Origin of the sequence: Nitratidesulfovibrio sp. HK-II, assembly GCF_003402415.2 — a bacterium.
Lineage (GTDB): Bacteria > Desulfobacterota > Desulfovibrionia > Desulfovibrionales > Desulfovibrionaceae > Cupidesulfovibrio.
Window position 1 is genome coordinate 1 of sequence record NZ_AP036014.1, and the last position, 115,343, is coordinate 115,343.

Here is a 115,343-nt window from a genome sequence, read left to right on the forward strand (position 1 = left end):
GTGCTGAAAAAAGCCCTGCGCCAACACCTTCAGCAGACCTGCCAGGAGCAGGATCTGCGCCAGTGGTACGACCCGCTGGCCATCACCCTGAGCAAGGACGACAAGCGGCTGGACGTCCAGTTTCCGCACCCGTTCTTTGCCCAGTGGTTTTCGGCCACGGCGCAGGTGACCTTTGAATCGCGGCTGCGCGAGTTCCTGGGCGACGGCTACGCGCTGCGCTACACCTCGGGCAACGGCGGCTCTCCCCAGGCAGCCCCGGCGCGGGCGGCCGCCGCGCGCCAGCTGGACTACCCCTTCGGCCCCCGGTTCACCTTCGACACCTTCCTGCACAACCGCAAGAACCAGTTTCCGGTGGCCTCGGCCAAGGAAGTGGCCCGCGACGGCCGCGACCCCCACGACAGGGTCTACAACCCCTTCGTGGTCTGCGGCGGCAGCGGCAACGGCAAGACACACCTTCTTCGCGCCATCGCCAACGAACTGAGCCGCTCGCGCGACGACAACGCCATATTCTGCGGCGCGGTGGACGAACTGGGCACCCGCTTTTCCGGGCTTTCCGCATCCGGCCCCGGCGCGGCGCAGGAACGCCAGCAGGCCCGCAGCCGCCTGTGCGCGCAAGAGGTGCTGGTGGTCGACGACCTGCAGCGCCTGCGCGACCTGCCCTTTCTGCAGGACGAGCTGACCTTCGCCTTCGACCACTTTCACGACAACGGCAAACAGATGGTCTTCGCCTGCTCCGGCAAGCTGGCCGACCTGGACTTTCTGTCGCCCAAGCTGCGCTCGCGCCTGGAATGGGGACTCATCGTCGAACTGCGCGAACCGGACCTGGACGTGCGGGTGAAATTCATCCAGCAGCAGAGCCGTTCGCGCAACATCCAGCTTTCCAAGGAACACGTCCTCACCCTGGCCCAGCGCTTTCGCGAATTCCGCCATCTCCAGGGCATCCTGGTCAAGGTCGGCGCCTACCGCCAACTGGTCAACCGCGACATCCAGGACCGCGAACTGGAGCAGATCCTGCGGCACACAGACAGCGGCAAGACCACCAGCCTGACGCCGGAGACGGTCATCGCCGCCACGGCGGAGCAATTCGGCATCCCGGCCCGCGACATCGTGGGCGACAAGCGCCAGCAAAGCATCGTGCAGGCCCGTCAGGTGGCCATGTTCCTGTGCCGCGAACTGCTGGGCAGTTCCTTTCCGGCCCTGGGCCGGGTGTTCGGGGGCAAGGACCACTCCACGGCCATGTATGCCGTGCGAAAAATCAAGCAATTACAGCAAAGTGACAAAGATATGCAACTTCTGGTGACCGACCTCAAACGAAAGTGCCTAACTCGGGCCGAATGAGCACGCACCCCCTTTCGGCTGTTCCTTCGGTTCCCACGCGGTGCATTGTGATGTTACCGGGAATTCCAATTCATTTTCGCATGTTATGCCAGTTCCGCACCTGGAAACAGGCCCTGCTACTACAACAGGAGATCCAGATATGTTTCTGAGAATCCAGAAGGAAGATGTCATCGAAGGCTTGCAGAAGGCCGCCAGCATCATTCCCGCCAAGACGGGGGCGGCCTACCTGCGCTCCATCTGGCTGAAGGCCGAGAACGGTTCGCTCAGCGTGCTGGCCACCGACTCGAACATCGAGTTCCGGGGCTCGTACGCGGCCGACATCGAACAGCCCGGCCTGGCGGGCGTGCAGGGCCGCGCCTTCGTGGATCTGCTCCGCAAGCTGCCCGGCGGCCAGATTACCCTCAAGCTGGACGGCGAGAGCGGCAACCTGCTCATCGAGCAGGGCCGCCGCAAGTACAAGCTGCCCGTCAACGACCCGGTGTGGTTCCAGAACTTCTCCGAGTTCCCCGCCGACGGCTCGGTGATGTGGTCCGGCGACTACCTGCAGGAGCTCATCGACCGCATCGCCTTCTGCATCAGCGACGAAGACGCGGTGGAGGCCATCGCCTGCCTGTCGCTGAAGCCCGGCGCGCAGAATTCCATCGAGGCCTGCGGGCTGAACGGCCACCAGTTCGCCATGCTGCGCTTCGCTCATGACGAGCTGATGTCCATGCTGCCGCCCGAAGGCATCCTGATCCAGAAGAAGTACCTGGGCGAGCTGAAGAAGTGGCTGGGCACCGACGAGGTGGAACTGAACATCTCCGAAAAGCGCCTGCACTTCCGCACCGGCGATGGCAAGGAAACCTTCAGCCTGCCGCTGTCGTACTACCAGTACCCCGACTACATGAACTTTCTGGCCAAGCTGTCGGCCGATTCCGTGTCCCGGCTGGAACTGCCCCGCAAGGACGCCATGGACGCCCTGGACCGCCTGCTGATCTTCAATACCGACTCCAACCGCTGCACGTACTTCGACCTGGACGGCAACGGGGGCGGCGGAGACGTGGTGCTCTCGGCCCAGGGCCAGGACGTGGGCTCGGCCACAGAAACCCTGGAAGCCACCTACAGCGGCGACATCAAGAAGATCGCCTTCCCCACCCGCAACCTTATCGAAATCATGGGCCACTACCGCTCCGAACGGTTGGGCCTGACCCTGACCGGCAGCGAAGGTCCCTGCGGCATCACAGGCGGCGACGACAGCGAGTACACCGTGATCATCATGCCCATGAAGATCGTGGAAGAGACCTATTACAGCGAAGAAGAGGTATAGCCTTCTTCTTGTATGGGGCGCGTCCTGTCGGACGGTACGGTTTCTTGTGTGCCTCCGGCGGGCAGGGGCTACCGCCCCTGCACCCCAAAGTTTGGTCGATCTGTGAGTACAGCAGGCGTGCGCGGAATGCCCGCCGCGTTGGGTAACGATAGTTGCAATTCATGAAAGCCCCTTAAAGGGGGTGCAGGGGGCGAAGCCCCTTGCCCGCCGGAGGCGCATACAATTACTGAACGCGCCAACGTCCAGAACAACGTAAGTTGGAGACGATCCCAAAGATGACCACTCCCACGGGACAGACCTATACCGCAGACAGCATCACGATCCTCGAGGGTCTGGCTGCCGTCCGCAAGCGCCCTGCCATGTACATCGGGTCCACCGATGCGCGGGGCCTGCACCACCTTGTGTACGAGGTGGTGGACAACTCCATCGACGAGGCCATGGCGGGCTACTGCTCGCGCATCGTGGTCAAGCTGCACCTCGACAACAGCGTCACGGTCAGCGACAACGGCCGCGGCATCCCGGTCGACCTGCACCCCAAGGAGGGCAAGCCCGCGGTCGAGGTCGTCATGACCAAGCTGCACGCGGGCGGCAAGTTCGACAACGACGCCTACAAGGTGTCGGGCGGCCTGCACGGCGTGGGCGTGAGCTGCGTGAACGCCCTGTCCGAGTGGCTGGAAGTGACCGTGCGCCGCGACGGCAAGCGCCACCGCATGCGTTTCGCGCGAGGCGCGGTGCAGGGGCCGCTGGAGTTTCTGGGCGAATCGGCCAACCACGGCACCACGGTGCACTTCAAGCCCGACGAGGAGATCTTCGAGACGGTGCAGTACTCGTACGAGACGCTGCGCAAGCGTTTCGAGGAACTGGCCTACCTGAACAAGGGCCTGGAGATCGAATTCACCGACGAGCGCAGCGCCGAAACGCACGTGTTCCGCGCCGACGGCGGCATCCGCCAGTTCGTGAAGGACCTGAATTCCGGCGAGAGCGGCATCCATCCCATCATCGACGGTGAAGGGGTGACCGACGGGGTGACCGTGGACTTCGCGTTGCAGTACAACGCGGGCTACAAGGAAAACGTGCTCACCTTCGCCAACAACATCCGCACCAAGGAAGGCGGCACCCACCTGGCCGGGTTCAAGACGGCGCTCACCCGCGCCATCAACGGCTACATCAAGGGCCAGCCCGACCTGGTCAAGAAGATGAAGGGCACCGTGCTGTCCGGCGACGACGTGCGCGAGGGCCTGACCTCGGTGGTCTCCGTCAAGCTGCCGCAGCCCCAGTTCGAGGGCCAGACCAAGACCAAGCTGGGCAACAGCGAGATCGCGGGGCTGGTGGCCGGCATCGTGTACGACAAGCTCAACGTGCACTTTGGCGAAAACCCCAAGGACGCCCGGCTGATCATCGACAAGGCCGTGGACGCAGCCCGCGCCCGCGACGCCGCCCGCCGCGCCAAGGAACTGGTGCGCCGCAAGGGCGCCCTGTCCGACAACTCGCTGCCCGGCAAGCTGGCCGACTGCCAGTCCAAGGACCCGGCGGAATCGGAACTGTTCATCGTGGAAGGTGACTCCGCAGGCGGTTCGGCCAAGCAGGGCCGCGACCCCTCCACCCAGGCCATCCTGCCGCTGCGCGGCAAGATCCTGAACACCGAGCGCACCCGCTTCGACAAGATGCTGGCCAACAAGGAAGTGAAGGCCCTCATCACCGCCATGGGCGCTGGCATCGGCGAGGACGACACCGACTACGACAAGCTGCGCTACCACAAGGTCGTCATCATGACCGACGCCGACGTGGACGGCGCGCACATCCGCACCCTGCTGCTGACCTTCTTCTTCCGGCAGTACCAGGAACTCATCGACCGGGGCCACCTGTACATCGCCCAGCCGCCCCTGTACCGGGTGCACAGCAGCCGCTTCGAAAAGTTCATCAAGGACGATCCGGAGCTGAACGCCTTCCTGCTGGAACGCATCAGCAACGACATCACCATCCGCACCGAATCGGGCTGCGCCTTCACCGGGCCGGACATCGTCTCGCTGATGAAGGCCATCGAACTGGTGTCCGCCAAGGTGCGCGACGTGGAGAACATCGGCATCGCCCGCGAACTGTTCCTGGCCTTCATCGAATACCAGACCCGCATCGAACCCCAGTGGTTCACCGGCGACGACCCCAACGGCTTGCGCCAGTGGCTGGCCGATCGGGGTTATTCCGTGTCCGCCGAGCATGAGGACACCGACGAGGACAGCCGTACCTTCGTGGTCTTCGAGGACGCCAACGGCCACCGCACCCGCGTGGGGGCCGAGTTCTTCCACTCCAAGATGTACCGCCAGGCCTGGGACGCCCTGGCCGACATCCGCACCCGCTGCGGCAGCCTGCGCTGCACCGTGGACCGCAAGGGCGAAACCAGCGAGGCCGAAGACATCTTCGACCTGTTCCGCCTGGTGCTGGACGAGGCCCGCAAGGGCATCAACATCCAGCGCTACAAGGGCCTGGGCGAAATGAACCCGGAACAGCTGTGGGTGACCACCATGAACCCGGAAAACCGCACCCTGCTCCGCGTGACCGTGGACGACGCCGAAGAAGCCAGCGAAGCCTTTGAGCAACTCATGGGCGATCGGGTGGAACCCCGCCGCGAGTTCATTGAACGCAACGCCCTGTCCGTGCAGGATTTGGATATCTAAAAGAGTTTGGCGAGTGCCGGGGAGGGGACCCTTTGGAAAGGGTCTCCCTCCCCGGACCCCTCCCCCCAAACTTTTTATAGGGGCGGTTATTCTCCCTATTCAGGGGGTGCAGGGGGCGCAGCCCCTTGCCCGCCGGAGGCGTAAAAAAGATCTCCCCTCCATGGTCGTCGTCAGACCGCCGGAGGCGTATAAAAAATCTGTTCTCTCCGGGCGTAGTCGTAACAGCGACAGCCCATCGAGAAGCGAGGCAAACCAGTGTCGCAACAGGTCAGCATAGAAAAGGAGCTCAGGAAGTCGTACCTCGAGTACTCCCTGAGCGTGATCATCGGCCGCGCCATCCCGGATGCGCGCGACGGCCTGAAGCCGGTGCACCGGCGCATCATGTTCGCCCAGCACGAGTTGGGCAACGGCTACACCCGCCCGCCCAAGAAGTCGGCGCGCGTGGTCGGTGACGTCATCGGTAAGTACCACCCGCACGGCGATTCCGCCGTGTACGACGCCCTGGTCCGCATGGCGCAGGATTTCTCCATGCGCGATCCCTTGGTGGACGGGCAGGGCAACTTCGGCTCCATCGACGGCGACGCGGCAGCGGCCATGCGATACACCGAAGTGCGCATGTCCCGCCTGGCGGGCGAATTCCTTGCCGACATCGACAAGGAGACGGTGGACTTCCGGCCCAACTACGACAACACCCTGCTCGAACCTTCGGTGCTGCCCACCAAGGTGCCGAACCTCTTGCTGAACGGTTCGTCGGGCATCGCGGTGGGCATGGCCACCAACATTCCGCCCCACAACCTGGGCGAGCTGTGCGGCGCGCTGCTGCACATCGTGGACGAGCCGGGCTGCACCGTGGAAGACCTGATGGACCATGTGAAGGGTCCGGACTTCCCCACGGCGGGCTTCGTCTACGCCGGGCAGGGCCTGTACGACGCCTACACCACCGGGCGCGGCACCGTGAAGGTGCGCGGCAAGGTGGAGATAGAAGAGCGCAAGAAGGGCCTGCAGGCCATCGTCATCCGCGAGATTCCCTTCGCGCTCAACAAGTCGAGCCTGGTGGAGAAGATCGCGGCGCTGGTGAACGAGCGCAAGATCGACGGCGTGGCCGACCTGCGCGACGAGTCGGACCGCAAGGGCATCCGCGTGGTCATCGACCTCAAGCGCGGCACCATCCCCGACATAGTGGTCAACGCCCTGTACAAGTACACGCCGCTGGAAAGCTCGTTCGGCATCAACATGCTGGCCGTGGTGGGCAACCGCCCGCAGCTGCTGAACCTGAAGCAGGCGCTGGAAATCTTCCTCGAGCACCGGCGCGAGGTGATCATCCGCCGCACCCGGTACGACCTGCGCAAGGCCGAGGCGCGCGCCCACATCCTGGAAGGGCTGCGCATCGCCCTCGACAACATCGACGAGGTCGTCGCCCTGATCCGCGCGTCCAAGACGCCGCAGGACGCCAAGGACGCGTTGATGGGCCGCTTCGACCTGTCCGAGGCGCAGGCCCAGGCCATCCTGGACATGCGCCTGCAGCGCCTGACCAACCTCGAACACGAAAAATTGATCGAGGAATACAACGAACTGCTCAAGAAGATTGAATTCTTCCGCTCGGTGCTGGAAAACCCGGAAGTGCTGCGCTCGGTCATCCGCGAGGAAATAGGCGAACTGCGCGACACCTTCGCCACCAAGCGCCGCACCGAGGTGCTGGAAGAAGAGCTGGACGGCATCGACATCGAAGACCTGATCCCCGACGAGGACGTGGTCATCACCCTGTCGCGCCGCGGCTACATCAAGCGCACCACGCTGGACAACTACCAGCAGCAGCGTCGTGGCGGGAAGGGTATTGCCGGGGTGCACACGTCCGAAGACGACTTCGTGCAGGACTTTTTGACCACCACCAACCACCAGTTCCTGCTGCTGTTCACCAACCATGGCCGCATGCACCAGATCAAGGTGCACCGCGTGCCCGAGGGCAGCCGCACGGCCAAGGGCGTGCACATCGCCAACCTGGTGCAGCTGGACAAGGACGAACTGGTCACCAACGTGCTCACCGTGCGCGAGTTCGCCGAAGACCGGTACTTCCTGTTCGTGACCCGGCGCGGCATGGTCAAGCGCTCCAGCGCCTCGCTGTACGCCAAGTGCCGCAAGACCGGCCTCATCGCCGTGGGCCTGCGCCCCGAGGATGAGCTGATCATGGTGCGCGAGGTGGATGAAAACTGCCACATCGTGCTCACCACGGGCGACGGCATGGCCATCCGCTTCCAGTGCGAGGACGTCCGGCCCATGGGCCGCAGCGCCACCGGGGTCAAGGGCATTGCCCTGCGCGGCAAGGACCGCGTTGTGGCCTGCGTCATCCTGGCCGAGGAAGACACCACCTCCATGATCATGTCCGTGTCCGCCAACGGCTTCGGCAAGCGCACCAACGCCGATCTGTACCGCGTGCAGTCGCGCGGCGGCGTGGGGGTGAAGAACTTCAAGGTTACCCCCAAGACCGGCGACGTCATTGGCGCCATGCCCGTGCGCGACGACGACGCCCTGGTCCTGCTTACCTCCACCAACAAGATCCTGCGCATGGGCCTCGACGACGTGCGCAGCGTGGGCCGCGCCACCCAGGGCGTGCGCCTGGTGCGCCTGGATGAAGGCGCCCTCGTGGTCGGCTTTGACCGCATCGACGAACGCGAAGTTGTGGACGGGGAAGAGTAGATAGAAGAAGGGAAAGAGGAATGAATCGGGGGAGAGGAAGGAAACTTTTGGAAAAGTTTCCTTCCTCTCCCCGCACCCCCTCACCATCCTTCAAAACTTTTCGATAACTATATCATTATATTTGACTGTTATCCTGTAGGGTGTCGGAATGCGTATGTTCATCGGCGGTACCGAATCATCCATGTTCCGCGCATCCACCCAATTGAAAAGTTTGGGAGAGGGAGAGGTACGGAGAGGGAGAACCTTTTTCAAAAGGTTCTCCCTCTCCGTGGTTCTGCCTTTGCTCATGCTTCCTGTTCTTCTCCTCACGGGCTGCGAGAAGGCGGCACCGCCGGATGACATGGCGGATGCGCGCAAGGCGGCGGGGGAGCGGCGGTACGGCGAGGCGGAAAAGCTGCTGGAGCGGTATTTGCGCCTGAACCCGGAAGGTGAGGAGCGGTGGGAGGCTTGGCAGCGCCTGCTGCAGATCACCCTGGACGTGCGGGGCGACGACAAGGCGGGCATGGAGCTCTTGGAGGCCATGTACCTTGAGTTCGGCATGGACGGGGACAAGGCGCGCGAGGTGCTGGTGCGGCTGGGCGGGCTGCTGGAGACGGCACGGCGCTGGGACCGGGCGGCGGATGCCTGGCGCAAGCTGATCGAGGTGCCGGACCTGTCGGGCGACGAGAACGCCCGGGCGCATCGGCGGCTGGCGCGCATCCATGCCTCGCGGCGTGAGTTCGGCATTGCGGAGGACGTGTTGCACCAGTGCCTGCAACTGAAGGCCACGGACGCGCGACGGGCGGAATGCCTGTACGACCTGGCCGACGTGCAGATGTCCATGGAGCATTTTGCGCGCGGGGCGGACCTTGCGCGACAGATACTGGCCATGCCGGGCGCGGAGAGGGACCTGAAGGCGCTGGCCGGGTTCATGCTGGGCGACGCGCTGGAGCAGCAGGGCAAGACGGCCGAGGCGCTGGCCGCGTTCGAAGCGGTGCGCGAGACATATCCCAACGAACTGGTGGTGGAGACGCGCATCCGCCAGTTGCGCAAGGGGCGCTGAACCGGAGGGACGTGAAGGCGCGGCCCGGCGCGCTTATTCGCAGACGCAAGGGGTGCCGTAATGGCGGATTGATGGAACGGATGCGGGGTGGCCGCACACGGCGCGACCGCCGCTCCCCCAAGGGAGCGGCGGTCGCGCTGTTTTCGTGGCTATTCGGAAAGAAGGGGCGGTGCGGATCAGGCCGCCACCATCACGGTGCAGGGTGCTGCCCGCACCACGTGCTCGGCGGTCCTGCCCACGGGCAGTTCCTCGGTGTCGCCGGTGCCGTGGCGGCCCATGACGATGAGGTCGCACCGTTCGCGCAGGGCCATGCCCAGGATGGTTTCCGCCGCCGGTCCTTCCACGGTGTGCTCCATGTACCGAACGTGACTGTCTTGCAGAATGTCGCGCGCAGGTCCCAGCCGTTCGCTGGTGGAGGGCGGCGCGGGGGAACGTGCGAACCCCGGCGGCAGCCCGGCCCCGCCCGCCGGAAAGGGCAGGGACAGCGAGGGATGTGGATCGGCGCAATGCAGAAGAATGACCTCCGCTCCGGTGAGGTTGGCGATGAGGGCGGCGTGGTGCGCCGCGCGGTAGGAACCCTGTGTTCCGTCGATGGCCAGCAGAATGCGTGAAGGCTTGGTCATGTACTCCCCCAGTCCGGAGCACGGCGGCGTGCCGCGCGGCAACGCGGCGGCACGCCGCCCGGTCAGACGGACATGGCTTCACCATACCCCGGCGGCGCGGGCACGGCAATGGGGCAATGGAAAAAATGGTGCTATTGCTTGTTTTCCGGGTATTCGGCGTGGCGGGAAAACGAAAAGGCGGCGCGGGGTTGCCCCCGCGCCGCACCTGCGTGAGATTTTTTGGAAGAAGTTTAGAATTCGAGATTGCCGGGCGTGCGCGGAAAGGGCACCACGTCGCGGATGTTGGCGATGCCGGTCAGCAGCATCAGCAACCGCTCGAACCCCAGGCCGAAACCCGCGTGCGGCACGGAGCCGAAGCGGCGCAGATCCAGGTACCACCAGTAGTCATCCGGGTTCTGGCCCATTTCGCGGATGCGCGCTTCCAGCACGTCCAGGCGTTCCTCGCGCTGGCTGCCGCCGATCAGCTCACCAATGCGCGGCACCAGCACGTCCATGGCTGCCACGGTCTCGTTGTCTTCGTTCAGGCGCATGTAGAACGCCTTGATGGATTTCGGGTAGTTGTAGACGATGACGGGCTTGCCGAAGTGTTCCTCGGCCAGGAAGCGCTCGTGCTCGGTCTGCAGGTCCAGCCCGAAGGAAACGGGGTAGTCGAACTTCTTGCCCGAGGCTTTCAGCAGTTCGATGGCCTCGCGGTAGGACACCCGGGCAAAGGGCTGGTCGGCGATGGTGCGCAGCCGCTCCACAAGGCCGTTGTCCACGAAGCGGTCGAACAGATCGATGTCGGCGGCGCAGCGCTCCAGCACGCGGGCGACCACGGTGCGGGTCATGGCCTCGGCCAGTTCCATGTCGTCGGTCAGGTCCGCGAAGGCGAATTCCGGCTCGATCATCCAGAATTCGGCGGCGTGCCGGGCGGTGTTGGAGTTCTCGGCCCGGAAGGTGGGGCCGAAGGTGTACACCTTGCCCAGGCCCATGGCCAGCGCCTCTGCCTCCAACTGGCCGGACACGGTGAGGTTGCATTCCTTGCCGAAGAAATCCGCCTCGAAGCGGTTGCCGGAAGGCGGAACCGCCGCGCCCGATGCGGGCAGGGTAGTGACGCGGAACATCTCGCCCGCGCCCTCGCAGTCCGATCCGGTGAGAATGGGCGTGTGCACGTGGAAAAAGCCGCGCTCGCGGAAGAATTCGTGGATGGCGTAGGCGGCTTCCGAGCGGATGCGGAAGGCCGCGCCGAACTTGTTGGTGCGGGCGCGCAGGTGGGCGATGGTGCGCAGGAATTCGTCGGAATGGCGCTTCTTCTGCAGCGGGTAGGTTTCCGCGTCGGCCCCGCCCAGCAGGGTCAGGGTGGCGGCGCGCAGTTCCCATTTCTGGCCCTTGCCGGGCGATTCCACCAGTTCGCCGCGCACGTCCACTGCCGCGCCGGTGTTCACGTCCTTGATCACGGCGTAGGCGGGCAGGGTTTCGTCCACGATGCACTGGATGTTGGCGAGGCACGAGCCGTCGTTGATTTCCAGAAACGAGAAGCCCTTGGCGTCGCGCCGGGTGCGCACCCAGCCGCAGATGCGGATGTTGGCCGCGGGGGCCTCTGCGGTAAGGGCATCGGCCACGGAGGTACGGGCCAGGGCGGCGGCGGAAGCGGTCATGCAGCGTCTCCTTGGTGATCGGTGTGCGGCCCGCGTGTGGTGTGGCGGGCGGTGAACGCGCAGCGCTCGGGGGGCGCGGGGTAACGCGCAGTGGGCGCGGCGCATGTGGAAAGGGTGTACGGTGCAAGGGGGAGGGTGGTCAACGGGGTGAAGGAGGGGAAGGGGGGTGTGCGTTGATGGGCAGGGTTTCTACGAAGTCCGTCCCGTCTGTTTTGGATGCGCTCGATTTCGTTATGCCTCCGGCGGGCAAGGGGTGTTGTAACGAACACCCCCTGCACCCCCGCGTTCCAGGGGCTCCGCCCCTTGGAACCCCGTGTCGTCATGCGCGGCGTCCCTTCGGCGGCAGCTTCCCTACGGCGCAAGGCGCCTTCGGGCGATCTGCCACCAGTGACGCCAATGCGCGTGGTGCTCCCGGTGGCATGGCGGAGCGAGGGTGCCTTTATCCTGTCGCCCGTTGCGACGCGTGTGCCGCCGCCAAGGCCCGGCGGCACACGCTTCTACGCACGAAGCGTTGTGTCGGGCAGAGCTTCAAGGCCCCAACGTCTCATGGTCTTGGGGGAAAGGGCCGTGGAACGGGCACCGGGGCGAGCATGCGTGGCAAAGCCGTGGAACGCGATCCTGGGCGTGGTAGGGTAGCGGCAAGGTTTGCGGTTGGTGGAAAAGTGGAGAGGTACGGCGTGAAAGGGTTGACGAGCGGCGGCCATTTCGTTATCAGTAATTATTACTGATTAAATCACAAAGGAGCACACCCATGGAAGATCAGGTTTTGAAAGCCATGAAGGAAGCGGGCAAGCCCGTGCGGCCCGGCGACATCGCCAAGGCCCTCGCCGTGGATTCCAAGGACGTTTCCAAGGCCATCGACGCCCTGAAGAAGGCTGGCAAGATTCACTCGCCCAAGCGCTGCTTTTACGAGCCGGTGGCGTAGCGCTCTGGGGAGGGCACCATGAACGGATGGTAATCGCGCCAAGGTTGTAGGCTGCCCGGCAATCGCCGGGCCAGCACTCCTGTCCGTTTCAAAACCCCCGCCGCGCCCGCAAGGGCAGGGTGGGGGTTTTTCCTGTGGGCGGCCAAAGGGCCGGGGGGATGCGCACTGCCCACGACCGTGCCCGCTACCGTGCCTTGACGGGAGGTACGAGACGGAAGCGGGGGCACCGCCGTTGGTCGTGTCACCGGGCCGATGCGCGTCCGGTGCGGGCGTGGCAGCCCGGATGGGCCCCATCACGCGATTTTCCACCCTGATTGTTGACAAACACGGTGCGCTGGGGCAATGTCTGCTCCGCGCCCGGCCAAGCCGGTGCGTCCCAACACGCCTGGGGCTGTAGCTCAGTTGGGAGAGCGCTTGAATGGCATTCAAGAGGTCAGGAGTTCAATTCTCCTCAGCTCCACCAGAAAGGATAAGGGTTCCACATCACTGTGGAACCCTTTTTCTATTGTGGACGTTGCGTCCTGACTTTGGCGCGGCTGCCGTCAGCGGGTTCGCGCGCGGGAAATGCGCGGCCCGCATGCGCAGCGAACCATCGCGGCAATCCGCTCAATACGCCGTAAAGGTGTCCTTGGGCCGGAAGCAGATCGGACACTTCTCGAAGTCCTCGCCCTTGTGGATGTACCCGCAGATGGGGCACAGGTGGAACTTGTCGTCGTCCGGCGCGTCCAGGTCGTTGTAGGCCGCCAGGTAGCGTTCGGCGTGGACGGATTCGGCCAGCTTCGCCCGCGTGAACACGTGGACGGCCTTGGCGTTGCCTTCTTCCTGGGCCTTCTTGATGAAGGCCGGGTACATGTCGCACGTCTCGTAAATTTCGCCGTTGGCCCCGGAAATGAGGTTGAGATCGCACGCCTTGGCGGCGGGGGCGGCCACCGTGGGCTTCACGTAGCCGGGGTCCATTTCGGCCACCAGGGCGTACTCTAGGCCGATGTGGATCAGCTCCGCAGCCGCCGTGGCCTCGAACAGGCGGGCGATCTGCGTGTAGCCCTGCTCCCTCGCGGCCTTGGCAAAGGCCGTGTACTTGGCGTGCGCGCCGGTTTCACCGGCAATGGCGGCCTTGAGGTTGTCGAGGGTGCTCCCCACGGCGGTCTTGCTGTCCGCCACCAGGTTGAAGTTGGTTGCATTCTTGACGGTGGGTATCTGCGCGCGGACTTTCATGGATGCATGCTCCTTCCTGTTTGGATGGCGGGTGGCGGCGGCGTTCGGGAAGATGCGGAAAACCGGCGTCCCCTGGGGCTTGATGCAATGCCAGTTATCGCATTGTCTGCCCCCGATTGCCGCACGCGTCAAGGTCAGCGCCACGGCCAAAGGCGCATGGGCGGGCGTCGCCCGGTCATGTTGCGCGACGGGTCGCCCCTTGCGGCATGCGGGCCTATGCCAGGGTCTTTTTCAGCGCGCGCACGGCCATTTTGGCGAAGGAATAGTCGTAATATTCCAGGGCAAGCGATGCGGAAAGGGCGATTTGCGCATCCGAAGCCGTGCCCGCAAGCGTGGCCTGCCGGATGAACGGCAGCGCTTCCGGGCCGATTCCGGCCTTTGCGGTGCACCGGATGATGGCGTCCAGCGCTTCACCGGTCGGTTGCGCGGCAAAGGCGAGCAGGGCGTAGTCCAGCGCGTAGTCCGGAAAGCGCTCGGGCTCCTGCCGGAAGAAGCCCAGGTGGTAGTTCCTGCCCGTGTCGCGCAGGATTTCGCAGGCCAGCATGCAGCAGTTGTAGAGGGGTTCCCTGCCGTCCTTGAGGCCGTTCAGGTACGGCAGGTACCGCTTCCTGATGCGCCCGGCGCGCAGCAGGGTGGTTGTCAGCCGCCCCAGGCAGGCCAGCCGTCTTTCGTCTTCGGCAAAGAGCAGCAGCAGCTTCAGCAGGGCCGTCAGGCCCAGCGCTACCTCGTGCTCTACCCCTGCTGTGGCAACCCGCTCCAGCAGGGCCACGCCCGCCTCGATCCTGCCCTGGCGCAGGCGGATGCTGCCAAGCAGGTCCGCCGCGCGCACAGTGTCCCCGTCGGCCCCGATGGAACTGCCTGACCTGCTTCCGTTGCCCCTGTCCGCCCTGTCTGGCCTGTCCGGCCTGTCCGGCCTGTCCGCATCGCCCGCGACCTGCTCCAGAAAGGCCACGGATTCGTCGAAATGCCCGCCAAAGCGCAGGGCGTGGTGATACTTGGCTTCCGCCTCGTCCAGCCGTCTCGCGCGCAGCATGCCGCCTGCCCGTGCTGCTGCGGCCCTTTTCGCGCCCGATTCGGCCATGTCCCGCAGCACGTCGCGCGCCCTGTGCGCGCTGGTGTGGCTGCGCGCGCATTCCTCCTGCCCGCGCGCCGCGATGCGCGCCGCGTCCTTGCGCCCCTCTTGCACGGAACGGATCACCGACACCACGTCGCCGGGCGAGTAGCCCAGGTAGTGCCGCCCCTCGCGAAAGTGTCGCGCCACGCCGTATCCGCGCCTCTCGGTGAGCAGCAGCGCGCCGGAGGCCAGCGCGTGGAAGAAGCGCAGGTTCAGGCCCGAAAAGAAGTTCTCGTTCAGCACCATGTGCGAGGCGGCGAACACGTCGAGCATCGCGGCCGTGGAAACGTCCTGCACCACGTTGACGGGAAAATGCTCGCGCAGGTGGCGCAGCAGGTTGCTGCGCTTGGTGCGGTGCGGCGTCACCCGGCCCACGAAGGAAATCAGGTGCCGTTTTTCGGCCGGGGCGCGGAAGTCGCCCGCACTGGCGCACAGGGGCAGCCACCGGGCGTCCACCCCGCCCGCGCGGAACCTGGGCACCGAGGACAGCTGGTCCACGTAGACGTGGTCGAACAGCCGCGCCAGGGGGATGAGCCAGAATTCGTTGATCGGGGCGTCGATGCAGTAGGCGGCCAGCCGGTGGCGGCTTGCGGAAATGTCGCGGGGCAGGGCGGTTTCTCCGAAGAGCTCGATGAACACCAGGTCCGGGGCGACGCCCTGTTCCTCGATCTGTTCGTCCAGCGTCCGTGCCGGGTCTGGGCGGAAGGGCACCACGTCGCAGCCGATGCTGGCGAAGCCTTCACGCAGGAATGAGCCGGAATGGAGTATGCGCATGGCGGTCCGTGTTCGTGAAGGGCTGCGGGGAAGGGGGCGGAGCTTGCGGGCCGCGCCTGATCGCAGCCCACGACCGCAGGTCTATCCAAGCCTTGCCGGGCGCGCAACACCGGGTGGTTCTGCACATCGCCCTGGCGTTTCGTCTCCCCATCGTGCCATTTCCGCAAGGCGTGGTGCCTTTCCGAGTTGGCGGTTTTGCAGGCAGGGTAATTGGCCGCATCCTGTGAATTCAGCGTGTTGTCAATCAAAACCGCATGGTCTCGATCTTGCGCATGTGGCGGGCACTCATGCCGCGCGCCGCGCACGGTCCGCTGCGGGGTGTGCGCCGCGTTTTTCGGTTGTCCACTCCGCTCGTCTCGCTCGCTTCATTCTTCGGGCAGCCGTTTGTCCGCCAGCCATTCCTTCGGCATGGTTCCCAAGGGGGTACTATCTACCCTCGTGGACAGTTCTTGCCTTTTCCCCACCAGCGGGCATCATGGCCCCTTCCGCAACCCGCAACCGCCCGCCGGGCAGGAGCGCCATGAACATCATCGCCATCAACGGCAGCCCGCGCAAGAAATGGAACACCGCCACCCTGCTGCAAAACGCCCTGGAGGGCGCGGCGGAACGCGCCGCACAGGCGGGCCGCACCCCCAGCACCGAACTGGTGCACCTGTACGAGCACGACTACAAGGGCTGCATCAGCTGCTTCGCCTGCAAGAAGATCGGCGGCAAGAGCTACGGCCATTGCGCGGTGAAGGACGGGCTGACGCCCATCCTGGAGCGGGTGGCGGCCGCCGACGTGCTGCTGCTGGGCTCGCCCATCTACTTTTACACCGAAACCGGTGAGATGCGCTCGTTCCTCGAACGGCTGCTGTTCCCGTACCTGTCCTACACGCCGGGCTATCAGCCGCTGTTTCCGCGTCCGTTGCCCACGGGGCTGGTGTACACCATGAACATCCCCGAGGATAAGATGGCCGACTACCAGCAGGACCGCGCGGTGAAGGCCACCTGGGCCGTCACCCGCAAGATCTTCGGCAGTTGCGAACTGTTCCTGTGCACGGACACCTTCCAGTTCGACGACTATTCCAAGTACGTCTCCACCAGTTGGGACCCGGTGGCCAAGGCCAGACGGCGCGAAGAGGTCTTTCCGCAGGACTGTGCCCGCGCGCGCGAACTGGGCGCGCGGCTTGTCGAGCAGGCCGAACAAGCCCTGGCCGCGCCTGAAAGCGTCGCTGCCGCCGGGATGGACACGGCCGGCGGGCGGTCGTAGGTAGTAGCCTCCATCCCGCTTCGTTCCGTCCCGCCGCGCCCCGCCTTGCGGGTGCGCCACGTGACGCCGCCCGTTTCCGCATCGCGCGGGGCGGGCGGCGCGGGCCACGTTCTTTCCGCGAGGTAGCGCAATGCAGTTCACGCCGGTACGGCTGGGAGCCGCCGGTTCGCCGGTCATGGTGCTGGCCACCGTGTGCATCGCCCAGTTCATGGTGCCGTTCATGCTCACCGCCGTGGGCGTGGCCCTGCCCTCGCTGGGGCGCGACCTGGGCGCGTCCGCCGTGCAGTTGGGCCTGGTGGAGCAGCTCTACGCCCTGGCCCTGGCCATGAGCATGCTGGCCTGCGGCCGCCTTGGCGACATCGTGGGGCAGCGCAGGGTGCTGCTGCCCGGCCTTGCCGTGTTCACCGGCCTTACCCTGCTGGTGGGGCTTGCCCCTTCCGTGGAACTGGTCATGGCCCTGCGCTTCGGCCAGGGCATCGGGGCGGCCATGATGCTGTCCGGCAGCCTGGCGCTGGTGGCGGTGGCCTACCCGCCGGAGCTGCGGGGCCGGGTCATCGGCATCGTTTCCGCGTTCACCTATGCCGGGCTGTCCATCGGCCCGGTGCTGGGCGGCTACACCACGGACCACTTTGGCTGGCGCAGCGTGTTCCTGATGGTGGTGCCCCCCGGCCTTGCGGCCACGGCCATGTGCCTGTGGCGCATGCGCCCGCAGCCCGGCGCGGACAGGGGCGCGCACATGGACTGGCCGGGCAGCCTCGTCTACGCGGTGTCGGTGTGCATGGTCATGACCGGGGCCGCCCGCGCCATGAGCCTGCCGCTGGGGCCCGCGCTGGTGCTGGGCGGCCTGGCGGGCCTTGCGCTGTTCCTGCGGGTGGAGGCGCGCAGCAAAAGCCCCTTGCTGGACGTGAACCTGCTGCTGCGCAACCGGTTCTTCTCGCTGAGCTGCCTCGCCGCCTTCGGCAACTATGCCGCCGTGTTCGGGGTCACCTTTCTGTTCAGCCTGTTCTTGCAGTACGCCAAGGGCCTGCCCCCGCGCGAGGCCGGGCTGATCCTGCTCATCCAGCCGGTGATGCAGGTGCTTACCGCGCCGCTGTCGGGCCGTCTGTCCGACCGGGCCGACCCCGGCCGCGTGGCCACGGCGGGCATGCTGTGCAGCGCCGCAGGGCTGCTGCTGGCCGTGGTCACCATCGCGCCGGGCATGCCCGTGTGGCTGCTGGCGGCGGAACTGGTGTGCATCGGCATCGGATTCGGCATCTTCGTCACCGCCAACTCCGTGGCCATCATGAGCAGCGTGGACAAGGCCCACTTCGGCGTGGCCTCTGGCATGGTGGGGGCCATGCGCACCTTGGGCATGGCGTGCAGCATGACCGCCGTCTCGCTCATCTTCGCCCTGCACTTGGGCGAAGCCGCCATCACCCCCGCCGTGCTGCCCGAATTCCTGTCCGCCACCCGCACCGGCCTTGCCGTGGCCGCCGTGTTCTCGTGCCTGGGCGTGCTGGTTTCCGTGGGGCGCGGGCGCAAGCGGGATTGAGAACAGACAAGACGAACCGGGGAGGGGACCCTTTGCGGCAGCCGTAAGGTTCGCAAGCTCACCCAACGGCTGGGGCAATGCTCGAAGACTCGCATAACGGCTAAAGCTCCCCCCAAAACGTTTATTTGTGTTTTCTGCGCATTACAAAAACACAAAATACGGGGTTCCAAGGAGCGGCAGCCGCTCTGCGATCGCCATCCGTAAGGTTCGCAAGCTCGCCCAACGGCTGCCGTGCTTGGCCGCCGGAGGCGTATAAAAACAGGCTTTGTCAACAACATGAAGGCGTCGCGGCCAACTGGTCGCGACGCCTTGCGTTTTCGGGGCGTATCCGGTGCCTGCGCCTACAGCACGGGCAGGTAGCGCTGCAGTTCGAACTCCGAGATGTGGGTGCGGTAGTCGTCCCACTCAATGAGCTTGTTGCCCACCAGGTTGGCATGGGTGTGTTCGCCCAGCACGTCCTGCATCAGGGCGCTGCCCTTCAGCTCCATGGCCGCCTCGTACAGCGAGCCGGGCAGGGATCCGATGCCGTGCTTGGTCAGGTCTTCCTCGCCCATGTGGAAGATGTTGGCTTCCACGGCCTTGGGCAGCTCGTAGCCCTTTTCGATGCCTTCAAGCCCGGCGGCCAGCATCACCGAGAAGGCCAGATACGGGTTGCAGGCCGGGTCGGGGCTGCGCAGTTCGATGCGGGTGGCCGCTTCCTTGCCGGGCTTGTACATGGGCACGCGGATGAGGGCCGAGCGGTTGCGTTGCGCCCAGGCCAGGTACACCGGGGCTTCGTAGCCGGGCACCAGGCGCTTGTACGAGTTGATCCACTGGTTGGTGACGCAGCAGAACTCGCGCGCGTGCTTCAGCAGACCCGCGATGTAGGCGCGGCATTCGGCCGAAAGGTGGTGCGGGTCGTTGGCGTCGAAGAAGGCGTTGCGGCCGTTGCGGAACAGCGACTGGTGCACGTGCATGCCGCTGCCGTTCTGGCCGAAGATGGGCTTGGGCATGAAGGTGGCGTACACCCCGTGCTTGCGGGCCATCTCCTTGACCACGACCTTGTAGGTCATGACCACGTCGGCCATCTTCATGGCCTCGTTGTAGCGCAGGTCGATCTCGTGCTGCGAGGGGGCCACCTCGTGGTGCGAGTATTCCACGGGAATGCCCATGCGCTGCAAGGCGAAGATGATGTCGCGGCGCACGTCGTTGCCAAGGTCCAGCGGCGGCGCGTCGAAGTAGCCGCCCGCGTCGATGGGCTGCGGGCACTGCGAGCTGGCGAACAGGAAGAACTCCAGTTCCGGCCCCACGTAGTAGGTGTAGCCCTTTTGCGCGGCCTTTTCGGTCAGCTTGCGCAGGATGTAGCGGGGGTCGCCCTCGTAGGGGGTGCCGTCGGGGTTGCGCACGTCGCAGAACATGCGCGCCACCGGGCGCTCCATGGGCCGCCAGGCGCAGATCTGGAAAGTGGTGGCGTCGGGAAAGGCCACCATGTCGCTTTCCTCGATGCGGGTGAACCCGAGGATGGACGAGCCGTCGAAGCCCATGCCTTCCTCGAAGGCGGCTTCCAGCTCGCTGGGGGTCACCTGAAAGCTCTTCAGGTTGCCCAGGATGTCCACGAACCAGAACTGGATGAAGCTGACGTTGTATTCCTTGACCGCCCTGATGACATCATCGCCGTTCTTGCAATTGAAAACGGGAAAATCCATGTGCACCTCCTGCAATTGGTGCTTCGCGCCCGGGTCGCGGCCCGGCCGGCCCCGCAAGGCCGTGGTGTGTCTGTAAGTGCCGCGTCGGGTGGCGCGTGTGAAGCCGGACGAAGGTCCGGCGGGGGAAACAGGTCGGGGCAATGCTAGGCATAGCAGATACGCAAGGGGGGTCAATGAAAAGCCCGTCGCTTGACATCATTGTAAAATGGCAGGGGATGCAGGCAGGACGCGGTGTTGCGGGTGGCTTGCCGGAGGCGGAGGCATCTGCGGCAGACGGTGCAGGGGGGTGCGGACCCGCACGGACAGCGGGGGACATGGCGGGCGGGTGCATGCGCTTTCGGGGGACGCATGGCGAAAGGGAGAGGTATCGCTAGGCGTATCACGGCAAAAAGATATGTATCGCTATCCAGGGTCGCCCGCCGGGAATCTTTACGTGTACCCCTAATACCCTGCCCGGTGCGGCCGAAAAGACGAACAGCGGGGTGTGCCACGCCCCCGGGAGCACCGCATGAGTCTGAACCTGACCCTTGGCGCGCTGCGCGCGCAGAACGGCCTTTCCCCGTATGGGGAAGGGCTGGGCGCGCTGCTGGGCACGGGGGCGGGGGCGAACGCGCGGACTTCGGGTCTGTCGCCGGACAAGACCGCCGACGTATTCGGCGCGGACATCGTGCGCCGGACATCGGTGGCGTCTGCCGCAACCGATACGACAGGCGCGACGGGCGCGGCGGGCACGACCACGAATGCCGCGGCGGACGCGGCTTCCACCACCCCCACCGACGCCGAGCGCGAGGCCCTTTCCGGCGCGCTGTCCGGCAGCGTGCAGTGGGTGGCCGACAAGTTCGGCGATGCCGCAGCCACTGCCGTCATGGGCATCGTGTACAAGAGCATCGGCGATGGCCCTGTCACCGAGGATGCGCTGGGCGAAGGGCTGCTGAACGCGCTGCGCTTCGTGGACCGGCAGTTCGGCACGGCCTCTGGCGATGCGTTCATGGCCCAGCTCAATGGCGGCGGCCTCAACGACGCGCTCAACGACTACTTCGACAACGGACTTTCCGAGCGGTTCCTGGTGGCGGGCGCGGGCAACCTTGCCGACGACGCGGTGCAGGGGGCCGAGGCGGCCAAGGCCACGCTGGTGCAGCAGGCGGCGGAGGGCGATGGCGGCGGCGGGACCGATGCCATGCAGTCGCTGCTGGACATGCTGCGCGAGATGGGCGTGGAGGACAGCGCGCAAACCGGTGCCGCCCCCAATGCCGCCGCCAGTGGGGCTTCAGGCAGCCAGACCGCAGGGGCTAACGCTGCCGACTCCATGTCGGGGCTGCTGTCCGGTGCGCTGTCTTCACTCACCGGATTGTACGATCAGGCCGCAAGCCGCGCGGGCGGCCTTGCCGCCGGGTACGGCCCCACCGGCGCGGCGGCTCGGGGCCAGGACGCCCTCGCCCCTGGCCTGCTGCTGCAAGCCAGCGTCTAGCCGTTTCCCGCGCCTGCGGGCGACTGCATATGTCAGTCGATCGCACATCCCCACCGGGCATTGCCCGGTGTTTCCGTTTCAGAAGCCTTGCCGTGCTAGCCGCCCCACGCCCGCTTGCCTTGGCCCGGTAGAGGCGTATACCGAACTCCTCGCCCGCTCAATGACGCGGCGCCGGCCGGCACCCCACCCGCTCGCGACCCCCTCGCCCGGCCCTTTCCCACGGCATGACCCTCCATGCCCGGCTTCGACATACTCCGCCACCTCCGGGTCATCGCATGTCCACACCCGCACCCGTATCACCGCCCCAGGATTCCCCCGCGTCTTCACTGACCGGACCGCCCGGCCCGACAGGCCCGCAGGGCGGCGGCTCGTTGCGCGAAATAACGCACATCCCTTCGTTGCGCTGCTTCTGGATCAGCCAGTGCGGCTCGTACCTGGCCTACAACATGCTGGCCGTGGTCATTGGCTGGCAGATCTACGCCATGACCGGCAGCGCCCTGCATCTCGGCCTGGTGGGGCTGGCCCAGTTCACTCCGCAACTGCTGCTTACCCTGGTGGTGGGCGGCGTGGCCGACCGCTTCGACCGGCGGCGCATCGCCTTTTTCTGCCAGTTGGCCGAAGGACTGATGGCGGTGGCCCTGGCCGTGGGCAGCGCCACCGGCACGTTGACCCCCGCCGGGGTGTTCGCCGGGGCCTTTCTGACCGGGGCGGCCCGCGCCTTCGAGCAGCCCGCCATGAACGCCCTGCTGCCCGGCCTGGTGCCGGTGGTGGCGTTGCCGCGCGTGCTGGCCTTTGGCGCGGGGCTGCGCCAGGCGTCCATCATCGCCGGGCCCGCGCTGGGCGGCTTTCTGTGCGCCGCCGGGGCGCAGGTGGGCTACGGGGTGTGCGGCGCGGCGTTTCTGACCGCGTGCGCGGCCATCCTGCTGGTGCGCCGTCCGGATACGGCGGCCAGCCGCGAACCCATGACCCTGCGCTCGCTGTTCGGCGGCATCGACTACGTGCGGCGCAACCCGGTCATCCTGGGGGCCATCTCGCTGGACCTCTTTTCCGTGCTGCTGGGCGGGGCCACGGCCCTGCTGCCCATCTACGCCAGCGACATCCTGCACACCGGGCCGTGGGGCCTCGGCCTGCTGCGCGCAGCACCGGCGGTGGGCGCGCTGTGCATGTCGGTGTACCTGGCCCGCGTGCCCATGCGGCGGCGGGTGGGGCGGCGGCTGTTCGCCGGGGTGGTGGGTTTTGGCGTGGCCACCATCACCTTCGGGCTGTCGCGCAGCTTTCCCCTGTCCATGGCCGCGCTGGCCGCACTGGGGGCCTGCGACATGATCAGCGTGGTGGTGCGCCAGACCCTGGTGCAGCTGGAAACGCCGGACGCCATGCGCGGCCGGGTGGGCGCGGTGAATTCCGTGTTCATCGGCACCTCCAACCAGCTGGGCGAATTCGAGTCGGGCGTCACCGCCGCATGGTTCGGGGCCACGGCCTCGGTGGCGCTGGGCGGGGTGGGCACCATTGTGGTGGCCCTGTTGTGGATGCGCCTGTTCCCGGCCCTGCTGCGCCGCGATGAGTTGGTGAGCACATCCGCCGAAAGCCCGTACCAGGCATCCTCCGAGGTGACGGCTGCGCCGAGTGCGCCAGATGCGCCAGATGCGCCGGATGTGGATGACACGCCGGATGCGGAAACCCGGCCGGAAACGGCGCGGGCATCCGGCTAGCCGCACCTTCTCCTTCCCTCTGCTCTTCCTTTCCGCACGCGTAAGGGCCGCGTAGGGGCGTGCCATGCCCACCACGCGGCCCTTTTTGCCCTGCCTTTTACAGTTGGCAGGGCATGGCCTGATCAAAATCCGAAGAATGTCGCACCACAGCCCATGGATATGGGTGGGTTCCGGTCGTGCCTGAAAGGTGGTCGCCGCTGCGCCTATCGCCGCAGCCTGTCCCGCACGGCCACGTAAACGGGGATGTGCGCGCTGGCCACCACCTCTTCGGCCACGCTGCCCAGCAGCAGCCGGGCCAGCCCGCCCTTGCCGTGCGAGGCGATGAACAGGCACTCCGCGCCCAGCCGTTTGGCCGTGGCAAGGATGCGTTCCGCCGCTTCGCCCTGGGCCACGTGGCCGCGCGCCCGCACCCCTTCCTGCGCGGCCCGCGCCGCGATGGCCTCCACCACGGCCCGGCCATGCTCCACTTCCATGTCCGCCGCCAGCAGCCCTTCGGCGGAATCGGGAAAGGCCAGATCGGCCACGTACAGCACGTGCAGGTCGGCGTCGTGCTCCCGCGCCAGTTGCAGCGCGGTGACGGCGGCATACGTGCAGTAGCGCGAGCCGTCCGTGGCCAGCAAAATGGACCGAAAGCCCAGCACCGCGCCCTGCGGCACCAGCAGCACGTCGCGCTCGCTGTGGCCGATGGTGCGCAGCGGCACGTTGCCGCGCACCAGCCGACCCAGGGCGGAACGGTCGGCCACGCCCATGGCGATGAGGTCGGCCTTCAGCCTGCGGGCCGTGTCCACGATGACCTCGAAGGGCTCGCCCTCTTCGCACAGGCAGTCGATGTCCATGCCGCGCGCGTTGGCCATTTCCAACGCGCGGGCCAGGGCCAGTTCGCTGGGCTGGCGCAGCAGGCGCTTCAGGTCCGCCAGGGCGCTGGAGCCAAGGTCGCCCGTGTAGGGCGGCACCACGGAGAGTACCGCCACCCGGCACTTGCGGGTGGCGGCGAACTCCAGAATCTGATCCAGCGCGTACAGGGAATGGTCATCGCCGGTGACGGGCACCAGCAGACGCTCAAGCCTGCCCATGCGCCTCCTCCCGCGCGGCCGCGCGGCCCTTCCACATGCTGCCGAGAATGATCACCGCGCCGGTCAGCAGGGCCAGGCACATGGAGGCGAAGCTGATCTTGCCCAGCACGCCGAGCAGTTCGGGCGACATGTCCATCAGGCCCAGTTGCACCAGGTAGCGCGGCAGGGCGATGCCCCGGCTCACGGCCACGATGAGCATGATCACGGCCATGACCATCTTGATCATGTGCTCGCGCACGTAGGTGGTGCCGATGGCCCCCAACTGCACGCCCAGCAGCGACCCGCCGAGGATGATCAGCACCAGGCGGATGTCCACCATGCCGTGCATGGCCCAGTTGATGGACCCGCCAAGGCCCATGACGAAGGCGATGACCAGTTCGGTGGCCGACGCCATCAGCCCCGGCACGCCCATGACGTAGATCATGCCGGGCACGCCGATGAACCCGCCCACGGCGATGGTGGCGGCCAGCATGCCGGTGGCGAAGCCCACGGGCAGGGTGAACCACAGTGAAATGCGGATGCCGGAGCGGCGGAAGGTGAGCATGGGCGGCAGTTCGATGGCCTGCAGGCGCAGGGCCAGGGGCGCGGTGGTTTCCACGCCGCCGCAGCGGGCGCAGCGCAGGGCGTCGCGCATGACGTAGCCCCCCACCAGCACCAGCACGGCCACAAAGGACAGGCTGACGTAAAGGTCCGACCCGGCCTGGCCCCACTTTTCCAGAATGACCTGCTGGATGCGGATGCCGATCTGCACGCCCACGGCGGCGGACGCGGCCATGACCAGGCCCAGCTTCACGTCCACCTGGCCATAGCGGAAGCGCTTGATGGCCCCCACCAGCGCCTTGGGAAACTTGTGGCACATGTTGCTGGCCACGGCCACGGTGCCGGGCACGCCCAGGCTCATCATGCCGGGGGTGAGCACGAAGGCCCCGCCCGAGCCGATGAATCCGCTGACCAGCCCGCCGATGAAGCCGACGATGAACAGGAAACAGACGCCCGACGCGGTCAGGTCGATGAACTTGGTGGGGTCAAGGGTAAGAAAGTCCATGGTTCTCTCCTTCGGCGTGGGCTAGGCGTTCAGCGTGGCGCGGCGCGCGGCCGGGCGGACGGCGGCGGGCTTGGTGGCGGATTCCGTCGGGCGGGCGGCCTTGCGGGTGGCCTCTATGCCCAGCACGCTCCACAGGTTGCCGGTGAATTCACCGTGCACGTATGAGAACAGGAACACCGTGGCGATGGGCCCGGCGGCCCAGTACGAGCCCTGGGCGAAGTGGGCGGCGATGGTGTCCGCGAAGGCGAACACCCCTGCGTACAGGGCGGCGGACAAGATACCGAAGACGATGGTCTTGCCCCAGGGCTTGCGTGCGGTTTGCATTGCCATTGCTGACTCCCGTGGTGGCGCCGCCTGCGTGACGGCCCGTTGTCCCCGTTGACGGGGGTTGTCGAGGGCGGTCGCCCTCATTCCACCGTGAACAGCGCAAGGCCGGTACGGCCCCGCATCAGTTCGCTCTCTTCCGGTTCGCTCAGGATCAACTCGACGCGGCCATGGGCTCGCGCCGCTTCTTCCACTGCATGGTCCGGCCGTCCGGACGGGGCAAAGCGCACCTCGTGCAGGGCCGCGATGCCCCTGGCGCGTGCCGCTTCCACCCATTCAAGGGCCCCCGCCCGCGCCTGCCGTTCAAAGGCGGAGCGTCGGCAGGCGTCGTGGGCCGCATCGCCCACGTTCAGGAACAGCAGGCTGCTGCCCATGCGCCCGGCCAGGCTCAGGGCGTAGCCCGCCACGCGGGCCGACAGGCCGCAGCCGTGGCCCAGCACCAGGATGCGGCGGGATTGGGTTTCGCCCCGGCGGATCACCGCCCCGGCCAGCAACTGCTCGCCCGCCTCGGCCAGGGCCAGGGCTTCGGCGTAGTCGGCCAGGCGTTCTTCCACGCGCAGGGCGGCGGCGGTGCGCATGCGGATGTCGCCCTGCCCGGCGTCACCGCCGGGGGCGGTGCGGCGAAACCATCTACCGGGCATGGGCGGACTCCGTGAAAAAGGCGCGGGCGGTTGAAGGGTCGGCTGCGCGAAGGGAGCGGGCCGCCCGCGAACACTGGAACAAAGGCATGGCTACTCGGCTCTCAGCACCGGGCGCTGGCGTTGCCCGGCGGTTGCGGTGCGGGTCTGCGTCGCGGACGTGGCTGCTGCGGAGGCTTCGGCGCGGCCGGTCAGTGACGGGGCGGCCTTTTCGCCCCGCAGCTGCCACACGGCCTCGTCCGGCCGGTTCCGTTCCGCAAAGGCCACTGCGACAAATGCCGACTCGATCGATTCGCGGATGGTTCCCATTTTGCTTCCTCACGGTTTGTGTGTGCCGGCGTATAAACAAGCGCCGTGCCAGAACCTGCATTTTCTGGTAACTGCTTGAATTTGTATCGATGTCGTGTTGATGCAACGGGCGGGTGGAGCGCGGCCTGCGTTGCATTTTGCAACGCCAACTGCTACCAATCCGCGTAACAGGCCGGTTTCGCGCGGGTTCGTGAAAAAAAGCACAGTGTTGCGGAATGCAACGGTGCTTCACTCCGCAACGGCAATGCCCGGCCATGTGAGGTGCGCATGATCTTTTTTCGTTGGCAGGGAGGAGGCGACCAGCCGGAAGCGCCCGGCGCGGCCGGGCAGGACGGCGACCAGGCGGGCGTGGCGGACCCCACGGGCCTGCGCGCCAGATGCGCGTCGGCGGACCTGCCCGGCGCGGTGCGCGAGGTGCTGGAGGCCGAGATAGGCCGCATGGAGAAGACCGACGCGGCCGCGCCGGAAAACGCCATCGCCCTCAATTACGTGGAATGCCTGCTGGCCCTGCCGTGGAACGCGCTGACCCGCGACAGTCTGGACCTTTCCCGCGCGGCTGCGGTGTTCGACGCCAGCCACGCCGGGCTTGGCCAGGTGCGCGAGCGGGTGCTGGAGCACCTGGCCGCGCGCGTGCTGTGCGCCACCCAGCCCGCCGCCGTGCTGGTGGTGGACGACGAACCCATCGCCCGCGACAACGTGGCCCACGTGCTGGCGCGCGAGGGGTATGCGGTGGACACGGCCGCCAATGGCGAAGAGGCCTTGGCCCGCTTGGCGCACCGCCAGTTCGACTGCATCGTCACCGACCTGAAGATGGACCGCATGGACGGCATGCAACTCATTGAGGCGGCGCGGCGCGTGGCCCCGGACGCGCGCATCGTGGTGGTGACCGGCTACGCCACGGTGGACACCGCCGTGCAGGCCCTGAAAACCGGCGCGGTGCAGTACCTGTCGAAACCCATCGACATCGCCGAACTGCGCGCCACCGTGCGCGCGACCCTGGCCGACCGCGCACAGGGGCTTTCGTCGCGCGCGCCGGTATTGTGCTTCACCGGGCCGCCCGGCGTGGGCAAGACCTCGGTGGGCAGGGCGCTGGCCGAGGCGCTGGGACGGCGCTTCTACCGCATGTCGCTGGCCGACCTGCGCGACGAGGCGGAACTGCGCGGCCACAGGCGCACCTACGTGGGGGCCATGCCGGGGCGGATCATCCAGGCCCTGCGCGCCACGGGGGTGCGCAACCCGGTGTTCATGCTGGACGAGATCGACAAGGTGGGACAGGACGCCAAGGGCGACCCGGCCATGGCCCTGCTGGAAGTGCTGGACCCGGAGCAGAACGCGCGCTTCGTGGACCGCTACCTGGAAATGCCCTTCGACCTTTCGCAGGTGCTGTTCATCGCCACGGCCAACGGGGTGGAGCGGTTGCGCGGCCCCCTGCTGGACCGCATGGAGGTGGTGGAATTTCACGGGTACGCCGAGGCGGACAAGCTGGACATCGCCACCCGTTTCCTGCTGCCGCGCCAGCTGCGCGAGCACGGCCTGACCGCACCCTACCCGCAGGTGACGCGGGCGGCCCTTTCACGGATCATCAACGACTACACCAGCGAGGCAGGGGTGCGGGGCCTGGAACGTGAACTGGCCCGGCTGTGCCGCAAGCTGGCCCGGCTGCGCCTCGACGCGGGCGGGCACGACACGGGCGGCGCGGGAACGGCGCCCCTGGCCGATGGTGCGGCCACGGATACGGCGGTGGTGGACGAAACCGTGGCGGCCGCCCTGCTGGGGCCGCCGCGCTACCGGCACGACGCCGCCCACGGCGCGCCCCGCGTGGGCACGGCCACCGGGCTGGTGTGGTCCGAGGCGGGCGGCGAGATCGTGTTCGTGGAGGCGGCCCGCATGGCCGGTTCCGGCCAGCTCATCCTTACCGGCTCGCTGGGCGAGGTGCTGAAGGAATCGGCGCGCATCGCGCTCAGCCACATCCGGGCCGAGGCGGAGCACCTTGGCGTGTCCGGGCTGTCCGCTCCGGATGGCGCGGCGGCTGAAGGCCAGGCGGCCCATCCCGCGCAGGACATCCACATCCACATCCCCGCCGGGGGCATCGCCAAGGACGGCCCTTCGGCCGGGCTGACCATCTGCGTGGCCCTGGTCTCGCTGCTGTCGGGCCGTCCGGCGCGGGCCGACGTGGCCCTTTCGGGCGAACTTTCGCTGTCCGGCCGGGTGCTGCCGGTGAGCGGCGTGCGCGAAAAGCTGCTGGCCGCCGCGCGGGCCGGGGCGCGCATCGTGGTGCTGCCGGCCGCCAACGAGCCGGAGGCACGCGGCCTGCTGGCGGAACTTGCCGCGCGCGGCTCCGGGGGCCTGCCCGAGGTGGCGTTTGCCGCGCGGGTGCAGGACGCCCTGGCCGTGGCCCTGCTGCCCGCCCCCGGCGGAACCACGCGGGAGGGCGCGCCATGCAGTTCCTGATCCGCCGCCTGGCCGAGGGCAATATCCGCCAACTGGTGCTGTTCGGCATCTCGGTGTCGATTCTGGGCTTCTCGCTGCTGGGCGGGCTGTCGTACAACTACCTGCTGCAGATCGAGGACGCCCTGGCCCTGGCCGAGGTGGTGGACGACTTGAGCAACGACATCCTGGAAATCCGCCGCTACGAGAAGAACTACCTGCTCTACGCCATGGAGGAGGACCACGCCGAGAACCTGGAGTTCATCGGCCGGGCGCTGGATGTCATCGCCCGCATCGAGCCCGGCGGGGGCGGCATACAGGGCGCGGACCTGCGCGGCAGCGACGGGCTGCGCGCGCTGCGCCGCGACCTGCACGGCTACCGCGACACGTTCACCCGCCTGGGCGAGGTGCAGCTTGCCGGGCAGCAGCGCGAGCGCGACGCCCTGCGCGAGGACCTGCGCGAACAGGGCAAGGCGCTGGTGGCGCAGGCGCACCAGATCGTCACCTACCAGCGCGAGCGCATCCTGGGCATCGTGGGGTCGCTGAAGCGCCAGCTGCTGTTGTCCATCGGGGCCATGGTGGGGCTGGCGGCGTTCTTCTCGTGGCTCATCGGGCGGCGCATTTTGGGCGCGCTGTCGGTCATCGAGCGCTCTGCCCGCCAGATCGTGCAGGGCAGCCTGGAGCAGCTGCCCCTGCCCGCCACCAGCGACGAGACGCGCGGCGTGGTGGAGGCGTTCAACCACATGCTGGTGGAACTGGAGCACCGCCAGAACCAGCTGGTGCAGGAAAAGAAGCTGGCCTCGCTGGGGGTGCTGACATCGGGCATCGCGCATCAGCTGAACAACCCGCTGAACAACATTTCCACCTCGTGCCAGATCCTGCGCGAGGAGTTGCGGCCCCCCGGTGACGGCGGCGTGTCCGGAACGGGCGGTGCCGCCGCCGCGCCGCCCGCCCTCGACCCGGCCCTGGCCGGGCGCATGCTGGAGAACATCCACCAGGAAGTGCGCCGCTCGCGCGACATCGTGAAGGGGCTGCTGGAATTCTCGCGCGAGACGGAATTCTCGCTGAAACCCGTGGCACTGCGCGACGTGGTGGCCCGCAGCGTGGCGCTGGTGGCCAGCGAGGTGCCCGCTGGCATCGGCATCGACGCCGACGTGCCCGGCGACATCGTGCTGCCGCTGGACGTGCAGCGGTTTCAGGAAGTGCTGCTGAACCTGCTCATCAACGCCATCCAGGCGGTGCAGGCCATCCAGGCGGTGCAGGCGGCCCAGGCCGCGGAGCGGGACGGCGACGCGCCGGAAGGGGGCAAGCCGGACGGGGCCAGCCCGCGCGCCGGGGCCATCACCGTCACGGCCGAGCGCGACATGGCGGCGCGCCAGGTGGTGCTGCGCGTGGCCGACACGGGCATCGGCATCGGGCCGGAGCATCTGGGCCGCATCTTCGACCCCTTCTTCACCCTGAAGGAGGTGGGCAAGGGCACCGGCCTCGGGTTGTCCGTGGCCTTCGGCATCATCCGCAAGCACGGCGGCACCATCGGGGTGGAAAGCACCCCCGGCGCGGGCGCGTGCTTCACCATCCGGCTGCCGCTGGGCACGCCGGAACCCACGGGAGACGCGGCATGAACGACGCACCCGGATGGACAACGGACGCTCCCGCCGCCACGGCCACTCCAAAGGTCCCTTCGCCCGCCATCCCCGGCACGCCCAGCCCTGCCCGCATCCTGGTGGTGGACGACGAGGCCATTGCCCGCGACAACCTGGCGCTGGCGCTGGGGCGGCAGGGGCACGAGACGCTTACCGCCGCCAGCGGAACAGAGGCGCTGGAACTGCTGGCCGGGGCGGACTTCGACCTGGTGCTCACCGACCTGATGATGCAGGGCATGGACGGGCTGGACCTGCTGCGCGCCGTGCGCCTGCGCCACCCGGACACCGAGGTGGTGGTGGTCACCGGCTACCCCACGGTGAAGACGGCGGTGGAGGCCATGCACGCCGGGGCCTACCACTATCTGGCCAAGCCCTACGACCTGGACGAGGCGCGGGCGCTGGTGCAGAAGGCGCTGGAAAAGCGCCGCCTGAAGCAGGAGGTGGCCCGCCTGCGCGAACAGTTGCGCGAACGCTCGCTGCCCGTGCCCCTGCTGGGGGCCGCGCCGTGCATGCAGGCGCTCAAGCGCACCATCGCCCAGGTGGCCCCGTCGGACGTCACCGTGCTGATCCTGGGCGAAACGGGCACCGGCAAGGAACTGGCCGCGCGCATGGTGCACCTGTTCAGCCGCCGGTCCGAGGCGCGCTTTCTGGCCATCAACTGCGGGGCGTTCAACGAGGAACTGCTGGAAAGCGAGCTGTTCGGCCACGAGCAGGGGGCCTTTTCCGGCGCGGTGCGCCAGCGCAAGGGGCTGTTCGAGGCGGCGGAAGGCGGCACGCTGTTCCTCGACGAGGTGGGCGAAATGTCGCTGCCCATGCAGGTCAAGCTGCTGCGCGCGGTGCAGGAACGCACCATCCGCCGTGTGGGCGGCACGGCCGACATCCCCGTGGACGTGCGGCTGGTGGCCGCCACCAACAAGGACCTGGCGGCGGAGGCGGCGGCCGGGCGCTTCCGGCAAGATTTGTACTACCGCCTGAACGTGGTGGTGCTGCGCATGCCGCCGCTGGCCGAACGCATGGAGGATCTTCCCCTGCTGGCCCAGTACTTCGCGGAAAAGGCCGCGCGCGACACGGGCAGGCCCGCCCCGCACATCGCCCCGGAAACGCTGGACGTGCTGGCGCGCTACCCTTTTCCGGGCAACGTGCGCGAATTGCAGAACATCGTCGAGCGCGCCGCCGTGCTCCGCGCGGGCGATGTCATCACCCCGGCGGACCTGCCGCCTGACCTGCGGGCGCTGGCGGGGATCGCGGGAGCAGCCGGAGCCAACGGTGACAGCGGTGACAGCGGTGACAGGGGGGGCACGGCAGGCCCCGCGCTGGTGCTGCGCGCCGACGAGTCCGCCCGCCTGCCGGGCGGGGCGGGGGAAGGCATGACGTCCGATGGCCGCCCCATGACCCTGGACGAGAACGAGCGGGCGCACATCGAATGGGTGCTGGAACTGTCGGGCGGCAACCGTACCCAGGCGGCCAGGGCGCTGGACATCGACCGCGCCTCGCTGTGGCGCAAGCTGAAACGGTACGGGCTGTAGCGCGGCGCGCGGAAAAACTGGCGGGATGGATGGTGGGGGGCGCATCCCTCCCAGGCGGTCTGGACGCACCACCGCCCGCCGTGCCATTCTGCCTGCGGCGTTCCGGTTTTTCCGGGGCCCGGGTCGGCCCGCATCAAAAGGCAGCGGGCGGACGGTTGGAGTGCGCCCGCCGCGCATTGGCGGCCAGACGTTTTTCATGAGCACAGGAGATTCGCCATAGCACCGCTTCTGGAACTGCGCGGCCTTGGCCGCCACTTTGCCGTGCGCCGGGGCATGTTCGACCCCACGCCCGCCGTGCTGCGCGCCGTGGACGGCGTGTCGCTGACCCTGGACCGGGGCCGCACCCTGGGGCTGGTGGGCGAAAGCGGCTGCGGCAAGTCCACCCTGGCCCGCATGGTGGTGGGCCTGTTGCCCCCCAGCGCGGGGCAGGTGCTGCTGGACGGCCGGGTTTTTGCCGGGGTCGGGGCGGACGGGGGCGCGAGCGGCGGCGCGACCGCACCCGCCATTTCACGCGCGGAGGCCGCGCAACTGGTGCAGATGGTCTTTCAGGATCCCTTCTCGTCGCTGAACCCGCGCCGCACCGTGGGGGCCTCCATCGGCGAGGCGCTGGCCGTGGCCGGGATGCCTGGCGCGGAGCGCCGCGCCAAGGTGGCGGACATGCTGCAACTAGTGGGCCTGCGGCCGGAACACGCCGACCGCTACCCGCACGAATTCTCCGGCGGCCAGCGCCAGCGCGTGGCCGTGGCCCGCGCCCTGATCACCCACCCCGCGCTGGTGGTATGCGACGAGCCGGTTTCGTCGCTGGACGCGTCCGTGCAGGCGCAGGTGCTGAACCTGCTGCGCGACCTGCAGGAAAGCATGGGTCTGGCCTATCTGTTCATCTCGCACGACCTCGGCGTGGTGGGCCATATGAGCGACCACGTGGCCGTGATGTACCTTGGCCGGGTGGTGGAAGAAGCCCCGCGCGACGCGCTGTTCGCCGCGCCCGCCCACCCCTACACCCGCGCCCTGCTGGCCTCCGTGCCCGTGCGCGACCCGGCCCGGCGCGCCGAACACCCGGCCCTGACCGGCGACCTGCCCAGCCCCATCGTCCCGCCGTCGGGCTGTCCCTTTCATCCGCGCTGCCCGCAGGTCATGGACGTGTGCCGCAGCGTGCCCCCCGGCTGGCATCCCGTGGCGGAGGGACAGCATGCGCGCTGTCACCTGCATGCCTAGGGACTGCTGCTAACTTGTCCTTTCGCCCGTTGGTATCCGACCCGAAGGGCGCAAAGCGTGCCCGTTAGGTGAGTTTGCGAACCTTGCCCCAGCCGTAGGCGAGTCCGCGAGTCGTACGGATGGGGACAGCAGCGATACGGGCATCGTGCGCAACGACCGACCCGAAGGGCGCAACGCGGTCAAACGTCGCCTGCCAATGCTTTGCTGTCCTTATCCGCGCGCTGCGGTCGCCATCCGTAATGCTCGAAGACTCGCATAACGGCTGCCGCGCGCTGCGGTCCCTAGCCGTAAGGTTCGCTTCGCTCGCCTAACGGCTAGGGCACCCCCTCATGACAGGCTCGTTTTCCTTGCCAACGAACATCCTACGTTAGAAGCAGTCCCTGAAGAGCTGACCCGCCGCCGGCTGCTTTTATGCCGCTTGTGAAAAAACGTACTTGACGGACGGCCCTGCCGTAACCATAGTGCGGAAGCCCCGCGCGCGCCGCGCCACGCCGCGACCCCGCGCCATTCGGGGCCATCGAAGACCCAGAATCCCGGCCCCGGCAGTCCCGGCGGCGGGGGCGAATACGCCAAGGAGTATCCATGTCCGCCGAATTCGTCAGCGCCATCAATACCGTCAGCGAAGTGCTGATGTTCGAGAACTGGCTGCGCTTCTACTTCATCGCCGAAGAAGGCGACAAGCTGTTCATCCGCGTGCCGGAAACGGCGGAAAAGCGCATCCGCGAGGAATATCCCCACCTGTTCGGCCTGCTGGAACTGATGAACAACAAGGAGATAACCCACGATACCTCGCGCGACGCGGTGTGCAGTTTCGTGGCCTCTGACGTGGACGGTTCGCGCGTGAAGGCGGGGACTTCGGAAAAGGTCTTCGACAGCAGCCTGTTCCAGTTCGAGATGCAGCTGTTCAACATCTGGGTGCAGTCGCACGAGGAGCAGCTGGACAAGAGCTTCATGGACCTGCGCAAGTGGCAGGAACTGTTCGCGGAATGGAAGCGTTCGGACAAGGTCAAGGAATACGTGGCCGAACTGAAGGACGCCTCCACCCGCACCGCGCCCGACTGCGATTCCGTGCAGTAGGCGTCGGCCTTTCCCCCCAGCAGGGGGAACAGGCATCGCGCAGCGCAATGAAAATGGGGAGAACGCCATGGCGTTCTCCCCATTGCTTTGGTGTGGCCGTGCGCCGCGCGGCTACGCCTCCAGCGTGTCCAGGGCGGCTTCGATTTCGGCGCGGGCCGACAGGGGGGCAAGCCAGCGCTCGGGCATCCAGCCCAGGCCGTGCCGCGCGCCAAAGAGCATGCCCACGGCCAGGCCGCGCGCGCACGAATCGCCACCGGCCATGACGTTGTCCACAAGGCCGGTGGCCGGGTCGGCCTCGTGCTTCAGGGCAATGTGCACCACCCCCAGGAAGGCCCCCTGCATGCCGCACGACTGCCCGAAACGGGCGATGGCGGCGGGGGTTTCCTCGCCCAGGGACATGTCGGCGAAGGCCAGCCAATCCTCGGCGGGCAGGGCGGCGTAGCGGGTGCGCGCCGCGTGGTCGAAGGACGCGCGCATGTCGTCCCCGCGCAACAGCGCGGCGGTGGACCGGGCCATGAACTCCGCCCCGTCGGCGATGACCGGGCTGCCGTGGGTCATCAGGGTCTGGGCGCGCGCGGCGTTGACCAGCCCTTCCTCGTCGTTTCCAAGGACGGCCAGCAGCGGGGCCATGCGGGCCGCCCCGGCGAAGTCGTTGGTGGCGGCCCCGGTCTGCTCCGGCGGCCTGCCCGAGCGGAAGTTGGCCAGTGCCTCGCGGCTGGCCTTGTCCATGTACCCGGTGTAGCCGCCTTCCATCAGGCCGTGCCAGCGCGCGGCGAAATCGGCCAGGTCGAACGAGCCCCTGGCCGCCACCGAGCGGAGCAGCAACAAGGCCTGGTCGCCGTAATGCGACTGCGCGCCCGCGCCCTTGCCGGTGTGGTAGTCGTTCAGGGTGGGGGGCAGAAGATCCGCCACCCGGCCCAACTGACGCGCGATGCGCGTCTGGTCGTATTCCCAGTGCGCCCCCAGCGACAGCGAATCGGCCGCCAGCGACGCCAGAATGGCGCTGCGTATCCTGCTCATGCTGTACCTCGTGCGGGTTGCGGCCCGCGTGCGCGGGCCGGTGCGGGACACCTTTCCACTATATACGGCAGGACGCGCGCGGGGGCCAGTGGTGGCGGCGAATCGGGTGGTGATGCCCCGGCGCGCAACGTGCCGGGCAAAGGCCGACCGGGCCGGATGCTGGCGGGGCGTCCCGGTTGTACGCGCCGCTGCCGGGGAAACGGGAGCGGGAAAAAAGCGAAACGCACGGGGTGCACCGTGCGTTCATTGTCCCGTGCGAAAATGCCGGGCAGCCAAGGGGACGGAGGAGGTTTGCGTGCCTTGGCGAGGAGGGGCCGGGGAGGCCCTTTCGGGCCTCCCCGGTGCCGGAAACCGCTCGCCCGGTTGCCGGCGGGGGCAGAGGAGGTCAGCTAGCTGAAGCTGACGGTGGGGATGTCCAGGATGGACGGGGATGCCGGGGATATGCGCTGCGCTTCCCGCCAGAGGGCCGTCAGGGCCACGACGGCTTCCCTGTCTTCTGCGGGAAGGGCATCGATAAGGGCATCCAGGTGAGGAGGGGCTGCCGCTTCAGTGCGGCACGTCTCTGGAGTGTGCATTGTTCTGCGGCTCCTTGTTCCGTTACGGCACAAGGTTAGCAGGTACCGTGCCAAAAGCATTTAGCGTGGATGCTCAACGTGTTATGTGTCACGGCTCGGAGATATGCGCACGGCGGACGTGCAATCGGCGGCACAGGTTGCGTGCAGCATGTTGCACATATGCACAAGATGGTGCGCCACGGGCCGCGCCCGGTGCTTGTCGTGAGGGGGGCGGGTGGCGTACCACGGTGCCGGAGGTGCCCATGCCGCGTTCAGGACGCGTCGTCCCTGTCCAGCCTGCCACGTCGGAGCAGGCCGTCCGGTCCCGCCGGGCTGGCGACCCATTGCCACCCAGACGGTTGGGATGCTCCGGGGCCGACGTGCTGCCCGCCCTGCGCGATCTGTCACGGCAGGCCGTGGCCCACGCGCTGGCCCGCGTCGTGGCCCTGGCCGACGACATTGCCGGAGGCGCGAAAGACCCTGCCGAGGCGAGAGTTCGTGCTGCCGCAGCCGCTTGTCCCGGAGCTTCCTGGCCCGTGGCCGTGGACGGCACGGCGGGCAACGGCCATGACACGCTGTTCCTGGCCCGGCTGGTGGGCGAGGGCGGGCTGGTGCACGCCTTCGATGTGCAGCCGGAGGCCCTGGCCCGCACGGCGGCACGCCTGGCGGCAGAGGGACTGGAGGAGCGCGCGGCGCTGCACGGGCGCGGCCACGAGGAACTGGCGGCGGCACTGGGAGCGCACGGCGGCGTCAGCGCCAGCCCGACCCGGGTGGCCGTGGGCATGTTCAACCTGGGCTTTCTGCCCGGCAGCGACCGTGGCGTGGCCACCCGTACGGACACCACCCTGGCCGCCCTGGACGCGCTGCTGCCGTTGCTGGCGCCGGGCGGGCTGGTTTCACTGCACGTCTATGCCGGGCATCCCGGCGGGGCGGACGAGGCCGCCGCGCTGGATGGCCGCCTTGCCGGGCTGGATTGGCGCATGTGGCGGGTAGCCCGGTACGAGTTCGCCAACAAGCCCCGCAACCCGGAACGGCTGCTGCTGGTGTCGCGGCTGCCCGGCCCGGCGTAGCTTGCCGTCCGAATTTGCTCTGTCCGGACCTGTCCTGCCCGCACCGGTTCAGGCTACACCAGTTCAAGCCGGACCGGCTCTGGCCGACCCTGCCAGGGAAAACCCTGTGAATGCCTTTCCGGTGGTCGGCCAGCCGTCGGCGGCGCGCGCCCGCCTGTCCGCCGCGCATCCCCATGCACCTTGCAACCCGGCGGCCACAACACGCTGTCGGCATGGCCACGAGTACTCCCCATGACCTCCGAGACTTCCGTATTTCCCGACCCCTCCGACGACGACCTGTGGGCAGCCGTGCGCGCGGACATGGAAAAACGCTTCCCCGGCCGCTACCCGGAGGCGGACGTCCGCCGCGCCTTCGAGGCGGTGTGCGCCGCGCATGACGATTACCTGCCGCAAGCCGCCCTGCTCAAGAAGGTGCGCATGGCCTGCATGTGGACCCGCCCCAGCCTGGACGGCCGGGCCGAGGGCGCGGAATAGCGGGGCAAGGCGCACGACGGCGCAGTAAAAAGGACACCCCCCGAGCCAGGCTCGGGGGGTGCTTTTTTTCGCCCGGCGGGTGCACGCGGGGCGCGGGGCAGGCGGGAGCATTCATGCCTGCCCCGCGCTTTCGGACGAAAGTCCTGTCACGCTACGGCAGCATCCACTTCAGCGGGTAGGCCTGCAGCATGGTGAGCACGCAGATGAACATGGTCATCGCCACCGAATGCCACAGGGTGAAGCGGAACAGCTGGCCTTCCTGGCCAACCATCTTGGTGGCCGCGGTGGCTACCGAGATGGACTGGGGCGAGATCATCTTGCCGGTGACGCCACCCGAGGAGTTGGCGGCAACGGCCAGGTGCGGATCCATGCCCACGCTGGTGGCGGTGGTGCGCTGCAGACCGCTGAAGAGCGCGTTGGACGAGGTGTCCGAACCGGTCAGGAACACGCCCAGCCAGCCCAGCAGCGGCGAGAAGAACGGGAACAGCCAGCCGGTCTTGGTGAAGGCGAGGCCCATGGTCGAGCTCATGCCCGAGTAGTTCATGATCTGGGCAAGGCCGAGGATCATGGCGATGGTCACGATGGGGAAGCGCAGCTGATGCATGGTGCGGAACAGGCAGGGAATGGCCTGGCCGTAACCGTACTTGGGCATCATGGGCACCGCGGCAAGGCCGGTGAACAGGATGGCGGTGCCGGCGGCGGAGATGATGTTCAGCTTGTACATGGCGCCGTACGGGGCATTGGCGGCCACGATGGGCATGGTCTTTTCGATGGCGTTGTGCAGGCCCGGCCAGGCAAAGCCCTTGGCGGCCAGCGGGGTGTAGCCAGCGCCCAGGGCGCCGTCGAGGTAGGGCTTGATTTCCGGCAGGCCCCAGAAGAACACCATGACGGCCAGGATGATGTAGGGCATCCAGGCGCGGATGATTTCACCGAAGGAGTAAGGCGAGGGACCGGTGACGGAAGAGGGGGTTTCGTCGGGGAAGTGCCAGGTGGTGGCGGGCTTCCACACGCGCAGCAGCAGCACGAGGCCGATGATGGTGACGATGGCCGACATGATGTCGGGCAGGGTCGGGCCGTGGAAGTTCGAGAAGGCATACTGCGAACCGGCAAAGCACACGCCGGCCACGAGCACGGCGGGCAGCACTTCCAGCGAACGCTTGAAGCCGCACATGGTCACGCACAGCCACATGGGCACGATGATCGACAGGAACGGCAGCTGACGGCCGACGATCTGGCTGATGTGCATGGTGTCGAGACCGGACACCTGACCGGCGACGATGACCGGAATACCGATGGCGCCGAAGGCCACCGGAGCGGTGTTGGCGATAAGGCAGATGCCCGCGGCGTACAGCGGGTTGAAGCCCAGGCCCACCAGCATGGCGGCGGTGATGGCCACGGGGGTGCCGAAACCGGCGGTGCCTTCGATGAACGAACCGAACGCGAAGGCGATGAAGATGGCCTGCAGGCGGCGGTCGTCGGTGAGGCGGGCCAGCGAATCCTTGATGATTTCGAATTCGCCGGATTCAACGGTCATGTTGTAGATCCACACCGCCGTGATGACGATCCAGACGATGGGGAACAACCCGTACGCTGCACCGTACAGGGTTGCATTGACGGCCAGGTTCACGGGCATGCCCCACACCAGGATGGCGAGCAGCACGGCCGCGGAGGTGCCGAGGGCTGCGGCGAAGTGGCCCTTCGCGCGGCGCACGGCCAGCATGTAGAAGAGAACATACAGCGGCACGGCGGCGACCAGTGCCGACAAAAGGATGTTCGAGAGCGGATCGTAGTTCTGCACCCAGTTCATGAAACTCCTCCCTTACGGATTATGATGAGGGCCTGCACCGGCCCCAGCCCATGGGCTTGTTCTTGATCGTCGCATTAGCCTATGGAAAACATGACTTCAAGACGGGAAGGAGAATCTTTTTTTTCAGACTTGGCGTATGTTTTCAATAAAAAACCATGCTCATTCCGCAACAATGGACACACAGTATTTAATTGTTCGCGCAAACAGCATATTCATTACGTTTCATGCACAATAAATATAATCAAAATATAACTCATGAACATGGAACATTGCCAAGTAATGCCACGTCTGAACGTGTCCATGGCAATTAATACTCAAGCATGTTTTTTATTTTGCATAAAGCAATTGACTCTTGATGAAATATTACATGCCACGCATATCCAGTGCGCCTGCCTTTGAATGCTGTTTCCGGTGTGATGACGGGCTGGCATGGCGTTTCCTGCGTATGGTTGTGTCATCATTGTGCCCCATCACGGCTGCGAACGCAGGCGCGCTGCGTGCCCTGAACGTGCCTGGCCCCCCAACGAGCGGCCGGGCGATGCGGCGACACCCGGCGCAAAAAAACCTCTCCTTCCGTTTGCCTTGTGCCCTAGCGCCTTGCAGGCATGCTGCCGCTCAAGGGCGCACCGTGCGCGACGCGAGATAACGTGCCTGCTCGCTATTCTTTAAGCATGTGTTGCTGCAGCGTGAAGGCGTGTCCGGTCATTTGCGTCCGAAAAAACGGACAAAATTTTCCAGGGCGAAGCATTATTTTTTTGCGAAAGGGGGTGCAGGGGAGCCGCAAGGGGGATCACAGGGGGCGCAAGGGGGGGGCGATACCCCTACGCGGCAAGCGGCGTTGAGTGCCGCAGGCGGCGGGCACGCAAAAGGGGCGTTTCCGCCGTGTTGCGAAAACGCCCCCAAGGGTCGCGTGGTGGGCAATACAGGATTCGAACCTGTGGCCTTTGGCTCCGGAGGCCAACGCTCTATCCATCTGAGCTAATTGCCCGCGAAACGGGACAACTATCGCCTGCCCGCCAGCACTGTCAAGACATATGTGGTCCTGCCCCCCGCGCCATGCCCTTTCCCGCCGCCGCCGCTCGGACACGACCGGCAAACTCCGAATTGCCGCGCCTACCCTTCCCCACGCCGTCGAATGGCCGCCAATGTGTGACGGTCTTGAAAAAAATCGTGTCGGACGGCCTTGCAGGCATGGCGTGTCGTGCACATTTTCGATAAAAACATTCCCACCCCACCCCCATTGCGTCGCCCCTCTCGCCCCGGCCGCCGTCCGTCTGATTTTTCCACCCCGGCTGGTACGGCATCGGCTCGGTCCGCACTGCCGGATGCCAGAGGACGTTGGCGGATGCCAGCCGGAACGGTCATGCGCAGGTTGTCCGCGCGCCGCGCGGCAGCACCACGCAACGCCATGGATGCGGGCATGATTCCGGAGATTTCATGAAGCGCTTCGTGGTCGGCATATCCGGCGCCAGCGGCATGCCCCTGGCCGTCACCCTGCTGCGCGGGCTGCGCGCCGCCGCGCGCACCCTGCCTGGTCAGCCTGATCTCGCTGGTCAATCTGCGCTGTCAGGCGGCGTGCAGACGCACCTTGTGGTGTCCGACGCGGCCCGGCAGGTGCTGGCCCTTGAATCGGACCTGCGCGCCGAAGACCTGCTGGCCCTGGCCGACGTGGTGCACGACGCGCGCGATTTCGGCGCGCCGCCCTCCAGCGGTTCGTGGCCCCACGACGGCATGGTGGTCTGCCCCTGCTCCATGAGCACGCTGGCCGCCATCGCCCACGGCACCGGCAGCAACCTGCTGCACCGCGCCGCCGACGTCACCCTGAAGGAACGCCGCCCGCTGGTGCTGGTGGTGCGCGAAACGCCCCTGAGCCGGGTGCACCTGCGCAACATGCTGGCCGCCGCCGAGGCGGGCGCGGTGATCATGCCGCCCTGCCCCGGCTTCTACGCGCGGCCCGCCAGCGTGCAGGACATCCTGGACCACCTTGCCGGGCGCATTCTGGACCAGATCGGCGTGCCCAATGCCCTTGCCGCCCGCTGGGGCGAGGCCGCCGAACGGGAATAGCCCGCGCCGCCACGGCCGCGCGGCAGCGAGAGGAAACGCCGACTCCCCGGTGTTGCGTCGACACCGAAGGGCCAGGGCAACGTTTCCGTGGCCGCATCGCGGGCGCCCCCCGCCGTCCGGGCACGAACGGTCCTGGATCGGCATGGCCGCGCCGGTGCGGAAACCTTTTTTGCGGAAAGGCAGGATCAGACCATGCAATACAGTCTCACATGGCACGGCCACGCCAATTTCCAGATTTCCTGCGACCGGGCCAACGTGCTGGTGGACCCGTTTTTCGAGGGCAACCCCTCGGCGTCCACCCCGTGGAGCGACATCGCCCCGCCCGACCTCGTGCTGGTCACCCACGACCATGGCGACCACGTGGGCCAGGCCGTGCAGATATGCAACACCACCGGCGCGCTGCTGGGATGCATCGTGGGCACGGCCCAGCGTCTGCTGGAAGAAGGGCTGCGCCCCGGCCTGCTGCTGAACTCCATCGGCTTCAACATTGGCGGCACGGTGGCGCACAAGGAAATTTCCGTCACCATGACCCAGGCCTTCCACTCGTCCGAGTCGGGCGCACCCGTGGGGTACATCGTGACCATGCCGGGCGGCTTCACCTTCTACCACGCCGGGGACACGGGCATCTTCTCGTCGATGGAGCTGTGGGGACGGCTGCATTCCATCGACCTGGCCATGCTGCCCATCGGCGGCACCTTCACCATGGACGCGCGGCAGGCGGCCATGGCCAGCGCCATGCTGCGCACCCGCTCGGTGGTGCCCATGCACTGGGGCACTTTTCCGGTGCTGGAGCAGAACACCGAGCGCTTTCGCGAGCAACTGCGCAACCATGCCCCCGACTGTCGGCTGTTCGACATGAAGCCCGGCGACACCATCACCCTGGACATGGGCGAGGATGGCCGAGGCTGCGCCTACTGTTAGGCACACGATCTTTTTTGCCGCCGAAGGAAAACACCTGCCAGCGCCAAAAAATCCTCGCGTGCGTGTGGATGCAGCACGTAATCTGGAAAAGACAGGACACCGGCCGCGCGCTCGTGGCAACGGACCCGCACCATCAACACTGCAACACGCCTTGCGCGCCACGCGCCGGAATGCGGATTCCGGCCCACGGGCACAGGGCATCGCCTCCGGTTTCGCGCATGTCTGGCATCGTGCGCGGGAGGTCTGGAGCAAGCGGGGCGTGTGCCCCGGTTCGGCACCTCCATGGAACACGCGGCGGTAACATACAAATGGGTTGTCTATCTTGTGCGCTGTGCCGACGGGACGCTGTACTGCGGCGTCACCACGGACATGGAACGGCGCCTTGGCGAGCACAACCGGGGCAGGGGCGCACGCTACACGCGTTCGCGCCGCCCGGTCACGCTGGTCGCCACCGCCCCGTTCCCTGACCGCAGCACCGCACAGAAGGCCGAGCATCACGTCAAACGGCTGCCCCCCGACAGGAAGCAGGAAGCACTGGCACGATACGCCAGCGCACTTCCCGTCGCGGCGTCGCCGAGCGCCCCGCGCACGAAGGAATGAGAATGGAAACCTTACGTTTTGAAGAATTGTCCCTTTCCAAGGAAATCCTGAAAGCCATCGAAGAGATGGGCTTCGAAGAAGCCTCGCCCATTCAGGCGCTGGCCATCCCCCACATCATGGAAGGCCGCGACGTCATCGGCCAGGCCCAGACCGGCACCGGCAAGACCGCCGCCTTCGGCATTCCCCTGCTGGAACGCATCGACCCGCGCGAAAAGGACATCCAGGGCATCATCCTGTGCCCCACGCGCGAACTGGCCATCCAGGTGGCGGAAGAACTCACCCAGCTTTCCTCGCGCAAGCGCGGCCTGTACGTGCTGCCCGTGTACGGCGGGCAGCCCATCGACCGCCAGTTCAAGGCCCTGCGCCGCGGCGCGCAGGTGGTGGTGGGCACCCCCGGCCGCGTCATGGACCACATGGAGCGCGGCACCATCAACCTTTCCACGGTGCGCATGGCCGTGCTGGATGAAGCCGACGAAATGCTCGACATGGGCTTTCGCGACGACATCGAGCACATCCTGGGCCAGGTGCGGAGCGAAGCGCAGACGGTGTTCTTTTCCGCCACCATGCCCCCGGCCATCCTGGACATGGCCCAGCGCTTCCTGAAGACGCCCGAATTCCTCAAGGTGACCCAGAAGCAGGTCACCGTGCCCAGCATCGAACAAATCTACTACGAAGTGCGGCCCTTCCAGAAGCTGGAGGCGCTGTGCCGCGTGCTGGACCTGTACAACCCCAAGCGCGCCATCGTGTTCTGCTCGACCAAGCGCGGCGTGGATGAACTGACCCAGCACCTGCAAGGGCGCGGCTACCAGGCCGACGGCCTGCACGGCAACCTCAACCAGTCGCAGCGCGACCGGGTGATGGCGCGCTTCCGCAGTAACGGCATCGAAATCCTGGTGGCCACCGACGTGGCCGCGCGCGGCATCGACGTGGACGACGTGGAAGCCGTGGTCAACTACGACATCCCCAACGCGGTCGAACACTACGTGCACCGCATCGGCCGCACCGGCCGCGCCGGGCGTTCCGGCCGGGCGTTCACCTTTGTCTCCGGGCGCGACTTCTACAAGCTGCGCGACATCAAGAAGTTCACCAAGGCGCACATCGTGCAGCACCAGGTGCCCACGTCCAGCGACGTGGCCACGGTGAAGACCAACCAGCTGCTGGCCGAAGTGCGCCGCCACATCGAGGCGGGCGAGCTGGAAAAGTACACCGACATCGTGGAATCGTTCCTGGACGAGGACGTGACCACCGTGGACATGGCCGCCGCGCTGCTGAAGCTGCTGATGCGCCGTGAACTGGGCGACGCCGTGCCCGGCGGTGAAAAGACCCCTGCGGGCACCGGGGCCGAACCCGGCATGGTGCGCCTGTTCCTGAACGTGGGCCGCAAGATGCGCGTCACCGCGCGCGACATCGTGGGGGCCATCGCGGGCGAAACGGGCATACCCGGCCGCATGATCGGGGCCATCGACATCCGCGACCGCGTATCGTTCGTGGAAGTGCCCGCCGACTACGCGCAAGAGGTGCTCTCCGTCATGAACGGCAACCAGATCCGGGGCTTCCGCCTGGCGGTGGAACCGGCGACCCCGCGCGAACGGGATTAGGTGGCATAGCCGCAAGGCGCCTTTTGTCCTCTGCCTGCGTCAGTCCGCCGTTCCATTCCGGTCGAGTACGGAAAGAGCGCGCTGCGGTCGCCATCCGTAAGGTTCGCAAGCTCACCTAACGGCTGCCGCACGTCCCTCCATGGAACGACGGCCTTCCTTGGCAGAGAACAAAATTCCCTCTTGCGGCAACGCCACCTGTGGCTGCGCGTAACGAAACAAAGACCGTAGAAAAAGAAAGTGAGGTCCCGGCATCGGGGCCTCACTTTCTTTGTTGAAAAACAGCGCCGCAGACTAATTCACAGTGTCGAGGGAGGCGCGCCCGTTATGCGGTCCTTTCCGCCTAACGGGTGGTGACCGCCACGCGTCAAAAGGATTACTACCCCGCCCAGGCCTGCCGGGCCAGCGACAGGGCCACGCCCCACACCACCAGGCAAACGCTGCCGTCCAGCACCCGCCAGGCCACGGGCTTGCGGAACAGCGGGGCCAGCACCCTGCCGCAGCCGCCAAGGGCGAAGAACCACAGGCACGAGGCCGTGGCCGCGCCCGCGCCGAAGGAAAGCCGTTCGGCCGCCGGGTAGTGCCCGCTGATGCCGCCCAGCATGACCACGGTATCGAGGTACACGTGCGGGTTCAGCAGAGACACGGCCAGGGTGGCCCCCAGCACCCGGCGCAGGCTGGTGCGCCCACCGTCGCCCACCGCCCGGTCGGCCTCAAGGATGCCGGGCCGCAGGGCCGAGCGCAACGCGCCGAACCCGAACCACGCCAAGAACACCGCGCCGCCCACTGCCGCGCCCTGCCGCAGCAGCGGGCTGGCGGCAACCGCCGTGCCCACCCCGGCCACCCCGGCGGTAATCAGCACCACGTCAATGAGCGCGCACAGCGCGGCCACGGCCATGTGGTGGTTGCGGCGCAGGCTCTGGGTCAGCACGAAGGCGTTCTGCGCGCCGATGGCGATGATCAGGCTGGCCCCGATGCCGAGGCCCTGAAGGTAGGGGGTAGGGTGCATGACGCGACTCCTGAAGCAGGATGGGATGCCCGGCAAGGCCGGTACGCCTACCCACTACGCCGTTCCGGGCCATGCGTGAAATTACTTGTTGTGCTGTTGCATAAGCATAAGTAATGATCGGCCATGCTTGATTACCGACTTGTGGAGGCCGTGGCCGCCGTCATCCGTGAAGGGGGCTTCGAGCGGGCCGCACGGGTGCTGCACCTGACGCAGTCCGCCGTATCGCAGCGGGTGAAAGCGCTGGAGGACCAGTTGGGCACCGTGCTGGTGGTGCGCGCCACCCCGGCCCGCGCCACCGACGAGGGCCGCCGCCTGCTGGCACACTGCGACAAGGTGGGGCTGCTGGAAACCGATCTGGCCGCCGCGCTGCGGCCAGAGGGCGGTGCTGGCGGCGCATCCGGTTGGCCGGATTCGGATGACTCCGAAATCGCCGACATCCCCTGGACCACCCTGCCGGTGGCCGTGAACGCCGACAGCCTGGCCACGTGGTTTCCCGACGCCGTGGCCCCGTTCCTGCGCGCGGAGCGCGCCCTGCTGGACCTGTCCGTGGACGATCAGGAGCGCACCCATCTTCTGTTGCGCGACGGCCACGTGGCCGCCGCCGTGTCCACCCGCGCCGCCGCCGTGCAGGGCTGCCGCTGCCTGCCCCTGGGCCGGGTGGACTACCTGTGTCTGGCCGCGCCGGACTTCGCCGCGCAGTGGTTCCCCGTCGGGCTCACCGAGGCCGCCCTGTGCCGCGCGCCCGCCGTGATCTTCAACCGCGCCGACGAGGTGCATCACCAGTTCCTGCGCGGCCTGCTGCCCAGCGCCGCGTCCTTTGAAAAGATCACCCGCAGCCTGCCGCTGCATTACATTCCTTCGTCCGAACGGTTCGTGGACGTGGTTGCCCAGGGCCTTGCCTACGGCATGATTCCCCTGCCCCAGGCCCGCCACCATCTCTCCGACGGCCGCCTGGTCGATCTCGCTCCCGGCCGTGCCGTGCCCATCCACCTTTTCTGGCACTGCTGGGGACTGCGCACCCGCCTGCTTGATGCCCTGACCCACCATGTGGTCAGTCATGCCCAACAGGTGCTGGCGCAGGAATAGACAAAGGCAATCCATGAAATGAATCGGGGGGAAGGAACCTTTTAAAAAAGGTTCCTTCCCCCCGGGCCCCCCATCCTCCCAAACTTTTCATTTGGTCTGATGGGCAAAAGGTACGAAAGCCACGGCCTCACCCGCTACATAGTTTCATCTACACCCTGTATGCGTGGCGCGGCTCACTTGAAAAGCATTGGAAATATCAACTCCGCAAAAAGCCAAGCGGCTTTGCTCTCCCCCATACAAAAAGTTTTGAGGGATGGGGGTCCGGGGGAAGGGAACTTTTTCAAAAGTTCCCTTCCCCCGGTTCTCTTCCATCAAATCTAGCTTCTCCCTACTTCCCGGCATCCACCCCGGCATCGCCGAAGGTGGCCATCTTTTCGAAGATGTCGGCGGCGCTGCGCAGCAGGAAGATGGACAACGCGCCGCCGGTGCCTTCGCCAAGGCGCAGGCCAAGGTCGAGCAGGGGGCGGATGTCCAGCTTGTGCAGGATGGCCTTGTGGCCCTGTTCTGCGGAGGCGTGGCTGAACACGCAGTACCCGGCCACGGCGGGGGCTATTTTCCAGGCGGCGGTATAGGCGGCGGAGGAAATGAAACCGTCGATGACGGCCACCAGGCGGTGGCGGGCAGCGCCCAGGATGAGGCCCGCCAGCGCGGCGATTTCCAGCCCGCCCACGGCGGCCAGGATGTCCACGGGGTCGCCGGATTCGATGGCGCGGCGGTTGGCGGCCAGGGCGGCGCGGATGACCTGGGCCTTGCGGGCCACGCCGTGGGCGTCCAGGCCCGTGCCGGGGCCGGTGACGGTTTCCGGATCAAGGCCGAGGTAGGCGCAGTACAGGGCGGTGGAAGGGGTGGTGTTGGCGATGCCCATGTCGCCGGTGCCCACGCAGCGGCAGCCGTCGGCGGCGGCCTGCGCGGCAAGCTCCGCGCCCAGCAGCAGGGCGGCCTCGCACTGTTCGCGGGTCATGGCCGGGCCGTGGGTCATGTTGGCGGTGCCGGGGGCCACCTTGCGGCGGATGAGCTGCGGGTGCGGGTCGAAGTCGTCGCCCAGGCACCCGGCGTCCACCACGCGCAGGTCGATGCCCGCGGTGGCGCACAACACGTTGATGCCCGCGCCGCCGTTCAGGAAATTGAGCACCATCTGGCGGGTCACTTCCTGCGGGAACAGCGAAACGCCCTCGGCGGCCACGCCGTGGTCGCCCGCAATGGTGAAGATGCGCGCCGGGTCGACGGCAAGGGGGCGCGCGCCGCCCTGGATGCGGTGCATCTGGAGCGCGAGGTCTTCCAGACGGCCCAGGCTGCCGCGCGGCTTGGTGAGATTGTCCAGATGGGCCTGACCGGCCGTGTCGTGCCCGTGGTCCACGGGGTCGATGGCGGCGATGAGGTCGAGAAGGCGCGGAGAGAGAGACGGCATGGGAAACCCCCGGATGTGTCGGTGTGGAACGGGAACCGGCGCACGGTAGCGCCACGGGCCGGGCAAGGCAAGCCGGGCCGAGCCAAGCCGGGCCGAAGGGACGCATGAGCCCGTGCGGGCGCGCCGCCATTGTGCCGTGCGGGCATGCTGCTTCACGCAGCGCGCCGCCTGCCACGCCTGGGTTCCCGCATGCTGCGGGCCATTGCGCGCCACCCCCCTTGCCGTTGCCCCCGGCAGGTCGCATAGTGGTGCGTGCGAAACCGCAGCACGCACACCACGGAGAGCAGCCACCATGTCCATCCATAGAGATTCGCCGCGACGGGCCGCCGTTGCCCATGCCGTTCAGGTCGTTCAGGCCGGTCAGGCAGGTCAGGCAGGTCAGGCCGGACGCCGCGCAACCCGCCGTCTCGTCCGCCTCACCCGTCTTACCTGGCACGGCATTCTGGCCGTGGCCCTCGCGGCCCTGCCGCTCCAGGTGTCCGCCCTGGCCGCCGAATCTCCGCCCCCGCCGCTGCTGGCCGACCAGCCGGTGTCCTCGCAGCCCGGCCGCCCGGCCATCACCGTGCCCACGCCGCGCTCGCCCGCCCTGCCTGCGGGCATTCCGGAAAACAGCCCGCGCCTCACCCCGGTGGTGCGCGCGGTCAGCGCCGTGGCCCCCGCCGTGGTCAACATCACCACCGCGCGGGTGGTGGAACGCAATTTCAATCCCTTCCCCGGCCTGATGGACGACGAATCGGCCCGCGAGATGTTCCCCAGCCTGCCCACCCAGCGCCAGACCCGGCGGAGCCTGGGTTCCGGGGTGATCATCAACCCGGACGGGGGGCACCCCGGCATCGTGCTCACCAATGCCCACGTCATCGCCGGGGCCACGGGCATCGCGGTGCACCTGCTGGACGGCCGCTCGCTGGACGCGGAACTGCTGGGCTCGGACACCGACTTCGACATCGCCGTGCTGCGCGTGCCCGGCGCGCAGAACCTGCCCGCCGTGAAGATGGCCACCTCGGCCGACCTCATGCCCGGCGAGACGGTGATCGCCATCGGCAACCCCTTCGGCTTCGCGCACACCGTGACCACCGGGGTGGTCTCCGCCCTTGGACGGTCCATCAAGGTGGAGCAGGGCATGATCACCGACCTCGTCCAGACCGACGCGGCCATCAACCCCGGCAACAGCGGCGGCCCGCTGCTGAACATCATGGGCGAGCTCATCGGCATCAACACGGCGGTCTACGCCAAGGGCGAGGGCATCGGCTTCGCCATTCCCGTGGACAAGGCCCGCCGCGTGGTCGAGGAACTGCTGGGCCAGGGCCGGGTGGACCCGGTGTGGCTGGGCGTGATGGGGCAGGACATCGACCAGCGCACGGCGGCCTGGCTGGGGCTGAAGCGCGCCTCGGGCATGCTGGTGACCGACGTGCAGCAGGGCACGCCCGCCGAAAAGGCGGGCCTGCGCCCCGGCGACGTGCTGGTGTCCATCAACGGCAACCCCATAGAGGACAAGGACGCCTACATCATGCTGCTGCGCAACTACACCCACCGCGACACGCTGGAGGTGGGCATACTGCGCGAAGGCAAGACGGCCACCCTGCGCATGACCCCGGCGGTGCTCACGCAGGAAACGGCGGAACGCCTGGCCGAACGGCGCTGGGGCCTGCGGGTGCAGGAGGCGCAAGGCAACGGCGTGCGCATCAACGTCGTGCTCCCCAACAGCCCGGCCGCGCGGCTGGGGCTTTCCCCCGGCGACGTGGTGCGCCAGGTGGGCGGGGTGCGGGTGAACTCCACCCGCGACTTCGCGCAGGCGTTTGCCCGGCACCGTCTGGCGGGCAAGGTGACCCTGCTCATCCAGCGCGCGGGAAAGGGTTACTATGTGTCGCTGGCGGTTTAGGAAGGCGCGAATTTCGCGCCGCGAGAATTCCTGTCGGCCGCAGGGGTGAGAATTTGCGTCAGCGCTTGACACCCCGGTTGACGCCAGCTATCTGCAATTTCGATGGTAAGCCGTCAAACCCTGTCGTGACGCGGTTTTTCCGCAATCAGGACAGGGAATTGTTCCCAAAGAGCCGACTACGTCGTCGGCCGAAAAACACGCCTGGAGGATGACATGGGTTGGACTGTTACTGTTGACACCGATAAGTGTACCGGCGACGGCGAATGCGTGGACGTGTGCCCCGTCGAAGTTTACGAACTGCAGGACGGCAAGGCTGTTCCCGTGAACGAGGAAGAATGCCTGGGCTGTGAATCCTGCGTGGAAGTCTGCGAAGCCGGCGCGATCACCGTCGAAGAGAACTAGTCGCCGCCTTTCCGGATTTGCTGCACGTCATGCCGCCGGACGACGTTTGCGCCGTCCGGCGGCATTTGCCGCATCATGGGCCGGATTTTCCAGTGCCGGACGCTTCGCGGGGGGGGGGCTTCGAAACCTTGTCCCCGTGGACGGGGCAGAAGAGGCACGAGGGGAAGGGGGGTTGCCTTCCCGTGTCCGGCCGCCCGCACGCACGGCGCAGCCTGCCGCATCGCGATTTCCCGCACATCCGCACGCCCGCGCGGGAGCCGCGCGACCCGTTCGCCCGGCCACCCGGCCCGATCTGCCGATTTTTCCAACCGTGCAGACGCGACCGGCAACCTTGGGGTGTGCATTCCGGCCACAGAACGACCGAGTCCGCCCAGCGCCCGATACGCCAACCTGTCGGGCCATCGCATGACGGTCGCGCACGCGCGGCCCCCAAGGAGCAGAATGGATGACCGTGGACCTGACGGAAATCTTCGCCAAATATGAACGACTGGTGGCGGAAGCCGATGCGCTGTTCGAGCGCGTGCGTTCGCAGCATGCCGACTGCGTGACCTGCGGCCTTGGTTGCAGCGACTGCTGCCACGCCCTGTTCGACCTCGGCCTGGTGGAGGCCATGTACCTGAACCAGCGCTTTGCCGAAGCCTTTGGCTTCGGGGCCGAGCGTTCCGCCATTCTCGAGCGGGCCGACGCGGCAGACCGCCACGCCGTGCGCCTGAAGCGCCGCCTGTACAAGGAATCGCTGACCGGGCGCGATTCGGCCGAACTGCTGGCCGAGGTGGCGCGCGAGCGCATCCGCTGCCCCCTGCTGGGCGACGACGACACCTGCGCCATGTACGCCCACCGCCCCATCACCTGCCGCCTGTACGGCATTCCCACCGCCATCGGCGGCGTGGCCCACACCTGCGGCCGCACCGGCTTCGCCCCTGGCGGGCGCTATCCCACCGTGGCCCTGGACAAGATCCACGAACGCCTGGCGGGCCTCAGCCATGAGATCCTGGTGGCCGTGCAGTCGCGCTACCGCGAACTGGACCAGGTGTACGTGCCCGTGTCCATGGCGCTGATCACCAGATACGACAACACGTACCTTGGTGTCGGCCCCGCGAAGAAGGAGGGCTGAGCATGGTCAACATTTCGGGCTCCATGTTCCGCGACAGCACCACGCGGGAACTGACGCCGGACGAGGAAGTCCAGAAGCGCGCCATCTGGGACGCCATGTCCCCCCGGCGGCGCAAGTACGTGGAGCGCATCGGCTACGAGAACTGGGACCCCTTCCAGAAGCCCAACGACCCGCTGGACACGCGCCAGGACATCACCAAGCGTACCACCCAGCAGCTTGTGCGCGAATTTTTGCAGACCGCCAACAAGAAGGACTACACCAACGAATACGGCCGTGGCGCGCTTGAAACCGCCCTCGGCATCGTCAACAAGGACGAAAAGTACCGCGGCGTGTTCGATTTCTGCGTGTGGTACTACAATATTCTGATCAAGGAGGGTCACGTCGATGAAGGATAAGTACGATGACATTGACGAGTACATCGCCGATCTGCGCGCCGAAATAGAAAAAAGCGAGAACTGCGCCAACCATCACTATAACCTTGGCGTGGCCCTGCTGCACAAGCGAGACTTCGTGGCGGCGGAAGAATCGTTCCTGAGCGCGGTGCGCAATTCGCCCCGCCTGGCCGAAGCCTACGTGCAGCTTGGGGGCATCTGCCTGCAGCGCGGCGACCTCGAAGGCTGCCTGCGCTACAATGAGGAAGCGGCCCAATGCCGCGCCAAGTTCCCGGTGCCGTGGAGCAACATCGGCTTCGTGCACCTGCAGCGCGGCGAGCCGGAAGAAGCCATCAAGGCCCTGAAAAAGGCCCTGAAGTGGGACCCGGACTTCATCCAGGCCATGGCCACCATGGGCGCCGCCTACTACATGCAGGGCGACTACGAGGCCTCCATCCAGATCAGCCGCGAGGCCATCAAGCGCGAACCCGGCTTCGGCCCCGCCTACAACAACCTGGCGCTGGCCCATTACGAACGGGGCGAGTTCGCCCAGGCCGTGCAGTTCGCCGACCAGGCCATGGCCTGCGGCTTCGAGGTGCGGCCGGAGTTCCTGAAGGACCTGGAAGCGCACCGGTAGGTTCGTCCCGGTGGGTGGCCGCCCCTGGCGGCGGAGAAAAGACACGGGGAGGGGCGCATGCCCTTCCCCGTTTTCTTTCGGGGGCCGGCCCGAAAGGGGCAGCGCCCCGGCCGCAGCGGGCGGGGCTTGTTGACCTCTGTAAAGGGATGTGTTTCACCAGCGGACAGAAACTGACCGGGAATCTGTCGTCGCGGCATGTCCACGCGGCGGCTTTCCCTTGCGTTCCCTTTCCGGATCGGACGCGCAGGTCCGATCCGCCAACTTCCATGAGCACATCGACGCGGGGCGTCGGATCCAGTCTGCCATGCACATCCTGCATATTGTGGAATCCTTCGCGGCGGGTTGCCTGACGGCCCTTTCCACGCTTTGCCATGCCGTGCGTCCGGGATTCCGCCATTCCGTGGCCTATGCCCTGCGCGAGGAAACCCCCCCGGATTTCGCGTCCCAGTTTCCGCCGGACGTGGAGTTCCATGCCGTGCCCATGGGGGTGGGCGTGCTGCCGGGCCTGCGGGCCTGCCGGGAGCTGAGCGCGCTGATCCATGGCATCCGGCCCGATGTGGTCCACTGTCATTCTTCCAAGGCGGGTGTGTATGGGCGCATTGCCGCCCTGCACCGTCACGTGCCCTCGGTCTACACGCCGCATGGTTTCGCCTTTCTGCGCACGGATGTCGCACCCGTCACGCGGGCTGCGTTCCGGGGTGTGGAATGGCTTGTCGCCCGCGCGGGGCAGGCCATTGCCGCCTGTGGGGCGGAAGAGTACGTGCTGTCGCGTCAATTGGCGGGACGGGGCAGGACCGTGGTGTTCGTGCGCAACGCCGTGGATTTGTGCGTTCTCGACGCGCTGGTGGCCAGTGCGCCCGTAAGCGGGGCCGGGGAGAGGGTGCTGGCGGGCACCTGCGGTCGTGCGGTGCCGCAACGCGCCCCGGAACTTTTCGGCGACATCGCCCGCCGCTTGCGCGGTGAAGTGGACTGGACGTGGATCGGCGCCACGGAGGCGGCCGCAGCCTGCCTGCCGCCGCACGTGACGCGCACGGGGTGGCTTGACCGGGCCGCCGCGTTGAGCCGCGTGGCGGAACTGGACATCTACGTGCAGACGTCCCGCTGGGAAGGGCTTTCGTACAGCATCCTCGAGGCCATGGCGCTCGGCAAGCCGGTGGTGGCCACCCGCATTCCCTCCAACGAGGTGGTCATCGAGGATGGAGTGACCGGGTTCCTTGGCAACGATGCCGCGGAGCTTGCCGAGCATGTGCGCCGCCTGTCGCGTGATGCCGGGCTGCGCTCCCGCATGGGGGCGGCGGCCCGCGCCTGCATCGCCGACCACTACGACGCGGGGCGCAGTTATGAAGCCTACGCCGAGTTGTACCGCCGTCTGGCCAGGACGAAGGGGTAGCCCGTGAACATCAGGCGGAACCTGGCTGCCCGCATGCCCCGCCTGCGCACCTTCCTTTCCTTCGGGGCCATCCAGGCGGCGCAGATGGTGCTGCCGCTGCTGGCCTTGCCCTATCTTTCCCGCGTGCTGGGTCCGGAATCGTTCGGCGCGACCTTGTACATGCTGGCGGTGTCGGCCGTGGCGGGCATGTGCGTGGAGTGGGGGTTTGCGCTGGGCGCGGTGCGCGATGTGGCCACGCATCGGGATGATCCCGTGGCGCTCGGCCGTACCGTGGCCGACGTCCTGTCCGCGAAATGCCTGCTGGCGGCGGTCTGCGCCGTGCTGGGCGTGGCGGGGTGGGCGCTGTTGCCCCTGGCAGGGCAATATCCGTGGGGGTTCGCGCTGGCCGTGGCCAACGGCGTTGCGCTCGGGTTCAATCCGTTGTGGTTTTTTCAGGGCCTTGGCGCGGGGGTCGCCCGGGTGGCCGCCTGCGAAGTGGGCGGAGGGCTGGCCGTGCTGTGCCTGATGCTGCCGCTGGTCCGAGAGCCGGAGCACTGGACGCGCTACCTGCTGTTGCTGCTGCTGATCCGGGCGGGGACGTATGCATGGCTGACCGGGCGTGTGTTCTCTTGCCTTGGGTCGCATGCCGCGTCCATGCGCCTGTCAGGGGGCTGGCGAGCCCTGCGCGACGCACGGCACCTGTTTCTGGCGCACCTGGGAGCCATGGCCAAGACGCACGGCGTGCCGCTGTTGCTGGGCGGGGCGCTGCCCGCGCGGGACATGGGCATGCTGATCGCTTGCGACAAGATGGCGCGCGGGCTGGTAAGCCTGACCATGCCCGTCATCCTTACCCTGTTCCCCGAATTGTGTGCCGCCCGGCGGCAGGGGCGCGGAGATGACGTGCTGCGCCGCGTGCTGGTGGCCACGGGCGCGGCCATGGGGGTCGGCGCGGTGGCGGTCTGGGGGCTTGCGCCCTGGCTCGTCAGCGTGGCGATGGGCCCGGAGTACGCGCAAGCCGCTCCGCTGTTGCGCTGGCTGTGCCCGCTGCTGGTGCTGCTGCCTCTCAACTGCGTGCTGGGCACGCTGGGCCTGGTCCCGCAGGGCAGGGAGCGGGCGCTGACGCTGGCCATCGGCGCGTCGTCGCTGGTTGGCCTCTCGGCCGCGCTTCCGCTGGCGGGCACCTACGGCGTCGTGGCCGGGACATGGCTTTCGGGGGGAATGGAAGGGCTGATCCTCGTCATCCTGTTCATCGCGTTGCGCCGGGCCAGCCCCCATTCGCCCCGGCCCGCCCGCCATCATCCGTAGCCAGGGAAACCGCATGCCCGTCACCGTCAGCGTCGTCGTGCCCGTTCGCAACGCCATCCGCTACCTTGCGCAGACCATGGAAGTCCTGCTTGCGCAGACGCTGGCAGATGCGGAGATCGTGCTCGTGGACGACGGCTCCGACGATGGTTCGGGCGAGATGTGTCGCGCCTGGGCGCGTGAGCATCCCGGCCGGGTGACGCTGGTGACCCCCGCCAATCCGGTGGGCACGGGCCGGGCGCGCCAGTTGGGCATCGCCGCCGCATCGGGCGAGTACGTGGCCTTTGCCGACGCCGACGACATCCCCGCGCCGGACATGCTGGAGACCCTGCACCACGCCGCGCTGCGGCATGGCGCGGACATGGTCATCGCCGGGTATGCCGTGCACAGGCGGGCGACATCCTTCACCGTCCGTGCCGACGAACGCCCCGGAACGCCGCTGCGCCACAGGACAGACATTCTGGCCCCGGTGTGGAACAAGCTGTTCCGCAAGGAGTTCCTGCTGGCCAACGACATCACCTTTCCCGCGTCGAAGATGTTCGAGGACGGGGTGTTCGTGTACAAGGCCCTGGCCTGCGGCCCCCGCGTGGCGCTCTGCCCAGGGGTGGTCTATACCTACATCCGGCGCGACCACAGCGTCTCGTCGGACATCATGATGCGCTGCGAGGCCATGGACAGCCTTGCGGACCTGCGCGCCTTCCTGAAGAAACGCGGGGTGTTTCGGGACTTTCTGGCCGTATACGCCAGGCTGGTGTTCCTGCACTGCGTGTATTACCCGGCCTGCCTCGTGGGCATCGATTCCGTGTGGCACGGGCACCGTCGCATGGAGAACCTGCGTAACGTCTTGCCGTACCTGCGGGAGTTGCTGTGCTTCATCATGACAGGCAGGCGGAGCGGAGCCGGGGCATGATCCGCCTTCTTCCGCTGTTCGCCTTCGCGCTGGTTCCCATCGCCCTCTGGCAGCGCTGGATTTTCACGTTCATTCCCAATTACCACATGCAGCATCTGCTGTTCTACGTGGCGCTTCCCGTGCTGTGCTGGGCATGGGCGAGCGGGTCGTGGAACCCCCGCCGGGCGTGGCGGCGCATGCTGCCGCTGCTGCCCGTGGCGGCGCTGATTCTGGCTGTGCAGGGCGTGGCGGCGTGGAACAGCGCCCTGCGCTTTCCGGTCGAAGGCGTGCCCGCCTGGCGGGCCGTGGCGGTTTCGCTGGTGAAGCTGGGCATGCAGATGCCGTTCATCGCGTTCTTCATGGAATTGTGCCACCTGCTGATGGGAGATTCCGCCAGCCGCCGCAACGTGGTGCGCGGGGGTGTTGCCGGATTCGTGGCATTGTGCGCGCTGTGCGCGCTGCAGGGCGTGTACGCCTATGGCGTGGGCTTCGGGCTCGTCGGGCCGGACAAGATGGCAGGCTATGCGCAATTTCTGCGGGGCCTTGCCGCCGTGTTTGAAGCGCGCTGGGGCGACGCTGTCTACGACTTTTATTCCAACGGCAGTTACGCGCTGACGATCTTGCGCATCAACGGGACGTTCGAGGAGGCGTCGGCACTGGCGGTCATGCTGGGCGTGCTCTTCGTACCCCTGGGGTTCGGACTGACCGGGCTTGCCGATGGCGCGGCGCGCAGGGTGGGGTATGGCCTGGTGGCGGGTTCGTGCCTGTTCATGGTGCTGGCCCTGACCAGCACGGGCCTGGTGCTGGTGCTGGCGGCGGTAGCGTTGCTAGCCCGTGCGGCCTTCAGGCGGTATCCCCGCGCCGGGGTGGCCCTGCTGGGTCTTGTCATCGTGTGTGCAAGCTGGGCAGCGCTGGCGGTGGATCATATTCCAGATCATGCCCGCCCATTCATCAACCGGCTCAAGACCGGCGAAATCGAACACCTGCCCCGCTACGTGCTAGCGCGCGAACTGCTGGGGACGGCGAGGGAGCATCCCCTGGTCGGCGTGGGACGGGGCTGGTCCTCGCCGCATGTTCTGGAACGCGAGGGCTATCACGCCGCGATGGGCGACTACGAGTTGGCGTGCTGGGCGGTGCGCGGCAGGCTGCCCATCCTTTCCGCGTTGCCGGAACTGCTGGCTGAATACGGATTCCCCGTGGTGCTTGCGGCCGCCTTCGGACTGTATTGTCTCTGGCGACGGCTGCGGCGTCTGCACGCGCTTGCCCCCGACTCGGCAGCGTTGTCGTTCGCCAGCGCGTTCTGCGGCCCGTGGCTGGTCATGTTGCTGGTGGCGTCATTGGGGTCTTTCGACATCCGCAATCCGTTGATCGCGTTGCCGTTCTACTGTTTGCTGGCGTTGGCGCGCGGCGCGGCCGATGACGGCGCGGCGGGCATGCGCGGGGAAGGCGCAGCCGCATGATCCGCTGCCAACTGCTCATGCACAGCCACGGAGGCGGGGCCGAGCAACTGGCCCTCCTGCTGGCGCGCGAACTGGACCGCCGCCGCTTTGCGCCCACCGTGGCCTGCCTGCGCCATCTGCCCGGGTTGGCGGCCGAAGTGCCCCCGGACGTGCCCCTGCTCATGCCAAAGGATGCCACGGCGTGGGCAGCCCTGCGCAATCTGGCTCGCATTCGGCGCGACTGCGCGCGCAGCGACGTGGTGGTGGGCACGCTGGAACTGCAAAGCCTGCTGGCCGCCGCGGTGCTGGCCCCGCGCGGCAGGGCCGTGGGCTGGCTGCACAAGGATGTTCCCGGCTATCTGGCCCAACGGGGCAAGGGCTACGGCCGACTGTACGCCACCCTGCTGGGCGCGGCCGCAGCGCGATGCCGGAGGCTGGTCTGCGTCAGCGAGGGGGTGCGTGCCTCCACGGCGGCGTTGCTGCCGGGGTGCGATGCCGCCCTGCGGGTGCTGTGGAACCCCGTGGATATCGACAGGATACGGCGCGGGTCCGAAGAACCGCTGCCCGAATCGCTGGCCCCGTATTTCCGTGACCCCGTGGTGCTGGGCGTGGGCCGACTGGTGCCGCAAAAGGCCTTTCACGTGCTTATCCGGGCGCATGCCCTGTTGCGCCAGCGCGGCGGGCGGCAGGCACTGTGCATCGTGGGGGAAGGGCCGGAGCGCCCGTTCCTGGAGGCGGAGGCGAGACGGCTGGGCGTGGCCGATTCGACGCTGCTGCCGGGCTTCCGGAACCCCTGGCCGCTGATGCGCCATGCCCGCGCCCTGGGCGTGAGCTCGGCCTTCGAGGGTTTTTCCCTGGTCATCGTGGAGGCCCTGGCGCTTGGCCTGCCCGTGGTTGCGACGGACTGCCCCAGCGGGCCTTCCGAGGTGTTGCAGGGCGGCGAATTCGGCACGCTGGTGCCCGTGGGCGATGCCGCAGCCCTCGCGGATGCGTTGCAGCCTTTGCTGGGTGACGCCCCGTGCGTCGATGTCGTCCGCGCGGCCGCCGGTCACGCGCGGGCCGGGGATTTTTCCCTTTCCCGCACCGTGGGGGCCTGGGAGGCGTTGCTGGAGGAATGCGCGGCGGTTGCCAGGGGCTGACGGCACGCCGCCTTGCCCGCCCTTGAGGGAAAGGGACGGCGCGATGCGGCGCACATGCATTTCCCGACGACAATGGGCCGGTCCGCCATGGACCGGCCCATTGTCGTTGCAATGTCTTTCTCTTCGCCGGGGCCGACCGCTGGGCGCGTTCCGTCCCGTGCCAGGCCTGTCGTCACGGCCTGTCGGGGCGCTACTTCCCGCCCTTCAGTTCGCTGATGATGCCCGCGATCTGGGCCATCTGGCCGGAAAGGTCGTGCACGGCCTCGGCCGCGCGAGCCACGCCATTGGCGGTGTCCGCCGTGATGCGGTTGATTTCGTCGATGGACCGGTTGATCTCGTCGCTGGTGGCGGACTGCTGCTCCGCGGCGGTGGCGATGCTGCGGATCTGGTCGGCCGAGGTTTCCACCCCGCGCACGATCTCGTCCAGCACCCGGCCGGACGCGCCGGTCAGCTCCACCACCCGCTCCATGTCCTGCACCGCGCCGTCCACGGCCAGCATGTTCTGGCGCGCCTCTGCCTGGATGGCCCGGATGGAATCGCCCACCTGCTTGGTGGCCCCCATGGTCTTTTCCGCCAGCTTGCGCACCTCGTCGGCGACCACGGCGAATCCGCGCCCGGCGTCACCGGCGCGGGCCGCCTCGATGGCGGCGTTCAGCGCCAGCAGGTTGGTCTGGTCGGCGATGTCCTCGATGACGTTCATGATGGCCCCGATGGATTCCGCCTGTTGCCCCAGCTTGTCCATGTTGGCCTTCAGGTCCATGGTGCGGTCGCGGGTGGCCTGCATGGCCTCCATGGAGCGCTGCACGGTGCGTTCGCCGTCCTGGGCCTTTTCCTTGGCGTTGGCGCTTTCGGTGGCCGCCTCGCCGGAATTGCGGGCCACCTCCAGCACGGTGGCGTTCATCTCTTCCATGGCCGTGGCCGTTTCGGCGATGCGCTGGCCCTGCACCTCGGCCCCGTGGCGGATTTCCCCGGTCTGGCGGGCGATTTCGGCCGAGGCGGCGGCCACGTGGGCCACCACGTCCTCCAGCCGCAGCGCCGCTGCCTGCATGCCCTCGCGCTGGGCCACCTCGGCCTGGGCGCGGGCGGCTTGCGCCTCTGCCGTGGCCTCTTGCGCGTCACGGGCGCGTCGTTCGGCCTCTTCGGTCTTGCGGGTGATTTCGGCGATGTTGCCTTCCAGCGTGGCGGCCATCTCGTCCAGCGCGGCGTAGATCTGGCCGATTTCGTCCCGGCGGGAAAGACCGATGCGCGAGGCGTAGCGGCCCTGCGATATCTCGCGCAGGAAGGCGGTGACCCGCAGCAGCCCGCGCACCACCAGCCGGTCCATGAACAGGCCCAGCACCACCAGGATGGCCGCCACGGAAACGGCCATGACGATGCCGATCTGCCACAGCAGGTCGTTCACCCCGGACAGCACCTCGGCCTTGTCGATGATGCCGATGAACCGCCAGCCCAGCGCGGGCGAGGTGAACACCTCGGCCAGGCATTGCGTGCCGCCGATGCGCACCTCGGCCGAACCGGAGCCGAGGTCGAACAGGGTCTTGAACGCCGGGTCGCCCGCATCGGCGATGTTCTTGAAATTCATGGTCTTGTCGCGCGGGTTGGCGACGACGGCTCCGTCGCCCTGCACCAGCAGCACGTAACCGCTCTTGCCCAGGCGGATGGTGGCCATGGTGTCGGACAGTTCGTTCAGGGTCAGGTCTATGGCGGCCACGGCCACGGTTTCGCCGCCGCGCACATAGGCCTTGGCAACGCTGATCATGGCGTCGCCGGTGGTGCCCTTGTAGGCGGCGGTGACCTGCGGCTGGGTGGTGTCCTTCAGCGCCACCTGCCACCACACCCGGGTGCGCGGGTCGTAGCTCTTGCGGGTGCCCTGCACGTTGCTGAGCACGTTGCCGCCCCAGCGGGTGCCAACGTATACGCTGTCGTAGCTGGGGTGGGTGGTCTTGATCCATTGCAGCAGCGGGCTCATCTGCTGGCCGTAGGTGTCGGCCGGCGCGGGGGTGCGGGGCTTTTCCTCGGGGCCGAGGTAGCTGGTCACCCGCTCGTCGATCAGGGCGTTGAGGGGGCTTGCGGCGATCATGGCCGCGTTGCGCCGTGCGTCGTCCAGCAGAAAGCCCATGGCCCTGTCCACCTGCATGATCTCGTTGCGCGTGGCCGTGGAAAACGCCGCCACGGCCTGGTCGCTGACCCGCGCGTGGATGATGGCGTAGATGACGACGAACGGGATGATGACGGTGAGGCAAAGCCCCACCAGCAGGGTGAATTTGATGGACCGCATGCGGGGCTCCTGTGGGTTCGTGCGCACCGGGTGGGGGGGCGCCAGGACGGGGCTGCGCCCCGGATGTGAAGAGTGTATCCGGGCGGCAAGAGAGCGGGAAGTATATCCCGCAGATTGCCAGCGATGAATGACGGATTGCCGACCGCTGGCAGACGGTCGGGTGAACGCGCAGGAGACTGCGACGGGCGGGAGGAGGACTGCCGGCGGCGAGAGCGGGTGAATCAAAGGCGCGCGAAGCGCCCCACTTCATGAACTGCGCGAACAGTCAAGCATGTGAGAGGGGCAACGGCGCGGGTGAAGCCGGGGCGAGGCGGAATGGGTCGGTCCGGAAGAGAGGGCCGCGCTGGCGCGGGCTACCGCCTGCTGGCCGCAAGCATGCCCGCCGCGCCGCACAGGATGGTGGCCGTGACCTTGCTCTGGATATGCTCCAGCGACCGGCCGCGCAGCCATTGGAAGGCCCGCGCGCCGAACAGCGCGTAGGAAACCGCGCTGCTGCCCTGGATGACGAAGAAGCTGGCCGCAAGAATGAGAAAGTGCCCGGTATAGTGCGCGGGTTCGATGAACTGCGGAAAGAGCACGGTGAAGACCAGGATGGACTTGGGGTTGGACATGCCGGTGGCGAAGCCCAGGCAGAACTGCCTGCGCGGCGTGGGCGCGGGGCGGGCGTTCATGTCCCCCACTGTCATGGGGGGGCTCCGCCAGCTCTTCAGGGCCAGCGCCAGCAGGTACGCCACCCCCACCCACTTGATGCAGTTGAACACCACCACCGAGCCTTGCACGATGGCCCCAAGGCCGAAGTACACCACCACCATTTGCGCGCAGTAGGCGCACGAACCGCCCAGAATGGCGGGCAGGGTGCGCGCGAACCCGTTGCGCACGCTGGTGGACATGGAAAACATGGTCATGGGCCCCGGCGTGTAGGCGATGGCCGTCATGAGCAGGAAGTAGGTGAACCACGTGCCGAATGCCATGTTGTCCTCTCCTGTGTGGCGTGTGGAACGCAAAAAGGCGCAGGGGTTACCCTTTCGGATAACCCCTGCGAAATTCTGGTGGAGCTGAGGAGAATTGAACTCCTGACCTCTTGAATGCCATTCAAGCGCTCTCCCAACTGAGCTACAGCCCCAAGCGGAAGTAGGTTCTTGCCCGAAACCCCTCGGGTTGTCAACAGTGTTGTGCGCAATGGGCGCGAAACGGCCGGAAACCCGGACGGACAAGCGCTGGCCGGGGCGCGCCGGTGTCCTGCCGTGTCGGGACGGTGGCGCGCCGATGGCTGGCGATTTCCCGGCCCGGCGCGTTCACCGTTCCGCCACGTGCCCGACATTGACGGAAGCGGGCGCGGGCCGTACCACAGGCTCGGGCGCTCCGCCGGGCCTGGTCCCGTTCGCGCCCTTTCCGCAACCATCAGCATCACCCGGAGCCGTCCGATGCTCGCATACCCCCGCATAGACCCCGTGGCCATTTCCATCGGCCCGCTGCAGTTCCGCTGGTACGGGCTGATGTACCTGTTCGGTTTCGTGTCCGGCTGGTGGCTGGGGCGTCGCCGTGCCGCGCAGCCGGGCAGCGGCTGGCAGCCGCAGGAAGTGGACGACATGGTCACCTGGGCCATCTTCGGCGTGGTGCTGGGGGGGCGGCTGGGCTACATCCTGTTCTACGATCTGGCCTATTATGTCAGCCAGCCCGCAGCCATCCTGCAGATATGGCACGGGGGCATGTCCTTTCACGGGGGGCTGCTGGGGGTGCTGTTCGCGGTGTGGATGTACGCCCGGCGCAGCGGGCGCGACTTCATGTCCGTGGTGGATTTCGTGGCCCCGCTCATTCCGCCGGGGCTGTTCTTCGGCCGCATCGGCAACTTCATCAACGGAGAACTGTGGGGCGCGCCCACCACGCTGCCGTGGGCCATGGTGTTTCCCGATGGCGGCCCCTTTCCCCGCCACCCCTCGCAATTGTACGAGGCCGCGCTGGAAGGCGTGGTGCTGTTCGCCGCCGTGTGGTGGTTCTCCGGCCGCAAGCGGCCGGTGGGCGCGGTGTCCGGCCTGTTCGGCCTGCTGTATGCGGTGTTCCGCTTCGCCGTGGAATTCGTGCGCGAGCCCGATCCGCAACTGGGCTACCTGGCCTTCGGCTGGCTGACCATGGGCCAGGTGCTGTGCCTGCCGCTGTTCGGCGTGGGGCTGTGGCTGTTGCTGCGCGGCCGCGCGGCGCAAGGGGACCCCTCCGCCCGCTAGACACGGCGGGACGGCCCCGCCGACTACAGGATCATGCCGTCCAGGGGATCATGCGGGGGCGGTTCCGGCGTTCGGCAGGCGGGAAGGCGGCTCTTCCGCCCGTCACTCCGTCATCCCGTCAGGGCGGTCCACCTGTTTTTCCGGCGTGCGCAATGGCTCGCGAACCCTTGTGCGGCGCGGTTTTGTTGACAAAACCAGCGTTTTGTGGAATGGCGGTGAAGCTGATTCGCCCCGCTGGAACGGGGTTCGCGAGAACGAGACGGAGGAACCATGGCGAAGGAAGATGCCATCGAGGTTGACGGCGTTGTGCAGGAAGCCCTGCCCAACGCGATGTTCCGCGTGGAGCTCGAGAATGGCCACGAAGTGCTGGCCCACATCTCCGGCAAGATGCGCAAGTTCTACATCCGCATCCTGCCCGGCGACCGTGTGAAGGTAGAGCTTTCACCGTACGACCTCACGCGCGGCCGCATCACCTACCGCATGAAGTAACCTCCGCCCCACCTTCCGCTGTTCTTCCGGCCTCTCCCGCGTGCCGGAGGCGCGGCGATTCCGCACCGTCCCCCACAGCCCGTCGTTTCCGCGCCCCGCGCGGCAGTGGCGGGCTCATTGCATTGGGCGTGGCGGTCAGCTGCGCGCCATCCCTCAACGTCGGGGCCGCGTTGCGGCCATTCCGCGTAGGCGCGTCGCCTTCGCCTCCGCCCCCAATGCAAACGGGGACGCCGCGTGGCGTCCCCGTGGAATGAGGCCGGGCCGGAAAGCAATTGCCGTGATGTGTCTGCCCGTTGCCCGCCGCGAGTGGGCGGGCGCATGGTCATGCCTTGCGCGGGGTACCGGCGGGTTCGTCCGGCACGCCGGATGCTGCCGCCGTGGCCTGTGCGTCGGGTGCGGCCTGTGCGTCCGACGCATGGAATCCGTCTGCTGCGGCATCGGGCACGGCAGCCATACCCACGCCCTCGCCGCTGTCCGCCACCTCGCCGTTCGACGCCTCGTCTTCGGGCCGGGGGGCGAGCAGCATCACGAAGAACGCGGCCCCGGTGCGGGTGGCGGCATCCAGCGGGCTTTCCACCCAGATGTCGCCGCCGTGGCTCATGACGATGCGGCGGCAGATGGCCAGGCCCAGGCCCGCGCTGCCGTTCTTGGCGCCGTCGCCGTCGCGGTCCAGGCGGTAGAACCGCTCGAAGATGCGCTCGCGGCTCTTTTCCGGAATGCCCGGCCCCTGGTCGCTCACGCACAGGGTTACCCGGCCATCGGCGGCGGTGGCGGAAACGGCCACCCTCGTGCGTGCCGGGCTGTACTTGATGGCGTTGTCCAGCAGGTTGCGGAACACCTCCACCAGTCCGTCGCGGTCGGCCAGAACCAACAGCGGGGCGGCCCCCACGCCGTTTTCCAGCACGATCTCCTTCTGCGCGGCCACCGGTTCCAGTTCGCGCACGGTCTGGCGCAGCACCTCGGCGGCGTCCACCCCGGTCAGGGCCACCTTCTCGCCCTTGTGTTCCGAACGGGCCAGCACCAGCAGGCTGTTGACCATCTTGGTCATGTGGTTGGCGTTCTTGAGGATGGTGCGCAGGAAGGCGGACATCTGGTCGCGCGAAGAGGGCGGGGCCTCCAGCAGCGTTTCCGCGTAGCCCTTGATGCTGGTGAGCGGGGTCTTGAGCTCGTGCGAGACGTTGGCCACGAAGTCGCGCCGGATGCGCTCCAGCTTTTCGCGCTCGCTGGTGTCGTGGAACACCAGCACCATGCGCTGGCCCGATGCGTCGCGGAAGGGCACCAGCGAAATCTCGAAGGCGCGCCCCTCGCCAAGGTCGGTCTGCATGCTCGCGCCGCGCGGGTCGGGGGCCACCAGCATCTCGTCCACCATGCGCTGCAGCTCGGGCTTCATGGTGGCCTCCAGCGGGGTTGCCCCCAGCTTGTTGCCGATGCCCGTGAACATGGCGGTGAGGGCGTGGTTCATGGATTCGATGCGTCCGGCGGCGTCCAGCACCATGACCCCTTCGTGCATGCCGTTGAACACGGCCTCCAGCCGACCCTTCTGTTCGTTCAGCTGGTGCAGGTGCTGCTCTATGTTGTGGGCCATGCCGTTGATGGCGTGGGCCAGCGGGCGCAGCTCGCGGCCGGGAATGTCGCGGATGCGTCGGCCGAATTCCCCCTGGCCGATGGCCTGCGCGGCCATGGCCATGGTCTCTATGCCGCGCAGCAGCGGCCGCGTGACCAGCAGCCCCAGCGCGCCGCTGGCCAGCAGCGAGAACAGGAAGGCCCAGACCAGCCCCTTTTCCATGCGGTCCAGGCGGTCGTGCACCACCGACAGCGGCAGGGCAAGGCGCAGGGTGCCGGGGTCCAGCCCGGCGATGCCGTCCACCTTGCGGGCGGCGTAGATCAGGTCCTTGCCCAGCGTGGCGCTGAAGCGCACGTCGGTGCCCAGCGTGCCCGCCTGGGCCAGCACCACCTCCGGGCGGCCTGCGTGGTCTTCCAGCGTGGTCAGGCGCTCGTAGGGCACGTCGGAATCCGCCATGACCCGGCCGCCCACGATGTAGGTGATGCGGATGCCCGTGCGGCGCGACATCTCCGTGACCCAGGAGTTCAGCGACTGGTACGAGGGAAAGGCCTGGTGCTCGCGCAGCAGCCAGTACGTGGTGTCCACGTTCTCGGCGGCGCGGGCCTTGGCCTCCAGCAGCACGTCGCGGCGCAGGGTCTTGTCGAAATAGAGATAGGGCGGCAGCAGCGCCACGATCAGCAGCAGCCAGGTGCCCACGACGAGCCGTTTGCGCAGGGAGTACTGTTTCATCCTCTTGGTCTCGCGCGGGTTCGTGTCGTGCCCGTCACACGGATGTTACAATTCGTCGAACGTGTGTCGGGCGGCATGCGGGGACGGCCTGCCGCCAGGTCACGAACGCCCGGTGGGGTGCCCGCTGTCCGGTGTGGTGTCGGGTTCCCGGGTCGGGCCGCCGACCCGTTCGCGACGGTGAAAGGCGGCACGGTGTTCCGGCGCGCCTGGCCAGGCCATTCCGGGCCATGTGGATGGACGCGTCCGAGGCAGTCCGGCAGGGGCGGCACTGCGCCGTGGCCCACGAGGGACCATCCATGCAGAATGCGCGAGATGCCCCGGCGTTGCAAGTCGATTGGCGCATCCGGGCAACGCGGCGGCGCGGCCCCCTGTCGCGCGGAAAGGGCCGCCCGGCCCGGAAGCGAAGCCGAGGCCCCGCGTCCGGCTAGCCCTGCACGGCGCGCAGGAATCCGTAGATTTCCGTGGGGTGGGCCTCCACGCCGTTGGCGATGTAGCGGCGCACCACGGCCACCTGGTTGCCGCGCGGGGTGACCGATTCGTCCACCAGCAGCACCACGTCGTAGGGTTCGGCGGCCTGGGGCTGTTCCAGGGTCAGCCACCAGCCGCCATCCTCGGCTGTTTCGCCGCGCAGGGCGTAGTGGTCCGGCGGCTGGAAGGCGAAGGCCAGCATGGCCTTCAGGTCGTTGATGCAGAAGCGGCCGCGCGCCCGCCCGGCCACGCCCAGGAATTCGCCCTGGGGCGACTGCACCACCAGCGGCAGGGCCAGCAGGTGGCGGGGCGGGTCTTGCTGTGCGGGGTAAGATGCCTCGGGTGCGTCGAGGGAGTTTGGGGCGCCGGGGGCGGGTGCGGCCATGCCGCCAGGGAAGGGCACGACCCGGCCGCCGGAACTGGCAGGGTTGGCGGCAGTGGCGGGGCCGTCCCCGCGGGCGTGGTCGACCCCGGTGGATTCGGCGGTCGGATCGCCGGAACCGGCTTCCGCTTGCGGCGTTGCGGGCGTGCCGGACGTTGTGGGCGCGCCGGGTTCGGTGGGCGCGGAAATCGCCGGGGCCACGGGCGCACCCTGCGCCGCATCGGCGGATAGGGCGCGTAGCAGCGCCTCGAACCGTGCCGCCAGGGTCTGCGCCTCGTCCAGCCAGGCGGGGCGGCCGAGCGCACCTGCCACGCCTGTCGCCCCTTCGCCGCCCTGGACCAGCCCGCCAAGCAGGGTTTCGACGTGCTGCACCCGTTTCAGGATGGCGTTCTGCTGTTGGGTCAGCCCCACCATGCTCTTGGCCAGGTTGCTCACGGCCAGGGTGAAGTCCTGCGGCAGTTCCACGCGCGCGGGCTGCGGCGGGGCGGCGGGCTCGTCGCCGTCGTCCTGCCCCTGGGCGGGGGCTTCCGGCGCTATCCACGCGAATTCGGAGGCCAGGCGGGCGCGCACCTCTTCCACCGACATGCCCATCTCGAACAGGTCGCGGATGCGCAGGGAAACCGCCGCCGCCTCTGCCGTGAAGCGGATGGGCTTGCCCTGGCTGGCCACCGGGATGCAGTCCGGGAACTTGCGACGGTAGCTCTTGACCGTGGTTTCGGAGACGCCCAGCATGCGGGCGAGGTCGCGGTGGGTGAGGTTGCCTTCGGTCATGGTGATCCTTTGGTGTGTCTCTGGTCGTGCGAAGCCGTGGGGATGCGCGCCCGTGTCCTGAGGTCGCGGCGGGGGGCATGGGCGGCGTGGCGCGGGTGCGCGTCGCGGTGTTGTGTGCTAGGCTGGAAATGCCCGCAAAGGGTATCCGGAGGCATCGTTGGCGGAGCGCAACCGGTGGAATACACCGCCGGGACGCGCTGGCGGGACGCGCCGACAGGGGTTGAACCCCGCCGCCCGAGCGGCTATGGTGCGCGCCCGTCGCCGTCTGACGCAGCACTTGGGCAGCAGCCGGGCACAGTCGACCCGCTTTCGGGTGGGCATGCGATGCAGCCGAGCCGCGAATATCGCGTGCTTATCATACGGCTACCGGTATTTCAACCTGTAGTGGCAGGTGGTTCACGATGGGACATCGTGCGCTTTCCGCAGAGTTGACGATACCGACGCGACTGCCGCCCCCTGCCGCATCCCCCCGGCCAGACGACCTGCCGGATGTCCGGCCAGACGTTCTGTCGGATGTTTGGCCAGACGGCCGGCCCCTTCCACCGTACCGGCGAGGACCCACCATGCACCGCCTTTTCCGTTGCCACCCCCCGTTGCCGTCCGGGCTGTCCGCACATGCCGCCCCGTCCAGACCAAAACGCACGCCATCGGCCGTTGTCGCGGTCCTCGTCCTGACGCTGGCCTGCATCGCGGCAGCCTTGTCCGGCACCGCCCGGCCCGCCCTTGCGGCCAGCGCCCCCACGGAGTTGACCCTGGCCGTGGTGACCACGCCCGGCTCGGCCCAGCATGTCTGCGCCGAGCGGTTCCGCCAGTTGCTGGAAGAACGCTCGCGCGGGGCGTACCGCGTGGTGGTGCACCATTCCGGCACCCTGGGCACGGAGACCGAAATCCTGCAACAGCTCCAACTGGGCGGCGTGCAACTGGCCATCATCACCCTGGGCGTGCTCGACCCGTTCGTGCCCGAGGTGAAGGTGCTGGACTACCCCTTTCTGTTCCGCGACGCGGCCGAGGCCGACCGCGTGCTGGACGGGCCGACAGGCAGGGCGCTGCTGGATGCGCTGGAGCGGGTGGGCCTGAAGGGGCTGCACTTTTCCGAGAACGGCTTCCGCCACCTGACCAACAACGTGCGCCCGGTGCGCACCGTGGACGACGTGCGCGGCCTGAAGGTCCGCGTGCTGGAATCGACCCTGCACCGCGAACTGTGGCGCGCCCTGGGGGCCAACCCCACGCCCATGGGTTGGCCCATCTACGCGGAATTGCAGCAGGGCACCATCGACGGGCAGGAAAACCCGCTGTGGGTCATGGCGGAATACCGCATGCCCGAGGTGCAGAAACACCTTTCGCTGACCGGGCACGTCTATTCCGCCCACGCCGACCTCGCCAACCTGGCCTGGTTCAACGGCCTGCCCGAGGCCGACCGCGCGCTGGTCATGCGGTGCATGGCCGACGCCGCCGCGTACCAGCGGGCCTACAACCGCGAGAAGGACGCAGACTACCTGCGCCGCCTGCGCGAGGCGGGCATGCAGGTGGTGGACGCGCCGGACCTGGCCTCGTTCCGCGCCCGCGCCGACGCGCTGCGCCAGGGGCCCCTGTTCGCCGAACCGCGCACCCGCGAGATGCTGGCCCGCGTGCTGGCGGCGGTGGGACGCTAGGGGCGAGCATGGGGGCCGCGTTGTCGCCCGCACCCCCCGGTTCCGGCGGTCCTGCCGGTCCTGCCGGACCTGCCGGAACTGCCGGACCCGCCGCCGCGCGCCTGCTCTTCGTCGTGGCCGACCGCTGCGACGCGCTGGCCCGCCTGTGGCTGTCCGTGGCCACCCTGGCCATGGCCGGGCTGCTCACCGCGCAGGTCATCTTTCGCTACGCGTTCAACCATTCGCTGTTCTGGTCCGAGGAGTTGGGCCGCGCCCTGCTGGTGCAGCTGACCTTCATCGGGGCGTCGGTAGCATGGCGCGGCCGTGCGCACATCGGCATGGACGCGCTGGTGGCGCGCCTTTCGCCGCAATGGGCGTGGCGGGCGCGGCTGCTGGTGCTGTGCGTGTGCTGCGCGTTCTTCGGGGCCGTGGCCTGGCACGGCGCGCGGTTCACCCTGTTCCTGCTGCCGCAGCAAACGGCGGCACTGGGCGTGTCGCGCGCCGTGGTCTTCGCGGCCGTGCCCGTGGGCGGGGCGCTGCTGACCTTGCACGCACTGGCGGACCTGTTGTCTCATCTGTGGCCCGGTGCGGCCAGCTCTGAAGGATGTGGGGTTCCAAGGGGCGATAGCCCCTTGGCCGCCGGAGGCACCCAAAACGCAGGCATTGAGAGCAGCCTGAGGGGTGATCGCGGTGCCAGGTTGGCCGCCGCGCCGCCTTTCGGGGCCACAGCCGCAGACACCACCACGCCGGAGGGCCGCTGACATGGTGGCCCTGATCCTGTTCGGCGGCATGGTGCTGCTGTTCGCGCTGAACGCGCCGGTGGCCGTGGCCTTGGGGGGGGCGGCCTTTGCGGCCGTGCTGGCCAAGGGGCTGTCCATGCCCGGCGGGCTGGAGCCCATGCTGGCCGTGCAGCGGCTGTATGCCGGGGCCGATTCCTTTCCGCTGCTGGCCGTGCCGCTGTTCATGCTGGCCGGTGAACTGATGTCCGCCGGGGGCATTTCGCGGCGTATCGTGGCCCTGGCCGACGCCCTGGTGGGCCACCTGCCAGGCGGCCTGGCGGCGGTTTCGGTGGTGTCGGCCATGTTCTTCGCCGGGGTGTCCGGATCCGCCGCCGCCGACACGGCGGCCGTGGGGTCCATTCTCATCCCGGCCATGGTCCGGCGTGGCTATCCGGCCCCGCTGGCGGGCGCGGTGCAGGCCGCCGGGGGGTGCATCGGGGTGATCATTCCCCCCAGCATTCCCATGATCGTGTTCGGCGCGCTCACCGGGGCCTCCATCGGCCGGTTGTTCGCGGGCGGGCTGTTGCCGGGGCTGCTTATGGGCGCGTCGCTGGTGGCCCTGTGCGTTGTGGAGGCGCGGCGCACGGGCCGGGTGCCGGAGCGGCGCTTCGACGCGCGGGCGCTGTGGACCGCCATCCGCTCCGGGGCGTGGGCGCTGGGCGCGCCCGCCATCATTCTGGGGACCATCATCGGGGGGGTGGCCACCGCCACCGAATCGGCGGCCATGGCCGTGGCCTATGCCCTGCCCGTGGGGCTGTACGCCCACCGCGAACTGCGCTGGCGCGACCTGCCGCGCCTGGCCCTGTGCGCCGGTGTGACCTCCGCCGTGGTCATGCTGATCATCGCCGCCGCCTCGCTGTTCGGATGGGTGATGGCGCTGGAGCGGTTGCCGCAGGCCATCGCGGCGTGGATGCTGTCCCTGTCCGGGGACCGCATCGTCCTGTTGCTGCTGGTGAACCTGCTGCTGCTGGTGGTGGGCGCGTTTCTGGAAACCACCGCCGCCATCCTGCTGTTCGTGCCGGTGCTGGCGCCGCTGCTGCCCGCGCTGGGCATCGACCTGGTGCACCTGGGGGTCATCGTGGTGGTGAACCTGGCCATCGGCATGCTCACCCCGCCGCTGGGGGTGTGCCTGGTGGTGTCATGCTCCATCGCGCGCATTCCGCTTTCGGCCATCAGCCGGGCCATCGTGCCCCTGCTGGTGGTGTTGCTCATCGACCTGCTGCTGGTGACCTTCTGCCCGCCGCTGGTGCTCTGGCTGGGCGGGTAGGACTTCCCGCCCTTCCGGGTGCCGGGGCCGCGCCCAACGTCAGTCCGCCGGGGTCTCCCTCTCCGCGTCCTCTCCGTTCGGCCCGTCCGCCCCGCCGAAATCCCTCTTGAGGAACGGTGTGGCGTTGCCGTTCGCCGCTGCGGCATCCCCCTCGCCGCCGAAACTGCCCACCACGTCCAGAAAGCCGCGCAACAGGGCATCGTCGCGCCCGGCGCGCCACACCAGGTCCAGACGAATGTCCGGCAAGCCTGGCCGGATATCCGGCAGGCCGGACGTATGGCCCGTTGCCCCGTTGCCTGTCGCCACGTCGCGGTACACCACGCCCTCGCGCGGTTCGCTGCGGGCGGAAGCGGGTACGATGGCCGCGCCCACCCCGGCCGCCACCAGGGCGCGCTGGGTGTTCAGGCCCACCGCTTCCTGCGGAACCTCCGGCGAGAAGCCCGCCGCACGGCACGCGGCAATGACGGCGTCGTACGCCGCCGGAAACACCCGGCGTGGGTAGAGGATCAGCGGCACCCCGGCCAGCGCGGCCAGGGGCACCACCCGGAGGCTGGCCAGCGGATGCTGCGCGGACAGGGCCACCACCTGCGGTTCGCGCAGGAAGGGGGCATGGTCGAAGCCCTCCGGCAGGCCGTCCAGGTTGCGCAACAGGCCCACGTCCAGTTCGCCGGATTCGATGCGCCGCAGTTGCAGCAGGGTGCCCATTTCGCGCAGTTCCAGCCGCACGCCGGGGCAGTGCGCCCGGTAGGCTGCCACCGCCTGCGGAAAGCGCGTGGCCGCCGCGCTGACCACAAAGCCCAGCCGCAGCCGCCCCCGCTCACCCCGCGCCGCGCCGCGCGCCCGTTCCACCGCCGCGTCCAGTCCGGCCAGTAGGGCCTGCACGTCGTCGCGCAGGGCCTCGCCCGCAGGGGTGGCCCGCACCGTGCGGCTGGTGCGCTCGAACAGGCGCACCCCCAGCTCCTCTTCCAGCGCTTGAATCTGCTGGCTGAGCGGCGGCTGCGAAACGTGCATGCGCCGGGCGGCCCGTCCGAAGTGCAGTTCTTCCGCCACGGCCAGGAAATAACGCAGCTGGCGCAACTCCATGATTGATATCCTCTGCATATTGATTGGCCCTTAAAATCGAATTGGACATATCATTCGGTGCGCCGTAGCGTCCAGACCATGCACTCGGCCCCCGTGGCCGGTTGGTGCGTACGGACAGGTGGAGCACGACAGGCGGTTCAGGATGGTCTTGGCCGCCCGCTCCATCACCCGGCAACAGTATCCGGAGCATGCCATGTTCGCACTTGCCGTCATTCAGCCCCGCCCCGACCGTCGCCCGCCCGTGCTGGTGCGCCTGATGCTGGCCGTGCTGATGGGCGTGGTGCTGGGCGTGGCCATGGGGCTTGGCCCCACGCTGGCCCCGTAACGCTCGCCCCATTCGACCGCCACGCGCCAAGGGCCCGCCTGAAGCCCGGACGCGCGAAACAAGGACGCCCCCTACCTGCCGGAGGGGGCGTCTTTTGTCGTTGGTGCGGAACGGGGCTGCGGGTGCCGTCGCCTCGGATGGTGGCCCATGGTGGCCCCCCCCCACGCACCAAAAAGTGCCTGCTTGACCGGGCCGCCCAGCGGGATATTTGTGGGACAGTACCAAACCGCGCCCGATGCCCGGCAGCCTGTTTCTGCCGGGCGGGCGCACAGCCCAGCGAGGTTGCCATGAACGTCCTGATCATCAACGGGCACGAGCCCTATCCCTTTTCACCCGGCACACTGAACCGCCACCTGGTCGAACTGGCCCGCACCACGCTGGAAGGGCTGGGCCACACGGTGCAGGTCACCGAAACCAGCAAGCCCTACGACGTGGCGGAGGAAATCGACCGCCACCTGTGGGCGGACAGGATCATCGTGCAGTCGCCGGTGAACTGGATGGGCTTTGCATGGAGCTGCAAGAAGTACATGGACCACGTTTATTCCATGGGTACCGACGGCAGGCTGTGCCAGGGCGACGGCCGCAGCCGCTCCGCGCCGGAACGGCAGTACGGCTCCGGTGGGGCGTTGCACGGCAGGCAGTACATGCTTTCGCTGACCTTCAACGCGCCCGCCGAGGCCTTTGGCGATGCCGGGCAGTACCTGTTCGGCGGCAAGACCGTGGACGACCTGTTCTTTCCCGCGCACATGAACTTCCGGTTCTTCGGCATGACGCCGCTGGAAACCTTCTGCTGCCACGACGTGGTCAAGAACCCGCGCATCGAGGAAGACTGCGAACGGTACAAGGCGCATCTTGCGCGGCTGTTCGGGTAGGGCAGGCTCAACCGGAATGCTTGCGTGCATGAAAAAACGACGCCCCATGCTGGGGGGCGGGCTGTTGACGTAATATTAAAAGTTTTGGGGGGAGGGGGTGCGGGGGAGGAGACCCTTTACACGCTTTGCGGACGCCATCCGTACGGCTCGGAGACTCGCCTACGGCTGCCGCAAAAGGGTCCCTCCCCCGCAAGAATTTCGGGTTGTCGAAAACGCAAAGACGCCCTCTGCGACAGGGGGCGTCTTTGCATTTCGGTCGGGCGGAAGCTCCGATTTGGCTACAGCAACGGAATATCCCAGTTGAAGGGACTGGTCCGGCGCGGCTCGGGCACGGTCTGGGGCGGGTGCTCGTCGATGCGCACGAACAGGGTGTACCCGGCGGATTCCAGCTGGGCGCGGCGGTCCTCTATGTCCAGCGGCCAGCCGGGGTAGATCCAGGTGTTCTGGCCGTAGCGGCGGGCCCAGAACACCTCGTTCTTGGGGCTGTTGAACGGCTCGCCCTGCTTCAGGCCCTCCAGATGGTGGCGGGTGACGCCCATGGGCCAGTAGCCGGACAGCACTACGCCCAGCGGCAGGCAGCTCTGGCGCGGCAGGGCCAGCATGTCCTCTCCGGGCAGTTCGGGGCTGACGATGGCAGCGGCAAAGCCCAGTTGGCGCAGTACGGCCAGCGCGGCCGGGTTGGCGGTGTTGCAGAAGGGACCAGCCGTCAGCGACAGGTCGCGTCTGGCGTGCGCATCGCCGAACAGGCTGACCTGCCACGGCGCGTTGAGCACGAAGTGGCGCGCCCCGTCGCGGACGGCCTCGCGGGCCATGCGCAGCCACTGGGCCTCCTCGTCCGGCCAGATCACCGGGGGCAGCCACCACGAGATGCGCGGGTACAGCGTGCGCGACACCTCGCGCAGGGCTTTCGGCGACAGCCACAGGCCCATTACCGTGCCGGGCCGCACCCCGGCCTTGCCCTCGCGGCCGTGCGGCAGCGAGCCGCGCAGGATCACGTCCAGCGGGCGCGCGGCCTTGCCGGGGGCGGGGTAGGTGGGGGCGAATTCCACCGGGCCGCCTTCGCGGCGGGCGTCGCGGTGGCGTTCCAGCTTGGACTGCCAGGTGCGCACCTCGCGCGTCAGTTCCTGTTCGCGGCGGTCGATGAGGAACACCGGCGTGCCCAGCTTGGGCGTCTTGTGGCGCGGCAGGCGCAGGTTGAAGGTGCCCGCCTTGGGGATGTGGCGGGCCACCGGCAGGGTGGTGTGCCACGATTCGTCCTCGTAGCCGATGCGCAGGAGGTCCTGCGGCAGCAGCTCGAAGCGCGGCCTGAAGTAGATGCCGCCCTCCGGGGTCTGGCCCACCTTGCCCGCCAGCAGGCCGGAACTGGTCTGCTCGCCGGGGGCGGTGGGGTCGCCCCCGCGCTGGGGCAGGAAGCGGGCGTGGGTGCCGGGACGGCCAAGGGCCATCTCCAGGATGTCCTCGGCCTGCTTGCGGGCCTTGGGATCGTCCGGGTTGTCGCGCAGCAGGCGGTAGGCCGACACGGCGTAGTACACGTAGTGCGGCCCCTTCTTGCGGCCCTCGATCTTCCACGAGGCCAGGTGCGGCACCGACAGCAGCGTCTTGGCCAGCACGTCCAGCGAAAGGTCCAGGCACGAGAAGAAGCGCCCCTCGCGGCCCTTCTGGCGGTACACCCGGCGGCAGGGCTGCACGCAGCGGCCGCGCAGGCCGCTTTTGCCGCCCATGTAGCTGGACCAGTAGCAGCGGCCCGACACGCAGTAGCACAGCGCGCCGTGCACGAAGAATTCCAGGTCCAGCCCGTCCGGGCAGGCGGTTCCGCAGGCGCGGATTTCGTCGATGTTCAGCTCGCGCGGCAGGATAACCCGGCTGGCCCCCAACTGGCGCGCCACGGTGAGCGCGGCGGGGTGGGTGATGTTGGCCAGCGTGGACAGGTGCATCTCGCCCGTGAACCCGGCCTGCCGGGCGATGTCCAGCATGCCGAGGTCCTGCACGATGAGCGCGTCGGGCCGCACGTCGCGGGCCAGACGGGCCACCAGGCGTCCGGCGGCGTCGGTGTCGCCCGGCTTCAGCATGGAGTTCATGGCAACGTAGATGCGGCGGCCCTCGGAGTGGGCCAGGTCCGTCAGCGCGGCCAGTTCGCCGGTGGAGAAGTTTTCCGCCTGCATGCGGGCCGAGAAATGTTTCAGGCCCAGATACACCGCGTCGGCTCCAGCGGCGAAGGCGGCCAGCGCGGCGGGCATGTCGCCCGCCGGGGCGAGGATTTCGGGGGTGCGCAGGCCGTCCGCCTGGGCTGGCGCGGCACTGCCGGATGCGGCCGAGGCGGTCCCGCTGGGGGGCAGCAGTTCCGCCAGTTCCGCGTCGGTCAGGCGGGTGCGGCGGTGCTCGCGTTCCGGGGCGCGGTCGTCCACGAATTCGTCGGCCTTGCCCGAGGATTGGGCCGGATTGCTCGGACGCGCAGGGCGCGACGGACGATCCGCGCGGGGGCCGGAACGGTCATCACGCCCACTGTCCCGGCGACTGTCGCGGCGTTCCCCGGCGCGGGTATCACCGCCACGAGGGTCGGTTGTCCAGTCGTCGTGGTCCCGCTTGCCGGAGCGTTTTCCGGACTGTTTGCCGGACGGCTTGCCGGATTGTCTGTCGGACGGCTTGCCCGACTGTTTGTCTGTCGGCTTGCCCTGCTGCCCGCCATGCGGACCGCCCTGGCCAGCGGGGCGCTTGCCGCCGCGCGGGCCGGTGGGCTTTTGCGCATCCTGCCCGTCTTCCTGCTGCGGTCGACGGGTGCGGGTGGGGCGGTCCTCGCGTTCGGCCTGCGCGCCGCTGTCCTTACGGGCCGGACGTGCGGGGCGGGGGGCGCGGGACTGCTGGTCGTCACGCCCGCGCGAGCGGGGGGCGTCGCCCGTATCGGGCTTGCCGGACTTCCCGGATTTCCCGGTCGCGTCGGGCTTTTTCGGACCGGCCGGGCGCTTGCCCGTGGCGGCGGCGCCCTTGGGGCCGGATGCGGGGCGTGAAGGCTTGCTGGACATGACTATGTTTCTCCGCAGGGGGATGCACTATGCGTTGGGGGGATGCCCGCCCGGCGGAAAAGGCCGGATGAAGGATCGGCGCGCGCGGGGGGCTGCGTGGCGGCGGTGACGTGATGACGTCGCGGTGGCCGCACGGGGAGCAGTGCATCTAACCATAGAACGCCCGCATGGCAACCGCAATGGTTCGCGCCCATTTCCGGAGGTGGCGCGGGGGGGCGCATCCGCATCGCATCCTCATCACGTCCTCATCGTATCTGGGCCGCATCCGCGTCGTACCGGGCCATGTGCGCGGCCCCGCACCGTCCACCGGAGCTTGACCCGGCCCGCGCCGCCGACTACACCCGTATGCACGGGGGGCACGCGCGGTTGCCGTCTCCGGGTGCGCCCGCACCCCGGCGGCCACACGACGCGGCCACATTCTTTTCGAGGACACCATCACCGCCATGAACACACCCGCCTGCACCGACCTGACGGTGCTCGACCTCGTTCCCTTCGGACAGACCGGCGGCGAGGCCCGCTTCTTCGCCCTGCGCCTGGAACGCCCCCAGTGGGCCGACTGGAAGCCCGGCCAGTTCGTCATGCTGCGCCCCGCCGGATGGGCGCTGGACATGCTGTGGGCGCGCCCCTTCTCCATCTGCCGCATCAGCGCCCGCGACCTGGTCATCTTCTTCCAGGTGGTGGGGCGCGGCACCGCGCGCCTTGCCCAACTGCGCACCGGCGACGTGGTGCACGTGTGGGGCCCGCTGGGCAACGCCTTCGCCATGGAGCCGGACACCCCCACCCTGATGCTGGCCGGGGGCATCGGCATCGCGCCGTTCATCGGCTATGCCCACACCCACCCCAAGCCGTGGAACCTGTGGATGGATTTCGGCCACCGCATGCCGCTGGGGTGCTACCCCTTCGAGAGCATCAACGAAAAGATCATGGCCGACAGCCACCACGAGGAAGGTCCCGAAGACCTTTCGCGGTTCATCGAGACCATGGGCCGCAGGATGCGCGAATTCCGCGACCAGAACGGGCTGGTGCTGGCCTGCGGGCCCACCCCCTTCCTGCGCACGGTGCGCTCGTTCGCGCTGGAATACGGCGTGCGCACCCAGCTTTCGCTGGAAACGCGCATGGCCTGCGGCGTGGGCGCGTGCCTGGGCTGCGTGTGCCGCACCACCGAGCAGTGGCCCGACCCGGCCAGGGCGGGCGGCAACGTGCAGACCTGCACCCAGGGCCCCGTGTTCTGGGCGGAACAGATCACCTTCGACGACGAAACCGCCGCCCCGCCCACGGCTGCCGATGCGCCCGTGCAGGCCTGCGAACGCTAGGGCCAGGACGAGGAGCAGGATACACTCATGATCGACATGCACGTTACCCTTCCCGGCGGGCTGCACCCGCTGACCCTGAACAACCCGGTCATGACCGCCTCGGGCACCTTCGGGTACGGGGTGGAGTTCACCCCCTACGGCGACCTGACCAGGCTCGGCGGCATCGTGGTCAAGGGCCTGTCCCTGGCCCCGCGCCGGGGCAACCCCATGCCCCGCGTGGCCGAAACGCCTTGCGGCATGCTGAACGCCGTGGGGTTGCAGAATGACGGCGTCGAGTACTTCGTGCGCACCACCCTGCCCAAGCTCCCGTGGCGCGAGGTGCCCATCGTGGCCAACCTGTACGCCTGCGACCCCGGCGAATTCGGCGAACTGGCCGCCGTGCTGGCCGCCGAAGAGGGCGTGGCCGCGCTGGAAGTGAACATCTCCTGCCCCAACGTGAAGGAAGGCGGCGTGATCTTCGGCCAGGACCCGCGTCAGGCCGCCAAGGTGACCGAGGCGGTGAAGATGCGCGCGGGCAGCAAGCCGGTCATCGTCAAGCTGTCGCCCAACGTCACCGACATCGCCCACATGGCCCGCGCCGTGGAAGACGCCGGGGCCGACGTGCTGTCCTGCATCAACACCCTGACCGGCATGGGCGTGGACATCAACACCCGCAAGCCCCTGCTGGCCAACGTGGTGGGCGGCCTGTCCGGCCCGGCCATCAAGCCCGTGGCCCTGCGCTGCGTGTGGCAGGTGGCGAAAGCCGTGTCCATTCCGGTCATCGGCATCGGCGGCATCACCAGCGCGGAGGACGTGCTGGAATTCCTGCTCGTCGGCGCGCACGCCGTGCAGGTGGGCACCGCCAACTTCATCCGCCCCGACTTCGTGTTCCGCCTGGTGGACGACCTGGCCGCCCTGTGCGAGCGCATGGGCATTGAGCAATGGGATGATTTCAGGGGCACGCTGAAGGTGTAGCGGGGCGCGCTGCGTTCTTTCGCTCTCCGGCTGCGTCAGATTCGTTTTTTACTCCGGTCACGTACGACAAAAGTACGCTCCCTTCGTAAACAAACGAATCTTCCTTGCCGGAGAACGAAATTTCCGCAGCGCGAGCTGGTGTGAATCCCTGTTCAAAAGAAACGGCACGGCTGTAATACACCGTGCCGTTCTATTGTGGGTTATCCGGGCGGAAGGTGCGGGTAATGTTCCCCTCTCTCGGTTCCTCGCGCAATGGACTGAAATTGAACGGGCCGCGCACCATGCAGTGCGCGGCCCTTGTATTGTGGCTCGTCCTGGCACGTCGGCGTGACCGCCAGCGTCAGCCTACCCGATCCAGTCGTCGTCTTCCTCGATGGGGGCAAAGCCCCGGCGCATGGTGTTTTCGGTCACGCAGCGCGGGTCCATGAACTGCAGCAGGTAGTCGGGGCCGCCGGTCTTGGAGCCGACGCCGGACATCTTGAACCCGCCGAAGGGCTGGCGTTCCACCATGGCCCCGGTGGAGCCCCGGTTCAGGTACAGGTTGCCCACGCGGAAGTCGCGGCGGGCCTTGGCCAGGTTTTCGGGGCTGCGCGAGAACACGCCGCCGGTCAGGGCAAAGCGGGTGCCGTTGGCGATGGCCAGCGCCTCGTCAAAGCTGCCCGCGCGCATCACGGCCAGCACCGGGCCGAAGATTTCTTCCTGCGCAATCCGATGATGCGGCTTGATGCCTTCCACGATGGTCAGCGGCACGTAGCAGCCCTCTGCGGGGATGTCGGTGCGCTTCACCAGCACCTTGCCTTCCTGCTCGGCGATCTTGATGTATTCCAGGATGTTCTTCTGCAGCGACGCATCGGCCACAGGCCCCATGTAGTTGGCCGGGTCTTCCGACGGGCCGATCTTGATGGCCTGCGCCGCTTTCACCAGCCGCTCCACGAAGCGGTCGTAGATGGGGTCCAGCACGATGACCCGCGAGCAGGCCGAGCACTTCTGCCCCTGGAAGCCGAACGCGGAGTTCAGCACCTGCAGCACGGCCTCGTCGAGGTCGGCGTCGTCGTCGATGATGATGGCGTTCTTGCCGCCCATTTCGGCGATGACCCGCTTGCACTGCATCTGGCCGGGCTGCACTTTTGCCGCCTTTTCCTGAATGCGCAGGCCCACTTCCATGGAGCCGGTGAAGCAGATCATGCTCACCTGCGGGTGTTCCACCAGGTAGTCGCCCATGACCGAGCTGCGGCCCGGCACGTAGTTGAACACGCCCTCGGGCAGGCCCGCCTCGCGGAAGATTTCCGTAAGGTTGTACCCGATGCGAGAGGCTATGGACGACGGCTTGAAGATCACCGGGTTGCCGGTGACGATGGCGGCGGCGGCCATGCCGATGGCGATGGCGAAGGGGAAGTTCCACGGCGCGATGACCGCGGCAATGCCCTTGGGCTGGTAGAACAGGTGGTTCAGTTCGCCGGGGGCGCGGCCCATGCGGCGCGGCGCGCCAAGGCGCAGCATTTCGTGGGCGTAGTAGTCCAGGAAATCGATGCCCTCGCCCACGTCATGGAAGGCCTGGTCCCACTGCTTGCCCACTTCCAGCACCTGCCAGGCGGACAGCTCGAACATGCGGCGGCGGGCGATGTCCGCCGCGCGGTGCAGGAACATGGCCCGGTCGGCCGGGGATGTGTCGCGCCAGGCCGGGAAGGCCTTTTCGGCGGCCTCGATGGCGGCGTCCACTTCCGGCTTGCCGCCCTGGCAGACCCTGGCGATGACTTCCGCCGGGCTCGCCGGGTTGGTGGAGGCGATGGTGTCCTCCGTGGTCACGTCCCTGCCGCCGATGAACAGTGGAATAACCCCGCCCGCCTTGCCGCGCACTTCCGCGATGGCGTTCACGAAGCCTTGGCGGTTGGCGGGCAGGGTCAGGTCCAGCATGCTTTCGTTGACGAACGGGGGCAGGCCGTCGGGGCTGGTCTGGGCCGACAGGGGCGGGCGCGGCGGCGGGGATGCGGCCAGTTCGCGCTCCAGGGTGGCCTGGGGGTTTTCCAGCAGCCGTTCCAGTTCCGCGCCGTCCACGAAGCTCTGGCGCAGGAAGGATTCGTTGGCGGTGTTTTCCAGCAGGCGGCGCACCAGGTAGGCCATGCCGGGAATCAGTTCGCCATAGGGGCAGTACAGGCGCACGCGCCCGGCCACGTTCTTCAGCCCCTTTCGTACCGGCTCGGCCATGCCGTACAGCACCTGGAATTCGTAGCGGTGGGCGGGCACGTTCAGCGCGCGGGCCGTTTCCATCACCGTGGCGATGGTGCGCACGTTGTGCGAGGCGCAGGCGAAGTAGACGAGGTCGTGGTTTTCAAGAATGCGGCGGGCCAGCTTTTCGTAGCAGATGTCCGATTCCGGCTTGCGGGTCCATACGGGAATTTCCCAGCCGTTCTGCTTGGCCATCACCGTTTCGTAGTCCCAGTACGCGCCCTTCACCAGGCGGATGCCGAAGGGCAGCTTTTCGGCACGGCCCCAGGCCAGCAGGTCGTCCAGGTCGTGTTCGGTGCAGCGCAGGTAGGCCTGCAGCACGATGGACAGGTGCGGGTAGTCGCGGAATTCGGGCATGGTGCGCAGCCGCTTGAACAGTTCCAGCGTCATTTCGCGGTACTTCAGCTGCTCCATGTCGATGCACAGAAAGCCGCCCATCTCCACGATCTTGCGGTAGATGGGCACCAGGCGCGACAGCATGCCCCGCACGGATCCTTCCACGTCGCCGGGCTTGGCCTGCGAGTAGAGGGCGGAAGGCTTGATGGACACGTTCACCTTGGGGGTGTGGCCCCAGTCCTGCCCGGAATCCGGACCGGTGGTGCTGCCGGTGGAATCGGCCAGGGGAGCCCACTTGGCGTGCTCCTTGGCGATGGCGTCCAGCACCTCCAGGTAGCCGTTGGCGTAGGCGTCGGCCTCTTCTTCGCTCACCGTGGCCTCGCCCAGCAGGTCCACGGTGAAGGCAAAGCCTTCCTTGCGCAGCTTGGCCAGCCCCTTGATGGCTTCCTTGGTGTTTTCGCCGATGATGAAGGTGCGGGCCATGCCCTCGATGTTGGACCGGATGAACTTGCCCATGAGCATGCCGGTGAAGGCCCCGCCGAAACCGGCCGCGCCCGCGCCCCACTTGAGCACGGGGGGCACGTCCGCCCCGTCGGCGGAAAAGTATTCGCGGATGTGGCGGGTGAGCGCCTCGGAGGTGTTCAGGTAGGGCAAAACGTCCACGAAGCGGAACAGTTGGACCTTGAAGCCCTCGTTCTGCATGGCCCAGTCCATGACCTTGCCTGTCCAGAAGCCCTTGTTGAAAATGGACGGGGCTTCGCCGCTGATGCTCTTGAAGAATTCCTTGCCGCGCTCGACGATGCGCGCATCAAGATGCTGTTCCATGCGGTTCCTCCTGGGCGTCGCGCGGGTGTGGTCCCGGCGGGTGTGGTGTGGGTGCGGGTCGTGCGGTGTGGTGAGAAAGGCTCCTGCTGTGTCGCGCGGCGGCGGGGCGGGCGGTCCGCTCCTGGTGCCGTCGTGAGGCATGATTTTTCGATATTCGGAACGGTTGTAGGCGCTGGGGTGCCAGAAATCAACCCCGCGCGGGGTCGGAGCGGAGCGGTCGCTCTTGCGTCCAGATGGGCCGGGGGCTGGCGGGCGGCGGGCGGTGCGCGGAAGGAACAAAGGGACAAGGGACGGGGGGCACGCGGACGGGGGCAAGGCTGGGGCGCGGAACCGACAAGGGCCGCCGACATCGTGCGATGTCGGCGGCCCTGCGTTTCGGTCATGCAGCCGGTGGGCTGGCGGGGCGCGAGGTGGGAAGTCCTCGTGAAGGCAGCGCGGGTGCGCCCCGGGGAATCATCTCGTGGTCAGGCTACTGGTTGGCCGGGGCCTGGCCGCCATGCATGGGGCCGTGGCCCTGGCCCTGGCCGCCCATCATGCCGCCGCCTTGGCCCTGGCCGCCCATCATGCCCATGCCGCCCATGCCCATGCCGCCCATGCCCATGTGGCCCATGCGGCCGTAGCCGGGGTTCACGCCCACTTCCTTTTCAAGCCGGGTGTCGAGGGCGGTGTATTCGCCGCGAATCTGGGTGCGCAGGTCGGCCAGTTCGTTGCTCAGCTTGGAAATGGTTTCCGGCTTGGTGTTGGGGTTGCCGGACAGGGCGTTCAGTTCGGTGTGCTTGGCCCAGGCCTTGTCCTTCAGCGGCTGGATGCGGGCGTCCGCTTCCTTGTAGATGGCGTCGTACTTGGCCTGCTTTTCCGGGGTCAGGGCGTTGTATACCGCGCCGGTGGCGCAGCCGCCGCCCATGCCCATGCCGCCGCCCATGCGGGCGAAGGCGCTGTCGGTGACGCCGGTGAAGGCGAGCAGGCCCGCAAGGGCCACCGTGCCGAGAACGAGATGCTTGGTCTTCATGATGTCTGCTCCTGTCGATGGGGTTGATTCGTTGCCGCCCCGCCGCGGCGTCTGCGCGCATCCGCAGTGGATGGCGTGGCCGTGAACTGTGTGCGGGGCTGGTGCGCTTGTTGCTTCACCTGGTATGAGCAACCGGCGTGCCAAGTGCATGCGCTTTGATTTAACATGCTGCAACTGCTAGTGTAATTTTGCTTGTGATCGCGCGGGCCACTTCCGGTTTCTCTCACAAGGCCCGGTCAGATGTATAAAAACTATACGGTGCGCCGCCGTTGGCGTATGAAAATCGAACAGGTGTCGCGGAATCGACCACCCCGCCCGACAGTGGGCGGCGAACACCCGTGAGGAATATCCCCATGCCCAAGGACAACGCGGCCAGCGCGCCGCACGCAGCGAACGAAGCAGCATCCCGCTCGTCGGGCGCATCGGGCCGGGCGGGGCTGTTCGCCCCGTCCGGCTCGTCCGGCCTCTCTGGCCCCCCTGACGGTGACGGTGGTAACGGGCGACTGCCCTCGCCGTGGCTGATCATCTGGTCCACCGTGGCGCTGGCGCTGGTGGTGGCCGTGCTGGCCGTGCTGAACCACGACGGCGAACAGGAGGCCATGCGGCGCATCCTTTCGGAAAAGGGGGCCTCGCTCATCCGGGCCTTCGAGGCCGGGGCGCGCACCGGCATGCGCGGCCGGGCCGGGGGCGACCTGCGCTTGCAGGTGTTGCTGGAGGAAATGGCCGACCAGCCGGACATCCATTTCATCGCCGTCACCGACAGGCAGGGCGTGGTGCTGGCCCACAGCGATCCGGAATGGATCGGCCGCCCCCTGGCAGACCCGGAAACCATGGCCGCCCTGGCCGTGCCTGCGCCGCCGCACCGCAGGCGGGATGGCGGGCTGGACAATGGTCAGAACGGGCTGCCGGACGGGGACGCGTCGGGCAGGCGCGAGGCTCCCGACCGTGCCCCAGACCGTGCCCCAGACCGTGCCCCAGACCGTGCCCCAGACCGTGCCCCAGACCGTGCCCCAGACCGTGCTCCAGACCGCGAAGGGCAGCAGCCGCGCGACGAGGTGGGCTGGCGGCTCATGGACGCGGGCGGCGAGCGGGCCTTTCTGGTGTATCGCACCTTCATTCCCCTGCGGCGCACCGTGCGGTCCGTGGGCATGGGGGGCATGGGCGGGCACATGATGGGCCACGGCCAGGGCGATGCGGAACATAACGGCATGGCGTGGGGATCCCTGCCCGGCTGGCTGCGCCGCGAGATGGAAGCGGACATGCGGGCCGAGCGCGACGCCCCGCCGCCCGTGATCATCGTGGCGCTGGATACCGCGCCCTTCGATGCCGCCCGCGCGGCGGACCGGCGGCACACCCTGGTCATGCTTTCCATCCTGGCCCTGCTGGGCGCGGCCGGGGCGCTTTCGCTGCTGTGGGCGCGCCACGCCCGCGCCTCGCGCAGGCTGGTGCGGCAGGCCCAGTCCTTTGCCCTGCACGTGGTCACCAGCCTGCCGGACGGACTGGTGGTGCTGGACGGCGCGGGCCGGGTGGCCACCTGCAACGCGGCGGCGCGCGACCTGTTGCGCCTGGGCGATTCCGTGCCCGCCGGGGCCGCGCCGACAAGCGTGCTGCCCCCGCCGCTGGCGGAACTGGCCGGACAATTGACCGGCGGCGCAACGCAGGACGGCGAGGACGCCCGACCCCGCTTCGGCGAGGAAGTGACCCTGGACTGCCCCGTGGCGGGCGGGCCGCCCGTGCCCATGAGCGTGCGCGGGGTGCGCATCGCCACCGGCGGGGGCGACGCCGACGCCGGGGCCATCCTGGTCCTGCGCGACCTGCGCGAGGTGCGCAGGCTGCAGGACGAGGTGCGCCGCCGCGAGAAGCTGGCCGCCATCGGCAGCCTGGCCGCCGGGGTGGCCCACGAACTGCGCAACCCGCTCAGTTCCATCAAGGGCTACGCCACCTATTTCGGCAGCCGCTTCGCCGAGGGCAGCGAAGACCGCGAGGCCGCGCGGGTGATGGTGCAGGAGGTGGAACGGCTGAACCGGGTCATCTCCGACCTCATCGGGCTGGCCCGGCCGTCGGACATCGCCCCCCGCCCCGTGGACGCCGGATTTCTGGTGCGCCACGTGCTGCGGCTGGTGCGGCAGGACGCCGCCCACCGGGGCGTGACCGTGCGCGTGGAGCCCGACGGAATGGACGGGCCTGACAGTGTGACCGGGGTGGTCGGGGCGGGGCCTCAGGGCGGCGTGCCGCGAGACCTGCCGCAGAGCGGCGTGCCGCGAGCCCTGTTGGACCCGGACCGCTTCTCGCAGGCGCTGCTGAACGTGTTCCTGAACGCGCTGGAGGCCATGCCCCACGGCGGCGAGCTTGCCGTGCGCCTGGCCGCCGCGCCGGGCAACCGCATTGCGGTTTCGGTGCGCGACACGGGCTCCGGCATCGCGCCGAAGCACCTGGCCACCATCTTCGACCCGTATTTCACCACCAAAAGCCAGGGCACGGGCCTTGGCCTCGCCATCGTGCACAAGATCGTGGAGGCTCACGGCGGCGAGGTGTCGCTGCGTTCCATCCCCGGCCAGGGCACGGAGGTCACCTTCCTGCTGCCCGCGGAGCCGAATGCGGCGGACATGCCGGGCACGCCGAACACGCCGGACACGCCAGCCGGGCGGATGGATGATGGAGCGTACGGGACCACCCCGGCCGCCGCTCCGGACGCATCCTGCGCTGCCCCCGACGGGCCAGACGCGCCCGCAAAGGACGAAACGCCATGACCACAGCCACCATCCTCATCGTGGACGACGACGCGGCGCACCGGTCCATGCTGCGCACCATGTTGCGCGGCTGGGGCTACGCCACCGAAGAGGCCGACGACGGCGATTCCGCCGTGGAAAAGGTGCGCCAGCGCGCCTGGGACGCCGTGCTCATGGACGTGCGCATGGCCCGCATGGACGGCCTGGAGGCGCTGCACCGCATCCTGGACTGGAACCCGGCCACGCCGGTGCTGATCATGACCGCCCATTCCTCGGTGGACACCGCCGTCGAGGCTCTGCGCACCGGGGCCTACGACTACCTGACCAAGCCGCTGGACTTCGACGTGCTGCGTCACACCCTGGAACGCGCCCTGGACCACACCCGCCTGGCCAGCGAAAACCGCGAACTGCGCGAACGGCTTTCCGCGCAGGGGGCGGCGGGCGGGGGGCACGGCATCATCGGCCGCAGCGCGCCCATGCACGAACTGGTGGAAATGATCGCCACCGTGGCCCCCTCGGAGGCAACGGTGCTCATCACCGGCGAATCGGGCACCGGCAAGGAACTGGTGGCCCGCGCCCTGCACGCGGCCAGCCACCGCGCCGCCCGGCAGATGGTGACCGTGAACTGCGCCGCGCTGGCCGAAACCCTGCTGGAGTCGGAACTGTTCGGCCACGAGCGCGGGGCCTTCACAGGGGCCGACCGGCGGCGCGAGGGGCGCTTCGTGCAGGCCGACGGCGGCACGCTGTTCCTGGACGAGATCGGCGAGATGCCCCTGACCCTGCAAGCCAAGCTGCTGCGCGCCCTGCAACAGGGCGAGGTGCAGCGGGTGGGCAGCGACACCCCGCTTACCGTGGACGTGCGGGTCATCGCCGCCACCAACCGCGACCTGCGCGAAGAGGCGGCGGCCGGTCGCTTTCGCGAAGACCTGTACTACCGGCTCAACGTCATCGCCCTGCACGTGCCCGCCCTGCGCGAGCGCGCGGGCGACGTGCCCCTGCTGGCCGCGTTCTTTCTGGACCGGTATACCGAAAAGAACCGCAAGCACCTCAAGGGGTTCACCCCGCAGGCCATGGACCTGCTGCTGCGCCACGACTGGCCGGGCAACGTGCGCGAACTGGAAAACGCCATCGAGCGCGCCGTCATCCTGGCCACCGGCGACTACGTGACCGAGCGCGAACTGCCCCTGCATCTGGGCAGCGCCGGGAACGGAGGGGCCGGGGCGGGGGGCGCGTCCGGCGACGGCACGGGCGCGGGGAACGCCCCGGCCGACGGCGACGGGCTGGCCCCCTACGCCGGGCTGTCGCTGGAAGACCTGGAGCGCCGGGCCATCATCGCCACCCTGCGCGAGACCGGCGACAACAAGAGCGAGGCGGCCCGGCGGCTGGGCATCACCCGCGCCACCCTGCACAACAAGCTGAAGAAGTACGATCTGGAATAGGCGTCCGGAACGGGGACGCAAGACGGCGGGCGGAACACGGCAGGTGCCGGTTCCGCCCGCCGCATTTTCAGGGAGTGGGCGTGCAGGCGTTCTTCAGGGGCTGTTCCTTTTAGGACGCCTCCGGCGGCCAAGGGGCTGCCGCCCCTTGGAACCCCGTATTGGTTTTATTCATAACCAACGGTAGCTGATTGTTCGTTACAGCCCGGCGCGGAGAAAAATCGCCTCGGCCCGCGCCGCGCCCATGCGGGCCACGAACAGTTCGCGCAGGGCGCGAATGTCGGCGGCGCGGGGAATGACCCCCCGGCTGAAGGGGGCCGCCCACGGCTCGCCGCGCAAGTGCGCCCGCGCCCAGGCCCGTACCTCGGACTCGAAGAAGGCCGGGTTGTCGCGCACGATGCGCGCCTTGGCCCTGCCGTCGTCGGCGCGGGCCGCCAGCGAATAGTTGGCGTCGTGGAACACGTAGTGCAGCAGCGGCTCCGCCACGCGCACCACCCCGAACCCGGCCATGGCCGCCTGCACCCAGAAGTCCCAGTCTTCGTACGCCGTTTCGGCGCGAAAGCCCCGGCTGGCCAGCCATACCTCGCGCCGCACCAGCGAGGTGGTGTGGAACAGGTTCTGGGTGCGCAGCAGATCCGGGTGAAAGTTTGGCACCCGCACCACCCGCGAGCCCGTGGGCGATTCCTCCACATAGTCGGTGCAGGCGATGTGCGGCCGCGCGGTTGTGGACGACGGGGTGCCGGTGGGCAGGTCGCCGGGGGCAAGGCCGTCCCCGGTCCCGGCGGCCAGCAGGGCGGCGTGGGCCAGGTCGCGCAGCGGGGTGGGCCCGGTCCCGATCACGTCCCGCCCGCGTGCGTCCGGCGTGGCGTCCGGCGTGGCGTTGGGCGCGGCGTCGGCGTGGCCGTCCGGTTCCGTCAGGGCCGCGTGGGTGCGCCGCAGAAAGTCCGGGGCCAGATAGTCGTCCGGGTCGCAGAACAACAGAAAGGAGGCACGCGCCGTTTCCGCCCCGGCGTTGCGCACCGGGCCGGGCCTGCCCACGCGCGGCAGGGCCAGCACCCGGAACGCCGCCCACGGGCCGTCGGCCTGCCAGCGGCGGGCGCGCTCGCGCGAATCGTCGCTGCTGGCGTCGTCCACGAAGACCACTTCCACCTCGTCGGCTGGAAAGGTCTGCGCGGCCAGCGCGCCGAAAAAGCGGTCGAGAAACCGGCCGTAGTTGTGGTTGGCCACCACCACGGAAATGCGCGGCGTGCGCATGGTGCTGCCCCCTGGCTGCTGCGTCGTCCTGGCCCGTGCGCGCGAGCAGGGTCGCCCTTTCTCGCGAAAGGGGAATGCGGCGTGCTGGCCGGGGAACGCCATGCCGCAAGACCCCGCACGTCGGGGTGCGGGCTGTGGCGCGTGGCGTCCGCTGTTCTTTTCGGCGCATCAAGGGGAAGGTTTAGCGCCCGGCGAAATGATGATGTACTGCCGGGGGGATGCGTGCCTGCGCTGGTTCAGCGCGTGGCGATGGCCGCGCCGGTGCCCACCATCACCGCGCCCGCGCCGCGATGCAGCAGCCGGGTGGCGCGCGGCGTGGACAGCAGCCGCCGGGCCCGCGCGGCCATGACGGCGTAGCCGCCCAGCACGCAGCCCACCACGCACACCGTGGTGGCGGCCACCAGCGTGGCCCCCGTGGCGTCCAGAGTGCGCAGGTCCACGAAGGTGGGCAGAAAGCCCACGTAGAACACGATGACCTTGGGGTTGCCCAGGGTCAGGGCCAGCCCGCCGCACAGGGTGCGCGCAAGGCGCAGCGGGGTTGGCGCGGGCTGCGCCATGCCGTCGTCCGGGGTGCCGGTGGCATGGGCCGTCATGGGCCGGGCCTTGTCCGCGCCGCGCCACAGGCCCACGCCCAGCCAGATCAGGTAGGCCGCGCCGCCCAGGCGCACCACCAGGAACAGGTCGCCCATGGTTTCCGCCAGCACGGTCAGCCCGGCCATGGCCAGCAGCAGGAAGACGAGGTCGCCGCAGATGATGCCCACGGTCAGGGCCAGCGCCGTGGGCAGGCCGCGCCCCAGCGCGGCGGACAGCACGGCGAACACGCCGGGGCCGGGGGTGATGGCCAGCACGAACAGGGCCAGGGCCAGGGCGAGCAGGGAATGAGCGGTCATGGGAAGCCTCTTGGGAGAGCCTTTGGGGGAGCTTTTTGGGGGAACCTTCGCGGGGTCGCGAAGCGAACGTGCGGGCGCGTTTGTACATTTATGGATGCACCCCCGGCGGCGGGCCGCGCGGCGGGGGGCAAGCCGCCGGACGCCCGTCCTGCATAGCCCCGCGAGGAGCGGCAGGCAAGGCCCGCGCACGGTGGTGCCCCGGCCCTCGCGGCGTGCCCCTCGACAAACGGGGGCTCCTGCCGCTACGGTGCGCCTTGCCGTCCGTCGGTTTCACGCTTTCGTGAACCGGCCTTTCCCGCACACGCCTGTTTCGCTCACGCAGTTGCGCACCCCGCGCGGAGACGCCATGTCAGCCATGCCGTTTGGCACACCGCCCGCCACTTCGCCCGCCGATTCCGGCCAGCCCGGCGCGCCCATTTCAGATGAGGACATGGAGCACGTCCGCCGGTTCATCGCCGAGCGGGACATGTTCGCCAAACATCTGGGCATCGAGATCGCAGAGGCCGCGCGCGGCTACGCCCGCGCCGTCATGCCCCTGGACGTGCACCACCGCAACGGCGTGGGCATGGCCCACGGCGGGGCCATCTTCGCCGTGGCCGACCTGGCCTTTGCCGTGGCCTGCAACACGCGCGGCAAGGTGAGCGTGAACCTGAACACCGCCATATCGTTCCTGGCCCCCGGCAGGCGCGGGCCGCTCACGGCCGAGGCGCGCGAGATCAGCGCCGCCAGCCGGGTGGCCACCTACGAGATTCGCGTCACCGACGGCGAGGGAACGCTCATCGCCACCTGCCAGGCCACGGCCTACAGCAAGCATCAGCCGGTGCCCGGCCTGGCGGCCGAAGGCGGCGCCGAAAGCGCAGCCAGCGCCGCCAACGCGCCCGGTTCCGCGTCCCTTGCCGCCGCCGGTTCCGCGTCCGCTCCGGCCTCCCCCTTGGGCGCTCGGAGCGCGGACTAGCCGCACCATTCACCACTGGGAAGCGCCACGCCCACCCCGTACCGGAAGACGCACGCATGAAACTACGAATGGAATGCATCTTTCGCGACAGGGTGGGCATCGTCTCCGACCTGTCCTCGCTGCTGGCCGGGCAGGCGCTGTCCATCGTCTCCATGGAAGTGGAGCGCCGCGCGGGCAACGACGCCCCGCCCCCTGCGGTCTCCGCGCCCGGAACATCACCGGCCGCCGGCCCGGCTCCGGGCCCGGCTACGGGCATGGACCGGGCCTTCGTGTACCTGGAGGCGGACAGCCCCAGCGACGTGGACCGCGCCGCCCTGTTCGAAACCCTGGGCCGCATCCCCGACCTGCTGGAATTCCGCATCGTGGACACCCTGCCCGCGGAGGAGCGCGCCAACCGCTTTCTGGTGCTGCTGGACAACCTGCGCGACGGGGTGCTGTCCATCGACGCGCAGGGGCGGCTGACCTCCATCAACAAGGTGGCCCGTGAGGCCTACGGGTGTACAGGCGCATCGGGCGCGTCTGGCGCGCCGGGCAAACCCGGCGGCGGGGCCCATGCCGCCGACCTGTCCGGCCTGCCGCTGGACGCGCTGGGCCTGCCCGACCGGGGCATCCTGGATTGCCTGTCCGGCCGCGAACTGGTGGACGCCAAGCGCGAGGTGGCCACCCCCGGCGGCGGGCGGCTGCAATTCTTTGTCACCCGCAGGCCCATCCGCGACGGCGAGGGCCGCATCATCGGCGCGGTGGAAGTGGCCCGCGACATGCGCGAGATCCGCAAGCTGGCCCGGTCCCTCACCGAGCCCGCGCAGGTGACCTTCGGCGACATCGTGGGCCAGCACCCGGCCATCGGTTTCGCCATCTCGTTCGCGCGCCGCGTGGCCACCACCGATTCCATCATCGCCATCCGGGGCGAGAGCGGCACCGGCAAGGAACTGTTCGCGCGGGCCATCCACACCGCCAGCGGGCGGCAGGGGCCGTTCGTGCCCATCAACTGCGCGGCCCTGCCGGAGCAGCTGCTGGAAAGCGAACTGTTCGGCTACGAGGCCGGGGCCTTCACCGGCGGGCGTCGCGAGGGCAAGCCCGGCCTGTTCGAGACGGCGCGCGGCGGCACCGTGCTGCTGGACGAGATCGGCGACATGCCGCTGGCCTCGCAGGCCAAGATGTTGCGGGTGATGCAGGAAGGCAGCGTGCGCCGGGTGGGCGGCACGGCCGAGGTGCCCGTGGACGTGCGCATCATCACCGCCACCAATCGCACCCTGGAGCGGCTGGTGGAGGAAGGGCGTTTTCGGCAGGACCTGTACTACCGCATCAACGTGCTGCCCATTCACATCCCGCCGCTGAAGGAACGGCCCGAGGACATCGCCGTGCTGGCCGAGCATTTTCTGCTGGGGCTGGCCGCGCGGCTGGGCGGGCCGGTGCGCAGCCTTTCGCCGGGGGCGCTGGCGCGGCTTGCGGCGCACCACTGGCCGGGCAACGTGCGCGAACTGAAGAACGTGGTGGAGCGCGCGGCCATCCTGTGCCCGGACGAGGTGGTGGGGGCGCGGTTCATTCTCTTCGCGCACGAACTGGAGGGCGGGCTGTTCGGCGAGTCGGCCCGGTTGGCCGACGGCGTTGCCGACACCGTGGCCGACGCGGCGGCCCTGGCGTCCGGCCACGCGCACGGCCCTGCGCTCCGGCAGGACGGTGAGGGACGGCTTAAGGATATGATTGCCGTTTTTGAAAAACGGATCATCTCCGATTCTGTGGCCGCAGCGGGCAGCGTGCGCAAGGCGGCAAAAAAACTTGGCATTTCACACACGGCCCTGCTCACCAAGCTACGCAGGCACGGCCTGAGGGCGGTCTGAAAACTTTCCAACGGTCTGAAAACTTTCCGCGCCGCAGGGGGTGTAATTCCGGGTTTTTTGCGCTGTTTATCTGAACAGTGGTCTGATTTATTTCCACTTCGCCCTTGGCGGCTTGTGGCGCCATTCCAATGTCCCGCCCCCCCTCGCGTCTTTCCTTCTTGTTTCCACTCGCGCAACTCATTGGTCCGATTTGCGTTTTTGTGACCAGCTCGGAAAGTTCGGCGTTTAGCCCGATTTTTCGGCAAGTTGGCAAGGTGTTTGCTGTAGGAAAGCTGCGCCCGCGCGGGCGCGCCCTGTCCGGGGTTTTCACGCGCACCGAAACGCACCGCAACGCGCCGCACCACCGGCGTATCTGGAGGCTCAGATGATCGTTGGCATCCTGAAGGAGATCAAGAAGGAAGAAAACCGCGTCGCCATGACCCCCGCCGGGGTCGAGGTGATGGTGCATGCCGGGCACACCCTGCTGGTGGAAAAGAACGCCGGCGCGGGCAGCGGCTTTGCCGACGAAGCCTACGTGGAAGCGGGCGCCACCATCGTGGCCACCCCGGCCGAAATTTACGCCAAGTCCGACATGGTCATGCACGTCAAGGAGCCGCAGGCGTCCGAATACGGCATGATCCGCCCCGGCCAGATCGTGTTCACCTACCTGCACCTGGCCGCCGACGAGCCGCAGACCCAGGCCCTGATCAAGAGCGGCGCGGTGTGCATCGCCTACGAAACCATCCAGAAGGCCGACGGCAGCCTGCCCCTGCTCACCCCCATGAGCGAAGTGGCCGGGCGCATGGCCATTCAGCAGGGCGCGAAGTACCTGGAAATGGCCCAGGGCGGCAACGGCGTGCTGCTGGGCGGCGTGCCCGGCGTGGACCCCGGCACCGTTGTGGTCATCGGCGGCGGCGTGGTGGGCACCCATGCGGCCCGCATGGCCTGCGGCCTGGGCGCCAAGGTGTACATCCTGGACATGAGCCTGGACCGCCTGCGTCACCTCAGCGAAGTGATGCCCTCCAACTGCTTCCCGCTCATGTCCTCCCCGGCCACCGTGCGCAAGCTGGTGCGCGAGGCCGACGTGGTGGTGGGCGCGGTGCTGGTCACCGGCGCGAAAGCCCCCAAGCTGGTCACCCGCGACATGCTGAAAACCATGAAGAAGGGCGCGGTGATGGTGGACGTGGCCATCGACCAGGGCGGCTGCTTCGAGACCTCCAAGGCCACCACCCACACCGACCCCACCTTCGTGGTGGACGGCGTGGTGCACTACTGCGTGGCCAACATGCCCGGCGCCGTGGCCAAGACCTCTACCCTGGCCCTGACCAACGCCACCCTGCCCTACGCGCTGACCCTCGCCAACAAGGGCTGGAAGCGCGCCATGCAGGAAAGCTGCGAAATCGCCAAGGGCGCCAACGTCATCGATGGCAAGATCACCTTCAAGGGCGTGGCCGAGGCCTTCGGTCTGGACTACGTGCCCGTGGACAACTTCCTGAACTAAGCCGCACCGTACCGGGCGAGCTTCATCCCGCACCTCCGCGCGGGCTCGGGCGGATCGCCCGCCGCCCGACCCGCGCACCGCATTTTCCCGATCCCTGCCTTTGCATTCCCGGCCCCCGCAGCGTTCGTCGCGCTGCGGTCAAGGCCCGCCCTACGGGGGGCGGGCCTTTTTCATTTGGGGGTGCACCAGCGAGTGTCTGGCTGGCGCAGGGCATGAGGCGCGGAATGCCACGGCAGGTGGGGGCGGGGAATGATGCCGGGAGATCCGCATCGCATGGCGCGCCGGTATGGCCGTGCGTGCCGCGTACGGGGGCACATGCGCGGTTTCCGGGTGCGCAACGCGTTTGCCGGGTTGGCGTGCAGCAATGACAGGTCGGTCCGGTAGTGCTGGCGCGGCATCGCCGCGCTCTTGTGCACGGCGCAAAACCGCCCGGACCGTTCGGTCCGGGCGGTTCTGTTTGCGTTGTGCCGGGCAGCGCCGCCCGTGCTGTTTGTCCGCCCTGCGGTGCGGCGGGCGGCAGCGGACCGCTAGGCCACCGGGTTGCCGGTGCGGATGCGCAGCCCCTTGGCCACGTCCATCACGAAGACCACGCCGTCCCCTTCCTTGCCGGTGCGGGCGCCTTCGGTCACCGCTTCCAGCGCGGCGGCCTCCAGTTCGTCCTTGATGCCGATCTCTATGCGCACCTTCTTCAGCAGGTTCACTTCGCTGACGACGCCACGGTAGGTTTCGGTGTAGCCCTTCTGGCGGCCGGCGCCCAGGATGTTGGTGACCGACATGCTGTAGATCTGCCGGGTGTACAGTGCCTGCTTCACGGCGGTCAGGCGCTCGGGCCGGACATAAGCGATGATGAGTTTCATTTTGGTATCCCCCTGCCCTTACTCGTTGGAGAAGATCTGGAAGCCGCTGTAGGCTTCGGAGCCGTGCTCGGTGATGTCGAGGCCCTTCATTTCTTCTTCGACGGGCACGCGCACGCCCATCACCAGCTTGAGCACGGTGAACAGGACGAACCCGGTGCCGAAGGCCCAGGCGAAGGCCGCGCCCACGCCGATGGCCTGCGTGACCAACTGGTCCACGCCGCCGCCGTAGAACAGGCCGGTGATGGTGCCGTAGCCGGGAGCCGCGAACAGGCCCACCATCAGCGTGCCGTAGGCCCCGCACACGCCGTGCACCGAGACCGCGCCCACCGGGTCGTCGATCTTCAGCACCTGGTCGATGAACAGCACCGAGAGCACCACCAGAATGCCCGCGCCAAGGCCGATGATCAGCGAGCCGATGGGAGACACCTCGAAGCACCCGGCGGTGATGGCCACCAGGCCCGCCAGCGCGCCGTTCATGCTCATGGAAACGTCGGGCTTGCCGTACTTCAGCCAGATGGTGATCATGGCGCCCAGCATGCCCGTGCAGCCCGCAAGGCAGGTGTTGACCGCGATGTAGCCGATGGTGCCGTTGGCCACGGTGGTGGAGCCGGGGTTGAACCCGAACCAGCCGAACCACAGGATGAACACGCCAAGGGCGGCCAGCGGCAGGCTGTGGCCCTGGATGGAGCGGGGCTTGCCGTCGGCGCTGTACTTGCCAAGGCGCGGGCCCACCACGATGGCCCCGGCCAGGGCGATCCAGCCGCCCACCGAGTGGACCACGGTGGAACCGGCGAAATCGGCGAAGCCCATGGCCGCCAGCCAGCCGCCTTCGTTGCCGAACAGGTTGCCCCACGCCCAGTGGCCGGTGACCGGGTAGATCAGGCCGGTCACCACCATGCTCATGATGATGTACGCGCCGAACTTGGTGCGCTCTGCGATGGCGCCGGACACGATGGTGGCCGAGGTGGCCGCGAACACCGCCTGGAAGAACCAGAAGGTCAGCGCCCACATGCCTTCGGGCGTGGTGGCGTCGTATGCCAGCAGCGCGAAGTCCGAGCCGCCGATGATCCCGCTGATGGACTTGCCGAACATCAGCCCGAAGCCGAACAGAAAGAAGATGGGCGCCCCGGCGGCGAAATCCAGAAAGTTCTTCATGATGATGTTGCCCGCGTTCTTGGCGCGGGTAAGCCCCGCCTCCACGAACGCGAACCCCGCCTGCATGAACATGACGAGAATGGCGGCGATGAGCGTCCACAGCGTGTTGGCGTCGGACTGCGACAGGAACTGCGGTGCGTCCTCGGCAAAGGCGGGCAGCGGTGCGAGCGCGGCCAGCCCCAGCGTGGCGCACCCGATGGCCAGAGACAGCAGGGAGCGTTTGCCCGTGGGTGATGCGGTAGTCATTGGTTCCTCCTTCGGCCCCGTGATCGAAAACCCCTCGAAGGGTACGGTGATGTTGTAGAGCCCATGGAGCAATCTCCGGTCCAAGTGTGCAGCGCCGTGTAATTATTGATTGTTTTGCCTGATGCGCATGGAGGAGGCATGGTTATTGGTGCTATTTTTACAAAAACAGACTAAAAAATATTATGATAAAATTCATAATTGTAAAATCATACAAAAATAGCGGGCAGGCGCGCCGGTGGGGGAGGCTTTGCGACGGCGGGCGGCGCAACCGCCAGCGCGTGCGCCGGACCGTCACATTGGATTGGGGGTGGGCCTATGGGGTGCGAAGATGGGTAAGCCGAGGCGCGACGGCAGCGAAACATACGCTGGGCGCGGCCTGCCACTCCGGGGCAAGGTCCGGGAAATTGTGGCGGGAGTTGGAGAGACGGGGGATCAGCGAAAAGGCGTGGAATGAACATAATTGTAGCAAACGGCACGCCGCACCACGGTGGGGCCAAGCAAGGGGGGGTGCCGCCAGGCTACTGGATGCGGTGCCGAAACAGCCAACCGGCCGCCGCCATGCACCCCGCGCCGATGAGCGCCAGCGGCCACAGCTGGGGGGCCAGCAGGGCCAGGTCCGCCCCTTCCAGGAACACCCCGCGCACCACGATGAGCACGTAGCGCATGGGGTTGACGTAGGTCAGCCATTGCACCGGCTCGGCCATGTTGGCGATGGGCGTGGCGAACCCGGACAGGATGGCGGCGGGCATGGTGAACAGGAACATGCCCAGCAGCCCTTGCTGCATGGTCACGGACAGGGAGGAGATCATCAGGCCGATGCCCACCACCGAGAACAGGAACAGCACCAGTCCGGCGTACAGGGTCAGCAGGCTGCCGCGCAGGGGCACCCCGAACCAGAACACCGCCATGGCCACGATGAGCGAAGCCTCGAACAGCCCCACCAGAAAGCCGGGCGCGGCCTTGCCGATCAGCAGTTCCGTGGGGCGGTAGGGGGTGACCAGTATCTGGTCGAAGGTGCCCTGTTCGCGCTCGCGGGCCACGGACAGGGCGGTGATGATCAGCGTGACCACCATGGTCACCATGACCACGATGCCCGGCACGAAGAACCACCGGCTGAGCAGGTTGGGGTTGTGCCACGAGCGCACCACCAGCGTGGAGGGGCGGGGCTGCCCGCCGTGGGCTGCCGCGTACCGCGCCCCGAAGTCGTCCACGATGGAGGCCATGTAGTTGAGGGCGAGCCCGGCGGTGTTGGAGTTGCGCCCGTCGGCGATGGCCTGGATTACGGCGTGGGAAGGGGCTTGCGCGGGGGCGGGGGACGTGCCGGACGACGCGGCGGCGGAATCAGCGCCATCGGCGGCAGCGGCCGGGGTGCCCGCCGCGCCGCGCAGGGTCAGGGCGCGCTCGAACCCCTGCCCGATGCGCAGCACCAGCCGCACCTGGCCTGCATCAAGGTGCCGGGCAATGTCCGCGTCGCGGTCGATATCCGCCACCACCCGGAAGGTGGGCGACCCGGCCACCCGCGCGGCCAGCTCGTGCGAGGCCGCGCTGCGGTCCTCGTCGTAGATGGCGCAGAGCACGTCCACGAGGTCGAAGGTGGCGGCGTAGCCAAAGATGATGGTCTGGAGCAGCGGCGGCAGGATGACCACGGTGCGGCTTTTGGGGTCCTTCAGCAGGGTCAGGAATTCCTTGATGATGAGCGCCAGCAGGCGGTGCAGCGTGGTCAGCGGCCCTGTCTGGCCGGACAGGGCAGGCTTGGCCGGGGTGCGCGCGGCGATGGATGCGGGCAGGCGATCGTGCATGGGGTCTCCCTAGTCCAGCCGCTTGCGGCAGCGCAGCCTGGCCACGGTCAGGAAAAAGGCCGCCAGCGCGGCCAGGGCCAGGGCGTTGGGCACGATGACTTCCCATACGTCGCCCGCCAGAAAGATGGTCTTCAGCAGGGTGGCGAAATAGCGCGCCGCGATGGCGTACGACACCACCTGCACGAAGGGGGGGGTGCTTTCCAGGTCGAAGATGAACCCGGAAAGGAACAGCGCGGGCAGAAAGGTGGCCAGCAGGGCGGCCTGCCCGGCGATGAACTGGTTGCGCGCCAGCACCGAGATGAACAGGCCCATGCCCAGCGCCGCCGTGAGGAACAGCGAGGCCGCCCCGGCCAGCACCGCCAGCGAGCCGCGCAGGGGTACCCCGAACAGGTACAGGGCCATGATCACGGTCAGCACCATGCCGCCCATGCCCAGCACGAAATAGGGCAGCAGCTTGCCGGTGAGCAGTTCGCCCATGCGCACCGGGGTCACCAGCAGGGCCTCCATGGTGCCGCGCTCCCACTCGCGGGCCATGACCATGGCGGTCAGCAGCGCCCCGGTCAGGGTCATGATCAGCACCATCAGCCCCGGCACCAGGAAGTAGCGGCTGTCGGACGCGGGGTTGAACCACATGCGCGGCACCAGGCGCACCGCCGGGGCCTGCCCGGCGGCGGCCACCCGCCCGGACAGCCAGCTTTGCCACACGCTGGTGATGTAGCCGGACACGGTGCGGGCGTTGTTGGGGTCCACCCCGTTGACGATGAGTTGCACCGGCACGGTGCCCGCATCCCCTGCGGGCGGCGCGCCGTCGGGGCGGGCGGTGCTGGCGGCGGCCCCTGCCGTGGCATCCGACAGGCGGCGGGCGAAGTCCGATTGCAGATGCACGATGGCGTCCACCCGCCCGGCGCGCAGGTCTTCCTCCGCCTGGCGCATGCCGGTGACCACGCGGGGGCGGAAGGTGTCGGCCAGCAGCAGGCGCGCGGCGAATTCCATGGCCTCCGGCCCCAGGTCGTCGGCAACGATGGCCACGGGCACGTCGCGGGCGTCCAGGCTGATGCCGTAGCCGAACAGAAGCAGCAGCACCACCGGCATGATCAGCGCGATGGCGATGGCGCTGGGGTCGCGCACCACCTGCAGCCATTCCTTGCGCAGCAGGCCGCGCATGCGCACCAGCAGGGCGGGAAAGGCGGCCGGCCGGGCGTCCCGTGCGGGGGCGGCGGGCAGGAGGGCGGCGGAAGAAGGGGCTGCGCCGCGGTCAAGGGGCAGCGTGCCGGGGGCGGCGGTTGGGGCGGGTGCGGCGGGTGAAACCGTCGAGCCCGTCGAGCCCGTCGAGTTGGTCGAATTGGTCGAATCGGGCGCGCTGGCCGGGCCGCTGGCCCGGTGGCGTTCCGCCAGCGCGATGAAGGCCCGCTCGATGGTGGACTGGTTGGCGGTGGCGGGCGCGTCCCGGCTCTCGCCGTTGCGCTGGCCTTCCTGCTGCGGGCTGCCTTCCTGCTGGCTGGCCGGGGGGGCCAGGGCGCGGATTTCCGCCGGGGTGCCCAGGGCCAGCACCTCGCCGCCCACCAGGATGGCCATGCGGTCGCAGTATTCCGCCTCGTCCAGGAAGTGGGTGGTGACGATGACGGTGACTCCCGATTCCGCCAGCGCGGTGATGCGCCGCCAGAACTCGCGCCGGGCCAGCGGGTCCACGCCCGAGGTGGCCTCGTCCAGGAACAGGATGTCCGGCTCGTGCATCAGGGCGCAGGCCATGGCCAGCCGCTGGCGGTAGCCCAGGGAAAGTTCGCCGCTCTGGGCGTCGGCCGCGTCGGCCAGGTCGAAGTCGCGCAGGGCCCAGGCGATGCGCGACTCGCGCGCCGCGCCGGACAGCCCGTAGGCGCTGGCGAAGAAGCGCAGGTTCTCGATGACCGAAAGCTGTCCGTACAGCGAGAATTTCTGGGCCACGTAGCCCACCCTGCGGCGGGCGGCGGCCGGGGCGCGGCGCAGGTCCACCCCGGCCACGCGCAGGCTGCCGCCGGTGGGCGGCAAGAGGCCGCAGAGCATCCGGAAGATGGTGGACTTGCCCGCCCCGTTGGGGCCCAGCAGCCCGAAGATTTCGCCGCGCCGCACGTCGAAGCTGGCCCCCTTCACGGCCATGAAGGAGCCGAAGCGGCGCTCCAGGTCGCGCACCTCGATGACGGGCGGAGCATCCGCTGCAGCGGGAACGGGCGAGGCGGCCAGGGCCTGTGGGGGGCAGTCCGGCTCTGGGGGGGCGGAGGCGGCGACGAATGTTCCGTGGGGCGCGCTGACGGCGGGCGCTGGTTCTTCGCCCGTGCCCGGCTCTTGCGGCAGCGCGGCGAACAGGGCGAGGAATCCGTCCTCGAAGCCGGGCGTTCGCGGGGTCAGGTGGCCCACGGAGCCTGCCCCCTGCCCTTCTCCGGCCAGCAACCCGCAGTCCGTCAGCGCCCGCGCCGCCTCCGGGGTGTCGGTGAGCAGGCGCACCCCGCCCGCGTGCAGCACCGCATCGGTGACGCCGGGGGCCGCGTCCAGCAGGTTCTGGGCCGCACGGGCGCGCATGGTTGGAGTGACGAACCAGGTGCGGCCCGCCAGCGGTCGGGTGAAGTCGCCGGGCGCGCCGTCGCCCACCAGCCGCCCGTGGTGCATGATGGCCACCCGGTCGCAGTGCTCGGCCTCGTCGAGGTAGGCGGTGCTGACCAGCACGGTGATGCCGTGCCCGCGCACCAGCGAGAACACGATGTTCCACAATTCGCGCCGCGACAGCGGGTCCACGCCCACGGTGGGTTCGTCCAGCAGCAGCAGTCGGGGCGAGCGCACCAGGGTGCAGGCCAGCCCCAGCTTCTGCTTCATGCCGCCGGAAAGCCGCCCGGCCAGCCGGTCGAGAAACGGGGCGAGGCCGGTCATGCGCATCAGCGCGGGCCAGCGTTCGGCTTTTTGTGCGGCGGACACCCCGTGCAGGTCGGCGTACAGGGAAAGGTTTTCGGCCACGGAAAGGTCTTCGTACAGGCCGAAGCGCTGGGGCATGTACCCGATGGCCGACTGCACGGCCTGCGCCTCGGCCACGGTGTCGCGGCCGAGCACGGTCAGGCTGCCCGCGTCGGGCAGCAGCAGCCCGGCGGCGAGGCGCAGCAGGGTGGTCTTGCCCGCGCCGTCCGGCCCCAGCAGGCCGGTGATGGTGCCGGGGGCAAGGTCCAGGCTCACCCCGTCCACGGCGCGGACTTCACGCCCGGCAACGCGGAAGGTCCGGCACAGCCCGCGTGCGGCGAACACGGGCGAAGGGGAGGTCATTGCGCGGCTCCGGGCGCGGTTGCAGGAGCGGCCTCGGCCGTGGCCCCGGCCGTGGCATTGGCCGTTCCCGGCGCGCCGGTCTGCCCACCGGTCCGTACGGGCACGGCGTGGCCTTCGCGCAGGGTGACCGTGGCGGGCATGCCCAGGCGCAGCACGTCGCCGGGGTCGCGCACGAACACCCGCGCCTCGTACACCAGCGAAGTGCGCAGTTCCGGCGTTTCCACGTTGCGGGGGGTGAATTCCGCCGTGGGCGAGATGAACCCCAGCCAGCCCTCCAGCGGCTGCCCGGGCCGTGCGTCGATGGCGATTTCGGCGGGCATGCCTTCATGCACGCGGCCAAGCTGGGTTTCGGTCAGGTAGGCGCGCACCCACTTGGGGTCGGTGAGGGCCATGGTGCACACCGGACGCTGGGCCGAGGCCATGTCGCCCGGCTCCAGCAGGCGCGAACGCACCACGCCGGACGAGGGGGCGCGCAGTTCACTGTCGGCGCGGCGCTGTTCCAGCACGGCCAGTTCGGCCCGCTGGGCGGCCAGCGAGGCGCGGGCCTCGGCGATGTCTTCGCGCCGGGGGCCTTCCTCCACCAGGGCCAGCTGGGCCTGGGCCACGCGCAGGCGGGCGGCGGCCCGGTCGCGCGCGGCCAGGGCGTCGTCCACGTCCTGTTCGCGCGCGGCCCCGGAGCCGGACAGGGCGTGCAGCCGGGCGTAGGTGCGCTCGGCATTGGCCAGTTCCACGGCGGCGGCGTCGGCATCGGCGCGGGCCCTGCGTTTTTCCTGCGGGCGCGAACCGTTTTCCAGCCGTTCCAGCGCGGCGGCCTGCGCGGCCACGCGGCCTTTGGCGCGGGTTATCTCGCGGTCCAGGCGGTCGGTTTCCAGCACGGCCACCAGCGCGCCGGGGGCCAGCCGGTCGCCCTCGCGGGCCACCACGCGGGCCACGCGTTCGGCGTCCTTGAAGGCCAGGGAAACCTGGCGCAGATCCACGTTGCCGTACAGCACCACCGGTCCCGCGTCGGGCGCGGGGCGCAGGGCGCGCCAGGCCAGCACGCCCCCGGCAATGCACAGCGCCAGCACGGCGAGGATGAGGATGCGTTTTTTCATGCGCTGCTCCGGGGCGCACGCGGCAGGCGTGCGGTGGCGGTTCCGGTGGAATGGAACGAACCTAGTTCCGTGCTGGGTAAAAGTCAAATTCAAATTTTAATTTTGAATTTGACACCATCCCCGCCGCTATCCTATAGCATGCGCATGAAGAAGTCGTCCGAGCATATGCCCAGTGCGTCCCATGCCGCCCCTTCCGTGGCGGCTTCCGGCCCCGCGTCACCGGGCGTGGCCGCACGCGCGGCCGGCAAGGGGCCGGAACGCGAGCAGGGCCGCGAATCCACCCGCCAGCGCCTGCTGGAGGCGGCGGGCATGGTCTTTGCCGAGCACGGCTACGACCGGGCCACCGGCAAGGAAATCTGCGACCTGGCCGGGGCCAATCCCGCTGCCATCAACTATCATTTCGGGGGCAAGGACAAGCTGTACGCCGCCGCCCTGCACGAGGCGCACCGCCGCTTCCTCACGGCCGAGGACCTGCGCGCCTCGGTGCCGGCGGGCGCGCCCCCGGCCGAGCGGGTGGGCATCATCATCCGCGACCTGCTGTCCAACCTGCTCAGCACCGACCCTTCGGCCTGGCAGCTCAAGCTGATGACCCAGGAAATGATGCGCCCCACGCCCTTCCTGGACGAACTGGTGCGCGCCGAGATCGTGCCCAAGTCCATGTTTTTGCGCGCGGCCGTGTCCGAACTGCTGGGCCTGCCCGACGGACACGCCAGGGTGCAGCTTTCGTGCATGAACATCATTTCCATGTGCCTCAGCATGTACCTGAACCGCGAGATATTCCGCCGGGTGTTCCCCAGCCTGGCCCTTTCGGCCGAAGGGCTGGAACTGCTGACCGCGCACACCCTGACCTTCGTCACCGGCGGGCTGCGCCAGGTGGCCGCCGCATCGTCCGAACCGTCCGGCCTTGCGCCAGGCGCAGCGCCGCAGGAGACGCCATGAACGCGCACCAAGCACCGGCCCGGCCCGACCGCCATTCAGGCAGGCTGATTCCGGCCCTGGCGGCGATGCTTTTCCTTGCCCTCGCGGGGTGCGCCGTGGGGCCGGACCACACCCGGCCGGAGCCGCCCGCCGCGCCCACGGAATGGAGCGCCGCCAAGACCCGGCCCGAGCTTGCCGGGGCCGCCGCGAAAGGCGGTGCCGAGGCCGCGCGCGCCACCGTGACCACCGCCAGCCCGGACGCGCAGTGGTGGGACCGCATGGGCGACCCGCTGCTGTCGGAACTGGTGGCCACCGCCGTGGGCCACAACAACGACGCCCTCATGGCCGCCGCCAACCTGCGCGAGGCCCGCGCCGCCGTGGGCGTGGCCGTGGGCGCGCTGCTGCCCGAGGCATCGGCCGGGGGCAGCTTCGAGCGCAGCCGGGTGAGCAGCAACACCCTTACCGGCAAGTCGCTGGAAATGGCCCACATGCCTGTGGAAAGCGACCTGTACCAGGCCGGTTTCGACGCGCGGTGGGAAATCGACATCTTCGGCGGCGCGCGGCGCGGGGTGGAAGCGGCCCGCGCCCGTGAACGCGCGGCGGACGCCGGGCTGTCGGACGTGCTGCTTTCGGTGGCGGCGGAAACGGCCCGCGCCTACGTGGAACTGCGCGGCGCGCAGGCCCGGCTGGACGTGGCCGAGCGCAACGCCGAAGCGCAGCGGCGCACGCTGAACCTGGTGCGGCTGCGCCGCGACGTGGGCGTGGCCAGCGAGATGAACGTGTTCCAGGCCGAGGCGCAGCTGCAGCGTACCGAAGCGCTTGCGCCCCCGCTGCGCGCGGCCGTGGACGCCTCCATCCACCGGCTGGGCGTCCTGTGCGGCATGGCCCCCGCCGCCCTGCGCGAGCGGCTGGCCCCGCGCGCGCCCCTGCCCGCCGTGCCCGACCTGGTGCCCGTGGGCCTGCCCTCGGACCTGTTGCTGCGCCGCCCGGACATCCGCCGCGTGGAGCACGAACTGCACGCGGCCACGGCCGACATCGGCCAGCGCGAGGCGGACCTGTTCCCCAAGTTTTCGCTCACCGGCTCGTACGGGCTGAACAGCATCCATTTCTCCGACCTGTTCCGCGACGAAAGCCGCGCCTGGACCATCATGCCCGGCGTGCGCTGGGCCATCTTCGAGGGCGGGCGCACCCGGGCCGCCGTGGCCGCGCTGGAGGCCCGGCGCGAGGCCACCCTGGAGCGCTGGCGCAAGACCGTGCTGGTGGCCTTCGAGGACGTGGAAACCTCGCTGGCCCGCTACGCCGAATCATTCGTGGAGCGCGAACGGCTGGCCAGCGCGCTGGCCGCCCAGGCCGAGGCCACCCGGCTGGCCAACGTGCGCTACATGGAAGGCGTGGACGACCTGCTGACAGTGCTGGACGCCGAGCGCCGCCAGTTGGAGGTGGAAGAGGCACTGGCCCGCAGCCGCTCCGGCGTGCTGCTGCACCTGGTATCGCTGTACAAGGCGCTGGGCGGCGGCTGGCCTGAAGCCCCGGTGGACGCAGCCGCCGCCGGGGCGGCTCGGCCCGCGCCGTAGCAAGGCGGCGTCGGGGGCTAGCCGAAGCCGCCGGGCGAGAACACGCCATGGCTCCGCACGCGCCAGGAACATGGGGCGGGGGCTTGCGCGCGGGCGCGCTGCATGCCATGACGGCGCACCGTCCGGCGTCATGCCTTGGGGGCTGCGCCATCCCTTCCGGACCGTCCGTCCCCTTTCCAAAGGAGACCCCATGCCCGTCATTCCCATGATTCTGACCGTGCTCGGCGCGTGGCTGTGGTATCAGGCGTTCGTGGCGTGGAAGCGCCACTTGGCCGGAGACCCCAAGGCCCGCACCATCGCGCTGGTGTGCGTGGGCGGGGCGGTGATCGCCATGATCGGCGGCATTCTGGGCGGACTGCCCAAATAGCCGCACGTTCCCGCTGCCCGGCTTGCCAGCCAACGAAAAACGCGGCGTCTTCGCTTGAAGACGCCGCGTTGTCGTTTCGTGCGGCTTGCGGGCGGGCGTGCCCGTCAGTCAGATCCCCGATCCGGTTCGTCAGGCTCATTTGGCTCATTTGGCTCATTCGGGGCGTCAGGGAGTGCATTCTCCCGCTTCGCCCCCAGCCAGCGCGTCCAGCTTGTCCAGCAGGCGCAGCATCACCGCGTGGGCGATGTCCAGATGCTCATCCGGGATGTCGTGCATCAGTTCGTCGCGCAGGGCGAAGCCGATGTCCAGCATGGCGTCGTATACCGGGCGGGCCTGGTCGGTCAGGGCCACCAGCTTCACCCGGCGGTCGGTTTCCGAGGGTTGGCGGCGTACCCAGCCTTCCTTTTCCATGCGGTCCAGCAGGCGCACCAGTGTGGGACCCTCCACGCCCAGCAGTTCGGCCACCCGCCCCTGGGGGAGCGAGCCGTGCTCGGACAACAGCCAGATGACCACCCAGCTGGTGTCGGAGAGGCCCATGGGCCGGAAGCGCCGGTCGAACTCGGCCCGCCAGGCGCGGGCCAGTTCCTTCACGGTGTGGCCGAAGCCGTGCGCGCCCTTGCGCTCGGCCCGGTCCACGCGGCAGCGGCGGCAGTTGCGGCCGTCGCTCATTGCGCGGCCGCCACGGCCTTGTCGGGCTTGGCCGCGCCGTTTCCGGCCGCGTCCCCGGATTCGCCGGGCTGCTGCGGGGCAATGCCGCCCCAGCCGCCGCCCAGGGCGCGGTATACCTCGACCACGGCCACCAGCTGGTCGCGCTGGGCCGATGCCAGGGATATCTCCACCTCGAACAGGCTGCGTTCGGCGTCCAGCACTTCAAGGTAGCTGGAATAGCCGTTGTCGTAGCGCAGCCGGGCCAGGTGCAGCGAGCGGCGCAGCGCGGTGACCTGGGTGGTCTGCGCCTCCACCACGCCGCGCGCCTTGCGGTTGGCCACCAGGGCGTCCTGCGCCTCGCGGAAGGCGTCCTGCACGGCTTTTTCGTACCCGGCCAGGGCGGCGCGCTGGCGCGCCTCCGCCGCTTCCACCCCGGCCTTGACCCGGCCGAAGTCGAAGATGGGCATGGTCACGCTGCCCGCATACCGCCACGTGCCGGAAGGCCCGGTGAACAGCTGGGTCAGGTCGCTGCTCTCGTAGCCCAGCAGGCCGGTAAGCGAGATGGCCGGGAAGTAGGCCGCCTTGGCCACGCCGATGTTGGCGCTGGCCGCGGCCAGTTGCTGTTCGGCCTGCACGATGTCCGGGCGGCGCTCCAGCAGGGCCGAGGGCAGCCCGGCGGGCACGGTGGGGGGCACGGGCACGGCGTCCACGGCGAGGCCGCGGTCCACGGTGCCGGTGACGATCTCTCGCGGGCTTCGGCCGGTCAGCACGCCCAGCGCCGCCTCGCTGGCGGCCACGTTGTATTGCAGGGTGTGCACGGTGGACCGGGCCGACGCCGCCTCGGCGATGGCCTGCCTGTAGTCCAGTTCGCTGGTCAGGCCCAGTTCGAAGCGCACCTTGCGCAGTTCCTGGGTGGATTCGCGCGAGGCCAGCGTGTCGCGGGCCACCTGCAGCTGCTGGTCGTAGGCGCGCAGGTCAAAGTAGGTGCGGGCCACCTGCGCCGTCAGGGCCAGGCGCACGGTGTCGCGCGCGGCCACGGTGGAGAGCAGTTGGGCGCGCGCCGCCTCGGTGGCGCGGCGGTAGCGGCCCCACAGGTCTACCTCGTACGACAGGGCGCCAGCGGCACTGTGCAGATCCTGGATGCGTGTCTCTTGGGTGAACGAGTTGAAGGCGTTCAGCGAAACGCGCTGGCGTTCGGTGGAGCCCTGCGCGTCGAGCCGGGGCATCTGGTTGGCCCGGGCAAGGCCCAGTTGGGCGCGGGCCTCGTCCACGTTGGCGATGGCCTTGGCCAGGTCGCGGTTGTGGTCCAGCGCGGCGGCCACCAGGGTATCCAGGGCCGGGTCGCCGAAGCCCTTCCACCAGCCGTCCTGCACCGTGCCCGCATCGGCCGTGCCCGCGCGCCAGGCGTCGGGCAGGTCCATGGCGGGGCGGGCGTGGTCCGGCCCGAAGGCGCAGCCGGACAGCATGCCTGCCAGCAGCGCCGCCGACAGCGCCAGCGCCGCCAGGCGAAGCGGGCGCGACGGCTGGTCGTATGCGAAGCCCTGAAGGTTAGTCATGGCGCTTCTCCTTGTTGCAATCGGGGCCGCTCTCTTCGGTCCCGTCGGGGGGCAGGTTCTGGAAGGCCGAGTGACGGTCTTCTTCGCAGTATTTGCCCACGGCCATGGTGCGCATGGCCTCGGTGCCGCGCATGCGTTCGCTCAGGCCCATGATCAGCCGGTAGAACATGGGGATGAAGAAGGTGGCGATGAAGGTCGCCGCCAGCATCCCGCCGATGACCCCGGTGCCGATGGAGTGGCGGCTGGCGGCCCCGGCCCCGGTGCTGATGGCCAGCGGCACGCAGCCCAGCACGAAGGCCAGCGAGGTCATGATGATGGGCCGGAAGCGCAGGCGGGCGGCCTCGATGGCCGATTCCACCAGCGAAAGGCCCTCGTGCCGCTTGATCACCGCGAACTCCACGATGAGGATGGCGTTCTTGGCGGCAAGGCCGATGAGCGTGACCAGCGAGATCTGCAGGTACACGTCGTTGGCAAGGCCGCGCAGCCACACCGCGCAGATGGCCCCGAACAGGGCGAACGGCACGGCCATGATGACCGCCAGCGGCAGCGACCACTTTTCGTACTGCGCCGCCAGGATCAGGAAGACCATGACCAGGCCCAGCACGAACACCAGCGAGGATGACCCGCCGGTCTGCTTTTCCTGGTAGGCGGAACCGGACCAGGCCAGGGTGTATTCCGGGGGCAAGACCTCTGCCGCCGCCGCCTCGATGGCGGCGATGGCCTGGCCGGAGCTGTACCCGGCGGCGGGGCCGCCCACCACCTTGGCGGCGGGGAACACGTTGAAGCGTTCCACCACTTCGGGACCGGTCACTTCCTTCACGTCCACCAGTGCGGTGAGGGGGATCATTTCGCCCGACTTGGAACGAACGAACACGTTGGCCACGTCCGCCGGGCGGGATCGGAAGTCGGCCTCCGACTGCAGCTGCACCTTGTAGGTGCGGCCGAACTTGTTGAAGTCGTTCACGTAGCTGGCCCCGAATGTGGCCTGCATGGTCTCGAAGATGGTGTTCACCGGCACGCCCAAGGCTTTGGCCTTGTTGCGGTCCAGGCTGATGAACAGCTGCGGCGCGTTGGCGCTGAAGGTGGTCTGCACCCCCGCCAGTTCGGGCCGCTTGGCCGCGGCGGCTGTAAGCTTGCCCACCATGGCGGCCAGGGCCTTGCTGTCCCCTTCGCCGCGGTTCTGCACGTACAGTTCGAAGCCGCCGGTGTTGCTCATGCCGGAGATGGGCGGCGGGTTGAAGGCCAGCACAACGCCTTCGGGCACGCCCATGCCCACGCCGAACACCTTGCGGGCGTAATCGAACGACGACTGCCCCTCGCCCTTGCGCTCGTCCCACGGCTTCAGCGGCACGAAGGAGGTGACGAAGTTGGGCTTGGGCATGCCGGAGAGCAGGTCGAGCCCGGTAAGGGTGATCAGGTTGGCCACGCGGGGGTCTTCCATGTGGCTCTTGTCCATCAGGTCGGCCACCACGCGGCTGCGTTGCAGGCTTGCGCCGTCGGGCAGGATGTACAGGCCGATGATGTAGCCCTGGTCCTCGTCAGGGGCGAGGCCGCCGGGCACGATCTGGAAGAGGTGCCAGGTGGCGCCGCCCAGGCAGGCGAACAGCACCAGCGCAAGGCCCGTGCGGCGGATGAGAAAGGTGACGCCGCCGGTGTAGCGGTGGGTGACGCGCTCGAACCACGCGTTGAACCAGCGGAAGAAGCGCGGCGGTTCATGATGGCCGGGCTTCAGCATCAGGGCGCACAGGGCGGGGGTGAGCGTCAGGGCCACCAGGCCCGAGATGATCACCGACACCGCGATGGTGATGGCGAACTGCTTGTACATCTGCCCGGCAAGGCCGCCCATGAAGGCCACGGGAATGAACACCGAGCACAGCACCAGCACGATGGCGATGACCGGGCCGGTCACCTCTTCCATGGCTTTCAGGGTGGCCTTGCGCGGCGTCAGCCCTTCGGAGGACATGATGCGTTCCACGTTTTCCAGCACCACGATGGCGTCGTCCACCACGATGCCGATGGCCAGCACCAGGCCGAACAATGTCAGCGTGTTGATGGAGAAGCCCAGCGCATACATGCCCGCGAAGGTGCCCACGATGGACACCGGCACCGCAAGGCAGGGAATGAGCGTGGCCCGCCAGTTCTGCAGGAACAGGAACACCACCAGGAACACCAGCACCATGGCTTCCATCAGGGTATGCACCACCTCGTTGATGGAGATGCGCACGAACTTGGTGGTGTCATAGGGGATGGAGAAGCTGATGCCGTCGGGGAAGCGCTGCGACAGTTCCTGCATCTTGGCGGCAACGCGGTCTGCCGTATCCAGCGCGTTGGCCCCCGGCGCAAGGTACACGCCCACGGCAACGGTGGGCTTGCCGTTGAGCTGGGTGCGCATGTCGTAGTCCTTGGCACCCAGTTCCACGCGCGCCACATGCTTGAGCAGCAGGGTGGAGCCGTCTGGCTCCGCCCGCAGGATGATGTTTTCGAATTCCTCGGGGGTGGCAAGCCGCCCCTGGGTGGTGACCAGGTAGTTCAGTTCCAGCGGGCTGCTGGAAGGCTCCTGCCCGATGCGCCCGGCGGCGAACTGGGCATTCTGTTCGCGGATGGCCTGCGTGACGTCGCCGGGGGTCAGCTTGAGCTGGGCCAGCTTGTCAGGGTGCAGCCAGATGCGCATGGAATAGTCTTTGGCGCCGAAGATGGAGGCGTCGCCCACGCCGGGAAGGCGCTTCAGCTCGTCCACCACGTTCACCAGCACGTAGTTGCTGATGTACACCGAGTCGTATCGGCCATCGGGCGAGAAGGTGTTCACCACCTGGAGGATGGAGGGCGACCGTTTGGTCACGGTGACGCCCTGACGGCGCACTTCTTCCGGCAGCGCGGCGGTGGTGGCCTGCACGCGGTTGTTGACGTTGATGGTGGCCTGGTCGGGGTCCGTGCCCACGGCGAAGGACACGGAAATGGTCATCTGTCCGTTACCGGCGCTGACCGAGTTCATGTACAGCATGCCGTCCACGCCGTTGATCTGCTGTTCCAGCGGCGAGGCCACGGTGGCCGCGATGACCTCGGGGCTGGCGCCGGGGTAGGTGGCGGAGACGATGACCTGGGGCGGCACGATTTCCGGGTACTGCGCGATGGGCAGCGTGCGCATGGCCATGAACCCCGCCAGCATGATCACGATGGAGATCACGCAGGCGAAGATGGGGCGGTGGATGAAGAAACGCGATATCATAAAGGAATCCTGCTAAGAACGCGGCGGCGTTCTAGTTTGCGGCCTTGGTCGCGTTTCCGGAGGGGGCCTGGCCCGACTGACTCGACTGGCCCGACGGGGTTGCCTGGGCTTCGCGGGGCTGGCCGATGGTCACCGGCTGGCCGGGGCGCACCTTCAAAAGGCCCTCGACCACGTAGCGTTCACCGGCGGCAAGGCCCTTTTCCACGATGTATTCGTTGCCGATGGGCAGGCCGATCTCCACGGGGCGCGGCTGGGCCACGTCGCCTTCGCCGATCACCCACACCATGGGACCCTGCTGGGTTTGCAGCACGGCGCGTTGGGGAATGGCCAGGGCGTTGGTGTACACCGCGCCGCTCATGACCACGCGCACGAACTGGCCGGGCAGCACTTCGGCCTCGGGGTTGGGGAATTCGGCGCGCACGCGGATGGTGCCGGTCAGCGGGTCCACCAGCGGGTCGATGAAGTTCACCGTGCCGGTGCGCTTGTAGGTGGAGCCGTCGATGAGCCGCACGGTGACGTCATACCCTTTCTTGGGCAGGGTGATGCGCCCTTCCTCGCGCATGCGGCGCAGGCGGAACAGGTCCACGCTGGGGGCCGAGAAGTTCACGTACACCGGGTCCACCTTGGAGATGGTGGTCAGCAGGCTGCCATCGGCGGTGGTGGTGACAAGGCTGCCCTCGGAGCGGGTTTCCTTGCTGGTCATGCCCGAGATGGGGGCTTCGACGCGGGTGTAGCCAAGGTTGATGCGCGCGGTCTTCACGCGGGCGCGCGCCTCTTCCAGCGCGGCCTTGGCAGAATCGAACTCGGCCACGGCGTCGTCGCGGTCCTTCTGGCTGACGGCGTTCTCGCGGTACAGGGGCAGCACGCGGTCGCGGTTGCTCTGGGCGCTCTGCAGGCGCGCCTCGGCCTGGGCCTGCTGGCCCAGGGCCTGGTCCAGGTCGGCCTTGAACGGTTCGGGGTCGATTTCAAACATCAGGTCGCCCTTCTTCACCGGGCGGCCTTCGGTGTAGGCCCGGCGCATCAGGATGCCGCCCACGCGGGCGCGCACCTCGACCTCGCGCGAGCCGGCCGTCTGCCCCACGTACTCGTAGGTCAGGGGCAGGTCGCGCGGCTGCACCTGCTGCACCACCACCAGGGGCGCGGGCATGGCCTTGGGCGCGGCGGAGTCGTCCTTGCAACCGGCAAGCATGGCCGTCAGGCCCGTCATGCCTATCAGGCCCATGAGGGCCGACAGGGTCAGAACCTGGGAGAACCGCCCGGCGCGGGCGCGGAGGGAGGCAAGGGAGAAGTCGTGGGGCATGGGGTGGTTCCTCCTCGGCGCGGGGCACGTGCACTGCGCCGACATGCGGGACGTTGGATGTGTTTTTCGAAATTCCGGCACGCCGTTCCGGCCCGGAAAGCGACGGGGGCGGTGAGCGGGAGGGGAAAACCGATAGGCTGCTATTCGGTAGCGTGCTATTGAAGTTTCGCGTTCTACATGGGGGGGCGCAGGCCGTCAAGCAGGGCGCGCGTTCTCGTCCGTGGGTGGCCCGGGGGGGCGGGCCATGGCGGCAATGCCGCCCAGGGTGAAGCGGGTCACGCCGTCGGCGATGCGTTCGAGCACCTCGGGCGTCAGGTCTTCGCGTCCGTACAGATGGGCGATGGCGGCGCGGCCGCTGTAGTGGAACGAGATGTGCCCGAAAATGGCCAGCAGGCAGGTGCGCAGCACGTGCGGGTCGCTGGCCGCCGGACCCATCAATCCGTGCAGGATGTCCACCAGCAGGTCGTTCACCGGCGCGATGTGCTCGCGCAGCAGCGCGTCGAACGCGGGCGTGGGGTCGATGAGTTCCAGCGACACCAGTTTGCCGTGCGCCTGGCCCACCGGGTCGTCGCCGTCGCCCAGCATGCGCAGCACAAGGCCGCGCACGAAGGCGCGCAAGCGATCCTCTGGCGACGAGGCGGGCGTTACCCCCTCGTTCAGGGGGTAGCTGGCCTGGCAGGTGCGCATGTAGTGGTCCAGCATGGCCGCGTACAGCTTGTCCTTGCCCCCGAAATGGTAGTTCACGGCGGCCACGTTGGCCCCGGCCCGCCTGCATATTTCGCGCACCGTGGCCGACTGCTGGCCGTGTTCGGCGAACACTTCGGCCGCGGCGGCCAGCAGCCGCTCGCGCGTGCCCTGGTCATGGCGAACTGGCCGAACTGGCCGAACCTGTCGATCTGGCCGGTCAGGCGTGCAGACGTTCTCGCTCATTGCCCGCTCCCCGGCGTTTCACCGGTTGCCAACATAGTTTCAAATCAAAAATTCAAGCATTGTTTGAAGCGTGAATATGCCTCCGCGCCGCCCCTGTCAACTCGGTCAGCCGATGCGGGCCCGATTGGCCCAACTGGCCCAACTGGCCCAACCGGTTAGTCAGGCCAGACGGGTCAGGCAGACATGGCAGGGCAGGCAAAGGGGGACACGCCGCATGCTCTCACGTTGCGGCAGCGGGCGAATGATTATTCCGGGGCGGGGCCGCCGGGAGCGGGCGGGGTGCCCGTGGGCCGGGACCGGCAGGGGAAGGTGGGAACAGTGGGGTCGGGGGGCGCGGCCCCGCGCCTGCCGCCGGACTATTCCGCCGTGTCTTCGCCCCAGGCGCGCCTGCTCTTGGCCGCCTTCTTGCGCACGCCCTGGCAGGTGCGCCTGGGGTGCCAAGTGTGCCTGGTGAGCGCGAATGATCCATGGCGTCCCGCATCTTGCGGTACATGGGAAACGGCGCGGCAAAGGTCACGCCCGTCCGCATGCGGGCGGGGGGACGGGAGTGTCGTGGGCAGGCGTGCCGGGCGCGCGGACAGCCCGGCGGACAGGCGTTGCCTGCCGCGCGGCCGGCTCGCCAGACGCGGCCAGGCGCGGCCTGATGCGGCCAGATGTGGCCAGACGCGGCCGGGGCGGGGCGGAGGCGCTACCGGGCCTCGATGCGTTCGGCAGCCCCGGCGGGGCGGCCCACCTGCGATTCCACCTCGGTCTGGCAATGCACGCACAGCCGGGTGGTGGGGCGGGCCAGCAGGCGGGGCACGGGGATGTCGTCGCCGCAGGCGTCGCACACGCCGTAGTCGTGGGCGTCCATGGCGCGCAGCACGCCCTCGATTTCCTGGATGCGCTGGCCGGCGCGGGCCATGAGGGTCATGCTGAGGGACAGTTCGCTGATGCGCGAGGCGAATTCGTTTTCGTCGGCGCAGGCTTCCACGCCGCCCTCCACCAGCAACTGGCGGCGCAGGGTGGTCAGTTCGGCTTCGAGGCGGCGGCGTATTTCGGCGTGCTGGCGGTCGGTCATGGCATGCTCCTTCCGTTGGCGCGGCGCGGGACGCGCGGCCCGCGCGCCGTGCGGTCTGCGGAACCGCCAGGGCGGCGGCACCGGGTTTCCGGACACTGCCCCTTCTGCCCCACGGGCCGGAATGGTGCGCGACGGCGCGGCGACGGGCCGCCGACAATCGGGTGACGCCGCTCCCGCCCGGTCCCCTTCACGCAATGTTCACCGATCGGTCATGGCTTCTCCACCGGACGGGCCTATCCATCCATGCAACAGGACTCCATTTCGCGGAACAGGCACGCAGCCGCAACGGCGTCGCCTTCCGGCAACGGCCGGGAAAACGCCCGCTTGTCACGCTTCCGGCCGCCATGCCGCGCGCAAGGCGGCGCACGGTGCCCCCCGCGCCACCCGTCTCCGGCCAGCACGGCCGCCCAGGAGGACGCATGGACATGCTCCGCCCCCGCACCCCCGCCGATTCCGCCCCGCCCGACCATATAATGGATACGCCGCCGGACGCATTCCCGCAGTCTGCCGCCGTCCCGGCCTCCCTGCATCCCGCCGCTTCCCGTTCGCTGGTGCCCGCCGCCGCCAGACGCATTCCCGCCCCCCTGCGCATCCCGCTGCTGCATCTGCTGGGCGTGGGGCGCATCGACTCGCTGTACCGCGCCCTGCCGCAGGGCGAAGCCCCCCTGGATTTCGCCCGCCAGGCCCTGGACGTGCTGGGCGTTTCCGTGCGGGCCGAGGGCGAGGGCTTCGAGGGCGTGCCCGCCACCGGCCCCCTGATCATGGTGGCAAACCACCCCTTCGGCGCGCTGGAGGGGCTGGTGCTGGCCAAAGCCCTGCTGCCCGTGCGGCCCGACCTGCGCTTTCTGGCCAACTACATGCTGGCGGCCGTGCCGGAACTGCGCGACCTGATCTTTTCGGTGGACCCCTTCGGCGGCGACGGGGCGCAACGCCGCAACATGGCGGGCCTGCGCCAGGCCATCCGCCACGTGGCCGAGGGCGGGGCGCTGGTGGTGTTCCCCTCGGGCACGGTGTCGCACCTGCAACCCTCCCGGCGCGAGATCACCGACCCCACGTGGCAGTCCACGGTGGGACGGCTGGTGCGCCGCACCGGGGCGGACGCCCTGCCCCTGTATTTTCACGGGCGCAATTCGATGCTCTTCAACCTGATGGGCCTGGTGCACCCGGCGGCGCGCACGGCCATGCTGCCCAAGGAACTGCTGCGCAAGCGCAACACCACGGTCACCCTCAGCGTGGGGCGTCCCGTGGCCGCCGCCACCTTAAGCGAACTGCCCGACGACGAGGCGCGCACCGCCTACCTGCGCATGCGCTGCTACGCGCTGAAGCCCAAGCCGCGCCGGGTGCTTTCGCTGCCGGGCAAGGCCGCGCCGGGGTCTTCCGGGGCGCGGCGCATGCGGCCCATCGCCGCCGCCCGGCCGCTGGAACTGCTGGAGGCGGAACTGGCCGCCATTCCGGCCGGTGACGTGCTGCTGCGCGAGGGGCCGTGGACCATCGTGGAGACCTCGGCCGAACGTTCGCCCGAGCTGATCCGCGAAATCGGCCGCCTGCGCGAGGTGACCTTCCGCGCCGTGGGCGAGGGCAGCGGCGCGCCGCTGGACCTCGACGCCTTTGACGCCACCTACCGCCACCTGGTCCTGTGGCACGAGGGCGACCGCGCCCTGGCCGGGGCCTACCGCCTGGGCGAGGTGGACGCCCTGCTCGCCGCGCAGGGCCAGCGCGGGCTGTATTCCTCGTCCCTGTTCCGCTTCAGCCCGGAATTCTTCGGCGGCGCACCCGCGCTGGAACTGGGCCG

At 68.4% G+C, this 115,343-nt stretch carries 85 protein-coding genes and 3 tRNA genes (1 of these 88 running past the window's edge); 51 read left to right on the forward strand and 37 right to left on the reverse strand.

What is annotated here, in order from left to right; translation table 11 throughout:
* From RVX_RS00005 to RVX_RS00025, 5 genes are all read left to right on the forward strand, one after another.
* Nucleotides 1–1,338, forward strand: a complete 1,338-nt coding sequence (locus RVX_RS00005) for a DnaA ATPase domain-containing protein (protein ID WP_116307373.1) — start codon at nt 1–3, stop codon at nt 1,336–1,338.
* A 139-nt stretch (nt 1,339–1,477) separates the two neighbouring features.
* Nucleotides 1,478–2,644: a DNA polymerase III subunit beta gene (locus RVX_RS00010; RefSeq protein ID WP_116307371.1), complete on the forward strand. Its 1,167-nt coding sequence runs from the start codon at nt 1,478–1,480 to the stop codon at nt 2,642–2,644.
* 275 nt (nt 2,645–2,919) lie between these two features.
* On the forward strand, nt 2,920–5,316 hold the full coding sequence (gyrB, locus tag RVX_RS00015; protein ID WP_116307369.1) for a DNA topoisomerase (ATP-hydrolyzing) subunit B: 2,397 nt from the start codon (nt 2,920–2,922) through the stop codon (nt 5,314–5,316).
* Nucleotides 5,317–5,571: 255 nt separating this feature from the next.
* Complete coding sequence (gene gyrA, locus RVX_RS00020; protein WP_116307367.1) at nt 5,572–8,010, forward strand: DNA gyrase subunit A; 2,439 nt, start codon at nt 5,572–5,574, stop codon at nt 8,008–8,010.
* A 340-nt stretch (nt 8,011–8,350) separates the two neighbouring features.
* The gene (locus RVX_RS00025) at nt 8,351–9,052 is read left to right on the forward strand and encodes a tetratricopeptide repeat protein (RefSeq protein ID WP_230404738.1); all 702 of its coding nucleotides are present in this window, start codon (nt 8,351–8,353) and stop codon (nt 9,050–9,052) included.
* A gap of 176 nt (nt 9,053–9,228) precedes the next feature.
* Here RVX_RS00025 and RVX_RS00030 read toward each other — a convergent pair whose 3' ends face one another.
* Together RVX_RS00030 and asnS are read right to left on the reverse strand one after the other, a co-directional pair.
* Nucleotides 9,229–9,675 carry a universal stress protein gene (locus tag RVX_RS00030; protein WP_116307363.1) on the reverse strand — a complete coding sequence of 149 codons (447 nt, stop codon included), beginning with the start codon at nt 9,673–9,675 and terminating at the stop codon, nt 9,229–9,231.
* Between the two features lie 230 nt (nt 9,676–9,905).
* On the reverse strand, nt 9,906–11,312 hold the full coding sequence (gene asnS, locus RVX_RS00035) for an asparagine--tRNA ligase (protein ID WP_371682112.1): 1,407 nt from the start codon (nt 11,310–11,312) through the stop codon (nt 9,906–9,908).
* Nucleotides 11,313–12,063: 751 nt separating this feature from the next.
* Between asnS and RVX_RS00040 the strand changes: the two genes are divergently transcribed.
* Both RVX_RS00040 and RVX_RS00045 read left to right on the forward strand, forming a co-directional pair.
* On the forward strand, nt 12,064–12,237 hold the full coding sequence (locus tag RVX_RS00040) for a MarR family transcriptional regulator (protein ID WP_007525427.1): 174 nt from the start codon (nt 12,064–12,066) through the stop codon (nt 12,235–12,237).
* A 387-nt stretch (nt 12,238–12,624) separates the two neighbouring features.
* Nucleotides 12,625–12,700, forward strand: a tRNA-Ala gene (locus RVX_RS00045).
* A 143-nt stretch (nt 12,701–12,843) separates the two neighbouring features.
* Here the strand turns inward: RVX_RS00045 and ngr are convergent.
* On the reverse strand, nt 12,844–13,452 hold the full coding sequence (gene ngr / locus RVX_RS00050) for a nigerythrin (RefSeq protein WP_116307361.1): 609 nt from the start codon (nt 13,450–13,452) through the stop codon (nt 12,844–12,846).
* Between the two features lie 214 nt (nt 13,453–13,666).
* Nucleotides 13,667–15,340 (reverse strand): glycosyltransferase, encoded by a 1,674-nt coding sequence (locus RVX_RS00055; RefSeq protein ID WP_116307359.1) that lies wholly within the window; start codon nt 15,338–15,340, stop codon nt 13,667–13,669.
* 520 nt (nt 15,341–15,860) lie between these two features.
* On the opposite strand from RVX_RS00055, the gene RVX_RS00060 reads away from it, so the two are divergent.
* Together RVX_RS00060 and RVX_RS00065 are read left to right on the forward strand one after the other, a co-directional pair.
* Nucleotides 15,861–16,592, forward strand: coding sequence for a flavodoxin family protein (locus tag RVX_RS00060; protein WP_116307357.1), 732 nt, complete (start codon nt 15,861–15,863; stop codon nt 16,590–16,592).
* Nucleotides 16,593–16,722: 130 nt separating this feature from the next.
* Nucleotides 16,723–18,123: an MFS transporter gene (locus tag RVX_RS00065; RefSeq protein ID WP_116307355.1), complete on the forward strand. Its 1,401-nt coding sequence runs from the start codon at nt 16,723–16,725 to the stop codon at nt 18,121–18,123.
* 341 nt (nt 18,124–18,464) lie between these two features.
* Here the strand turns inward: RVX_RS00065 and RVX_RS00070 are convergent, their stop codons facing one another.
* Nucleotides 18,465–19,808 (reverse strand): glutamine synthetase family protein, encoded by a 1,344-nt coding sequence (locus tag RVX_RS00070; RefSeq protein WP_116307353.1) that lies wholly within the window; start codon nt 19,806–19,808, stop codon nt 18,465–18,467.
* A 508-nt stretch (nt 19,809–20,316) separates the two neighbouring features.
* Here RVX_RS00070 and RVX_RS00075 point away from each other — a divergent pair.
* A complete protein-coding gene (locus RVX_RS00075) occupies nt 20,317–21,276 on the forward strand; it encodes a hypothetical protein (protein ID WP_116307351.1) in 960 nt (319 codons plus the stop codon).
* A gap of 275 nt (nt 21,277–21,551) precedes the next feature.
* Nucleotides 21,552–22,985 (forward strand): MFS transporter, encoded by a 1,434-nt coding sequence (locus RVX_RS00080; RefSeq protein ID WP_230404737.1) that lies wholly within the window; start codon nt 21,552–21,554, stop codon nt 22,983–22,985.
* Between the two features lie 203 nt (nt 22,986–23,188).
* On the opposite strand, the gene RVX_RS00085 is transcribed toward RVX_RS00080, so the two are convergent.
* The 5 genes from RVX_RS00085 to RVX_RS00105 all read right to left on the reverse strand — a co-directional run bounded on the left by RVX_RS00085 (nt 23,189) and on the right by RVX_RS00105 (nt 26,374).
* Nucleotides 23,189–24,058, reverse strand: a complete 870-nt coding sequence (locus RVX_RS00085; protein ID WP_116307349.1) for a universal stress protein — start codon at nt 24,056–24,058, stop codon at nt 23,189–23,191.
* Entirely contained in the window at nt 24,045–25,103 is a 1,059-nt protein-coding gene (locus RVX_RS00090) for a sulfite exporter TauE/SafE family protein (protein WP_007525462.1), read from the reverse strand. The genes RVX_RS00085 and RVX_RS00090 overlap by 14 nt, the downstream gene beginning before the upstream one ends.
* 21 nt (nt 25,104–25,124) lie before the next feature.
* Complete coding sequence (locus RVX_RS00095) at nt 25,125–25,433, reverse strand: hypothetical protein (RefSeq protein ID WP_007525464.1); 309 nt, start codon at nt 25,431–25,433, stop codon at nt 25,125–25,127.
* A 77-nt stretch (nt 25,434–25,510) separates the two neighbouring features.
* The gene (locus tag RVX_RS00100; protein ID WP_116307347.1) at nt 25,511–26,068 is read right to left on the reverse strand and encodes a hypothetical protein; all 558 of its coding nucleotides are present in this window, start codon (nt 26,066–26,068) and stop codon (nt 25,511–25,513) included.
* Nucleotides 26,069–26,158: 90 nt separating this feature from the next.
* Nucleotides 26,159–26,374, reverse strand: a complete 216-nt coding sequence (locus RVX_RS00105) for a hypothetical protein (RefSeq protein WP_007525468.1) — start codon at nt 26,372–26,374, stop codon at nt 26,159–26,161.
* Between the two features lie 267 nt (nt 26,375–26,641).
* On the opposite strand from RVX_RS00105, the gene RVX_RS00110 reads away from it, so the two are divergent.
* The 5 genes from RVX_RS00110 (at nt 26,642) to RVX_RS00130 (ending at nt 34,262) form a co-directional block, all read left to right on the forward strand.
* Entirely contained in the window at nt 26,642–28,825 is a 2,184-nt protein-coding gene (locus RVX_RS00110) for a S16 family serine protease (protein WP_230404735.1), read from the forward strand.
* Entirely contained in the window at nt 28,813–30,423 is a 1,611-nt protein-coding gene (locus RVX_RS00115; protein WP_116307345.1) for a sensor histidine kinase, read from the forward strand. Before RVX_RS00110 ends, RVX_RS00115 begins: the two co-directional genes overlap by 13 nt.
* Nucleotides 30,420–31,970 carry a sigma-54-dependent transcriptional regulator gene (locus RVX_RS00120; protein WP_116307343.1) on the forward strand — a complete coding sequence of 517 codons (1,551 nt, stop codon included), beginning with the start codon at nt 30,420–30,422 and terminating at the stop codon, nt 31,968–31,970. Before RVX_RS00115 ends, RVX_RS00120 begins: the two co-directional genes overlap by 4 nt.
* 273 nt (nt 31,971–32,243) lie before the next feature.
* Nucleotides 32,244–33,185 (forward strand): ABC transporter ATP-binding protein, encoded by a 942-nt coding sequence (locus RVX_RS00125; RefSeq protein WP_230404734.1) that lies wholly within the window; start codon nt 32,244–32,246, stop codon nt 33,183–33,185.
* Between the two features lie 582 nt (nt 33,186–33,767).
* A complete protein-coding gene (locus RVX_RS00130) occupies nt 33,768–34,262 on the forward strand; it encodes a hypothetical protein (RefSeq protein ID WP_116307339.1) in 495 nt (164 codons plus the stop codon).
* Between the two features lie 111 nt (nt 34,263–34,373).
* Here the strand turns inward: RVX_RS00130 and RVX_RS00135 are convergent, their stop codons facing one another.
* A complete protein-coding gene (locus tag RVX_RS00135) occupies nt 34,374–35,282 on the reverse strand; it encodes an ADP-ribosylglycohydrolase family protein (protein WP_116307337.1) in 909 nt (302 codons plus the stop codon).
* A 934-nt stretch (nt 35,283–36,216) separates the two neighbouring features.
* Here RVX_RS00135 and RVX_RS00140 point away from each other — a divergent pair.
* On the forward strand, nt 36,217–36,906 hold the full coding sequence (locus RVX_RS00140; protein WP_230404733.1) for a class I SAM-dependent methyltransferase: 690 nt from the start codon (nt 36,217–36,219) through the stop codon (nt 36,904–36,906).
* A gap of 231 nt (nt 36,907–37,137) precedes the next feature.
* Entirely contained in the window at nt 37,138–37,380 is a 243-nt protein-coding gene (locus RVX_RS00145) for a hypothetical protein (protein WP_116307331.1), read from the forward strand.
* A 151-nt stretch (nt 37,381–37,531) separates the two neighbouring features.
* Here RVX_RS00145 and RVX_RS00150 read toward each other — a convergent pair whose 3' ends face one another.
* Both RVX_RS00150 and RVX_RS00155 read right to left on the reverse strand, forming a co-directional pair.
* Nucleotides 37,532–39,187 carry an L-lactate permease gene (locus tag RVX_RS00150; protein WP_116307328.1) on the reverse strand — a complete coding sequence of 552 codons (1,656 nt, stop codon included), beginning with the start codon at nt 39,185–39,187 and terminating at the stop codon, nt 37,532–37,534.
* A 911-nt stretch (nt 39,188–40,098) separates the two neighbouring features.
* Nucleotides 40,099–40,175 (reverse strand) — tRNA-Arg (locus RVX_RS00155).
* Between the two features lie 449 nt (nt 40,176–40,624).
* Here RVX_RS00155 and RVX_RS00160 point away from each other — a divergent pair.
* From RVX_RS00160 to RVX_RS00175, 4 genes are all read left to right on the forward strand, one after another.
* Entirely contained in the window at nt 40,625–41,251 is a 627-nt protein-coding gene (locus RVX_RS00160) for a UbiX family flavin prenyltransferase (RefSeq protein ID WP_116307326.1), read from the forward strand.
* Between the two features lie 192 nt (nt 41,252–41,443).
* Nucleotides 41,444–42,172, forward strand: a complete 729-nt coding sequence (locus RVX_RS00165) for a metal-dependent hydrolase (protein WP_116307325.1) — start codon at nt 41,444–41,446, stop codon at nt 42,170–42,172.
* Between the two features lie 282 nt (nt 42,173–42,454).
* Nucleotides 42,455–42,772, forward strand: coding sequence for a GIY-YIG nuclease family protein (locus RVX_RS00170; protein ID WP_116307324.1), 318 nt, complete (start codon nt 42,455–42,457; stop codon nt 42,770–42,772).
* A 2-nt stretch (nt 42,773–42,774) separates the two neighbouring features.
* Entirely contained in the window at nt 42,775–44,370 is a 1,596-nt protein-coding gene (locus tag RVX_RS00175; protein WP_116307322.1) for a DEAD/DEAH box helicase, read from the forward strand.
* Between the two features lie 376 nt (nt 44,371–44,746).
* On the opposite strand, the gene RVX_RS00180 is transcribed toward RVX_RS00175, so the two are convergent.
* Entirely contained in the window at nt 44,747–45,376 is a 630-nt protein-coding gene (locus RVX_RS00180) for a LysE/ArgO family amino acid transporter (protein WP_116307320.1), read from the reverse strand.
* Between the two features lie 123 nt (nt 45,377–45,499).
* Between RVX_RS00180 and RVX_RS00185 the strand changes: the two genes are divergently transcribed.
* Nucleotides 45,500–46,462, forward strand: a complete 963-nt coding sequence (locus tag RVX_RS00185) for a LysR family transcriptional regulator ArgP (protein ID WP_116307318.1) — start codon at nt 45,500–45,502, stop codon at nt 46,460–46,462.
* A 328-nt stretch (nt 46,463–46,790) separates the two neighbouring features.
* Here the strand turns inward: RVX_RS00185 and cobT are convergent, their stop codons facing one another.
* A complete protein-coding gene (gene cobT / locus RVX_RS00190) occupies nt 46,791–47,870 on the reverse strand; it encodes a nicotinate-nucleotide--dimethylbenzimidazole phosphoribosyltransferase (protein WP_116307316.1) in 1,080 nt (359 codons plus the stop codon).
* Nucleotides 47,871–48,162: 292 nt separating this feature from the next.
* Between cobT and RVX_RS00195 the strand changes: the two genes are divergently transcribed.
* From RVX_RS00195 to RVX_RS00240, 10 genes are all read left to right on the forward strand, one after another.
* Nucleotides 48,163–49,749, forward strand: a complete 1,587-nt coding sequence (locus tag RVX_RS00195) for a trypsin-like peptidase domain-containing protein (protein ID WP_230404731.1) — start codon at nt 48,163–48,165, stop codon at nt 49,747–49,749.
* Between the two features lie 213 nt (nt 49,750–49,962).
* Nucleotides 49,963–50,151: a ferredoxin gene (locus RVX_RS00200; RefSeq protein ID WP_007525515.1), complete on the forward strand. Its 189-nt coding sequence runs from the start codon at nt 49,963–49,965 to the stop codon at nt 50,149–50,151.
* A gap of 445 nt (nt 50,152–50,596) precedes the next feature.
* Complete coding sequence (locus RVX_RS00205; protein ID WP_116307312.1) at nt 50,597–51,265, forward strand: YkgJ family cysteine cluster protein; 669 nt, start codon at nt 50,597–50,599, stop codon at nt 51,263–51,265.
* 2 nt (nt 51,266–51,267) lie between these two features.
* Complete coding sequence (locus RVX_RS00210; protein ID WP_007525518.1) at nt 51,268–51,660, forward strand: hypothetical protein; 393 nt, start codon at nt 51,268–51,270, stop codon at nt 51,658–51,660.
* The gene (locus RVX_RS00215; RefSeq protein WP_116307310.1) at nt 51,650–52,273 is read left to right on the forward strand and encodes a tetratricopeptide repeat protein; all 624 of its coding nucleotides are present in this window, start codon (nt 51,650–51,652) and stop codon (nt 52,271–52,273) included. Before RVX_RS00210 ends, RVX_RS00215 begins: the two co-directional genes overlap by 11 nt.
* Nucleotides 52,274–52,577: 304 nt before the next feature.
* Complete coding sequence (locus RVX_RS00220) at nt 52,578–53,663, forward strand: glycosyltransferase (protein WP_116307308.1); 1,086 nt, start codon at nt 52,578–52,580, stop codon at nt 53,661–53,663.
* A gap of 3 nt (nt 53,664–53,666) precedes the next feature.
* Complete coding sequence (locus RVX_RS00225) at nt 53,667–54,947, forward strand: lipopolysaccharide biosynthesis protein (RefSeq protein ID WP_116307306.1); 1,281 nt, start codon at nt 53,667–53,669, stop codon at nt 54,945–54,947.
* Nucleotides 54,948–54,960: 13 nt separating this feature from the next.
* Nucleotides 54,961–55,854 (forward strand): glycosyltransferase family 2 protein, encoded by an 894-nt coding sequence (locus RVX_RS00230; protein ID WP_116307304.1) that lies wholly within the window; start codon nt 54,961–54,963, stop codon nt 55,852–55,854.
* Nucleotides 55,851–57,293, forward strand: a complete 1,443-nt coding sequence (locus RVX_RS00235; RefSeq protein WP_116307302.1) for a hypothetical protein — start codon at nt 55,851–55,853, stop codon at nt 57,291–57,293. Before RVX_RS00230 ends, RVX_RS00235 begins: the two co-directional genes overlap by 4 nt.
* Nucleotides 57,290–58,411 carry a glycosyltransferase gene (locus RVX_RS00240; protein ID WP_116307300.1) on the forward strand — a complete coding sequence of 374 codons (1,122 nt, stop codon included), beginning with the start codon at nt 57,290–57,292 and terminating at the stop codon, nt 58,409–58,411. Before RVX_RS00235 ends, RVX_RS00240 begins: the two co-directional genes overlap by 4 nt.
* 190 nt (nt 58,412–58,601) lie before the next feature.
* Here the strand turns inward: RVX_RS00240 and RVX_RS00245 are convergent, their stop codons facing one another.
* From RVX_RS00245 to RVX_RS00255, 3 genes are all read right to left on the reverse strand, one after another.
* Nucleotides 58,602–60,689, reverse strand: a complete 2,088-nt coding sequence (locus RVX_RS00245) for a methyl-accepting chemotaxis protein (protein WP_116307298.1) — start codon at nt 60,687–60,689, stop codon at nt 58,602–58,604.
* 353 nt (nt 60,690–61,042) lie between these two features.
* Complete coding sequence (locus RVX_RS00250; RefSeq protein WP_116307296.1) at nt 61,043–61,660, reverse strand: LysE family translocator; 618 nt, start codon at nt 61,658–61,660, stop codon at nt 61,043–61,045.
* A gap of 76 nt (nt 61,661–61,736) precedes the next feature.
* Nucleotides 61,737–61,812: transfer RNA gene (locus RVX_RS00255), tRNA-Ala, on the reverse strand.
* A gap of 301 nt (nt 61,813–62,113) precedes the next feature.
* On the opposite strand from RVX_RS00255, the gene lgt reads away from it, so the two are divergent.
* Nucleotides 62,114–62,911, forward strand: a complete 798-nt coding sequence (gene lgt / locus RVX_RS00260; protein WP_116307294.1) for a prolipoprotein diacylglyceryl transferase — start codon at nt 62,114–62,116, stop codon at nt 62,909–62,911.
* A 270-nt stretch (nt 62,912–63,181) separates the two neighbouring features.
* A complete protein-coding gene (infA, locus tag RVX_RS00265; protein ID WP_007525542.1) occupies nt 63,182–63,400 on the forward strand; it encodes a translation initiation factor IF-1 in 219 nt (72 codons plus the stop codon).
* Between the two features lie 322 nt (nt 63,401–63,722).
* On the opposite strand, the gene RVX_RS00270 is transcribed toward infA, so the two are convergent.
* Nucleotides 63,723–65,693, reverse strand: a complete 1,971-nt coding sequence (locus RVX_RS00270; RefSeq protein WP_230404729.1) for a sensor histidine kinase — start codon at nt 65,691–65,693, stop codon at nt 63,723–63,725.
* Nucleotides 65,694–66,117: 424 nt separating this feature from the next.
* On the reverse strand, nt 66,118–67,314 hold the full coding sequence (locus RVX_RS00275) for a MerR family transcriptional regulator (RefSeq protein ID WP_116307292.1): 1,197 nt from the start codon (nt 67,312–67,314) through the stop codon (nt 66,118–66,120).
* Nucleotides 67,315–67,877: 563 nt separating this feature from the next.
* Between RVX_RS00275 and RVX_RS00280 the strand changes: the two genes are divergently transcribed.
* The 3 genes from RVX_RS00280 to RVX_RS00290 are packed head-to-tail and all read left to right on the forward strand — an operon-like array spanning nt 67,878 to nt 70,991.
* Entirely contained in the window at nt 67,878–68,966 is a 1,089-nt protein-coding gene (locus RVX_RS00280; RefSeq protein ID WP_230404728.1) for a TRAP transporter substrate-binding protein, read from the forward strand.
* Between the two features lie 8 nt (nt 68,967–68,974).
* Nucleotides 68,975–69,706, forward strand: coding sequence for a TRAP transporter small permease (locus tag RVX_RS00285; protein WP_116307290.1), 732 nt, complete (start codon nt 68,975–68,977; stop codon nt 69,704–69,706).
* 1 nt (nt 69,707) lies between these two features.
* The gene (locus RVX_RS00290; RefSeq protein ID WP_116307288.1) at nt 69,708–70,991 is read left to right on the forward strand and encodes a TRAP transporter large permease; all 1,284 of its coding nucleotides are present in this window, start codon (nt 69,708–69,710) and stop codon (nt 70,989–70,991) included.
* A 39-nt stretch (nt 70,992–71,030) separates the two neighbouring features.
* Here RVX_RS00290 and RVX_RS00295 read toward each other — a convergent pair whose 3' ends face one another.
* On the reverse strand, nt 71,031–72,074 hold the full coding sequence (locus tag RVX_RS00295) for a LysR family transcriptional regulator (RefSeq protein ID WP_116307286.1): 1,044 nt from the start codon (nt 72,072–72,074) through the stop codon (nt 71,031–71,033).
* Nucleotides 72,075–72,267: 193 nt separating this feature from the next.
* On the opposite strand from RVX_RS00295, the gene RVX_RS00300 reads away from it, so the two are divergent.
* On the forward strand, nt 72,268–72,399 hold the full coding sequence (locus tag RVX_RS00300) for a hypothetical protein (RefSeq protein ID WP_268914475.1): 132 nt from the start codon (nt 72,268–72,270) through the stop codon (nt 72,397–72,399).
* A gap of 287 nt (nt 72,400–72,686) precedes the next feature.
* Nucleotides 72,687–73,271, forward strand: coding sequence for an NAD(P)H-dependent oxidoreductase (locus tag RVX_RS00305; RefSeq protein WP_116307282.1), 585 nt, complete (start codon nt 72,687–72,689; stop codon nt 73,269–73,271).
* A 278-nt stretch (nt 73,272–73,549) separates the two neighbouring features.
* Here RVX_RS00305 and RVX_RS00310 read toward each other — a convergent pair whose 3' ends face one another.
* Nucleotides 73,550–75,676, reverse strand: coding sequence for a peptidase U32 family protein (locus RVX_RS00310; protein WP_116307827.1), 2,127 nt, complete (start codon nt 75,674–75,676; stop codon nt 73,550–73,552).
* Between the two features lie 1,058 nt (nt 75,677–76,734).
* Between RVX_RS00310 and RVX_RS00315 the strand changes: the two genes are divergently transcribed.
* Together RVX_RS00315 and RVX_RS00320 are read left to right on the forward strand one after the other, a co-directional pair.
* Nucleotides 76,735–77,604 carry a dihydroorotate dehydrogenase electron transfer subunit gene (locus RVX_RS00315; RefSeq protein WP_007525564.1) on the forward strand — a complete coding sequence of 290 codons (870 nt, stop codon included), beginning with the start codon at nt 76,735–76,737 and terminating at the stop codon, nt 77,602–77,604.
* A 27-nt stretch (nt 77,605–77,631) separates the two neighbouring features.
* On the forward strand, nt 77,632–78,558 hold the full coding sequence (locus RVX_RS00320) for a dihydroorotate dehydrogenase (protein WP_172596631.1): 927 nt from the start codon (nt 77,632–77,634) through the stop codon (nt 78,556–78,558).
* A gap of 345 nt (nt 78,559–78,903) precedes the next feature.
* Here the strand turns inward: RVX_RS00320 and pruA are convergent, their stop codons facing one another.
* Both pruA and RVX_RS00330 read right to left on the reverse strand, forming a co-directional pair.
* A complete protein-coding gene (pruA, locus tag RVX_RS00325) occupies nt 78,904–81,945 on the reverse strand; it encodes an L-glutamate gamma-semialdehyde dehydrogenase (RefSeq protein WP_116307280.1) in 3,042 nt (1,013 codons plus the stop codon).
* Between the two features lie 469 nt (nt 81,946–82,414).
* On the reverse strand, nt 82,415–82,954 hold the full coding sequence (locus RVX_RS00330; RefSeq protein ID WP_116307278.1) for a periplasmic heavy metal sensor: 540 nt from the start codon (nt 82,952–82,954) through the stop codon (nt 82,415–82,417).
* A 353-nt stretch (nt 82,955–83,307) separates the two neighbouring features.
* Between RVX_RS00330 and RVX_RS00335 the strand changes: the two genes are divergently transcribed.
* Complete coding sequence (locus RVX_RS00335) at nt 83,308–85,704, forward strand: ATP-binding protein (RefSeq protein WP_116307276.1); 2,397 nt, start codon at nt 83,308–83,310, stop codon at nt 85,702–85,704.
* On the forward strand, nt 85,701–87,122 hold the full coding sequence (locus tag RVX_RS00340; RefSeq protein ID WP_116307274.1) for a sigma-54-dependent transcriptional regulator: 1,422 nt from the start codon (nt 85,701–85,703) through the stop codon (nt 87,120–87,122). The genes RVX_RS00335 and RVX_RS00340 overlap by 4 nt, the downstream gene beginning before the upstream one ends.
* Nucleotides 87,123–87,317: 195 nt before the next feature.
* Here the strand turns inward: RVX_RS00340 and RVX_RS00345 are convergent, their stop codons facing one another.
* Both RVX_RS00345 and RVX_RS00350 read right to left on the reverse strand, forming a co-directional pair.
* Nucleotides 87,318–88,373 (reverse strand): glycosyltransferase family 2 protein, encoded by a 1,056-nt coding sequence (locus RVX_RS00345; RefSeq protein WP_116307272.1) that lies wholly within the window; start codon nt 88,371–88,373, stop codon nt 87,318–87,320.
* A gap of 236 nt (nt 88,374–88,609) precedes the next feature.
* Complete coding sequence (locus RVX_RS00350) at nt 88,610–89,263, reverse strand: LysE family translocator (protein WP_116307270.1); 654 nt, start codon at nt 89,261–89,263, stop codon at nt 88,610–88,612.
* 346 nt (nt 89,264–89,609) lie between these two features.
* On the opposite strand from RVX_RS00350, the gene RVX_RS00355 reads away from it, so the two are divergent.
* The 3 genes from RVX_RS00355 (at nt 89,610) to ald (ending at nt 93,539) form a co-directional block, all read left to right on the forward strand.
* Nucleotides 89,610–90,218, forward strand: coding sequence for a PaaI family thioesterase (locus tag RVX_RS00355; RefSeq protein WP_230404727.1), 609 nt, complete (start codon nt 89,610–89,612; stop codon nt 90,216–90,218).
* Between the two features lie 56 nt (nt 90,219–90,274).
* On the forward strand, nt 90,275–92,059 hold the full coding sequence (locus tag RVX_RS00360) for a sigma-54 interaction domain-containing protein (RefSeq protein ID WP_116307268.1): 1,785 nt from the start codon (nt 90,275–90,277) through the stop codon (nt 92,057–92,059).
* Nucleotides 92,060–92,423: 364 nt separating this feature from the next.
* A complete protein-coding gene (ald, locus tag RVX_RS00365; RefSeq protein ID WP_116307266.1) occupies nt 92,424–93,539 on the forward strand; it encodes an alanine dehydrogenase in 1,116 nt (371 codons plus the stop codon).
* A 527-nt stretch (nt 93,540–94,066) separates the two neighbouring features.
* On the opposite strand, the gene RVX_RS00370 is transcribed toward ald, so the two are convergent.
* From RVX_RS00370 to RVX_RS00390, 5 genes are all read right to left on the reverse strand, one after another.
* The gene (locus RVX_RS00370; protein WP_007525580.1) at nt 94,067–94,396 is read right to left on the reverse strand and encodes a P-II family nitrogen regulator; all 330 of its coding nucleotides are present in this window, start codon (nt 94,394–94,396) and stop codon (nt 94,067–94,069) included.
* A gap of 18 nt (nt 94,397–94,414) precedes the next feature.
* Nucleotides 94,415–95,797 carry an ammonium transporter gene (locus tag RVX_RS00375; protein ID WP_116307264.1) on the reverse strand — a complete coding sequence of 461 codons (1,383 nt, stop codon included), beginning with the start codon at nt 95,795–95,797 and terminating at the stop codon, nt 94,415–94,417.
* Between the two features lie 518 nt (nt 95,798–96,315).
* Complete coding sequence (locus RVX_RS00380) at nt 96,316–97,596, reverse strand: ABC transporter permease (protein WP_116307262.1); 1,281 nt, start codon at nt 97,594–97,596, stop codon at nt 96,316–96,318.
* A 9-nt stretch (nt 97,597–97,605) separates the two neighbouring features.
* Nucleotides 97,606–100,878 (reverse strand): ATP-binding cassette domain-containing protein, encoded by a 3,273-nt coding sequence (locus RVX_RS00385; RefSeq protein ID WP_116307260.1) that lies wholly within the window; start codon nt 100,876–100,878, stop codon nt 97,606–97,608.
* Complete coding sequence (locus RVX_RS00390; protein ID WP_116307258.1) at nt 100,875–101,972, reverse strand: HlyD family efflux transporter periplasmic adaptor subunit; 1,098 nt, start codon at nt 101,970–101,972, stop codon at nt 100,875–100,877. The genes RVX_RS00385 and RVX_RS00390 overlap by 4 nt, the downstream gene beginning before the upstream one ends.
* 144 nt (nt 101,973–102,116) lie before the next feature.
* On the opposite strand from RVX_RS00390, the gene RVX_RS00395 reads away from it, so the two are divergent.
* The 3 genes from RVX_RS00395 (at nt 102,117) to RVX_RS00405 (ending at nt 104,831) form a co-directional block, all read left to right on the forward strand.
* On the forward strand, nt 102,117–102,911 hold the full coding sequence (locus RVX_RS00395) for a TetR/AcrR family transcriptional regulator (protein WP_230404726.1): 795 nt from the start codon (nt 102,117–102,119) through the stop codon (nt 102,909–102,911).
* A complete protein-coding gene (locus tag RVX_RS00400; RefSeq protein WP_116307254.1) occupies nt 102,908–104,464 on the forward strand; it encodes an efflux transporter outer membrane subunit in 1,557 nt (518 codons plus the stop codon). The genes RVX_RS00395 and RVX_RS00400 overlap by 4 nt, the downstream gene beginning before the upstream one ends.
* A 190-nt stretch (nt 104,465–104,654) precedes the next feature.
* On the forward strand, nt 104,655–104,831 hold the full coding sequence (locus tag RVX_RS00405) for a hypothetical protein (protein WP_007525587.1): 177 nt from the start codon (nt 104,655–104,657) through the stop codon (nt 104,829–104,831).
* A gap of 165 nt (nt 104,832–104,996) precedes the next feature.
* Here the strand turns inward: RVX_RS00405 and RVX_RS00410 are convergent, their stop codons facing one another.
* The 6 genes from RVX_RS00410 to RVX_RS00435 form a co-directional block, all read right to left on the reverse strand.
* Complete coding sequence (locus RVX_RS00410; protein ID WP_007525588.1) at nt 104,997–105,500, reverse strand: MarR family winged helix-turn-helix transcriptional regulator; 504 nt, start codon at nt 105,498–105,500, stop codon at nt 104,997–104,999.
* The gene (locus RVX_RS00415; protein ID WP_116307252.1) at nt 105,497–107,035 is read right to left on the reverse strand and encodes an efflux transporter outer membrane subunit; all 1,539 of its coding nucleotides are present in this window, start codon (nt 107,033–107,035) and stop codon (nt 105,497–105,499) included. The genes RVX_RS00410 and RVX_RS00415 overlap by 4 nt, the downstream gene beginning before the upstream one ends.
* Entirely contained in the window at nt 107,028–110,261 is a 3,234-nt protein-coding gene (locus RVX_RS00420) for an efflux RND transporter permease subunit (RefSeq protein ID WP_007525590.1), read from the reverse strand. The genes RVX_RS00415 and RVX_RS00420 overlap by 8 nt, the downstream gene beginning before the upstream one ends.
* 31 nt (nt 110,262–110,292) lie before the next feature.
* A complete protein-coding gene (locus tag RVX_RS00425) occupies nt 110,293–111,561 on the reverse strand; it encodes an efflux RND transporter periplasmic adaptor subunit (RefSeq protein WP_116307250.1) in 1,269 nt (422 codons plus the stop codon).
* 195 nt (nt 111,562–111,756) lie between these two features.
* On the reverse strand, nt 111,757–112,491 hold the full coding sequence (locus RVX_RS00430; protein WP_116307248.1) for a CerR family C-terminal domain-containing protein: 735 nt from the start codon (nt 112,489–112,491) through the stop codon (nt 111,757–111,759).
* A 688-nt stretch (nt 112,492–113,179) separates the two neighbouring features.
* Nucleotides 113,180–113,551, reverse strand: a complete 372-nt coding sequence (locus RVX_RS00435; protein ID WP_116307246.1) for a TraR/DksA family transcriptional regulator — start codon at nt 113,549–113,551, stop codon at nt 113,180–113,182.
* 419 nt (nt 113,552–113,970) lie between these two features.
* Here RVX_RS00435 and RVX_RS00440 point away from each other — a divergent pair, with 419 nt between their 5' ends.
* Nucleotides 113,971–115,343, forward strand: the 5' portion of a protein-coding gene (locus tag RVX_RS00440; RefSeq protein ID WP_116307244.1) for a lysophospholipid acyltransferase family protein. It continues 568 nt past the right edge of the window; only the first 1,373 of its 1,941 coding nucleotides appear in the window; it begins with the start codon at nt 113,971–113,973; its stop codon lies off the right edge, out of view.

Bases quoted from the DNA above. Each gene is read 5' to 3' on its own strand.
- RVX_RS00420 (WP_007525590.1), bottom strand. From the start codon at position 110,261: ATGATATCGCGTTTCTTCATCCACCGCCCCATCTTCGCCTGCGTGATC.
- asnS (WP_371682112.1), bottom strand. From the start codon at position 11,312: ATGACCGCTTCCGCCGCCGCCCTGGCCCGTACCTCCGTGGCCGATGCC.
- RVX_RS00070 (WP_116307353.1), bottom strand. From the start codon at position 19,808: ATGGATTTTCCCGTTTTCAATTGCAAGAACGGCGATGATGTCATCAGG.
- RVX_RS00120 (WP_116307343.1), top strand. From the start codon at position 30,420: ATGAACGACGCACCCGGATGGACAACGGACGCTCCCGCCGCCACGGCC.
- RVX_RS00415 (WP_116307252.1), bottom strand. From the start codon at position 107,035: ATGACTAACCTTCAGGGCTTCGCATACGACCAGCCGTCGCGCCCGCTT.
- RVX_RS00280 (WP_230404728.1), top strand. From the start codon at position 67,878: ATGCACCGCCTTTTCCGTTGCCACCCCCCGTTGCCGTCCGGGCTGTCC.
- RVX_RS00430 (WP_116307248.1), bottom strand. From the start codon at position 112,491: ATGAGCGAGAACGTCTGCACGCCTGACCGGCCAGATCGACAGGTTCGG.
- RVX_RS00165 (WP_116307325.1), top strand. From the start codon at position 41,444: ATGCAATACAGTCTCACATGGCACGGCCACGCCAATTTCCAGATTTCC.
- RVX_RS00125 (WP_230404734.1), top strand. From the start codon at position 32,244: ATGTTCGACCCCACGCCCGCCGTGCTGCGCGCCGTGGACGGCGTGTCG.
- RVX_RS00320 (WP_172596631.1), top strand. From the start codon at position 77,632: ATGATCGACATGCACGTTACCCTTCCCGGCGGGCTGCACCCGCTGACC.
- RVX_RS00350 (WP_116307270.1), bottom strand. From the start codon at position 89,263: ATGACCGCTCATTCCCTGCTCGCCCTGGCCCTGGCCCTGTTCGTGCTG.
- RVX_RS00130 (WP_116307339.1), top strand. From the start codon at position 33,768: ATGTCCGCCGAATTCGTCAGCGCCATCAATACCGTCAGCGAAGTGCTG.
- cobT (WP_116307316.1), bottom strand. From the start codon at position 47,870: ATGCCGTCTCTCTCTCCGCGCCTTCTCGACCTCATCGCCGCCATCGAC.
- RVX_RS00235 (WP_116307302.1), top strand. From the start codon at position 55,851: ATGATCCGCCTTCTTCCGCTGTTCGCCTTCGCGCTGGTTCCCATCGCC.
- lgt (WP_116307294.1), top strand. From the start codon at position 62,114: ATGCTCGCATACCCCCGCATAGACCCCGTGGCCATTTCCATCGGCCCG.
- RVX_RS00115 (WP_116307345.1), top strand. From the start codon at position 28,813: ATGCAGTTCCTGATCCGCCGCCTGGCCGAGGGCAATATCCGCCAACTG.
- RVX_RS00205 (WP_116307312.1), top strand. From the start codon at position 50,597: ATGACCGTGGACCTGACGGAAATCTTCGCCAAATATGAACGACTGGTG.
- ald (WP_116307266.1), top strand. From the start codon at position 92,424: ATGATCGTTGGCATCCTGAAGGAGATCAAGAAGGAAGAAAACCGCGTC.
- RVX_RS00210 (WP_007525518.1), top strand. From the start codon at position 51,268: ATGGTCAACATTTCGGGCTCCATGTTCCGCGACAGCACCACGCGGGAA.
- RVX_RS00055 (WP_116307359.1), bottom strand. From the start codon at position 15,340: ATGCGCATACTCCATTCCGGCTCATTCCTGCGTGAAGGCTTCGCCAGC.
- RVX_RS00270 (WP_230404729.1), bottom strand. From the start codon at position 65,693: ATGAAACAGTACTCCCTGCGCAAACGGCTCGTCGTGGGCACCTGGCTG.
- RVX_RS00220 (WP_116307308.1), top strand. From the start codon at position 52,578: ATGCACATCCTGCATATTGTGGAATCCTTCGCGGCGGGTTGCCTGACG.
- infA (WP_007525542.1), top strand. From the start codon at position 63,182: ATGGCGAAGGAAGATGCCATCGAGGTTGACGGCGTTGTGCAGGAAGCC.
- RVX_RS00330 (WP_116307278.1), bottom strand. From the start codon at position 82,954: ATGAAGACCAAGCATCTCGTTCTCGGCACGGTGGCCCTTGCGGGCCTG.
- RVX_RS00290 (WP_116307288.1), top strand. From the start codon at position 69,708: ATGGTGGCCCTGATCCTGTTCGGCGGCATGGTGCTGCTGTTCGCGCTG.
- RVX_RS00370 (WP_007525580.1), bottom strand. From the start codon at position 94,396: ATGAAACTCATCATCGCTTATGTCCGGCCCGAGCGCCTGACCGCCGTG.
- RVX_RS00435 (WP_116307246.1), bottom strand. From the start codon at position 113,551: ATGACCGACCGCCAGCACGCCGAAATACGCCGCCGCCTCGAAGCCGAA.
- RVX_RS00110 (WP_230404735.1), top strand. From the start codon at position 26,642: ATGATCTTTTTTCGTTGGCAGGGAGGAGGCGACCAGCCGGAAGCGCCC.
- RVX_RS00390 (WP_116307258.1), bottom strand. From the start codon at position 101,972: ATGAAAAAACGCATCCTCATCCTCGCCGTGCTGGCGCTGTGCATTGCC.
- RVX_RS00065 (WP_116307355.1), top strand. From the start codon at position 16,723: ATGCAGTTCACGCCGGTACGGCTGGGAGCCGCCGGTTCGCCGGTCATG.
- RVX_RS00030 (WP_116307363.1), bottom strand. From the start codon at position 9,675: ATGACCAAGCCTTCACGCATTCTGCTGGCCATCGACGGAACACAGGGT.
- RVX_RS00135 (WP_116307337.1), bottom strand. From the start codon at position 35,282: ATGAGCAGGATACGCAGCGCCATTCTGGCGTCGCTGGCGGCCGATTCG.
- RVX_RS00380 (WP_116307262.1), bottom strand. From the start codon at position 97,596: ATGCACGATCGCCTGCCCGCATCCATCGCCGCGCGCACCCCGGCCAAG.
- RVX_RS00025 (WP_230404738.1), top strand. From the start codon at position 8,351: ATGGCGGATGCGCGCAAGGCGGCGGGGGAGCGGCGGTACGGCGAGGCG.
- pruA (WP_116307280.1), bottom strand. From the start codon at position 81,945: ATGGAACAGCATCTTGATGCGCGCATCGTCGAGCGCGGCAAGGAATTC.
- RVX_RS00040 (WP_007525427.1), top strand. From the start codon at position 12,064: ATGGAAGATCAGGTTTTGAAAGCCATGAAGGAAGCGGGCAAGCCCGTG.
- RVX_RS00375 (WP_116307264.1), bottom strand. From the start codon at position 95,797: ATGACTACCGCATCACCCACGGGCAAACGCTCCCTGCTGTCTCTGGCC.
- RVX_RS00085 (WP_116307349.1), bottom strand. From the start codon at position 24,058: ATGGGCAGGCTTGAGCGTCTGCTGGTGCCCGTCACCGGCGATGACCAT.
- RVX_RS00230 (WP_116307304.1), top strand. From the start codon at position 54,961: ATGCCCGTCACCGTCAGCGTCGTCGTGCCCGTTCGCAACGCCATCCGC.
- RVX_RS00355 (WP_230404727.1), top strand. From the start codon at position 89,610: ATGTCAGCCATGCCGTTTGGCACACCGCCCGCCACTTCGCCCGCCGAT.
- RVX_RS00400 (WP_116307254.1), top strand. From the start codon at position 102,908: ATGAACGCGCACCAAGCACCGGCCCGGCCCGACCGCCATTCAGGCAGG.
- RVX_RS00410 (WP_007525588.1), bottom strand. From the start codon at position 105,500: ATGAGCGACGGCCGCAACTGCCGCCGCTGCCGCGTGGACCGGGCCGAG.
- RVX_RS00315 (WP_007525564.1), top strand. From the start codon at position 76,735: ATGAACACACCCGCCTGCACCGACCTGACGGTGCTCGACCTCGTTCCC.
- RVX_RS00360 (WP_116307268.1), top strand. From the start codon at position 90,275: ATGAAACTACGAATGGAATGCATCTTTCGCGACAGGGTGGGCATCGTC.
- RVX_RS00185 (WP_116307318.1), top strand. From the start codon at position 45,500: ATGCTTGATTACCGACTTGTGGAGGCCGTGGCCGCCGTCATCCGTGAA.
- RVX_RS00075 (WP_116307351.1), top strand. From the start codon at position 20,317: ATGAGTCTGAACCTGACCCTTGGCGCGCTGCGCGCGCAGAACGGCCTT.
- RVX_RS00245 (WP_116307298.1), bottom strand. From the start codon at position 60,689: ATGCGGTCCATCAAATTCACCCTGCTGGTGGGGCTTTGCCTCACCGTC.
- RVX_RS00215 (WP_116307310.1), top strand. From the start codon at position 51,650: ATGAAGGATAAGTACGATGACATTGACGAGTACATCGCCGATCTGCGC.
- RVX_RS00060 (WP_116307357.1), top strand. From the start codon at position 15,861: ATGAACATCATCGCCATCAACGGCAGCCCGCGCAAGAAATGGAACACC.
- RVX_RS00395 (WP_230404726.1), top strand. From the start codon at position 102,117: ATGAAGAAGTCGTCCGAGCATATGCCCAGTGCGTCCCATGCCGCCCCT.
- gyrB (WP_116307369.1), top strand. From the start codon at position 2,920: ATGACCACTCCCACGGGACAGACCTATACCGCAGACAGCATCACGATC.
- RVX_RS00405 (WP_007525587.1), top strand. From the start codon at position 104,655: ATGCCCGTCATTCCCATGATTCTGACCGTGCTCGGCGCGTGGCTGTGG.
- RVX_RS00145 (WP_116307331.1), top strand. From the start codon at position 37,138: ATGACCTCCGAGACTTCCGTATTTCCCGACCCCTCCGACGACGACCTG.
- RVX_RS00250 (WP_116307296.1), bottom strand. From the start codon at position 61,660: ATGGCATTCGGCACGTGGTTCACCTACTTCCTGCTCATGACGGCCATC.
- RVX_RS00170 (WP_116307324.1), top strand. From the start codon at position 42,455: ATGGAACACGCGGCGGTAACATACAAATGGGTTGTCTATCTTGTGCGC.
- RVX_RS00295 (WP_116307286.1), bottom strand. From the start codon at position 72,074: ATGGAGTTGCGCCAGCTGCGTTATTTCCTGGCCGTGGCGGAAGAACTG.
- RVX_RS00425 (WP_116307250.1), bottom strand. From the start codon at position 111,561: ATGCCCCACGACTTCTCCCTTGCCTCCCTCCGCGCCCGCGCCGGGCGG.
- RVX_RS00150 (WP_116307328.1), bottom strand. From the start codon at position 39,187: ATGAACTGGGTGCAGAACTACGATCCGCTCTCGAACATCCTTTTGTCG.
- RVX_RS00385 (WP_116307260.1), bottom strand. From the start codon at position 100,878: ATGACCTCCCCTTCGCCCGTGTTCGCCGCACGCGGGCTGTGCCGGACC.
- RVX_RS00275 (WP_116307292.1), bottom strand. From the start codon at position 67,314: ATGACCGAAGGCAACCTCACCCACCGCGACCTCGCCCGCATGCTGGGC.
- RVX_RS00090 (WP_007525462.1), bottom strand. From the start codon at position 25,103: ATGGACTTTCTTACCCTTGACCCCACCAAGTTCATCGACCTGACCGCG.
- RVX_RS00175 (WP_116307322.1), top strand. From the start codon at position 42,775: ATGGAAACCTTACGTTTTGAAGAATTGTCCCTTTCCAAGGAAATCCTG.
- RVX_RS00160 (WP_116307326.1), top strand. From the start codon at position 40,625: ATGAAGCGCTTCGTGGTCGGCATATCCGGCGCCAGCGGCATGCCCCTG.
- RVX_RS00010 (WP_116307371.1), top strand. From the start codon at position 1,478: ATGTTTCTGAGAATCCAGAAGGAAGATGTCATCGAAGGCTTGCAGAAG.
- RVX_RS00240 (WP_116307300.1), top strand. From the start codon at position 57,290: ATGATCCGCTGCCAACTGCTCATGCACAGCCACGGAGGCGGGGCCGAG.
- ngr (WP_116307361.1), bottom strand. From the start codon at position 13,452: ATGAAAGTCCGCGCGCAGATACCCACCGTCAAGAATGCAACCAACTTC.
- RVX_RS00340 (WP_116307274.1), top strand. From the start codon at position 85,701: ATGACCACAGCCACCATCCTCATCGTGGACGACGACGCGGCGCACCGG.
- RVX_RS00305 (WP_116307282.1), top strand. From the start codon at position 72,687: ATGAACGTCCTGATCATCAACGGGCACGAGCCCTATCCCTTTTCACCC.
- RVX_RS00345 (WP_116307272.1), bottom strand. From the start codon at position 88,373: ATGCGCACGCCGCGCATTTCCGTGGTGGTGGCCAACCACAACTACGGC.
- RVX_RS00080 (WP_230404737.1), top strand. From the start codon at position 21,552: ATGTCCACACCCGCACCCGTATCACCGCCCCAGGATTCCCCCGCGTCT.
- RVX_RS00105 (WP_007525468.1), bottom strand. From the start codon at position 26,374: ATGGGAACCATCCGCGAATCGATCGAGTCGGCATTTGTCGCAGTGGCC.
- RVX_RS00200 (WP_007525515.1), top strand. From the start codon at position 49,963: ATGGGTTGGACTGTTACTGTTGACACCGATAAGTGTACCGGCGACGGC.
- RVX_RS00195 (WP_230404731.1), top strand. From the start codon at position 48,163: ATGTCCATCCATAGAGATTCGCCGCGACGGGCCGCCGTTGCCCATGCC.
- RVX_RS00100 (WP_116307347.1), bottom strand. From the start codon at position 26,068: ATGCCCGGTAGATGGTTTCGCCGCACCGCCCCCGGCGGTGACGCCGGG.
- RVX_RS00285 (WP_116307290.1), top strand. From the start codon at position 68,975: ATGGGGGCCGCGTTGTCGCCCGCACCCCCCGGTTCCGGCGGTCCTGCC.
- RVX_RS00095 (WP_007525464.1), bottom strand. From the start codon at position 25,433: ATGGCAATGCAAACCGCACGCAAGCCCTGGGGCAAGACCATCGTCTTC.
- RVX_RS00335 (WP_116307276.1), top strand. From the start codon at position 83,308: ATGCCCAAGGACAACGCGGCCAGCGCGCCGCACGCAGCGAACGAAGCA.
- RVX_RS00300 (WP_268914475.1), top strand. From the start codon at position 72,268: ATGTTCGCACTTGCCGTCATTCAGCCCCGCCCCGACCGTCGCCCGCCC.
- RVX_RS00180 (WP_116307320.1), bottom strand. From the start codon at position 45,376: ATGCACCCTACCCCCTACCTTCAGGGCCTCGGCATCGGGGCCAGCCTG.